The 115,343-nt window shown below is 47.9% G+C and carries 116 protein-coding genes, 1 pseudogene and 1 riboswitch (2 of these 118 running past the window's edge); of the genes and pseudogenes, 115 read left to right on the top strand and 2 right to left on the bottom strand.

Annotated elements, in window-relative coordinates:
- The 10 genes from pyrF to MHH76_RS08795 all read left to right on the top strand — a co-directional run.
- Nucleotides 1-140: the 3' portion of an orotidine-5'-phosphate decarboxylase gene (pyrF, locus tag MHH76_RS08750; protein WP_023857234.1), read on the top strand. 580 nt of this gene lie to the left of the window's left edge; only the last 140 of its 720 coding nucleotides appear in the window; its start codon lies off the left edge, out of view; the stop codon is at nt 138-140.
- A complete protein-coding gene (gene pyrE / locus MHH76_RS08755) occupies nt 137-766 on the top strand; it encodes an orotate phosphoribosyltransferase (RefSeq protein ID WP_020451333.1) in 630 nt (209 codons plus the stop codon). The genes pyrF and pyrE overlap by 4 nt, the downstream gene beginning before the upstream one ends.
- Before the next feature lie 163 nt (nt 767-929).
- Nucleotides 930-1,036: riboswitch (SAM riboswitch) on the top strand.
- 75 nt (nt 1,037-1,111) lie between these two features.
- Nucleotides 1,112-1,255, top strand: coding sequence for a YezD family protein (locus MHH76_RS08760; RefSeq protein WP_003181635.1), 144 nt, complete (start codon nt 1,112-1,114; stop codon nt 1,253-1,255).
- Nucleotides 1,256-1,340: 85 nt separating this feature from the next.
- The gene (locus MHH76_RS08765; RefSeq protein ID WP_023857233.1) at nt 1,341-2,042 is read left to right on the top strand and encodes a phosphoadenylyl-sulfate reductase; all 702 of its coding nucleotides are present in this window, start codon (nt 1,341-1,343) and stop codon (nt 2,040-2,042) included.
- Between the two features lie 11 nt (nt 2,043-2,053).
- Nucleotides 2,054-3,118: an inorganic phosphate transporter gene (locus MHH76_RS08770; protein ID WP_020451335.1), complete on the top strand. Its 1,065-nt coding sequence runs from the start codon at nt 2,054-2,056 to the stop codon at nt 3,116-3,118.
- Between the two features lie 25 nt (nt 3,119-3,143).
- On the top strand, nt 3,144-4,280 hold the full coding sequence (gene sat / locus MHH76_RS08775; protein ID WP_020451336.1) for a sulfate adenylyltransferase: 1,137 nt from the start codon (nt 3,144-3,146) through the stop codon (nt 4,278-4,280).
- Nucleotides 4,281-4,293: 13 nt separating this feature from the next.
- Complete coding sequence (cysC, locus tag MHH76_RS08780; RefSeq protein ID WP_020451337.1) at nt 4,294-4,887, top strand: adenylyl-sulfate kinase; 594 nt, start codon at nt 4,294-4,296, stop codon at nt 4,885-4,887.
- Nucleotides 4,888-5,038: 151 nt separating this feature from the next.
- Complete coding sequence (cobA, locus tag MHH76_RS08785) at nt 5,039-5,812, top strand: uroporphyrinogen-III C-methyltransferase (protein ID WP_020451338.1); 774 nt, start codon at nt 5,039-5,041, stop codon at nt 5,810-5,812.
- 1 nt (nt 5,813) lies between these two features.
- Nucleotides 5,814-6,599: a sirohydrochlorin chelatase gene (locus tag MHH76_RS08790; RefSeq protein WP_023857232.1), complete on the top strand. Its 786-nt coding sequence runs from the start codon at nt 5,814-5,816 to the stop codon at nt 6,597-6,599.
- Nucleotides 6,580-7,074, top strand: coding sequence for an NAD(P)-dependent oxidoreductase (locus MHH76_RS08795; RefSeq protein ID WP_025811372.1), 495 nt, complete (start codon nt 6,580-6,582; stop codon nt 7,072-7,074). The genes MHH76_RS08790 and MHH76_RS08795 overlap by 20 nt, the downstream gene beginning before the upstream one ends.
- Nucleotides 7,075-7,092: 18 nt before the next feature.
- On the opposite strand, the gene MHH76_RS08800 is transcribed toward MHH76_RS08795, so the two are convergent.
- The gene (locus tag MHH76_RS08800; RefSeq protein WP_023857230.1) at nt 7,093-8,805 is read right to left on the bottom strand and encodes an NFACT RNA binding domain-containing protein; all 1,713 of its coding nucleotides are present in this window, start codon (nt 8,803-8,805) and stop codon (nt 7,093-7,095) included.
- A 146-nt stretch (nt 8,806-8,951) separates the two neighbouring features.
- Here MHH76_RS08800 and MHH76_RS08805 point away from each other — a divergent pair, with 146 nt between their 5' ends.
- From MHH76_RS08805 to spoVM, 17 genes are all read left to right on the top strand, one after another.
- Entirely contained in the window at nt 8,952-11,624 is a 2,673-nt protein-coding gene (locus MHH76_RS08805) for a calcium-translocating P-type ATPase, SERCA-type (protein ID WP_020451342.1), read from the top strand.
- A gap of 109 nt (nt 11,625-11,733) precedes the next feature.
- The gene (locus tag MHH76_RS08810) at nt 11,734-12,609 is read left to right on the top strand and encodes a YicC/YloC family endoribonuclease (RefSeq protein WP_043054307.1); all 876 of its coding nucleotides are present in this window, start codon (nt 11,734-11,736) and stop codon (nt 12,607-12,609) included.
- Between the two features lie 75 nt (nt 12,610-12,684).
- Nucleotides 12,685-12,954 (top strand): extracellular matrix/biofilm regulator RemA, encoded by a 270-nt coding sequence (remA, locus tag MHH76_RS08815; protein ID WP_003181657.1) that lies wholly within the window; start codon nt 12,685-12,687, stop codon nt 12,952-12,954.
- Nucleotides 12,955-12,961: 7 nt separating this feature from the next.
- Nucleotides 12,962-13,576: a guanylate kinase gene (gmk, locus tag MHH76_RS08820; protein ID WP_003181659.1), complete on the top strand. Its 615-nt coding sequence runs from the start codon at nt 12,962-12,964 to the stop codon at nt 13,574-13,576.
- Nucleotides 13,577-13,578: 2 nt separating this feature from the next.
- Nucleotides 13,579-13,779 carry a DNA-directed RNA polymerase subunit omega gene (gene rpoZ, locus MHH76_RS08825; protein WP_020451344.1) on the top strand — a complete coding sequence of 67 codons (201 nt, stop codon included), beginning with the start codon at nt 13,579-13,581 and terminating at the stop codon, nt 13,777-13,779.
- Nucleotides 13,780-13,861: 82 nt separating this feature from the next.
- Complete coding sequence (coaBC, locus tag MHH76_RS08830) at nt 13,862-15,079, top strand: bifunctional phosphopantothenoylcysteine decarboxylase/phosphopantothenate--cysteine ligase CoaBC (RefSeq protein ID WP_023857227.1); 1,218 nt, start codon at nt 13,862-13,864, stop codon at nt 15,077-15,079.
- Nucleotides 15,076-17,493: a primosomal protein N' gene (gene priA, locus MHH76_RS08835; protein WP_020451346.1), complete on the top strand. Its 2,418-nt coding sequence runs from the start codon at nt 15,076-15,078 to the stop codon at nt 17,491-17,493. The genes coaBC and priA overlap by 4 nt, the downstream gene beginning before the upstream one ends.
- Nucleotides 17,494-17,522: 29 nt before the next feature.
- Nucleotides 17,523-18,005, top strand: coding sequence for a peptide deformylase (gene def / locus MHH76_RS08840; RefSeq protein ID WP_020451347.1), 483 nt, complete (start codon nt 17,523-17,525; stop codon nt 18,003-18,005).
- 4 nt (nt 18,006-18,009) lie between these two features.
- Nucleotides 18,010-18,960 carry a methionyl-tRNA formyltransferase gene (fmt, locus tag MHH76_RS08845; protein WP_020451348.1) on the top strand — a complete coding sequence of 317 codons (951 nt, stop codon included), beginning with the start codon at nt 18,010-18,012 and terminating at the stop codon, nt 18,958-18,960.
- A complete protein-coding gene (rsmB, locus tag MHH76_RS08850) occupies nt 18,950-20,296 on the top strand; it encodes a 16S rRNA (cytosine(967)-C(5))-methyltransferase RsmB (RefSeq protein WP_025811373.1) in 1,347 nt (448 codons plus the stop codon). The genes fmt and rsmB overlap by 11 nt, the downstream gene beginning before the upstream one ends.
- A complete protein-coding gene (gene rlmN, locus MHH76_RS08855; protein WP_025811558.1) occupies nt 20,293-21,381 on the top strand; it encodes a 23S rRNA (adenine(2503)-C(2))-methyltransferase RlmN in 1,089 nt (362 codons plus the stop codon). The genes rsmB and rlmN overlap by 4 nt, the downstream gene beginning before the upstream one ends.
- Before the next feature lie 7 nt (nt 21,382-21,388).
- Complete coding sequence (locus MHH76_RS08860; protein WP_023857225.1) at nt 21,389-22,153, top strand: Stp1/IreP family PP2C-type Ser/Thr phosphatase; 765 nt, start codon at nt 21,389-21,391, stop codon at nt 22,151-22,153.
- On the top strand, nt 22,147-24,120 hold the full coding sequence (pknB, locus tag MHH76_RS08865; RefSeq protein WP_023857224.1) for a Stk1 family PASTA domain-containing Ser/Thr kinase: 1,974 nt from the start codon (nt 22,147-22,149) through the stop codon (nt 24,118-24,120). The genes MHH76_RS08860 and pknB overlap by 7 nt, the downstream gene beginning before the upstream one ends.
- Before the next feature lie 12 nt (nt 24,121-24,132).
- Complete coding sequence (rsgA, locus tag MHH76_RS08870) at nt 24,133-25,017, top strand: ribosome small subunit-dependent GTPase A (protein ID WP_025811374.1); 885 nt, start codon at nt 24,133-24,135, stop codon at nt 25,015-25,017.
- A 3-nt stretch (nt 25,018-25,020) separates the two neighbouring features.
- A complete protein-coding gene (gene rpe / locus MHH76_RS08875) occupies nt 25,021-25,677 on the top strand; it encodes a ribulose-phosphate 3-epimerase (RefSeq protein WP_025811375.1) in 657 nt (218 codons plus the stop codon).
- Nucleotides 25,678-25,752: 75 nt separating this feature from the next.
- Nucleotides 25,753-26,397, top strand: coding sequence for a thiamine diphosphokinase (locus MHH76_RS08880; RefSeq protein WP_025811376.1), 645 nt, complete (start codon nt 25,753-25,755; stop codon nt 26,395-26,397).
- 85 nt (nt 26,398-26,482) lie between these two features.
- Nucleotides 26,483-26,563, top strand: coding sequence for a stage V sporulation protein SpoVM (gene spoVM, locus MHH76_RS08885; protein ID WP_003221545.1), 81 nt, complete (start codon nt 26,483-26,485; stop codon nt 26,561-26,563).
- A 122-nt stretch (nt 26,564-26,685) separates the two neighbouring features.
- Here spoVM and rpmB read toward each other — a convergent pair whose 3' ends face one another.
- A complete protein-coding gene (gene rpmB, locus MHH76_RS08890; protein ID WP_003181685.1) occupies nt 26,686-26,874 on the bottom strand; it encodes a 50S ribosomal protein L28 in 189 nt (62 codons plus the stop codon).
- Nucleotides 26,875-27,160: 286 nt separating this feature from the next.
- Here rpmB and MHH76_RS08895 point away from each other — a divergent pair, with 286 nt between their 5' ends.
- The 88 genes and pseudogenes from MHH76_RS08895 to truB form a co-directional block, all read left to right on the top strand.
- Entirely contained in the window at nt 27,161-27,523 is a 363-nt protein-coding gene (locus MHH76_RS08895; RefSeq protein WP_025811377.1) for an Asp23/Gls24 family envelope stress response protein, read from the top strand.
- A gap of 17 nt (nt 27,524-27,540) precedes the next feature.
- The gene (locus MHH76_RS08900; RefSeq protein ID WP_025811378.1) at nt 27,541-29,214 is read left to right on the top strand and encodes a DAK2 domain-containing protein; all 1,674 of its coding nucleotides are present in this window, start codon (nt 27,541-27,543) and stop codon (nt 29,212-29,214) included.
- Nucleotides 29,215-29,393: 179 nt separating this feature from the next.
- Entirely contained in the window at nt 29,394-30,056 is a 663-nt protein-coding gene (gene sdaAB / locus MHH76_RS08905) for an L-serine ammonia-lyase, iron-sulfur-dependent subunit beta (RefSeq protein ID WP_020451357.1), read from the top strand.
- Between the two features lie 17 nt (nt 30,057-30,073).
- Entirely contained in the window at nt 30,074-30,976 is a 903-nt protein-coding gene (sdaAA, locus tag MHH76_RS08910) for an L-serine ammonia-lyase, iron-sulfur-dependent, subunit alpha (RefSeq protein WP_020451358.1), read from the top strand.
- The gene (gene recG / locus MHH76_RS08915) at nt 30,954-33,002 is read left to right on the top strand and encodes an ATP-dependent DNA helicase RecG (RefSeq protein WP_023857219.1); all 2,049 of its coding nucleotides are present in this window, start codon (nt 30,954-30,956) and stop codon (nt 33,000-33,002) included. Before sdaAA ends, recG begins: the two co-directional genes overlap by 23 nt.
- Before the next feature lie 117 nt (nt 33,003-33,119).
- On the top strand, nt 33,120-33,686 hold the full coding sequence (fapR, locus tag MHH76_RS08920) for a transcription factor FapR (RefSeq protein WP_020451360.1): 567 nt from the start codon (nt 33,120-33,122) through the stop codon (nt 33,684-33,686).
- Between the two features lie 17 nt (nt 33,687-33,703).
- Nucleotides 33,704-34,696, top strand: coding sequence for a phosphate acyltransferase PlsX (gene plsX / locus MHH76_RS08925; RefSeq protein ID WP_020451361.1), 993 nt, complete (start codon nt 33,704-33,706; stop codon nt 34,694-34,696).
- 17 nt (nt 34,697-34,713) lie between these two features.
- Nucleotides 34,714-35,673 carry an ACP S-malonyltransferase gene (fabD, locus tag MHH76_RS08930; protein WP_023857218.1) on the top strand — a complete coding sequence of 320 codons (960 nt, stop codon included), beginning with the start codon at nt 34,714-34,716 and terminating at the stop codon, nt 35,671-35,673.
- A complete protein-coding gene (gene fabG / locus MHH76_RS08935) occupies nt 35,660-36,403 on the top strand; it encodes a 3-oxoacyl-[acyl-carrier-protein] reductase (protein ID WP_023857217.1) in 744 nt (247 codons plus the stop codon). The genes fabD and fabG overlap by 14 nt, the downstream gene beginning before the upstream one ends.
- 76 nt (nt 36,404-36,479) lie before the next feature.
- Nucleotides 36,480-36,713: an acyl carrier protein gene (gene acpP / locus MHH76_RS08940; RefSeq protein ID WP_003181706.1), complete on the top strand. Its 234-nt coding sequence runs from the start codon at nt 36,480-36,482 to the stop codon at nt 36,711-36,713.
- Between the two features lie 144 nt (nt 36,714-36,857).
- Complete coding sequence (gene rnc, locus MHH76_RS08945; protein WP_023857216.1) at nt 36,858-37,607, top strand: ribonuclease III; 750 nt, start codon at nt 36,858-36,860, stop codon at nt 37,605-37,607.
- 99 nt (nt 37,608-37,706) lie between these two features.
- Nucleotides 37,707-41,267, top strand: a complete 3,561-nt coding sequence (smc, locus tag MHH76_RS08950) for a chromosome segregation protein SMC (RefSeq protein ID WP_023857215.1) — start codon at nt 37,707-37,709, stop codon at nt 41,265-41,267.
- Nucleotides 41,268-41,283: 16 nt separating this feature from the next.
- Entirely contained in the window at nt 41,284-42,270 is a 987-nt protein-coding gene (ftsY, locus tag MHH76_RS08955; protein ID WP_020451366.1) for a signal recognition particle-docking protein FtsY, read from the top strand.
- 133 nt (nt 42,271-42,403) lie between these two features.
- The gene (locus tag MHH76_RS08960) at nt 42,404-42,727 is read left to right on the top strand and encodes a putative DNA-binding protein (protein ID WP_020451367.1); all 324 of its coding nucleotides are present in this window, start codon (nt 42,404-42,406) and stop codon (nt 42,725-42,727) included.
- 15 nt (nt 42,728-42,742) lie between these two features.
- Nucleotides 42,743-44,083, top strand: coding sequence for a signal recognition particle protein (ffh, locus tag MHH76_RS08965; RefSeq protein WP_020451368.1), 1,341 nt, complete (start codon nt 42,743-42,745; stop codon nt 44,081-44,083).
- Nucleotides 44,084-44,190: 107 nt separating this feature from the next.
- Nucleotides 44,191-44,463 carry a 30S ribosomal protein S16 gene (rpsP, locus tag MHH76_RS08970; protein WP_006638197.1) on the top strand — a complete coding sequence of 91 codons (273 nt, stop codon included), beginning with the start codon at nt 44,191-44,193 and terminating at the stop codon, nt 44,461-44,463.
- Nucleotides 44,463-44,708, top strand: coding sequence for a KH domain-containing protein (locus MHH76_RS08975; protein WP_023857213.1), 246 nt, complete (start codon nt 44,463-44,465; stop codon nt 44,706-44,708). The genes rpsP and MHH76_RS08975 overlap by 1 nt, the downstream gene beginning before the upstream one ends.
- Before the next feature lie 137 nt (nt 44,709-44,845).
- Entirely contained in the window at nt 44,846-45,232 is a 387-nt protein-coding gene (locus MHH76_RS08980) for a YlqD family protein (protein WP_020451370.1), read from the top strand.
- 4 nt (nt 45,233-45,236) lie between these two features.
- Entirely contained in the window at nt 45,237-45,761 is a 525-nt protein-coding gene (gene rimM, locus MHH76_RS08985) for a ribosome maturation factor RimM (protein WP_020451371.1), read from the top strand.
- Nucleotides 45,758-46,489, top strand: a complete 732-nt coding sequence (gene trmD, locus MHH76_RS08990) for a tRNA (guanosine(37)-N1)-methyltransferase TrmD (protein ID WP_020451372.1) — start codon at nt 45,758-45,760, stop codon at nt 46,487-46,489. Before rimM ends, trmD begins: the two co-directional genes overlap by 4 nt.
- A 138-nt stretch (nt 46,490-46,627) precedes the next feature.
- Nucleotides 46,628-46,975 (top strand): 50S ribosomal protein L19, encoded by a 348-nt coding sequence (gene rplS, locus MHH76_RS08995; protein ID WP_020451373.1) that lies wholly within the window; start codon nt 46,628-46,630, stop codon nt 46,973-46,975.
- A 114-nt stretch (nt 46,976-47,089) separates the two neighbouring features.
- Nucleotides 47,090-47,941 carry a ribosome biogenesis GTPase YlqF gene (ylqF, locus tag MHH76_RS09000; protein ID WP_020451374.1) on the top strand — a complete coding sequence of 284 codons (852 nt, stop codon included), beginning with the start codon at nt 47,090-47,092 and terminating at the stop codon, nt 47,939-47,941.
- 77 nt (nt 47,942-48,018) lie between these two features.
- Nucleotides 48,019-48,786 (top strand): ribonuclease HII, encoded by a 768-nt coding sequence (locus MHH76_RS09005; RefSeq protein ID WP_025811379.1) that lies wholly within the window; start codon nt 48,019-48,021, stop codon nt 48,784-48,786.
- A 24-nt stretch (nt 48,787-48,810) separates the two neighbouring features.
- On the top strand, nt 48,811-50,508 hold the full coding sequence (locus tag MHH76_RS09010) for a hypothetical protein (protein ID WP_033155131.1): 1,698 nt from the start codon (nt 48,811-48,813) through the stop codon (nt 50,506-50,508).
- Complete coding sequence (locus MHH76_RS09015) at nt 50,505-50,789, top strand: FlhB-like flagellar biosynthesis protein (RefSeq protein WP_025811381.1); 285 nt, start codon at nt 50,505-50,507, stop codon at nt 50,787-50,789. The genes MHH76_RS09010 and MHH76_RS09015 overlap by 4 nt, the downstream gene beginning before the upstream one ends.
- Before the next feature lie 175 nt (nt 50,790-50,964).
- Nucleotides 50,965-52,125, top strand: coding sequence for an ADP-forming succinate--CoA ligase subunit beta (gene sucC / locus MHH76_RS09020; RefSeq protein ID WP_020451378.1), 1,161 nt, complete (start codon nt 50,965-50,967; stop codon nt 52,123-52,125).
- A gap of 18 nt (nt 52,126-52,143) precedes the next feature.
- Complete coding sequence (gene sucD / locus MHH76_RS09025) at nt 52,144-53,046, top strand: succinate--CoA ligase subunit alpha (RefSeq protein WP_020451379.1); 903 nt, start codon at nt 52,144-52,146, stop codon at nt 53,044-53,046.
- A 112-nt stretch (nt 53,047-53,158) separates the two neighbouring features.
- Nucleotides 53,159-54,061, top strand: a complete 903-nt coding sequence (gene dprA / locus MHH76_RS09030; protein ID WP_020451380.1) for a DNA-processing protein DprA — start codon at nt 53,159-53,161, stop codon at nt 54,059-54,061.
- A 204-nt stretch (nt 54,062-54,265) separates the two neighbouring features.
- On the top strand, nt 54,266-56,341 hold the full coding sequence (topA, locus tag MHH76_RS09035) for a type I DNA topoisomerase (protein WP_020451381.1): 2,076 nt from the start codon (nt 54,266-54,268) through the stop codon (nt 56,339-56,341).
- 75 nt (nt 56,342-56,416) lie between these two features.
- Nucleotides 56,417-57,721, top strand: a complete 1,305-nt coding sequence (gene trmFO / locus MHH76_RS09040; protein ID WP_025811382.1) for an FADH(2)-oxidizing methylenetetrahydrofolate--tRNA-(uracil(54)-C(5))-methyltransferase TrmFO — start codon at nt 56,417-56,419, stop codon at nt 57,719-57,721.
- A gap of 66 nt (nt 57,722-57,787) precedes the next feature.
- Complete coding sequence (gene xerC / locus MHH76_RS09045; RefSeq protein WP_025811383.1) at nt 57,788-58,702, top strand: tyrosine recombinase XerC; 915 nt, start codon at nt 57,788-57,790, stop codon at nt 58,700-58,702.
- Nucleotides 58,703-58,715: 13 nt separating this feature from the next.
- Nucleotides 58,716-59,261 (top strand): ATP-dependent protease subunit HslV, encoded by a 546-nt coding sequence (gene hslV, locus MHH76_RS09050; protein WP_020451384.1) that lies wholly within the window; start codon nt 58,716-58,718, stop codon nt 59,259-59,261.
- A gap of 7 nt (nt 59,262-59,268) precedes the next feature.
- Nucleotides 59,269-60,681: an HslU--HslV peptidase ATPase subunit gene (hslU, locus tag MHH76_RS09055; protein ID WP_257007241.1), complete on the top strand. Its 1,413-nt coding sequence runs from the start codon at nt 59,269-59,271 to the stop codon at nt 60,679-60,681.
- 38 nt (nt 60,682-60,719) lie between these two features.
- Entirely contained in the window at nt 60,720-61,499 is a 780-nt protein-coding gene (gene codY, locus MHH76_RS09060) for a GTP-sensing pleiotropic transcriptional regulator CodY (RefSeq protein WP_003181756.1), read from the top strand.
- A 351-nt stretch (nt 61,500-61,850) separates the two neighbouring features.
- Complete coding sequence (gene flgB, locus MHH76_RS09065) at nt 61,851-62,240, top strand: flagellar basal body rod protein FlgB (protein WP_020451387.1); 390 nt, start codon at nt 61,851-61,853, stop codon at nt 62,238-62,240.
- Nucleotides 62,240-62,692, top strand: coding sequence for a flagellar basal body rod protein FlgC (gene flgC / locus MHH76_RS09070; protein WP_025811385.1), 453 nt, complete (start codon nt 62,240-62,242; stop codon nt 62,690-62,692). The genes flgB and flgC overlap by 1 nt, the downstream gene beginning before the upstream one ends.
- A gap of 13 nt (nt 62,693-62,705) precedes the next feature.
- Nucleotides 62,706-63,023 carry a flagellar hook-basal body complex protein FliE gene (fliE, locus tag MHH76_RS09075; RefSeq protein ID WP_020451389.1) on the top strand — a complete coding sequence of 106 codons (318 nt, stop codon included), beginning with the start codon at nt 62,706-62,708 and terminating at the stop codon, nt 63,021-63,023.
- A gap of 50 nt (nt 63,024-63,073) precedes the next feature.
- Complete coding sequence (gene fliF, locus MHH76_RS09080; RefSeq protein WP_020451390.1) at nt 63,074-64,675, top strand: flagellar basal-body MS-ring/collar protein FliF; 1,602 nt, start codon at nt 63,074-63,076, stop codon at nt 64,673-64,675.
- A gap of 13 nt (nt 64,676-64,688) precedes the next feature.
- Nucleotides 64,689-65,705 carry a flagellar motor switch protein FliG gene (fliG, locus tag MHH76_RS09085; protein WP_020451391.1) on the top strand — a complete coding sequence of 339 codons (1,017 nt, stop codon included), beginning with the start codon at nt 64,689-64,691 and terminating at the stop codon, nt 65,703-65,705.
- The gene (gene fliH / locus MHH76_RS09090) at nt 65,689-66,456 is read left to right on the top strand and encodes a flagellar assembly protein FliH (protein WP_020451392.1); all 768 of its coding nucleotides are present in this window, start codon (nt 65,689-65,691) and stop codon (nt 66,454-66,456) included. The genes fliG and fliH overlap by 17 nt, the downstream gene beginning before the upstream one ends.
- Nucleotides 66,453-67,769, top strand: coding sequence for a flagellar protein export ATPase FliI (gene fliI, locus MHH76_RS09095; protein WP_023857209.1), 1,317 nt, complete (start codon nt 66,453-66,455; stop codon nt 67,767-67,769). The genes fliH and fliI overlap by 4 nt, the downstream gene beginning before the upstream one ends.
- A gap of 2 nt (nt 67,770-67,771) precedes the next feature.
- Nucleotides 67,772-68,215 carry a flagellar export protein FliJ gene (gene fliJ, locus MHH76_RS09100; RefSeq protein WP_020451394.1) on the top strand — a complete coding sequence of 148 codons (444 nt, stop codon included), beginning with the start codon at nt 67,772-67,774 and terminating at the stop codon, nt 68,213-68,215.
- Between the two features lie 13 nt (nt 68,216-68,228).
- Nucleotides 68,229-68,843 carry a MotE family protein gene (locus MHH76_RS09105; RefSeq protein WP_023857208.1) on the top strand — a complete coding sequence of 205 codons (615 nt, stop codon included), beginning with the start codon at nt 68,229-68,231 and terminating at the stop codon, nt 68,841-68,843.
- Between the two features lies 1 nt (nt 68,844).
- Nucleotides 68,845-70,227, top strand: coding sequence for a flagellar hook-length control protein FliK (locus MHH76_RS09110; RefSeq protein ID WP_023857207.1), 1,383 nt, complete (start codon nt 68,845-68,847; stop codon nt 70,225-70,227).
- Nucleotides 70,227-70,694 (top strand): flagellar hook assembly protein FlgD, encoded by a 468-nt coding sequence (gene flgD / locus MHH76_RS09115; protein WP_023857206.1) that lies wholly within the window; start codon nt 70,227-70,229, stop codon nt 70,692-70,694. Before MHH76_RS09110 ends, flgD begins: the two co-directional genes overlap by 1 nt.
- Before the next feature lie 27 nt (nt 70,695-70,721).
- Entirely contained in the window at nt 70,722-71,522 is an 801-nt protein-coding gene (gene flgG / locus MHH76_RS09120) for a flagellar basal body rod protein FlgG (protein ID WP_025811386.1), read from the top strand.
- 42 nt (nt 71,523-71,564) lie between these two features.
- A complete protein-coding gene (locus MHH76_RS09125) occupies nt 71,565-71,780 on the top strand; it encodes a flagellar FlbD family protein (protein WP_003181786.1) in 216 nt (71 codons plus the stop codon).
- Complete coding sequence (fliL, locus tag MHH76_RS09130) at nt 71,777-72,208, top strand: flagellar basal body-associated protein FliL (protein WP_020451399.1); 432 nt, start codon at nt 71,777-71,779, stop codon at nt 72,206-72,208. Before MHH76_RS09125 ends, fliL begins: the two co-directional genes overlap by 4 nt.
- A 35-nt stretch (nt 72,209-72,243) precedes the next feature.
- The gene (gene fliM / locus MHH76_RS09135) at nt 72,244-73,242 is read left to right on the top strand and encodes a flagellar motor switch protein FliM (protein ID WP_020451400.1); all 999 of its coding nucleotides are present in this window, start codon (nt 72,244-72,246) and stop codon (nt 73,240-73,242) included.
- Nucleotides 73,232-74,368 (top strand): flagellar motor switch phosphatase FliY, encoded by a 1,137-nt coding sequence (fliY, locus tag MHH76_RS09140; protein WP_020451401.1) that lies wholly within the window; start codon nt 73,232-73,234, stop codon nt 74,366-74,368. The genes fliM and fliY overlap by 11 nt, the downstream gene beginning before the upstream one ends.
- Nucleotides 74,369-74,394: 26 nt before the next feature.
- Nucleotides 74,395-74,757: a response regulator gene (locus MHH76_RS09145; protein ID WP_003181796.1), complete on the top strand. Its 363-nt coding sequence runs from the start codon at nt 74,395-74,397 to the stop codon at nt 74,755-74,757.
- 12 nt (nt 74,758-74,769) lie between these two features.
- Nucleotides 74,770-75,444: a flagella biosynthesis regulatory protein FliZ gene (gene fliZ / locus MHH76_RS09150; protein ID WP_025811387.1), complete on the top strand. Its 675-nt coding sequence runs from the start codon at nt 74,770-74,772 to the stop codon at nt 75,442-75,444.
- Nucleotides 75,437-76,102 carry a flagellar type III secretion system pore protein FliP gene (fliP, locus tag MHH76_RS09155; protein ID WP_020451403.1) on the top strand — a complete coding sequence of 222 codons (666 nt, stop codon included), beginning with the start codon at nt 75,437-75,439 and terminating at the stop codon, nt 76,100-76,102. Before fliZ ends, fliP begins: the two co-directional genes overlap by 8 nt.
- A gap of 15 nt (nt 76,103-76,117) precedes the next feature.
- The gene (gene fliQ, locus MHH76_RS09160) at nt 76,118-76,387 is read left to right on the top strand and encodes a flagellar biosynthesis protein FliQ (RefSeq protein WP_020451404.1); all 270 of its coding nucleotides are present in this window, start codon (nt 76,118-76,120) and stop codon (nt 76,385-76,387) included.
- A 7-nt stretch (nt 76,388-76,394) separates the two neighbouring features.
- A complete protein-coding gene (gene fliR / locus MHH76_RS09165; RefSeq protein WP_020451405.1) occupies nt 76,395-77,171 on the top strand; it encodes a flagellar biosynthetic protein FliR in 777 nt (258 codons plus the stop codon).
- Nucleotides 77,171-78,250, top strand: coding sequence for a flagellar biosynthesis protein FlhB (flhB, locus tag MHH76_RS09170; RefSeq protein WP_020451406.1), 1,080 nt, complete (start codon nt 77,171-77,173; stop codon nt 78,248-78,250). Before fliR ends, flhB begins: the two co-directional genes overlap by 1 nt.
- Nucleotides 78,251-78,283: 33 nt before the next feature.
- The gene (gene flhA, locus MHH76_RS09175; protein WP_020451407.1) at nt 78,284-80,320 is read left to right on the top strand and encodes a flagellar biosynthesis protein FlhA; all 2,037 of its coding nucleotides are present in this window, start codon (nt 78,284-78,286) and stop codon (nt 80,318-80,320) included.
- Nucleotides 80,317-81,429 (top strand): flagellar biosynthesis protein FlhF, encoded by a 1,113-nt coding sequence (gene flhF, locus MHH76_RS09180; RefSeq protein ID WP_025811388.1) that lies wholly within the window; start codon nt 80,317-80,319, stop codon nt 81,427-81,429. Before flhA ends, flhF begins: the two co-directional genes overlap by 4 nt.
- Before the next feature lie 2 nt (nt 81,430-81,431).
- Nucleotides 81,432-82,319, top strand: coding sequence for a MinD/ParA family protein (locus MHH76_RS09185; RefSeq protein ID WP_033155132.1), 888 nt, complete (start codon nt 81,432-81,434; stop codon nt 82,317-82,319).
- Nucleotides 82,316-83,389, top strand: coding sequence for a chemotaxis response regulator protein-glutamate methylesterase (locus tag MHH76_RS09190; RefSeq protein ID WP_025811390.1), 1,074 nt, complete (start codon nt 82,316-82,318; stop codon nt 83,387-83,389). The genes MHH76_RS09185 and MHH76_RS09190 overlap by 4 nt, the downstream gene beginning before the upstream one ends.
- Nucleotides 83,390-83,394: 5 nt before the next feature.
- A complete protein-coding gene (locus MHH76_RS09195; RefSeq protein WP_025811391.1) occupies nt 83,395-85,416 on the top strand; it encodes a chemotaxis protein CheA in 2,022 nt (673 codons plus the stop codon).
- A 23-nt stretch (nt 85,417-85,439) separates the two neighbouring features.
- Nucleotides 85,440-85,916 (top strand): chemotaxis protein CheW, encoded by a 477-nt coding sequence (locus tag MHH76_RS09200; RefSeq protein ID WP_003181816.1) that lies wholly within the window; start codon nt 85,440-85,442, stop codon nt 85,914-85,916.
- 10 nt (nt 85,917-85,926) lie between these two features.
- Entirely contained in the window at nt 85,927-86,556 is a 630-nt protein-coding gene (locus MHH76_RS09205) for a chemotaxis protein CheC (protein WP_003181818.1), read from the top strand.
- On the top strand, nt 86,553-87,059 hold the full coding sequence (locus MHH76_RS09210; RefSeq protein ID WP_003181820.1) for a chemotaxis protein CheD: 507 nt from the start codon (nt 86,553-86,555) through the stop codon (nt 87,057-87,059). Before MHH76_RS09205 ends, MHH76_RS09210 begins: the two co-directional genes overlap by 4 nt.
- Before the next feature lie 22 nt (nt 87,060-87,081).
- Complete coding sequence (locus MHH76_RS09215; RefSeq protein ID WP_003181822.1) at nt 87,082-87,846, top strand: FliA/WhiG family RNA polymerase sigma factor; 765 nt, start codon at nt 87,082-87,084, stop codon at nt 87,844-87,846.
- A 95-nt stretch (nt 87,847-87,941) separates the two neighbouring features.
- Nucleotides 87,942-88,451 carry a Swarming motility protein swrB gene (locus tag MHH76_RS09220; protein WP_023857198.1) on the top strand — a complete coding sequence of 170 codons (510 nt, stop codon included), beginning with the start codon at nt 87,942-87,944 and terminating at the stop codon, nt 88,449-88,451.
- 153 nt (nt 88,452-88,604) lie between these two features.
- On the top strand, nt 88,605-89,345 hold the full coding sequence (gene rpsB, locus MHH76_RS09225; protein ID WP_025811393.1) for a 30S ribosomal protein S2: 741 nt from the start codon (nt 88,605-88,607) through the stop codon (nt 89,343-89,345).
- 100 nt (nt 89,346-89,445) lie between these two features.
- A complete protein-coding gene (gene tsf / locus MHH76_RS09230) occupies nt 89,446-90,327 on the top strand; it encodes a translation elongation factor Ts (RefSeq protein ID WP_020451415.1) in 882 nt (293 codons plus the stop codon).
- A 149-nt stretch (nt 90,328-90,476) separates the two neighbouring features.
- The gene (pyrH, locus tag MHH76_RS09235; RefSeq protein WP_020451416.1) at nt 90,477-91,199 is read left to right on the top strand and encodes a UMP kinase; all 723 of its coding nucleotides are present in this window, start codon (nt 90,477-90,479) and stop codon (nt 91,197-91,199) included.
- 1 nt (nt 91,200) lies between these two features.
- Nucleotides 91,201-91,758: a ribosome recycling factor gene (frr, locus tag MHH76_RS09240; protein ID WP_020451417.1), complete on the top strand. Its 558-nt coding sequence runs from the start codon at nt 91,201-91,203 to the stop codon at nt 91,756-91,758.
- 129 nt (nt 91,759-91,887) lie between these two features.
- Nucleotides 91,888-92,670, top strand: a complete 783-nt coding sequence (locus tag MHH76_RS09245) for an isoprenyl transferase (protein ID WP_020451418.1) — start codon at nt 91,888-91,890, stop codon at nt 92,668-92,670.
- Nucleotides 92,671-92,682: 12 nt separating this feature from the next.
- A complete protein-coding gene (locus MHH76_RS09250) occupies nt 92,683-93,486 on the top strand; it encodes a phosphatidate cytidylyltransferase (RefSeq protein ID WP_020451419.1) in 804 nt (267 codons plus the stop codon).
- A 46-nt stretch (nt 93,487-93,532) separates the two neighbouring features.
- A complete protein-coding gene (gene dxr / locus MHH76_RS09255; protein ID WP_025811397.1) occupies nt 93,533-94,684 on the top strand; it encodes a 1-deoxy-D-xylulose-5-phosphate reductoisomerase in 1,152 nt (383 codons plus the stop codon).
- A gap of 6 nt (nt 94,685-94,690) precedes the next feature.
- On the top strand, nt 94,691-95,956 hold the full coding sequence (rseP, locus tag MHH76_RS09260; protein ID WP_096748095.1) for an RIP metalloprotease RseP: 1,266 nt from the start codon (nt 94,691-94,693) through the stop codon (nt 95,954-95,956).
- Between the two features lie 108 nt (nt 95,957-96,064).
- Nucleotides 96,065-97,783, top strand: coding sequence for a proline--tRNA ligase (locus MHH76_RS09265; protein ID WP_025811401.1), 1,719 nt, complete (start codon nt 96,065-96,067; stop codon nt 97,781-97,783).
- Nucleotides 97,784-97,870: 87 nt separating this feature from the next.
- Nucleotides 97,871-102,187 (top strand): PolC-type DNA polymerase III, encoded by a 4,317-nt coding sequence (locus MHH76_RS09270; RefSeq protein WP_020451423.1) that lies wholly within the window; start codon nt 97,871-97,873, stop codon nt 102,185-102,187.
- Nucleotides 102,188-102,578: 391 nt separating this feature from the next.
- Entirely contained in the window at nt 102,579-104,540 is a 1,962-nt protein-coding gene (locus MHH76_RS09275; protein ID WP_025811403.1) for a glycoside hydrolase family 9 protein, read from the top strand.
- Between the two features lie 75 nt (nt 104,541-104,615).
- Nucleotides 104,616-106,730, top strand: coding sequence for a glycoside hydrolase family 48 protein (locus MHH76_RS09280; protein ID WP_025811405.1), 2,115 nt, complete (start codon nt 104,616-104,618; stop codon nt 106,728-106,730).
- A gap of 134 nt (nt 106,731-106,864) precedes the next feature.
- Nucleotides 106,865-108,547: a cellulase family glycosylhydrolase gene (locus MHH76_RS09285; protein ID WP_025811407.1), complete on the top strand. Its 1,683-nt coding sequence runs from the start codon at nt 106,865-106,867 to the stop codon at nt 108,545-108,547.
- Between the two features lie 63 nt (nt 108,548-108,610).
- Nucleotides 108,611-109,798: pseudogene (locus MHH76_RS09290) on the top strand (cellulase family glycosylhydrolase).
- Between the two features lie 193 nt (nt 109,799-109,991).
- Nucleotides 109,992-110,465: a ribosome maturation factor RimP gene (gene rimP / locus MHH76_RS09295; protein WP_023857195.1), complete on the top strand. Its 474-nt coding sequence runs from the start codon at nt 109,992-109,994 to the stop codon at nt 110,463-110,465.
- Between the two features lie 31 nt (nt 110,466-110,496).
- Nucleotides 110,497-111,615: a transcription termination factor NusA gene (gene nusA, locus MHH76_RS09300; protein ID WP_020451429.1), complete on the top strand. Its 1,119-nt coding sequence runs from the start codon at nt 110,497-110,499 to the stop codon at nt 111,613-111,615.
- A gap of 13 nt (nt 111,616-111,628) precedes the next feature.
- Entirely contained in the window at nt 111,629-111,901 is a 273-nt protein-coding gene (locus tag MHH76_RS09305) for a YlxR family protein (RefSeq protein WP_020451430.1), read from the top strand.
- A gap of 4 nt (nt 111,902-111,905) precedes the next feature.
- Complete coding sequence (locus MHH76_RS09310; protein WP_020451431.1) at nt 111,906-112,208, top strand: YlxQ family RNA-binding protein; 303 nt, start codon at nt 111,906-111,908, stop codon at nt 112,206-112,208.
- Nucleotides 112,209-112,227: 19 nt separating this feature from the next.
- Nucleotides 112,228-114,384 (top strand): translation initiation factor IF-2, encoded by a 2,157-nt coding sequence (infB, locus tag MHH76_RS09315; protein ID WP_020451432.1) that lies wholly within the window; start codon nt 112,228-112,230, stop codon nt 114,382-114,384.
- Nucleotides 114,381-114,659: a DUF503 domain-containing protein gene (locus MHH76_RS09320; RefSeq protein WP_020451433.1), complete on the top strand. Its 279-nt coding sequence runs from the start codon at nt 114,381-114,383 to the stop codon at nt 114,657-114,659. Before infB ends, MHH76_RS09320 begins: the two co-directional genes overlap by 4 nt.
- Before the next feature lie 18 nt (nt 114,660-114,677).
- Nucleotides 114,678-115,031, top strand: a complete 354-nt coding sequence (rbfA, locus tag MHH76_RS09325; RefSeq protein WP_003181873.1) for a 30S ribosome-binding factor RbfA — start codon at nt 114,678-114,680, stop codon at nt 115,029-115,031.
- Between the two features lie 71 nt (nt 115,032-115,102).
- On the top strand, nt 115,103-115,343 hold the 5' portion of the coding sequence (gene truB, locus MHH76_RS09330) for a tRNA pseudouridine(55) synthase TruB (protein WP_025811410.1). It continues 689 nt past the right edge of the window; only the first 241 of its 930 coding nucleotides appear in the window; its start codon is at nt 115,103-115,105; its stop codon lies beyond the right edge, outside the window.

Here is a 115,343-nt window from a genome sequence, read left to right on the forward strand (position 1 = left end):
AGGTCCGGGTGGCGACGCCTGGCTACGCAAGGGAAAAAGGCGTGTCGGCGATCGTTGTCGGCCGTTCGATTACACAGGCGGAAGATCCTGTGTCAGCCTACAGAAGAATAGGACATGAGTGGGAGGGAACCAAGGCATGAAAACAGACATTGCAAACCATTTATTAAGAATCAAAGCGGTTTTCCTGCGCCCGAACGAGCCGTTTACATGGGCGAGCGGCATCTTGTCGCCCATCTACTGCGACAATCGTTTGACGCTTTCATATCCGGAAGTAAGGGATGATATAGCTTCAGGGCTTGCCGGACTGATTCAAGACAAGTTTCCCGGAGCCGAAATGATCGCCGGTACGGCAACTGCGGGAATCCCCCATGCCGCGCTTGCCGCCGACAGGCTGAGCCTGCCGATGTGCTACGTCAGAAGCAAACCGAAGGCGCACGGCAAAGGAAACCAAATTGAAGGCGCTGTTGTAAAAGGACAAAAAGTCGTTGTAATTGAAGATTTAATTTCAACGGGAGGAAGCGTCCTTGAAGCGGCAGCCGCTCTCACAGAGGCGGGATGTGAAGTGCTCGGTGTCGCCGCCATTTTCACTTACGGGCTTCCTAAAGCCGCCGCCGCCTTCAGCGAAGCGGGCGTTGAATACCGCACGCTGACTGATTACGATACATTGACAGAGGCTGCGCTTGCCGGCGGATATATCAGCGAACAGGATGCCGCCAAACTGAAAGAATGGAAGGCGGATCCTGAAAGCAAGTCTTGGATGGATTAATGAAAAAAGCCGTATTCTCCTAATGGGAGAACGGCTTTTTTTGCGTCTTTTTGCAGATTTAAAAATAGTAAAATCGGATTATTTTTATTTTTTATTAATCCTATAAAAAAAGTCGGGTTGACTTTTGTTCGAATTGTGCTAAAATTTTAAAATAACAAAAGCAAACTTATCAAGAGCGGTGGAGGGACTGGTCCGATGAAACCCGGCAACCTGCGTGTGAAGCGTAAGGTGCTACTTCCAGCAAAATGCCCTCATTTTGAGAGATAAGGAATAGCGGAGTTCCTCGTCTTTCTTTCAAATTTGGAAGAAAGATTTTAATTTTTAGGGGCAGAGGAGGAGCTAGAAGTGAAGACAGATGAACAGCTTGAAAAGGTGATCATCAAAATGAAAGACATGCTGAAAGACATGAATTACGGATCGATCACATTCGTTGTTCAGGACGGCAAAGTCATTCAAATCGAAAAAAATGAAAAAATAAGATTGAAATAGCTGACTAGACAAACTAGAGGCGGTTTTCACAGTTTTTTTCTGCTGGAAGCCGTTTTTTTGTTGGCGAAAAAAGGGGGAACCGAAAATTTTTACTTACAGCACATGGGAAGAACCAAATATCTCTTTTCAGGAAGATGACTCTTATAAAGGAGCGCTGTCCGTCTTGAAATGGGCGTACGGACATTACGGAAATCAGCTTGTATATGCGTGCAGCTTCGGAATTGAGGGAATCGTCCTGATCGATTTGATTTATAAGGTGAAAAAAGATGCGGTCATCGTTTTCCTTGATACGGGATTTCATTTTAAAGAAACGTATGAAACGATCGACGCTGTCAAAGAACGATATCCAGGCCTTCAGATTATCATGAAAACACCGGAGCTTACCGTCGAAGAGCAGGCGAAAGAATATGGGGACGAACTATGGAAGACCGCTCCGAATTCCTGCTGTGAAATGAGGAAGGTCATTCCTCTCCGCGAGACGCTTTCAGGCTACCCGGCGTGGCTGTCGGGCCTGCGCCGCGAGCAATCGCCCGGGCGGAGCAAAACGAATTTTTTGAACAAAGATGAAAAATTCAAGTCTATCAAAGTTTGTCCGCTCATTCATTGGACGTGGAAGGATATTTGGAGATATGTGACAAAGCACGATCTCCCGTATAATCCGCTTCATGATCAAGGCTACCCGAGCATCGGCTGCGCTCCGTGCACCTCTCCGGCCTTTACAATGGATGATCTTCGATCAGGCCGCTGGAACGGATCGGCTAAAACAGAATGCGGATTACACGAGTAAGGAGATGAGTCATGGAACTTGCCGCCATTTTATTTAGCATGTTTTTTGCGATGAATATCGGAGCGAGCGGTGCAGCTGCTTCAATGGGAATCGCCTATGGATCTGAAGCCGTCAAAAAGAAGTTTCACGCACTAATAATCTGTGCAGCAGGCGTTCTCTCGGGCGCCGTCATCGGCGGAGGAAACGTCGTGAAAACGATCAGCTCAGGCATCATTCCCGAACGGGTGATTTCGCTTGAAATCGTCTGCATTATTATCGGCTCGGCGGCACTGTCGCTCTTTATCGCAAATGTACTCGGCATCCCGCTTTCGACAAGTGAAGTGACGGTCGGATCTGTTGTCGGAGTAGGTGTTGCTTACCAGGTTTTATATGTGAAATCTTTGCTTGTCATCGTCTCATTTTGGGTCGTTGTACCAATCGTCGCTTTTACCTTTACATTTGCGATGGCAAACATCATGAAAAAAACGATCAAACGTCCAGCCTCGGGAAAGAAAGCAAAGGTTTTGGCGGTCATTCTGTTGATCACCGGGTTTTTTGAAGCCTTCTCAGCAGGCATGAACAATGTCGCAAATGCTGTCGGACCTCTGGTGGCGGCGCATGTTTTGACAGTCGGGGAAGGAACGCTCTACGGCGGACTGTTTGTCGCGCTGGGCGCCCTTTTACTGGGCAGGCGCGTTCTTGAAACAAACGGCAAAAAAATAACGAAATTTTCAAAAGGAGAGGGGATCATCCTTTCCGGAACAGGAGCCGGGCTTGTCATCATCAGTTCGATTTTCGGTTTGCCGGTTCCGCTTGCGCAAGTCACATCATCTTCTATTATAGGGATGGGAATGGCAAAAAACGGCGGCAATGTCTTTCATAAACAAGTGGTCAAAACGATGCTGAAAGTATGGGTCGTCTCGCCGTTCCTTTCATTAAGCTTGTCTTATATGCTGGTCAGCCTTTTATTAAAAGGAGACTATTATGCTCTCATCGTCGTCACAAGCGTCCTTCTGGCATCTGTCGGGACGATCAGCCTGATGAGAGCAGTCAAAAAAGAGCACAGCTCCGTCCATGAACAAGGCGGAGGAATTTAAACACAAAGTAGGGGGAAACAAGTTTATGAGTTTAGCACCACACGGCGGTGTATTGGTTAACCGCGTCAATGAAGCATACGATTTTCAACATATCGCACAGGAAATTGAACTGGATTTAATGGCTTTTTCAGATTTGGAGCTGATCGGAATCGGAGCGTACAGCCCGATCCAAGGCTTTATGACAGAGAAAGACTATCTGTCCGTTGTCGAAAATATGAGACTGTCAAGCGGCGAAGTATGGACGCTTCCGATCGCTCTGCCTGTTGACGAGCAAAAAGCTTCAAGCTTAAAAGCGGGGGACACCGTCCGCCTCACCTATAATGGGGAAACATACGGCGTCATCGAGATCGAAGACATCTATACGCCGGACAAGAAAACGGAAGCCGTCAATATCTATAAAACCGACGAACTCGAGCATCCGGGCGTCAAAAAATTGTTTGACCGCGGCAGCGTTTATGTGGGCGGGCCGATCACTCTCATTAAACGGAGTGTAAAGCAATTCCCGGCCCACACATTCGAACCTCTGGAAACAAGAAAAAAATTCGCAGAACTCGGCTGGAAAACGATCGTCGGATTCCAGACGAGAAATCCGGTTCACAGAGCGCACGAATACATTCAAAAAACGGCGCTCGAGACGGTAGACGGTCTTTTCCTCAATCCGCTCGTCGGGGAAACAAAATCAGACGATATTCCGGCTGATGTCCGCATGGAAAGCTATCAGGTGCTGCTTGACGGCTACTATCCAAAAGACCGCGTCTTTCTCGGCGTTTTTCCGGCGGCGATGCGCTATGCGGGGCCGAAGGAAGCAATCTTCCATGCGCTTGTCAGAAAGAACTACGGATGTACGCATTTTATCGTCGGAAGAGACCATGCCGGAGTCGGCGATTACTACGGCACATATGAAGCGCAGGAACTGTTCGATCAGTTCGCGCCGGAAGAGATCGGCATTACGCCGCTGAAATTCGAACACAGCTTCTACTGCAATGTCTGCGGTTCAATGGCTACGGCGAAAACGTGCCCTCACAGCAAAGAACATCATGTCATTTTGTCCGGCACAAAGGTGAGGGGCATGCTGAGAAACGGCGAGTTCCCGCCGAGCACATTCAGCCGTCCAGAAGTCATTCAAACATTAATCAAAGGCTTAACGGCCGGGGTTTCTTAAGGGGGAGCATCTCTTGGTAAATAAAGATATTGTCTGGCATGAAGCGTCCATTACAAAACGGGAATATCATGAGAAAAATAAACATAAAAGCTCGATCGTTTGGCTGACGGGCTTGAGCGGTTCAGGAAAATCAACAATTGCCAATGCCGCAGCGCGTGAGTTGTTTGAACAAGGCTACCAGGTCACGGTGCTCGACGGCGACAACGTCAGGCACGGACTGAACAAGGACCTCGGGTTTTCCGATGAAGACCGGAAGGAAAACATCCGCCGGATCGGCGAGGTCGCGAAGCTCTTTGTCGAACAGGGGACGATCGTCATTACGGCGTTCATTTCCCCTTTTAAAGAAGACCGCGGGCTTGTCAGACAGCTCGTCGAGGAAGATGAGTTTCATGAAGTCTATGTGAAATGCGATTTGGCGACGTGCGAGGAGCGCGACCCGAAAGGCTTGTATAAAAAAGCGAGAAACGGAGAAATTCCATTTTTCACGGGGATCGATTCGCCTTATGAAGAGCCTGAAACGCCTGAGCTAGTCCTTGATACAGGCGCACATAATCGGGAAGAGTGCAAAAATCAGCTCGTCCAATACGTGAAAGATCAAACGAAATAAAATGCGGGTGAAATAGGAAAGTGCTGCACATGCACTTTCCTATTTCATAAAGAAAACGTTTGGTTTTTGTGATATTTTCAGGCACCAAACGCTTTCTTTATGATTTATAATGATTGAAGAAGACGTTGATCAGATCGGGGGGAGATCTAAGATGGGGAAAGTATATATCGTTGGGGCAGGTCCTGGAGACCCCGATTTACTGACGATCAAAGCTTTAAAAGCCATCCAGACAGCCGATGTCATTTTGTATGACAGGCTTGTGAATAAACAGATTTTACAGCACGCCAAGGAGGGAGCGGATCTCATCTACTGCGGAAAGCTTCCGGACTACCACATGATGAAGCAGGAAACGATCAATCATTTTCTCGTCAAGTATGCGAAAAAAGGGAAAATCGTTGTCAGGCTGAAAGGCGGCGATCCTTTCGTATTCGGCAGAGGCGGCGAGGAAGCGCAAACCCTCGCTGAACACGGAGTTGCTTATGAAATCGTGCCGGGAATCACCTCGGGGATTGCCGCCGCTGCTTATGCGGGCATTCCAGTGACACACCGGGAAGCGAGTTCAAACGTCGCTTTCGTGACAGGACATTATCAAAAAGATGAACATTTTGAAGAGAAGTGGAAAGCGCTAGCCACAGGGATCGATACGCTTGTCATTTATATGGGGATTAAAAACGTGAAGCAAATTGAAAGGCTTCTGATCGAAAACGGCAGAGATCCGTCTACCCCTGCCGCTTTCATTCATTGGGGAACGACGGACAAACAAAAAACGGTGCTTTGCACGGTTGAAACGCTTGCAGGTACAGTCGAAAGCGAAAAAATTGAAAACCCGAGCCTGATTGTCATCGGGGATGTCGTTCAATTCAGCTCACAGTTAAGCTGGTTTGAACCCGAGCTGAAAGATCCGGCATTAAGCGAGGCGCTTTAATATGAAACAAGCGATTTTATATATCGGCCACGGGAGCCGTCTGAAAAGAGCTCAAACAGAGGCAGCCGCTTTTTTGGTGTGCTGCAAAGAAACCATGTCCGCCCCCATTCAGGAAATTTCTTTTTTGGAACTGGCGGCACCGGATATCGAAACCGGTTTTAAAGCGTGTGTGGAAAAGGGCGCGACGCATATCGCGGCTGTGCCGCTTCTCCTCTTGACAGCCGCGCATGCCAAAAGGGACATCCCTGAGGAGCTTGCCCGCGCTTCTTCGCAGTATCCTTCCGTCAGCGTCACTTACGGAAAGCCGATCGGCGTCGATCAGGAAGTCGTCAAAGCGGTTTTTACAAGGATCGAAGAAACGGGGACGCCATATGAACATGCAAGAGTCGTGGTGATCGGAAGGGGGAGCTCTGATCCGGATGTCAAACGGGATGTCAATGACATTTGCGAGCGGCTGAGAGACCTCGCGCCCGTTGACGAGGTCATTCCCTGCTTTATGACAGCCTGTGAACCGCACTATCTGGATGTGTTTAAACAGCTTAAAGAACGGGACGGAAAAACGACATTTATCGTACCGTATTTGCTGTTTACCGGTATGCTGATGAACGAGATTGAAAGGGAAACCGCCAAGCTGAAAGAAACCAATCCGGACGTCGTGCTGACGGATTACCTCGGCTTCCACCCTCATGTGAAAAACGCCTTTTTGCACCGCGTTGAGGAAGCGGTTATCAACAAAGCCGGCCGCTTTGATTTTACAGGAGCATCAGATGCTGCCGCTTCACATTAACATCAAAGGCAAATCCGCAGTCATTGCAGGCGGGGGGGAGATCGCGGCGCGGCGTCTGAAAACGGTGCTGGCAGAACGTGCGTCTGCAACCGTCATCAGCCCCGAAGCATCAGAAGAGATGCTCGGATTGATCAAAGAGCACGGCATCGAATGGAAGAAGAAAAAAGCGGAACCCGGCGATTTCAAGGATGCATTTCTGATCATTCTCGCGACCGATGATCACGAGGTGAACAAGCGGATCGCCGCATCAGCTGCTCCTGATCAGCTTGTTAATGTTGCGAGTGAAGCGGAGCTTGGAAATGTATATGTTCCGAAAATAATCAACAGAGGAAACATCACCATATCCGTCTCGACAAACGGAGCCAGCCCGCGTCACACGATCAAACTGGCCGGACAGATTGAAGATTTGATCGATGATGAGCTTGTCCAAGAGATCGACGAGCTTCTCCGTAAAAGAAGAGGCCTGAACCAGTGAGGTTCAGGCCTTTTAGCATTATTTTTTCAGCTTGATGATCAGGTCTTCGTCAGGTGTTACAAAAACGGTTTGCTGGCTGTCGTAGGTGACAAAACCGGGCTTTGCGCCATTCGGCTTTTTGACATGGCGTATTTTTGTATAGTCGACAGGAACCGAAGCCGAGTTTTTCGCTTTGCTGTAATAGGCAGCGATCTGCGCTGCTTCAAGGATGGTTTGCTCGTCCGGATCGCTCGATTGGATGACGACGTGCGACCCCGGAATATCTTTCGTGTGAAGCCAGATGTGGTCGCGGGCGGCAAGTTTCATCGTCAAATATTCGTTCTGCTTGTTGTTTTTGCCGACGAGAATCGTTTCTCCTGCGCTGGATTCGTATGTTTCGAGCGTCGGCGCCTGTTTCTTCTGTTTTTTCTGGCCTCCTTGCTGTTTGGCCCGCAAATACTTTCCTTCGGCGAGCTCTTCGCGGATTTCGGTTATATCTTTCGGAGAGGCAGACGAAAGCTGCTGAATCAGCTGGTCGAAATAAGCGATTTCCTCTTCTGCTAATCTGATCTGCTCCTTCACGACTTCCACCGAATTTTTCGCTTTTTGATATTTTGTAAAATAGCTTTGCGCGTTTTCGGAAGGCGTTTTATTCGGATTGAGCGGTATCGTGATTTCTCCGCCGTTTTCATCATAGTAGTTGATGACTCTCGCCGCTTTGTCTCCTTTTTTCAGCTGGTACAGGTTCGCTGTCAACAGCTCTCCGTACAGCTGAAAATCCTTCGCGTGTTCGGACTGCTCAAGCGTTTTTTTCAGCTTTTTGATTTTGTTTTCGTTCTTTTTCTTTTCGTTTGCCGCGAAACGCTCTAAATCATGAGCCTGCTGTTTGACGCGGTCCCGCTCCGCTTTTCCGAAATAGTAGCGGTCAAGAAGTTCGCTCAGCGTATGAAAGGGTCTGTTATCGCCTTTTATATGGGTCAGCTCAAGAAGGTAAAAATATTCTTTTCCATCTTCTGTCGTGATAAGCTGGGGCTGAAAACGCCGGTTTTTGATTTCGCTGAACATCTCTGTCAAGACGTTTGGCAGTGTCGCCCTGTTGGCAAGGCCCGCGCGAAAGACGGCTTCTTTCGCAAACAGAGGCGAGACGCCGGAAAAGGTATCGACGATCTGCCTGTCCAGTTTGCCTTCCTGGAAATTCAAATGGCGGAGAATATCTTCAGTTTCCGCTTCCAGCGGTGACAATTTGTTCTGGGCGGGAGGGAGAATGTAATCGTATCCCGGAAGCACGGTGCGGTAGCTGTTCACCGAAGGTGACAGGTGCTTCAAACTGTCGATGATGACATCTTTTTCTCCGTCGGTTAACACGATGTTGCTGTGCCTTCCCATGATTTCAACCATCAGCTTTCTTGTCAGCGTGTCGCCGATTTCGTTCCGGCTCCTGATATGAAAGACCATCATTCTGTCCATGCCGACTTGCTCGACTCGGTCGATAAAGCCGCCTTCCAGATGCTTCCGGAGGAGCATGCAGAACATCGGAGGGGTGCTCGGGTTGTCATAGGTTTCGTTTGTCAGGTGAACCCGCGCATAACTCGGGTGGGCGGAGAGCAGCAATTTGCGGTTCTGCCCGTTCGCTCTGATATGAAACACCAGCTCGTGCTTAAACGGCTGGTGGATTTTTGCGATTCGTCCGCCTCGAATCGTTTCATTTAATTCTTCGATCATTCCGTATGTAAAAATGCCGTCAAAAGACATATGAAAAACTCCCTTTTCTCGTTAATCCTCTTCGTAAAGCGTCTATTCAATAATTATAGCATGATTTGGGACGAGTCTGAATAAATTGACTTATAGAGATGGATATACCAAGAGCAACCTTTAGGGCAGGAGGAGTGGACGATTCAATGAAATGGCACGAGATGGGACAAACCGAATTGTTAAACATAACAAAAACGTCCATCGGCAAAGGTTTAACAGAAAAAGAGGCCGAAAAGCGGCTGGAAAGACACGGAACAAACGAACTTCAGGAAGGGGAAAAAACATCGGCGATCGCACTGTTTTTTTCTCAATTCAAGGACTTCATGGTTCTTGTTTTGCTTGCGGCCACGTTGATCTCTGGTTTCCTCGGGGAGTATATTGACGCCATCGCGATCATTGCGATCATCTTTGTAAACGGCATTCTCGGCTTCTTTCAGGAGAGACGAGCGGAAAGATCGCTCGAGGCTTTGAAGGAACTGTCGGCTCCTCAAGTGGCTGTGCTCCGGGAGGGGGAATGGGTAAAGATCCCTTCCAAAGAGCTCGTTCCGGGAGATGTTGTCCGTTTTGCAAGCGGAGACAGAATCGGCGCCGATCTCAGGCTTGTCGAGACAAAGAGCCTTGAAATAGAAGAATCGGCTCTTACGGGTGAATCGCTTCCCGTGTCTAAACAGGCAGAAGCTTTTCAGGCGTCCGACGTATCGCTGGGCGATCTGAAGAATATGGCTTTCATGGGAACGTTGGTCACAAGGGGGAGCGGCACCGGCGTCGTTATCGGCACGGGAATGAACTCTGCGATGGGAAAAATCGCCGATATGCTCGAATCTGCCGGGAATACGGCGACCCCGCTGCAAAGAAGGCTTGAAGAGCTCGGCAAAATTTTGATTGTCGCCGCTTTGTTCCTGACGCTGCTTGTCGTTGCTGCCGGAGTCATCCAGGGGCATGACCTATACAGCATGTTTTTAGCGGGCGTTTCCCTTGCCGTCGCTGCCATACCTGAAGGGCTGCCGGCCATTGTCACGGTCGCTCTGTCTCTCGGCGTACAGCGGATGATCAGGCAAAAGTCGATCGTCAGAAAGCTCCCCGCTGTTGAGACGCTCGGCTGCGCGTCCATAATTTGCTCCGATAAAACCGGGACGATGACGCAGAACAAAATGACGGTCACCCATGTCTGGTCAGGCGGGAAAACGTGGAACGTGTCAGGGATCGGCTACGAACCCGAAGGCTCCTTCACCATGAACGGGCGCGACGTGCAAGCCAGGCATCATAAACCGCTCCAACAGGTCCTTCTGTTCGGCGCATTATGCAATTCATCTTCGATTATCGAAAAAGACGGGGAGTTTCGTCTTGACGGCGATCCCACCGAAGGCGCTTTGCTGACGGCAGCACGAAAAGCGGGTTTTACGGACAGATATGTTGACGAACATTTTAAAATCATCGAGGAGTTTCCGTTTGATTCGACGCGGAAAATGATGTCTGTCATTGCGGAAGATAAGAGCGGCAAGCGCTTTGTCATCACAAAGGGCGCGCCTGATGTATTGATGAAGCGTTCGTCGCATACGCTGACGGACGAAAAGCGCGAAATCTTCACAAAGGCAAGACTCGCCGAAACAAGCGCGGCGCTGGAAACGCTTGCGTCCCAAGCGCTGAGGACGATTGCTGTCGCGTATAAACCGATCAAAGAAACAGAAAATCTCTCGCTCGAAAAAGCGGAGTCAGGCTTAACTTTCATCGGGCTGTTAGGGATGATCGATCCGCCGCGGCCCGAAGTGAAAACAGCGATTAAAGAGTGCCGGGAAGCGGGGATCAAAACAGTGATGATCACCGGCGATCATGTGATAACGGCAACAGCCATCGCAAAAGATCTCGGGTTATTGCCGCCGCGCGGAAAGGTCGTGGACGGCCAGATGCTGAACGAGCTCTCGCAGGAAGAATTGGCGGAAATTGTTGACGATGTTTACGTGTTTGCAAGGGTGTCGCCCGAACATAAGCTGAAGATCGTGACCGCCTACCAGGAAAACGGCCACATCGTCGCCATGACTGGAGACGGAGTCAATGATGCCCCTGCGATTAAACAGGCGGATATCGGCATTTCGATGGGGATTACGGGAACGGATGTTGCCAAGGAGGCATCATCGCTCATTCTTGTCGATGATAATTTTGCGACGATTAAATCGGCCATCAAGGAAGGACGCAATATCTATGAAAATATTAGAAAGTTCATCAGATATTTGCTCGCATCCAATGTCGGCGAAATTTTGGTCATGCTGTTTGCGATGCTGCTCGCTCTGCCGCTGCCGCTTGTTCCGATACAGATTCTATGGGTCAACCTTGTGACGGACGGCCTGCCTGCCATGGCGCTCGGCATGGATCAGCCTGAAGACGATGTGATGCAGAGGAAGCCGCGAAGTCCGAAAGAAGGCGTGTTTGCAAGGGGGCTCGGCTGGAAGGTCGTATCGCGCGGCTTTTTAATCGGAATTGCCACACTCGGGGCGTTTATGTTCATTTACAATCGCAACCCGGAAGCGCTTGAGTATGCTCAGACGGTCGCTTTTGCAACGCTCGTCCTTGCACAGCTGATCCATGTGTTCGACTGCCGGAGCGAGCGGTCTATCTTTGACCGCAATCCGTTTGAAAACATTTATTTGCTCGGCGCAGTATTGTCTTCGATTCTTTTAATGCTTGTCGTTATTTATTATCCGCCGCTGCAGCCGATTTTCCATACGGTTCCGATTTTAATGGCAGACTGGCTCCTGATTGTCGGAATGTCGGCGATTCCAACTTTTTTATTGGCCGGGTCACTTTTGACAAGAAAAAAATAGGCTTGTATGATATAATCTTAAAGGTAATAGAGGTTTCTATTGCCTTTTCATCTTGCGTAAATTTAAATCAAAGAAGTCTTTTTCACTTATACGGAATTGGGTGTGTTTTATGATACGGAGTATGACCGGTTTCGGCAGCGCGAGCAAAACGAAGGATGGGCTGACAGCAGCTGTTGAGCTGAAATCTGTCAACTATCGGTTTAAAGAAGTAAACGCACGCATGCCAAGACCTTTGCTCTATTTAGAAGACAAAATAAAGCAAACGATTTTTAAACATATACAAAGGGGGCGGCTGGAGCTGTTCGTGTCCGTTGACGACGAGGCTCTGGTCACCCGGAAAATCCAGGTTGACTGGCCGCTGCTTGAGGAGTACCAGAAAGCCGCGCGCGAAATGAAAGAGCGCTGCCGGCTTTCAGGAGAGATCACGCTTCAAGACGCCTTTCAGTTTGACCATGTCATCCAAGTTGAAGAAGAGACGATCCAAAACGACAAGCTTGAAGAAGTCCTTCTTGAAGCGGTCGAGGCTGCCGTTCTTGAATTATGCAGCATGCGCGAAGCAGAAGGGCTGAGGCTGAAGGATGACTGCCTTCAGCATATTGAAAGGCTTGAAAAGCTGACAGACGACATTGCAGAGCTTGCTCCCAAGGTCGTCGGCCACTATCGGGAACGCCTTGAGGCGCGCCTTGAAGAATGGTCAACAGACGGTCTCGATGAAAGCCGTCTGCTGACGGAAGCCGCACTGTTTGCAGACCGATCGGATATCACGGAAGAAGTGACGAGGCTGAAAAGCCATTTCCGCCAGTTCCGCGATATTTGCGAAGCGGGCGGGGCCGCGGGGAGAAAGCTCGACTTCCTCGTCCAGGAGCTGAACCGTGAAGCGAACACGATCGGTTCAAAAGCGAATGATCACCAGATCACAAAACATGTGGTCGAAATGAAAAGCTCTATTGAAAAAATAAAAGAACAAGTGCAAAATATAGAATAGCGATTGTGCGTATTGTTTACGGATGTTCTCTGCAGGTTAAACTAGAGACGTCCAAGTACAGGGGGAACGTATAGGATGACGATTAAACTGATCAATATCGGCTTTGGTAATATCATATCCGCGAATCGGCTGATCTCGATTGTGAGTCCGGAGTCCGCGCCTATTAAGCGGATGATCCAGGATGCCAGAGACCGCGGCATGCTTATAGATGCTACATATGGAAGAAGAACCCGTGCGGTTGTCATTATGGACAGTGACCATATCATCTTATCTGCCGTCCAGCCTGAGACAGTAGCACAAAGGCTTTCCGTTAAAGAAGAAATTATGGATGAAGGGCAGGGATAAGAGCTTTATGAAAGAAAGAGGTTTATTAATCGTTCTCTCCGGCCCTTCCGGCGTCGGAAAAGGAACAGTCAGGCAGGCGCTGTTTGCTCAGGAGGACACAAAATTTGAATATTCGATTTCGGTGACGACAAGAAAACCGCGGCAAGGCGAAAGAGACGGCGTCGACTACTTTTTTAAGACGCGCGAAGAGTTCGAAGAGATGATCGAGAACAACAAGCTGCTCGAATGGGCCGAATATGTCGGCAACTATTACGGAACACCCGTTGACTACGTCGAACAGACCCTTGAAAGCGGCAGGGACGTTTTTCTCGAAATTGAAGTCCAAGGTGCGCTGCAAGTCAGAAAGGCATTTCCTGAAGGCCTGTTTATCTTTTTGGCGCCTCCGAGTCTCGCCGAATTGAAAAACCGGATTGTCACAAGAGGGACAGAAACAGAAGCCCTGATCGAAAACCGGATGAAAGCGGCGAAGGAAGAAATCGAACTGATGGACGCCTACGATTATGTTGTCGAAAATGACAGCATTGAGCTTGCGTGCGAAAGAATCAAAGCAATCGTTCTCGCCGAACATTTACGGCGCGACCGCGTTGCTCCAAGATATAAGAAAATGCTGGAGGTTGAATAATTATGCTAGATCCGTCAATTGACTCTTTAATGAATAAACTGGATTCAAAATACACGCTCGTTACCGTATCGGCCCGACGCGCGCGCGAAATGCAGATCAACAAAGACGCGCAGATCGAAAATCCGAAGTCGCATAAATTTGTAGGCAAAGCGCTGGAAGAAATTGATGCCGGACTGCTTACATTCGAAAAGGAAAATCGCTAATAGCCTTAAAAATAGCAACCTATACACTAGGTTGTTATTTTTTTCAGGGCCGGCGAACAGAACATAAGGGGGAGAAAAAACGATGCTGAAAAATCGCAACATCCTGCTGGGAGTAAGCGGAGGAATCGCAGTATACAAAGCGGCCGCCTTGACGAGCAAGCTCGTACAGGCAGGAGCCAATGTGAAAGTCATCATGACAAAATCCGCCTGTGAATTTGTGTCTCCGCTCACCTTTCAAGCGCTTTCGCGCAATGAAGTATATACCAACACGTTTGAAGAACCGAATCCCCGTGTCATCGCCCATATCGATGCCGCGGATTGGGCTGATCTTGTGATCGTTGCTCCGGCAACGGCCAATGTGATCGGAAAACTCGCTTCAGGCATTGCCGATGACATGCTGACGACGACGCTTTTAGCGACGACTGCGCCGGTTTGGATCGCTCCGGCCATGAACGTCCATATGTACGACCACCCGGCCGTTCAGCGGAACATTAGCGTTCTTTACAAAGACGGCTGCCGGTTTATCGAGCCGAGTGAAGGCTACCTTGCGTGCGGCTATATCGGCAAAGGCAGACTTGAAGAGCCCGAACGGATCGTCCAGTTGGCCGAGTCGTATTTTTCAAACGAAAACAGCGGTTTGCTTGAAGGAAAGCGTGTCTTAATTACAGCGGGCCCGACAAGAGAACAAATCGATCCCGTCCGCTTTTTCTCCAACCGTTCGACAGGGAAAATGGGCTATGCTTTCGCTGAGGAAGCGGCGAAAATGGGAGCGCGCGTAACGCTGATTGCCGGCCCGACATCGCTTGATGATCCCGCAGGAGTTGATGTTATTCATGTTCAGTCTGCAGAAGATATGTATCAAGCGGCTTTATCTGTTTTCGATGAGAGCGACATCGTCATCAAAACGGCAGCTGTCGCTGATTACAGGCCAAAGCATATTTACGATCAAAAAATGAAGAAAAAGGACGGCGGTCTCGTCATTGAGCTTGAGCGGACGAAGGATATTTTAAAAGCGCTGGGAGAACGGAAAACAAAGCAAGTCTTGGTCGGCTTTGCAGCTGAAACGCAGCACGTCGAAGACTATGCCAAACAAAAGCTGGAGAAAAAAAATCTCGATCTGATTGTCGCCAACAATATCACGGCCGAAGGGGCCGGTTTTGGAACGGAAACCAACATCGTGACGGTGTTTCACCGAGACGGCAAAAAGACGGCGCACCCTCTGATGTCAAAACGGGAGGTTGCCGCCGAAGTCTTGAAGGAAGCCGCTGAGCTTGCCGGCCGGAGCGGAACGTCCTCATGAATTTCGCTGAAGTGATCGTCGATGTTACAACCAAAAATATCGACAGACCGTTTGACTACCGCATTCCTGACAAATTCAAAGGGATGATTAAAAAAGGGATGCGCGTGATTGTTCCGTTCGGCGCCCGCAAAATCCAGGGATTTGTCACCGGCGTGAAAGAATCGTCTGAGCTCGCCGGCCGTTCGGTTAAGGATATCGAGGATATCCTTGATCTGACGCCCGTTTTGACGGAGGAGCTGCTTGAGCTGTCAGATTGGCTGACAGAAAAAACACTTTCTTTTAAAATTACGGCTCTTCAGGCGATGCTCCCCGCGGCTATGAAAGCAAAATACGGCAAAGAAATCAAGGTGATCGGTGATAAGCCGCTTCCCGAACCGCTTAAAACCCTGTTTTTGCAAAAAGAAACACTTTCTTATTCCGATATAGATGACCATGGGACATTAAAGCTGATTCAGCGCCAGGTTCAAGAGGGCAACCTTGAAGTGGCCTATAAAGTAAAGCAGAAAACAAACAAAAAAACGCGGAGAATGATCGCTCCCCTTTGTGCGAAAGAACATTTAAAAGAAGCGCTTGACAGCCTCTCCCCGCAAGCTGTCAAACAAAAAGCGGTCCTTCAGTTTTTCATCGACCGCAAAGAATCCGGTGCTGTTCCGGCAAAAGAGCTGATCGGCAAAACGGGAGGCTCTTCCGCGTCCGTAAAAGCGCTGATCGACAAGGGGCTGTTAAAGGAAAGCGAAGAGGAGGTTTACAGGGATCCTTATCAGGACAGAATGTTCAAAAAAACCGAACCGCTTCCGCTGACTGAAGAGCAGGCGCAGGCCTATGAGGCGATAGCAGAGGCGATCGAAGACAAGCGGCACGATGTGTTTCTTCTTCACGGAGTGACTGGAAGCGGAAAAACGGAAGTCTATCTGCAATCGATCGAAAAGGTGCTGGAAGCCGGCAAAGAAGCGATCGTTCTCGTTCCGGAAATTTCGCTGACGCCGCAGATGGTCAACCGCTTTAAAGGCCGCTTTGGCTCACAGGTAGCCGTCCTGCACAGCGGGCTTTCAACAGGAGAAAAATATGATGAATGGCGGAAAATCCACCGCAAAGAAGTCCGGCTTGTCGTCGGGGCGCGCTCGGCGATTTTCGCGCCGTTTGAAAATCTCGGCATGATTATTATCGATGAAGAGCACGAAACATCGTACAAGCAGGAAGAGATGCCGAGATACCATGCGAAAGAAGCGGCGATTCAAAGGGCCGAATACCACCGCTGTCCTGTCGTCCTCGGCAGTGCGACGCCGACGCTCGAATCGTTCGCAAGGGCGAAAAAAGGCGTGTACAAGCTTCTTTCTCTCAAGCACCGCGTCAATCACCAAGTCATGCCTGACGTGTCTCTCGTCGATATGAGGGAGGAACTGCGCAGCGGAAACCGCTCGATGTTTTCCAAAGACTTAATGGCCGGACTTGAGGAAACCCTTGAAAAAGGAGAGCAGGCCGTTCTGTTTTTAAACAAAAGGGGATATTCCTCATTTGTCATGTGCAGGGACTGCGGATATGTCATCCAGTGCCCTCATTGCGAAATCTCGTTGACGTACCACAGGTATGGACAGCGTCTGAAGTGCCATTACTGCGGCTATGAAACCGGCATGCCGTCAAGCTGCCCCGAATGCGGAAGCGAGCATATCCGCTACTTTGGCACAGGCACACAGCGGGTCGAAGAAGAATTGACGAAGGTACTGCCGGCTGCAAGGGTGATCCGCATGGACGTCGATACAACCTCGAGAAAAGGAGCGCATGAAAAGCTGCTCACATCCTTTGGCAAAGGTGAAGCCGATATTCTGCTCGGAACACAGATGATCGCCAAAGGGCTCGATTTTGAAAACGTCACGCTCGTCGGTGTTTTGAGCGCGGATACGATGCTGCACATCCCCGATTTCAGAGCCGCTGAAAAAACGTTCCAGCTGATGACACAGGTGAGCGGAAGAGCGGGGCGCCACGAAAAGCCGGGCAAGGTGATCATTCAGACGTACACCCCGTCCCATTACAGCATTCAGCTCACGAAAACGCACGATTATGAAACGTTCTTCCGGCAGGAGATGCTGCACAGAAGGGAACAGGCCTATCCTCCCTATTATTATTTGGCGCTCGTCAGCGTATCGCACGAAGAAGTGACGAAGGCGGCGCTCGTGACTGAAAAAATCGCCAACTATTTAAAAAAGAACATTTCAAGCGAGGCGAAGATTCTCGGCCCAGTCGCATCGCCGATCGCCAGGATCAAAGATAGATATCGCTATCAATGCGTGATAAAATACAAACAGGAAAACCAGCTTACATCGTTGCTTAAAAACATTATGGATCATTACAAACGAGATATTGAACAAAAGCAATTGATGATTTCGATCGACATGAATCCATATATGATGATGTAAAAATAACAGTGTGATGGAGGGCTTCTAGATTGGCAGTAAAACCGATCGTAACGTATCCGGCGGAGGTTCTTGAAACCCCTGCCGAACCCGTTGCGTCTTTTGATAAATCATTAAAGAAACTGCTCGACAATATGTATGATACGATGCTTGAGCTGGACGGAGTCGGGCTTGCCGCCCCGCAAATCGGCGTTTTAAAAAGAGCGGCAGTCGTCGATATCGGCGATGACACGGGCAGAATTGAACTGGTCAACCCGGAGGTCATCGAAGAGAGCGGCGAACAGACGGGCCCTGAAGGCTGTTTGAGCTTTCCCGATCTATACGGTGAAGTGAAGCGTTCGGATTATGTAAAGGTCAAGGCGTTCGACCGCCGCGGAAAACCGTTCACGATTGAAGCTGAAGGCTTTTTGGCCCGGGCGCTGCTGCATGAAATCGACCATTTGGACGGTATTTTATTCACATCAAAAGTTACGCGCTATTATGATGCGGAAGAACTTGAGGAAATGGAAGGATGATTGGATGACAAGGATCGTTTTTATGGGAACGCCGGATTTTTCCGTCCCGGTGCTCAGCACATTGATTGATGACGGCTATGAGGTGGTGGGTGTCGTCACCCAGCCTGACCGCCCGAAAGGCAGAAAAAAAGTGATGACCCCTCCGCCTGTCAAGGAGGAAGCGCTGCGCCGCGGCATTCCCGTGCTCCAGCCTGAAAAAGTGAGGGAAGATGCGGAGACGGACAGGATTTTGGCGCTTGAACCCGATCTAATTGTAACCGCGGCATTCGGGCAGATCCTGCCGAAAAAGCTCCTCGATTATCCGAAATACGGCTGTATCAATGTCCATGCCTCTCTTCTGCCCGAGCTGCGCGGAGGAGCTCCGATCCATTACGCCATTCTGGAAGGCAAAGAGAAAACGGGCGTGACGATCATGTACATGGTCGAAAAATTGGATGCAGGCGATATGCTTGCCAAAGTCGAAGTTGACATCGAAGAAACCGATAATGTCGGCACGCTCCACGACAAGCTGAGCAAGGCCGGGGCTGAGCTTCTTTCCGAAACGGTTCCGAAGGTCATTGACGGTTCGGCAACCCCTGAAAAACAGGATGAACGGGAAGCGACATATGCGCCGAACATTAAACGCGAACAGGAACTGATCGACTGGTCAAAGCCCGGCGAAGTCCTGTACAACCAAGTTAGGGGCTTGAATCCTTGGCCTGTCGCATACACGGTTTTAAGCGGACAGACGCTGAAAGTATGGGCTGCGAAAAAATGCGAAGCCTTAAAACAGGCAGAGCCGGGAGAAATCGTCTCCGTTGAAAAAGACGGCATTGTCGTCGCTACCGGAAATGGCACCGCGTTAAAATTAACGGAAGTGCAGCCTGCGGGCAAAAAAAGAATGAAGGCCGAAGATTTTGTCAGGGGAGCGGGTCTTCAAGCCGGAATGAAATTGGGTCATAGCGATGAAAAATAATGTGAGGGAAGTCGCGCTTGATGCACTGATTAAGCTTGACCAGAATCAGGCATACAGCAATCTTTTGCTTCAGTCTGTCATGAAAGCGAACGATTTAAGCGACAAAGACAGAGGCCTTTTGACAGAACTCGTTTACGGCACACTTCAAAACAAGCTGGCGCTCGATTATATGCTGAAGCCGTTTATTAAAAAGCCGGAAAAAGTGAAAGACTGGGTCATCCATCTGTTGAGAATGTCGCTGTACCAGATGGAATACCTGGAGAAAATCCCTGACCGGGCCGCCCTTTTTGAAGCTGTTGAAATCGCTAAAAAACGCGGGCATAAAGGAATTTCTTCATTTGTTAACGGCGTTCTGCGCTCTGTTCAGAGAGAAGGCGTGCCTTCTTTTGCTGATATTGCCGACCCGGTTGAACGCCTTGCGGTTGAGACAAGCCATCCGGAATGGCTTGTCAGGGAATGGACCGATGCCTACGGGTTAGAAGCGGCAGAACAAATCTGCCGGATTCACATGATCCCGCCGAAGCAGACGATCCGCGTCAACAGGCTGAAACACGACCGGGATACGCTTCTTTCCCGCCTGAATGAAGCGGGGATTGAGGCGGAAGAAGGCGACTTGTCCGAAGACGCTGTCAAACTGCAAAAAGGAACGATTGCGTCCACTCCTTTTTTCAAAGAAGGCGAAGTCACCATACAAGATGAAAGCTCAATGCTGGTAGCGCGAGCCCTCGGTCCTGAACGGGGAGAAACGGTGCTGGACGCCTGCGCAGCGCCGGGAGGAAAATCCACTCATATCGGCGAACTGCTCGAAGATACGGGAAAGATCATTTCCCTTGACCTTCATCAGCATAAAGTAAAGCTGATCAAAGAAGCGGCAGGCCGGATCGGGCTTTCCAACATTGAAGCAAGGGCGCTGGATGCCAGAAAAGCCGGCGAAGCCTTCGAACCGGAGCAGTTTGACCGGATTCTCGTCGACGCTCCGTGTTCGGGCTTCGGTGTCATCCGCAGAAAACCGGATCTCAAATACAGCAAAACGCCCGAAGACAGCGCGCGTCTCGCTGGGATTCAGCTGGCGATTTTAAACGAAATTGCACCTTTATTGAAAACAGACGGGACATTGGTCTACAGCACATGCACAATGGACCCGACCGAAAATGAACAAGTCATGCATGCTTTTTTGAAAGAACACGACGAATTTGAAGCAGACCCCACCCTCGCCGAGCGGCTGCCCGAAAAAGCGGCGCCGTATGTCAAGGATGGAAGCATTCAAATCCTTCCCCACTACTTCGGAACGGACGGCTTCTTTATTTGCAGCATGAGAAAGAAGGGATCACAATAATGGAATCGAAACAAAAAGTAAGAAAAGAATTGCGGGCAGAAAGACCGTCCATCTATTCTTTTGAAATAGAAGAACTGAAAAGCTGGCTTTCGGAAAACGGCGAAAAGCCTTTCCGCGCCGCGCAAATATTCGAATGGCTTTACGAAAAGAGAGTCACGTCATTTGAAAAGATGACAAACCTTTCAAAAGAGCTGCGGACAAAGCTGAACGAGCATTTCGTATTAACGACGCTGAAAACGGCCGTCAAGCAGACTTCACAAGATGGAACGATGAAGTTTTTATTTGAGCTTCATGACGGCTACACGATCGAAACCGTATTAATGCGGCACGAATATGGCAATTCTGTTTGTGTAACGACACAGGTGGGCTGCCGAATCGGCTGTACGTTTTGCGCGTCGACCCTCGGCGGCTTAAAGCGGAACCTGGAAGCCGGAGAGATCGTCGCCCAGGTTGTCAAAGTGCAGCAGGCGCTTGATGAAACAGATGAACGCGTCAGTTCCATCGTCATTATGGGAATCGGCGAGCCGTTCGATAATTTTCAGGAAATGCTTGCATTCCTGAAAATCGTCAACCATGATAAAGGGCTGAATATCGGGGCGCGTCATATCACCGTATCAACGAGCGGGATCATTCCGAAAATCTATGAGTTTGCAGACGAGAAGCTGCAGATCAACTTTGCGATTTCTCTGCACGCCCCGAACACTGAGATCAGAAGCCGGCTGATGCCGATCAACAGAGCCTACAAGCTGCCGGAGCTGATGAAAGCGGTCGATTACTACATTAAGAAAACCGGCAGAAGGGTTACGTTTGAATACGGGCTTTTCGGCGGTGTTAACGATCAGGTTGAACACGCGGAAGAGCTGGCTGAATTGCTAAAAGGAATCAAATGCCACGTCAACTTGATTCCGGTCAACTATGTACCTGAACGAGACTATGTCAGAACACCGAAAGAACAGATTTTCGCCTTTGAAAAAACATTAAAGTCTCATGGAGTAAATGTCACGATCAGAAGAGAGCAAGGCCATGATATTGACGCTGCCTGCGGACAGCTTCGTGCAAAGGAGCGCCAGGAAGAGACGAGGTGAATCAAGGTTGAAAACAGCCTTAAAAACGGACAGGGGAAAAATACGCCAGCACAATGAAGACGATGCCGGCATTTTTACAGAAAAAAACGGACTGGTTTTCGCTGTTGTCTGCGATGGAATGGGAGGTCATCTGGCCGGCGACGTCGCCAGCAGGATGGCCGTCTCAGCCCTTCGGGATATCTGGGAGGAAACCGAAGAAGTCCCGGCTTCGCCGGCTGAATGCGAAGCTTGGCTGAAAGAGCAGATTTCAGCCGTCAACCAAAAACTTTTCGACCATGCGAGGGAGCATGAAGAGTGCCAGGGAATGGGAACAACGGTCGTCTGCGCTTTATACACGGGAAAAACGCTGACAGTCGCCCATATCGGAGACAGCCGCTGCTATCTCCTGCAAGGCGGCCATTTCATACAGCTGACGGAAGATCACTCGCTTGTCAATGAACTCGTGCGGACAGGGGGGATTTCGAAGGAAGATGCCGAACACCATCCGCGGAAGAACGTGCTGACAAAAGCGCTTGGCACTGATCCGGAAGTGAAGGTTGAAGCCCATACTTTTGAAATCGAACCGGGCGATCAAGTTCTATTATGCTCTGACGGGCTGACGAATAAAGTAGACGATGAGTCACTGAAGGATATGCTTACAGCTCTTTCTTCTGCGGAGGAGAAAGCGGAACAGCTCGTTCAGCTGGCCAATGACAACGGCGGCGAGGACAATATCACCGTCGCGCTATTGGAACTTCCTTCTCAAATAGAAGAAGGTGAAGACAAGTGTTAATCGGCAGACGGATCAGCGGACGTTACGAAATCCTGCGCGCCATCGGCGGCGGGGGGATGGCGAACGTTTATTTAGCGCTGGACATCATCCTCGACCGTGAAGTCGCGATAAAAGTGCTGCGGTTTGACTTCGTTCACGATGCCGATTTTATCAGGCGGTTCAGAAGAGAAGCGCAGTCCGCTGCAAGCCTCGACCACCCGAATATCGTCAGCATTTATGATGTCGGAGAAGAAGATGACATCTATTATATCGTGATGGAGTATGTCGAGGGGATGACCCTGAAAGAATACATAAACCGAACAGGCCCGCTTCATCCAAAAGAAGCGGTCCAAATCATGGAGCAGATCGTATCCGCCATCGCACACGCTCATGATAACCAGATTGTTCACCGGGATATTAAGCCCCACAACATTTTGATCGACCATATGGGCCACATTAAAGTGACCGATTTCGGCATCGCCATGGCGCTCAGTTCGACGACCATCACGCACACCAACTCGGTTTTGGGCTCTGTCCATTATTTGTCGCCCGAACAGGCGAGAGGCGGATTGTCTACGAAAAAATCCGATATCTACTCGCTCGGCATCGTGCTTTTCGAGCTGCTGACGGCGCGTATGCCGTTTGAAGGAGAATCGGCGGTCAGCATCGCGCTGAAGCATCTGCAATCAGAAACGCCGTCGGTGAAAAGGTGGAACCCGGCTGTGCCGCAAAGCATAGAAAACATCGTCCTGAAAGCGATGGCAAAAGATCCATTCCACCGCTATGAAGCGGCCGAAGAGATGGAATCCGATTTAAAAACGGCTTTCGACCCGGACAGGCTCAACGAAAAGCGATTCACGATTCCAGCTGATGATGAGATGACGAAAGCTGTTCCGATCATCAAAAACCTGCCGGAAGACGAGAGCGGTGACAAGTCCGGCGACGGAGAAGCGGAAGCGGCTCCGTTATCAAAGAAAGAAAAGAAGAAGCAGGCAAAAGCAAACAAGAAGAAAAAAAGAAAGAAATGGCCGCTTATATTGCTGACGGTGTTTTTCGTTCTCGTTGTGTCAGCCGTCTTGGCTTTGACGGTGTTTCCGTCGCTCTTTATTCCAAAAGATGTAGCCGTTCCCGATGTAGCAGGCCTTGAGTATGAAGAAGCCGTCATCAAGCTTGAAGACGAAGGGTTTGAAGTGGATCCGAATGCTGAAGACATTGCCGACGATAAAATTGAAGAAGGGCTGATCGTGAAAACGGACCCTGCAGCCGGCGATATCGTAAAGGAAGGCTCAACTGTCAAGCTTTATAAAAGCTCAGGCAAAGAGAAAACAGAAGTGGAAGATGTGGTCGGCCAGAAAGTCGACGCCGCCAAAAAGCTTCTCGAGCAAAAGGGCTTTAAAAACATCAAGACAGAAGAAGTGCACCATGAAGAAGAAGCAGGCACCATCATCGAACAGGACCCCGCAGCCGGCACCGAAATCGTTGCCGCCGACGACGAGATCAAATTAACGGTCAGCCTCGGTCCGGAAGCCATTACTTTAAGGGATTTAAAAACATACAGCAAACAGGCGGCTTCGGGCTATTTGGACGACCATCAGCTTGTCCTTGTCGAAAAGGAGGCGCATTCTGAAGATGTGCCGGAAGGTCAGGTCATCAAACAAAAGCCGGGGGCGGGGGCATCCGTCAAGCCGGGAGACAAAGTCGAGGTTACGTTTTCGCTCGGACCTGAGAAAAAACCCGTCAAAACGGTGACCGAGAAAATTGATATCCCTTATGAACCGGGAGCGGAGGGCGAAGAACAAAACGTCCAAATTTCGATCGATGATGAAGAACACAGCATTTCCGACGTCTATGAAAATTTTAAAATCACGGCGCCGGCAGAGCGGACGATCAAATTCAGGATTGCGCCCGGGCAAAAAGGGTATTATCAAGTAACGATCAACGATAAAGTAGTCAGGTCAAAAACGATTGAATATCCTGAGGATGAATAAGGGAGGTGCGATATGCCTGAGGGCAAAATCATTAAAGCATTAAGCGGATTTTACTATGTTTTGGATGGTGATCAGATCATTCAGTGCAGGGGAAGAGGGGTTTTCAGAAAAAATAAAATCACCCCTCTCGTCGGCGACGATATCGTCTACCAGGCCGATAACGATAAAGAAGGCTACATTCTCGAGATTAAAGACAGATTCAATGAATTGGTCAGACCTCCGATCAGCAACGTGGATCAGGCGGTTCTCGTGTTTTCGGCAAAAGAGCCGACATTCAGCACGTCGCTATTGGATCGTTTTTTAGTGCTGGTTGAGGCAGGTGGCATCAGGCCGATCATATGCATTACGAAAATGGACCTCGTGGATGATGACGCGCTCAAAGAGCGGATTCACCAATATGCCGAAGACTACCGGAACATTGGGTACAGCGTCTATATGACATCGATGAAAAACGGAAGCGGCATCGAAGACATCGTCTCCCATTTTCAAGACAAAATCACCGTATTCGCCGGCCAGTCCGGCGTGGGCAAGTCTTCGCTTTTAAATGCGATCAGTCCCGAGCTTGAACTGAAAACCGCCGGGATTTCCGCTCACTTGGGAAGGGGAAAGCATACGACCCGCCATGTGGAGCTGATCGATATAAACGGCGGGCTCGTCGCCGACACCCCGGGTTTCAGCTCGCTTGAGTTTGCCGGTATTGAAGCTGAAGATTTAGGGTCTGCGTTTTTGGAAATCAGCGAAAAAAGCGCCGAATGCAAGTTCCGCGGGTGCCTGCATATGAAAGAGCCGAACTGCGCCGTCAAACGCGCCGTGGAAAATGGTGAAATCGCCCAGTATCGCTACGACCATTATGTTGAATTTTTAACAGAGATCAAAGACAGAAAGCCGAGGTATTAAGATATGGTATATGTTGCTCCTTCGATTCTTTCAGCCGATTTCGCCCGTCTAGGGGAAGAGATTCGGGATGTTGAACAAGGCGGCGCCGATTTCATCCACATCGATGTGATGGACGGCCATTTCGTTCCCAACCTGACCATCGGGCCGCTTGTAGTGGAAGCCGTCCGCCCGATCACAGAACTTCCGCTCGACGTTCATTTAATGATTGAAGCGCCTGACCGCTATATACCTGCTTTTGCAAAAGCGGGCGCCGATATTTTGTCCGTCCATGTTGAAGCGTGCCCGCACCTTCACAGGACGATCCAGCTCATCAAAGAGCAAGGAGTCAAAGCGGGTGTTGTCTTGAATCCGCATACCCCTGTGCAGCAGATCGAGCATGTGCTTGAAGGCCTTGATCTCGTACTATTGATGACAGTGAATCCGGGCTTCGGCGGACAGTCGTTTATTTCCTCAGTCCTGCCGAAAATCAGGCAGGTCAAGGAGATGGCCGAGCAAAAAGGGCTCGCCGACCTGCTGATTGAAGTGGACGGCGGCGTCAACAAAATGACGGCAAGACAGTGTATCGAAGCAGGGGCAAATCTGCTTGTTGCGGGCTCTGCCGTTTATAACGAAAAAGACCGCAAAAAAGCCATTTCCGATATAAAAGGTGCGCTTGGGTAAGGTTTCCCGATGAAAAAGAGCCGGCTTTCTCAAGCTGAGCTCTTTTTTTACGGCGTTTACAGAAAGGACAATGCGATGAAAACGATCAATATTGTAGCGGGAGGTCCCGATCATCTCATTCCCGACTTGCTGCAGTATCAGGACGGCGATGCGCTTTGGGTCGGGGTTGACAGAGGTGCTGTAACCCTTTTGGCAGCGGGGATCGTGCCTGATGAAGCGTTCGGGGATTTTGACAGCATCACAGACGAGCAAAAAAAAGCGATTGAAAAGGCGGCTCCCCGCCTCCATATTTATCAGGCGGAAAAAGATCAGACGGACTTGGACCTTGCGTTGAGCTGGGCGGTCGGACAGCGGCCTTCATGCATTAGAATGTTCGGCATTTCGGGAGGCAGAGCAGACCATTTTCTCGGGAATCTGCATCTCCTTTACACCGCGATGAAGCAAAATGTCAAGACCGTCATGATCGACCGCCAAAATACGATCAGCATGCACCCCCAAGGCTCTTACACCGTCATGCGTGATCAAACAAAACCGTACATTTCATTCCTGCCGTTTACGGAGACGGTAAAAAACCTTTCCCTCGAAGGATTTAAGTATTCTTTAAATAAGTGTCATATTGCTCTAGGTTCGACACTATGTATTAGTAACGAACTCATCCATTCACAAGGTGCTTTTTCGTTTTCTGAAGGCATATTAATAATGATAAGAAGCACTGATTAAATATCCTGGCGCTTCCGCTCGCTTTGTGTTTGGGATCCGATGTTGAAGGTGGATGCGGTTGCGGACTCTTTGAGGAGGGAAGGGAATGAAATTTTACACCATTAAATTACCGAAGTTTTTAGGGGGAATCGTCCGGGCGATGCTTGGCTCGTTTCGCAAAGACTAAGAAGCGCCGGGTGCGCTTTTTTTGCGGAGCGGGTCAAAGGGCTCTCCCCGGATGGCAAGCAAAAGAACGAAAAAACGCCTGCCTAAAGCGTACAGTCGCTCTTGGCAGGCGTTTATTTTTTCTTATACACGCTCAACTTTTCCAGATTTCAAAGCTCGAGCAGATACATATACTTTTTTAGGCTTGCCGTTCACAAGGATGCGCACTTTTTGAACGTTAGCGCCCCATGTGCGTTTAGAAGCGTTCATCGCGTGAGAACGAGAGTTGCCAGAACGTGATTTTCTGCCTGTAATAACGCATTTACGTGCCATTTGTTTCCCTCCTAACTATCAAAAAAAACATCATCATTCATTATCAGTTGATCACCTGTGATGCTTCAGATACTTTAATAATTTACCACAGCTGAAAACCGTTTGCAACTATTGATTGCTCTGCTTTCAAGAAAAATCCCTTGACATCTTGAAAAAATGAACGCGCTGTAGTATAAGTAGGGTTAGGTTTGGAGAGAAGCCTGCCTGTTCTTTTAAAAAGAAGGTCCTTATAGTAGAATGATGTTAACCAGAGGTCAGAAGCGAGACTCGAAAAGGAGGAACCAACGTGTCCATTGAATTCCGAACAAAATACGGACAGATTGATATATCAAACGAAGTGGTCGCCATGGTTGCGGGAGGCGCAGCGATCGACTGCTACGGGATCGTAGGTATGGCATCCAAGAACCAAATTAAAGACGGACTGACTGAAATCCTCAGAAAAGAAAACTTTGCAAGAGGCGTCATCGTCCGCCAGGAAGAAGATCGTATTCATATTGACATGTACATCATTGTCAGCTACGGAACAAAAATTTCAGAAGTGGCACATAATGTTCAAACAAAAGTCAAATATACGCTCGACCATACAGTGGGTCTTGCAGTGAATTCCGTAAATATTTACGTTCAAGGAGTACGAGTGACGAACCCGTAGTTAGGAGGAAAACAAGAGTGTCTATACGAAATCTGGATGGAAAAGCTTTTGCAGAAATGGTTCTGTACGGCGCACGCCATCTGTCTCAAAACGCAAATGTAGTTGATGCGTTAAATGTATTTCCGGTTCCGGACGGAGATACAGGAACGAACATGAATCTGTCGATGACATCCGGTGCAAAAGAAGTGGAGCAGATCGATGCCGCCAATATCGGCAAAGTGGCACAAAGCCTGTCAAGAGGGCTTCTGATGGGAGCGCGGGGAAACTCGGGCGTCATTTTATCCCAGCTGTTCAGAGGCTTTGGCAAATCGATTGAACAGAAATCGGAAATTAACGCGAAAGAATTTGCCGCCGCGTTCCAGGCCGGAGTGGACACTGCCTACAAGGCCGTCATGAAGCCTGTCGAAGGTACGATCTTGACGGTTGCCAAAGATGCGGCAAAAAAAGCAGTGCTCACCGCTCAAACTGAAACCGATATCATCAAGGTGATGGAAGCCGTCGTGAATGAAGCGGAGGCTTCATTGGAGCGGACGCCTGAGCTGCTTCCGGTTTTAAAGGAAGTCGGTGTCGTCGACAGCGGCGGAAAAGGGCTTCTTTACGTGTATGAAGGGTTTCTCGCTTCTTTAAAGGGAGAAAAGCTTTCTGAAAAAGCGGCCGCTCTTCCGTCATTGGATGATCTTGTCAGCGCGGAGCACCATAAAAACGCTCAAAGCCACATGAATACAGAAGACATCGAATTCGGCTATTGCACGGAATTTATGGTAAAGCTCGACAGCGGTAAAAGAAACTTTAATGAAGATGCGTTCCGCCAGGATTTAAGCGGCTTCGGTGATTCACTGCTCGTCGTCTCAGACGAAAATATCGCCAAGGTGCACATCCACGCCGAATATCCGGGGGAAGTCATGACTTATGCGCAAAAATACGGCAGCTTAATCAACATGAAAATCGAAAACATGAGAGAGCAGCACAGCGCGATTCTCAATCAGAACAAACAGGAGGCAGCTGCCCCGGCAGAAAAAGCGCCGGCTGAAAAGCAGCCGTACGGCGTCGTCACAGTGGCCATGGGAGAAGGAATCGCCGAACTTTTCGAAAGCATCGGCGCCACAAAGGTCATCGAAGGCGGTCAGACGATGAATCCGAGCACGGAAGACATCGTTCAGGCGATAAAAGACGCCAACGCGGACACGGTCGTGATTCTGCCGAATAATTCAAACATTGTCATGGCGGCGAACCAGGCCGCGGATGTTGCCGGACAACATGTGATTGTCATCCCGACGAAGACCGTTCCTCAAGGAATGGCCGCGCTCCTCGCATTCAACCCGGCCCTTGGAGCGGACGAGAATCAAGCCGCTATGCTCGGTGCGATCGGCGAGGTGAAAAGCGGACAAATCACCTATGCGGTCAGAGACACTAACATTGACGGCATCGATATTAAAAAAGGCGATTTTATGGGCATCTTAAACGGTAAAATCGTTGAGACGGCATCTGACCAGTTAGCAGCAGCGAAAAAGCTGCTCGCAGGCATGATCGATGAAGACAGTGAAATCGTCACTGTGATCAAAGGGGAAGACGCGCCGGAAGAAGAGGCCGAAGAACTCGCAGCCTTTATCAGCGAGACGTACGAAGACGTTGAAGTGGAAGTGCACGACGGAAAACAGCCGCTGTATTCCTACATTCTGGCTGTTGAATAATCGATCAAAGGCAGAAGGGCATGATGATAAAAGCCCTTCTCTTCTTTTGGCTTTTTTTAAAGCATCAGCCCGCTCGGACGTTGTCTGCTTGCCAATTGGGGAATGATCGATTAGTCTAAAAAAAACGGCTTTTTTTCCTCCGTACAGCGGGGGAATCTGTGTGTAAAAGGGGGATAAGGATGAAGTACAGAAGTGTGTTTGATATTATCGGGCCCGTCATGATCGGTCCGTCAAGTTCTCATACGGCCGGCGCGGCCAGAATCGGCAGAGTCGCCAGAAGCGTGTTTGGGAGGGAGCCGAAACAAATCGTTGTGTCATTGTACGGTTCTTTTGCCGAGACGTATAAAGGACATGGAACAGATGTTGCGATCATCGGCGGCCTTTTGGATTTTGATACATTTGATGAAAGAATCAAAGATTCGATCCGCCTAGCTGAAGAAAAGGGAATCGCCATCGAGTTCCGGGAAGAAGAAGCGGTTCCAACGCATCCCAATACAGCCCGCATCCTCATCTCTGATGATGAAGGCTCCCTTGAACTCGCAGGCATCTCAATCGGCGGGGGGAAAATCGAAATCATTGAGCTGAACGGCTTTGAGCTCAGATTGTCGGGAAATCACCCTGCTATTTTAGTCGTCCATAACGACCGCTACGGAACGATTGCAGGCGTAGCCAATGTGCTTGCAAAGTTCGCAATCAACATCGGCCATATGGAAGTGGCCCGCAAAGACGTCGGCCAGGAAGCGCTCATGACGATTGAGGTCGATCAAACGATCGATCCGGCTGTTTTTGAAGAATTGAGAGCGCTGCCGAACATCATTGAGGTGACCCAGATCGCTGACTAAAAGGAGGGTGAGACGATATGTTTCGAAATGTAAAAGAATTAATTCAGCTGACAAAAGAAAAGAACGTGTCCATCTCTGAAATCATGATCGCGCAGGAGATCGAGGTGTCAGGCCGGACGCGGGAAGAAATATTCGAGCAGATGGAAGCCAACTTGACCGTGATGGAAGATGCTGTGCAAAAAGGTGTTGAAGGCGTCGTGTCGCACTCCGGATTGACGGGGGGAGACGCCGTTAAGCTTCAAGCTTACCTCAAATCGGGCAAAGGGCTGTCAGGGGATGTCATCCTTGACGCTGTCAGCAAAGCGGTTGCGACAAATGAAGTCAACGCTGCGATGGGAACGATTTGCGCAACGCCGACGGCCGGTTCGGCCGGCGTTGTCCCGGGGACGCTTTTTGCGGTAAAAGAGAAACTTCAGCCGACGAAAGAGCAGATGGTCCGCTTTTTATTTACATCGGGAGCGTTTGGATTCGTCGTTGCCAACAATGCGAGCATTTCGGGAGCCGCGGGAGGCTGTCAGGCTGAAGTCGGCTCGGCCTCGGGCATGGCGGCTGCCGCCATCGTCGAAATGGCGGGCGGAACCCCTGAACAGTGCGCCGAAGCGATGGCCATCGCTTTAAAAAACGTACTCGGTCTAGTCTGCGATCCTGTCGCAGGGCTTGTTGAGGTGCCGTGTGTGAAGCGGAACGCAATGGGCGCAGCCAACGCGATGGTCGCGGCTGATATGGCGCTTGCCGGCATTACAAGCCGCATTCCATGCGATGAAGTGATCGATGCGATGTATAAAATCGGGCAGACGATGCCGACGGCACTGAGGGAAACAGGCCGGGGCGGTCTTGCTGCAACACCGACGGGCAAAGAATTGGAGAAAAAAATATTCGGAGGAGCGTCAGCTGCACGTGGAACACAATCTGCAACTTAGTATATCTGTTATAAAAGGCGTCGGGACGGAAACGGAAAAAACGTTAAATGAGCTCGGAATCTATACGGTTCTTGATCTTTTAAACTACTTCCCGTACCGATATGACGATTATGAATTGCGCGATTTGGAAGAAGTGGCACACGACGAACGAGTGACGGTAGAAGGGAAGGTTCACAGCGAGCCTTCTCTTGCCTATTACGGGAAAAAGCGGAGCCGCCTCACGTTCCGGCTATTGGTCGGAAACTATTTGATCACAGCAGTTTGTTTTAACAGGCCTTATTTGAAAAAAAAGCTTGCGATCGGTTCGATCGTTACCGTAACCGGAAAATGGGACAAGCACAGACAATCCGTGATGGTACAGGAGCTGAAAAACGGGCCGCACCAAGGTGACCAGTCGATTGAGCCCGTTTACTCCGTCAAAGAAAATATCACCGTAAAGACAATGAGGAAATTGATTCAGGAAGCCGTCCGCAGCCATTTGCCGTCTGCCGAAGACCCCCTTCCGGAAAAGCTTAGGACCGCCTATAAACTTCTGTCTTACCAGGAGGCGGTGAAGGCGATGCACAAGCCCGAGTCGAGGGAAGCTTTAAAACATGCGCGGCGCCGCTTTGTATATGAAGAATTTTTACTGTTTCAGCTGAAAATGCAGGCTTTACGGAAGTTCGAGCGGGAGGCGTCCGACGGAATCAGCCACACCTTTAAAACGGAAGACGTCAATTCGTTTGTCAAAAGCCTCCCGTTTCCTTTGACAAACGCGCAGGCGAAAGCGCTCGACGACATATTAAGGGACATGGCTTCAGGGTATAAAATGAATCGGCTTTTACAAGGAGACGTCGGATCAGGCAAAACGGCCGTCGCCGCGATTGCGTTATACGCCTCGCTGCTTTCGGGATTCCAGGGAGCGATGATGGTGCCGACCGAAATACTGGCGGAACAGCACGCCGATTCATTGGTATCCCTCTTTGAGCAGTACGATGTCAATGTTGCGCTTTTAACAAGCTCTGTGAAAGGGAAAAGGAGAAGAGAGCTTTTAGAAAGATTAAAAGAAGGAGAAATTGATATTTTGGTGGGGACGCACGCCCTTATTCAGGACGATGTCCATTTTAAACAGCTCGGTCTCGTGATCACCGATGAACAGCACCGCTTCGGTGTCGAGCAAAGAAAAAAACTGAGAAGCAAAGGGAAAGATCCCGATGTCTTGTTTATGACGGCGACGCCGATTCCAAGGACACTGGCGATTACGGTTTTCGGGGAAATGGATGTGTCCGTCATCGATGAAATGCCGGCTGGGCGAAAGCGGATCGAGACTTATTGGGTGAAGCACGACATGCTCGAACGAATTCTCGCGTTTATCGAAAAAGAACTGAAAAAAGGCAGACAGGCATATGTGATTTGTCCCTTGATCGAAGAATCGGACAAGCTCGACGTTCAAAACGCCATCGATGTGCACAGCATGCTGACACATGCTTTCAGAGGAAGGTGGCAGACCGGTCTCATGCACGGAAAGCTCTCAAATGACGAGAAAGAACAGGTGATGAGGCAGTTCAGCAAAAACGAATGCCAGATTCTCGTTTCCACAACCGTCGTTGAAGTCGGCGTAAACGTTCCGAATGCGACGGTCATGCTGATCTATGATGCCGACCGGTTCGGTCTTTCCCAGCTGCACCAGCTTCGCGGCCGGGTCGGGCGGGGCGACCACCAGTCGTATTGCATCCTGATGGCAGACCCGAAATCTGAAACGGGCAAAGAGCGCATGAGCATCATGTCTGAGACGACCGACGGCTTTGAGCTTTCTGAAAAGGACCTTGAACTCAGAGGACCCGGGGACTTCTTCGGCAAAAAACAGAGCGGGATGCCGGAGTTTAAAGTCGCTGACATGGTTCACGACTACCGCGCGCTGGAAACGGCAAGAAGAGACGCTGCAGAACTTGTCTCTTCAAAGGCGTTCTGGACGGATGCTGAATATGAAAGCCTGCGGGAACACTTGCAAAACAGCGGGGTGATGGAAGGAGAAAAGCTGAGCTGACCTGGAAGTCCTGTGAAAATTTATTGTCGGCGGGTAAAGAAAGATTGCATTCCAATCTATGAAATTATATACTACTATTAGTACCTAGTCATAATTGCGCGGATGGTGTTTAAAAACATGAGAAAAAGTAAGAGAGAACGCCAAGAATTGCTGCAGCAGACGATTCGTACGACCCCGTTTATTACGGACGAGGAGTTAGCGGAGAAATTTAACGTCAGCATTCAGACGATTCGCTTGGACCGTTTGGAACTTTCCATACCTGAACTGAGAGAAAGAATCAAAAGTGTTGCCGAGAAATCTCTTGAAGATGAAGTCAAGTCTCTCCCGCTCGACGAGGTCATTGGCGAGATCATTGATTTGGAGCTGGATGAGCACGCGATTTCCATTCTGGAGATCAGAACGGAGCACGTTTTCAGCCGAAATCAAATCGCCAGGGGACACCATTTGTTTGCCCAGGCCAACTCGCTCGCCGTTGCCCTCATCGACGATGAGCTCGCATTGACGGCCAAAGCGGACATCCGCTTTACCAGGCAGGTCAAGCAAGGCGAACGGGTCGTTGCAAAAGCGAAAGTCGTAAAGCTTGATAAAGATAAAGGCAGAACGGTTGTTGAAGTGAACAGCTATGTTGCCGAAGAGCCTGTGTTTTCAGGCGAATTTGTCATGTATCGTTCAAAACAATCATAGAAGGTGGCGCGTAAGTCATGAAAATTGCTGTAGATGCCATGGGAGGAGACAATGCTCCCAAAGCGGTTATTGAAGGCGTGATGAAAGCGGTCGAAGATTTTGAAGACCTCGAGATTACGCTGATCGGCGACCGGGAAAAAATTGCCGCCCATTTAACGGAGCACGGGCGGATCACTGTCAAGCACGCGGAAGAAGTCATCGAGGCGACAGACGAACCTGTCAGAGCCGTCAGAAGAAAGAAGAATTCATCGATGGTTCTGATGGCCGGAGAAGTCGCCGAAGGCAGGGCGGATGCCTGCATTTCCGCCGGAAACACCGGAGCGCTTATGACGGCCGGGCTCTTTATCGTCGGCCGGATTGAAGGGATTGAAAGGCCTGCGTTGGCGCCGACATTGCCGACTGTCTCCGGAGACGGCTTTCTCCTTCTTGATGTCGGAGCGAATGTGGACGCCAAGCCCGAACATCTCGTTCAATATGCCATTATGGGATCTGTTTACGGAGAACAGGTGCTGGGCGTCAAAAATCCGCGCATCGGACTTTTAAACGTCGGAACCGAAGACAAAAAAGGAAATGAGCTTGCCAAGCAGACCTTTCAAAAATTAAAGGAAACCGATTTGAATTTCATCGGCAATGTGGAAGCGCGCGACATGCTGGACGGAGTCGCTGATGTCATCGTGACAGACGGCTTTACCGGTAACGTTGCCTTGAAAACGGTCGAGGGCGCGGCGCTGTCCATTTTTAAAATGCTGAGAACGACGCTGACTTCGAGCTTCACGGCGAAGCTCGCCGCCTCTGCGCTGAAGCCGAAGCTGAAAGAAATGAAAACGAAGATGGATTACTCTGAATACGGCGGAGCCGGATTGTTCGGCTTAAAGGCGCCCGTCATCAAAGCGCACGGATCATCTGACGGACGGGCCGTTTATCACGCGATCCGCCAGGCCAGAGAGATGGTCAGCCAAAATGTCGCTGAATTTATCGAAGAAAAAATTCAACAAAAAGCTGATGAATAGTCTGGAGGTTTTAACATATGGGCAAGATTGCTTTTCTATTCCCGGGCCAAGGTTCGCAGCATATCGGCATGGGACACGAATTGTATGAAAAAGAACCGAATGCAAAGAAGATTTTTGAAGAAGCGGATCAAACGCTTGAAACAAAACTGAGCACCCTCATGTTTGAAGGGGATGCAAAAGAACTGACACTTACATACAACGCGCAGCCAAGCCTTTTAACAGCGAGTACCGCAGCGCTTCAAAAACTGAAGGAATACGGCATTAAAGCCGACTATGCGGCAGGGCACAGCCTCGGCGAGTACAGCGCATTGGTAGCTGCCGGCGCCTTGTCGTTTAAAGACGCGGTTTATGCCGTCAGAAAGCGCGGCGAATTCATGAATGAAGCCGTGCCCGCAGGTGAAGGCGCGATGGCGGCCATTCTCGGCATGGATAGCCAGGCGCTGAAAGAAGTGACGGACAAAGTTTCCGAAGAAGGAAACCTTGTTCAGCTCGCCAATTTGAACTGCCCCGGGCAGATCGTCATCTCGGGAACAGCTAAAGGCGTCGAGCTCGCTTCAGAGCTTGCCAAAGAAAAGGGCGCAAAACGCGCGATTCCTCTCGAAGTCAGCGGGCCGTTCCATTCCGACCTGATGAAGCCGGCAGCTGATAAGCTTCGTGAAGTTCTTGATGCGTGCAAGATCAGCGATGCAGCCATTCCGGTCGTCTCCAACGTAACAGCCGACTTTGTAACAGATAAAGACGACATTAAGAATAAACTGATTGAACAGCTGTATTCTCCTGTGCGATTTGAAGAAACAATCAGCCGCCTGATTGACGAAGGCGTGACGACGTTCATCGAAATCGGCCCCGGAAAGGTTTTGTCAGGGCTTGTGAAGAAAGTGAACCGCAGAGTCAAAACGATTGCTGTGTCAGACCCGAACACAATTGAACTTGCCGTTCAAACGTTGAAGGAGGAAAACGAAAATGCTGGAAAATAAAACAGCCGTTGTTACAGGAGCCTCAAGAGGGATCGGCCGCGCGATCGCCCTGGACCTGGCGAAAAACGGAGCGAATGTCGTCGTCAACTACGCGGGCAATGAAGCGAAAGCGAACGAAGTCGTAGACGAAATCAAAGCGCTCGGCCGCGATGCGTTTGCTTTTAAAGCGGACGTTTCAAATGCGGATGAGGTTCAGGCGATGATGAAGGAAGCGGTCGGACGCTTCGGCACGCTTGACATCCTTGTCAACAATGCGGGCATTACAAAAGACAATCTGTTCATGAGAATGAAAGAAGATGAATGGGACGACGTCATTAACATAAACTTAAAAGGTGTGTTTAATTGTTCAAAAGCCGTAACAAGACAGATGATGAAACAAAGAAGCGGCCGGATCATCAACATCACCTCGGTTGTAGGCGTCGTCGGTAACGCCGGACAGGCCAACTATGTCGCGGCTAAATCAGGCGTGATCGGCTTGACGAAAACGCTGGCGAAAGAGCTTGCGTCAAGAAATATCACCGTTAATGCAATCGCTCCGGGGTTTATTTCGACGGAAATGACGGACAAGCTGACAAAAGATATTCAAGACGAAATGCTGAAGCAGATTCCGCTTGCACGGTTCGGCGATCCGTCTGACATCAGCAGCGCCGTTGTTTTCCTCGCATCTGACCATGCGAGCTACATGACCGGCCAGACGCTGAACATCAACGGCGGAATGGCTATGGTTTAAACGAAATCAAAAATTGAATTATCTCTGGTTTTTTAAAAACGAATCAACTATAATACTTGAGGGGAGGTGAATAGCTATGGCAGACGCATTAGAGCGTGTAACAAAAATCATCGTAGACCGCCTCGGCGTGGATGAAGCCGACGTCACTCTTGAAGCTTCTTTTAAAGAGGATTTAGGCGCTGATTCCCTTGATGTAGTTGAGCTTGTCATGGAACTTGAAGACGAGTTTGATATGGAGATTTCTGACGAAGATGCTGAAAAGATTGCAACAGTCGGTGACGCTGTGAACTACATAAATAGTAAGCAGTAAGCTCATTTAAAGTCCCGTTTAAAGACGGGGCTTTATCCCTTTATAAATGCGGCTTTAATTTTAATGTTTTGCTGCCCAATGATACACGAACCTGCCTTTTCATAGGAGGTGAGGTGAACTTGATGTGCCCATATGGAGGTTGCTATGTCAAAACATTCACATTTCAGAGACAAAAAAATGTTTCAAAAGAAAGCGGAGCAGTTTAAAAAGTTTCAGGAACGGATTTCGGTTCAATTTCAAAACGAGAAGCTTTTATATCAAGCATTTACACATTCATCTTATGTGAATGAGCATCGAAAGAAGCCATATGAAGATAATGAGAGGCTTGAATTTTTAGGAGACGCCGTTTTGGAACTGACGATTTCTCAATTTTTATACGCCAAATACCCGGCGATGAGCGAGGGTGATTTGACGAAATTGAGAGCGGCGATCGTATGTGAGCCTTCTTTGGTTTCCCTGGCCCATGAGCTTTCTTTCGGAGAGCTTGTTCTATTGGGAAAAGGAGAGGAAATGACTGGAGGAAGAAAGCGTCCGGCGCTTTTAGCCGATGTGTTTGAAGCTTTTATCGGTGCGCTCTATCTGGATCAGGGGCTCGAAGCTGTCGTGGCCTTTCTGAAAGCGTACGTTTTCCCTAAAATCGACGATGGTGCTTTTTCTCATGTGATGGATTTTAAAAGCCAGCTGCAGGAATTTGTACAGCGCGACGGACGAGGTATTCTGGAGTATAAAATCCTTCAGGAAAAAGGACCGGCGCACAACCGCGAATTTGAAGCAAACGTATCGCTAAAAGGAGAAGTACTTGGGGTGGGAAGCGGCCGTTCCAAAAAAGAAGCAGAACAGCATGCCGCTCAAGAAGCGCTCGCGAGGCTGCAAAAACACCATATGAAACAATAAATCCCCCTTGCAAAACTCAGGGGGATTTCAATGTATTTTAAGCCTTTTCGATGGGGTTATGATAGAATTGTAATACTTTAATACATAAGGAGGATCACCATGTTCCTCAAACGTTTAGACGTGATAGGATTTAAATCGTTTGCAGAACGAATTTCTGTAGATTTTGTAAAAGGCGTGACAGCTGTCGTCGGTCCGAACGGCAGCGGAAAAAGCAACATTACCGACGCGATCCGCTGGGTGCTCGGTGAACAGTCCGCCAAATCGCTCAGAGGCGGTAAAATGGAAGACATCATTTTTGCAGGCAGCGATTCGCGGAAAAAGCTGAATCTTGCCGAAGTGACGCTGACGCTTGACAATGACGACCGCTTTTTGCCGATCGATTTTCACGAAGTCAGTGTGACGAGAAGAGTCTACAGATCTGGGGAAAGCGAATTTCTCATCAACAACCAGCCGTGCCGTCTGAAAGATATCATTGATCTTTTTATGGATTCGGGGCTTGGAAAAGAAGCGTTTTCCATCATCAGCCAAGGCAAAGTCGAAGAGATTTTAAGCAGCAAGGCTGAAGAGCGGAGAAGCATCTTTGAAGAAGCGGCCGGCGTATTAAAATACAAAACGAGAAAGAAAAAAGCCGAAAACAAGCTGTTTGAGACACAGGACAATTTGAACCGTGTCGAAGACATCCTCCACGAGCTCGAGGGGCAGGTGGAGCCGCTGAAAGTGCAGGCTTCGATCGCCAAAGACTACCTTGAAAAAAAGGATGAGCTTGAAAAAATCGAAATCGCGTTAACGGCGTATGATATCGAAGAGCTTCACGGAAAATGGGAAGCCCTTCAGCAGAAAGTCGAAAAGGCGAAAGACGAAGAGATGTCTTCGTCTGCGGCCATCCAGGCAAAGGAAGCCAAAATCGAAGAGGCAAGAGACAAAATTCAAGCGCTCGACGAATCGGTCGATGAGCTTCAGCAAGTGCTGCTTTTGACAAGCGAGGAACTGGAGAAGCTTGAAGGCCGGAAAGAAGTGCTGAAGGAACGCAAAAAAAACGCGACGCAAAACAGAGCTCAGCTTGAAGAAGCGCTCGTCCAGCGCAGTGAAAAAGAGCGAAGCCTGAAAGAAAAAATCGCCGCGCAGAAGCTTGTGTTTGAAAAGCTCGAGGCCGAAGCAAAAGAGCTTGCCCGAAAGGTGAAAGAAAAGAATCAGGCTCTATCCGGATACAGCGAAAATGTAGAAGAAGAAATCGAACAGCTGAAAAGCGATTATTTCGAGCTCTTGAACGAACAGGCATCCGTCCGAAACGAGCTTCAATTTCTTGAAGACCAAATGTCCCAATCCGCGGCGCAGCAAAAACGACTCGCGCAAAACAATGAAAAATATTTAAGCGAGCGGAAGGAAATCGCCGACCGAAAGATGAAAACCGAACACGAATTCAGCCTCGTCGACGAGCGCCTTCACAGCCAGATTCAAGCATTCAGGGACGCGCAAAAAAGCTATGAACAGAAAAAAAGCCAGTACGAGAAAAAGGAATCCGCCCTTTACCAAGCTTATCAATACGTTCAGCAGGCGCGCTCCAAAAAGGAAATGCTTGAAGCGATGCAGGAGGACTTCTCAGGGTTTTATCAAGGCGTCAAAGAAGTATTAAAGGCCAAGAGCGAGCTTCCGGGCATTCGCGGTGCGATTGCAGAGCTGTTAAAGACGGACGAGCGGTATGAAACAGCGATTGAAATCGCGCTCGGCGCAACGGCCCAACATGTTGTCACTGACGATGAAGACGCCGCCAGACGGGCGATTCAATATTTGAAAAAGCATTCGTTCGGAAGGGCGACCTTTCTCCCGCTTTCCGTCATCAAAGAGCGCCGCATTCAGTCGCGAGACATCGAAGCGGCGAAAGAAAATCCGTCGTTCATCGGCATCGCCAGCGAGCTTGTTTCGTTTGATCCGGCCTACCGGACCGTCGTGCAAAACCTGCTTGGCACCGTGCTGATCACCGAGCATTTAAAAGGCGCCAACGATCTTGCCAAACGGCTCGGCCACAGATACCGGATCGTCACCCTTGAAGGGGATGTCGTCAATCCGGGCGGTTCAATGACGGGAGGAGCCGTTAAGAAAAAAAGCAGCTCGCTTCTGGGACGCAACAGGGAGCTGGAAGCCCAGACAAAACGTCTCGCCGAGATGGAAGAGAAAACCGAATTGCTCGAAAAAGAAGTGAAAGCCCTGAAGCAGACGATGCAAGAGCTTGATGCCAAACTTCAGTCACTCCGCGAGGACGGGGAAGGCTTAAGAACCGAGCAACAGGAAATCAAAGGGCGTCTGTACGAACTCGAAATCGCCGAGAAAAACGTCAACAGCCATTTGGAGCTCTACGACCAGGAAAAATCGGCTCTGCTCGAAGGGGACGAAGACAAGAAACGGCGTAAAAAAGAGCTTGAAGAAAAGCTCACATCGATCGCCGGCGGGCTGAAGCGCCTCGATTCCGAAATCGAAGCCATGACGGAGCGGAAACAGACACAGACCTCGACGAAAGAAGCGCTGCAAAGCGAGCTGACCGATTTGAAAGTGGTGCTGGCGAAAACCGAACAGTCGTGTGCGAATGAACGGGAAAAGCTCGCAAGGCTTGAAGAAGAGTATGCCGAGAATGCGGAAGCGCTCAAAATTGCCGAAGAGGATCTCTCTTTCTTGACGACAGAAATGTCCTCCAATACTTCCGGGGAGGAAAAACTTGAAGAAGCTGCGAAAAAGAAGCTGAACGACAAAAATAAAACCGCAGAGCTTATCGCATCAAGAAGAGAGCAGCGGATGAAACTGCAAAAAGGCCTTGAAACCGAAGAGCTGGAACTGAAAGAAATGAAGCGCCAGTATAAGCAGATGGCAGGCCTCTTAAAAGACGAAGAAGTCAAGCTCGGCCGCATGGAAGTCGAACTCGACAACCTGCTCTCTTTCCTGCGGGAAGAGTATGGACTTTCATTTGAAGGGGCGAGGGAAAAATATCCTTTGGAGCTTTCCCCTGAAGAGGCGAGGAAGCGCGTCAAGCTGATCAAGCTTGCAATCGAAGAGCTGGGAACGGTGAACCTCGGCAGCATTGAGGAATTCGAAAGGGTCAATGAACGCTACCTCTTCCTCTCGGAACAGAAAGACGACCTGCTCGAAGCGAAAAATACGCTCTTTAAGGTTATCGAGGAAATGGATGAGGAAATGACGAAGCGTTTTGCGGAAACATTTGCACAGATCAGTTCTCATTTCGAAGACGTCTTCCGGGCGCTGTTCGGCGGCGGAAGAGCCGAACTCAAGCTGACAGATCCGAATGACCTGCTCCAATCGGGCGTCGATATTATCGCTCAGCCTCCGGGCAAAAAGCTGCAGAACCTGAGCCTGCTTTCCGGCGGGGAACGGGCCTTGACGGCGATCGCGCTCCTGTTTTCGATCCTCAAAGTCAGACCGGTTCCGTTCTGCGTGCTGGATGAAGTCGAGGCGGCGCTTGACGAAGCGAACGTGTTCCGCTTTGCCCAATACTTGAAAAAATACAGCCATGAAACCCAGTTTATCGTCATCACCCACCGAAAAGGAACGATGGAAGAAGCCGATGTTCTTTACGGCGTGACGATGCAGGAATCAGGCGTTTCCAAGCTGGTCTCAGTCAAGCTTGAAGAAACAAAAGAACTAGTTCAATAAAGCGAGGTTACAGGACATGAGCTTTTTTAAAAAACTGAAAGAAAAAATCACACAGCAGACCGATTCGGTTTCAGGCAAATTTAAAGAAGGCCTGGCGAAAACGAGAAATACGTTTCAGGAGCGGGTCAATGAGCTTGTCTCCCGCTACCGGAAAGTGGACGAGGATTTTTTTGAAGAGCTTGAAGAGGTTCTGATCAGCGCTGATGTCGGCGTTTCAACGGTGATGGAGCTGATTGACGAACTGAAAAGCGAGGTCAAACGAAGAAATATTCAGGACCCGAAAGAGGTTCAGTCCGTCATTTCTGAAAAGCTCGTCGAAATCTATGAAGGCGGGGAGCAGGAAGCAGCAGAGCTCCGCGTCGAAGACGGCCGCTTAAACATCATTTTATTCGTCGGCGTAAACGGCGTCGGCAAAACGACGACGATCGGCAAGCTTGCCCATCAATTCATCAAAGAAGGCAAAAATGTCGTCCTTGCTGCCGGAGATACATTCAGAGCCGGCGCGATCGATCAGCTTGAAGTGTGGGGAGAGCGCGTCGGCGCGCATGTCGTCAAACAGGCTGAAGGCTCGGACCCTGCGGCCGTTATCTATGACGCCGTTCAAGCCGCGAAAGCGCGCGGCGCCGATGTTCTGCTTTGCGACACGGCAGGACGTCTCCAAAATAAAGTGAACTTAATGAAAGAACTCGAAAAGGTAAAGCGCGTGATTCAGCGCGAAGTGCCTGATGCACCTCATGAAGTGCTGCTCGTACTGGATGCGACGACAGGACAGAACGCGATGACACAGGCGCGCGAATTTTCCAAAGCGACTGATGTCTCCGGCATCGTGCTGACGAAGCTGGACGGAACGGCAAAAGGCGGCATCGTCCTCGCCATCCGCCACGAGCTCCAGATTCCGGTCAAGTTTGTCGGACTGGGAGAAAAAATGGATGACCTGCAGCCGTTTGAAGCAGAGTCATATGTATACGGCCTGTTTTCCGATCTGATCGAGAAAGAAGAGTAGGCGCGGAAAACCCCTTCGCCGGGGTTTTCTTTTTCGCCGTCATGTATGACAAGATAAAAACTTGACAGATCAAATATTTCAGCGTAAACTAATGTATCGTAAAGGGATTTGACTTAACAAAGGGGAGAGTCTCATGACGCTTGAAAAAACAACGAGAATGAATTACCTATTCGATTTCTATCAGTCGTTGTTGACATCAAAACAAAAAAGCTACATGTCGCTTTACTACTTAGACGATTTCTCCCTTGGCGAAATAGCTGAAGAATATCATGTCTCAAGGCAAGCGGTCTATGACAATATCAAGCGGACCGAAGCCATGCTTGAGCAATATGAAGAAAAGCTACTTTTGTTTAAAAAATTTCAAGAGCGCAATAAGATTTTTGAAGAGCTGAGAAAGCTGACTGACGGTCAGCCCGAAGCGGAATCCCTGATCGACGCGCTTGAGAAATTAGATTAGGAGGCGGCACTTAATATGGCATTCGAAGGATTAGCCGACCGACTGCAGCAAACGATCTCAAAAATCCGCGGAAAAGGAAAAGTAACGGAGCAAGACGTCAAAGACATGATGCGCGAAGTCCGTTTAGCGCTCCTTGAAGCGGACGTCAATTTTAAAGTCGTGAAAGATTTTGTGAAAAAGGTAAGCGAACGAGCTGTCGGACAAGACGTCATGAAAAGCCTGACGCCCGGACAGCAGGTCATTAAAGTGGTAAAAGAAGAACTGACGGAGCTGATGGGCGGCGAGGAAAGCAAGATTGCCGCTGCAAAGCGTCCGCCGACCGTCATCATGATGGTCGGTCTGCAAGGGGCCGGTAAAACGACGTCGACCGGAAAGCTCGCCAACCTGCTTCGCAAAAAACATAACCGCAATCCGCTGCTCGTGGCAGCAGACATCTACCGCCCGGCGGCGATCAAACAGCTGGAAACGCTCGGCAAACAGCTCGATATGCCGGTATTTTCACTGGGTGACAAGGTCAGTCCGGTTGAGATTGCCAAGCAGGCCATCGAAAAGGCGAAAGAAGATCATCATGACTACGTTCTCATCGATACGGCGGGACGCCTTCACATTGATGAAGACCTGATGGATGAGCTTGAGCAGGTAAAAGAAACAGCTCAGCCGGAAGAGATTTTCCTTGTCGTTGATTCCATGACGGGTCAAGATGCGGTAAATGTTGCCAAAAGCTTCAACGAACAGCTCGGTGTGACGGGTGTCATTCTGACGAAGCTTGACGGTGATACAAGAGGCGGGGCGGCCTTGTCGATCCGCGCCGTGACCAACACGCCGATCAAATTTGCCGGAATGGGCGAAAAGCTTGATGCGCTGGAGCCGTTTCATCCCGAACGGATGGCCTCGCGAATTCTCGGAATGGGCGATGTGCTCACCCTTATCGAGAAAGCCCAGGCCAACGTAGACGAAGAAAAGGCGAAAGAACTCGAGCAAAAAATGAAAAATATGAGCTTTACGCTCGACGACTTTTTGGAACAGCTCGGACAGGTCCGCAATATGGGGCCGCTTGAAGATCTGATTCAAATGATGCCCGGCGCAGGCAAAATGAAAGGCTTAAAAAACGTTAAAGTTGATGAAAAACAGCTCAGCCATATCGAAGCCATCATCAAGTCGATGACCGGGAAGGAAAAAGAGCAGCCTGAGATCATCAATGCAAGCAGGCGCAAACGGATTGCGAAAGGAAGCGGGACATCCGTACAGGAAGTCAACCGTCTTTTAAAGCAATTTGAAGAAATGAAAAAAATGATGAAACAGATGACAAACATGACAAAAGGCAAGAAAAAAGGGTTTAAACTGCCCTTCATGTAAACCTGTTTTCAGATGATAAAAACGTTGTTAAGAAAAAACACTTTACAAACACTTTTATCATTGTTAATATACTATCTTGTTGAAATATTTTCGGAGGTGCTAGTAAAATGGCAGTAAAAATTCGTTTAAAACGTATGGGAGCAAAAAAATCTCCTTTCTATCGTATTGTTGTAGCAGATTCTCGTTCACCGCGTGACGGCCGTTTCATCGAAACAGTCGGAACTTACAACCCGGTTGCAAAACCAGCGGAAGTCAAAATTGACGAAGAGCTTGCGCTTAAATGGCTTCAAACAGGAGCTAAACCGTCTGACACGGTTCGCAACCTGTTCTCTAAAGAAGGCATTATGGAAAAATTCCACAACGCTAAACAAAGCAAATAATGAGTGATCTGCACTTGGAAGAGCTGATTGTATCACTGGTCAAACCGCTTGTGGATCATCCGGATGACGTTCAGGTTTTCAGAGAGGAAAATCCAGAGCGGACGATGTTCCGCTTGTCTGTCAACAGAGAGGATACCGGCAAGATCATCGGCAAAAAAGGGCGCACTGCAAGGGCGATACGCTCTGTCGTATTTGCGGCAGGCGCACAGTCTTCTAAGAAAGTTCAACTTGAGATCGCAGACTAAGGGGAGAGGGTGAAAACCTCCCCCTTTTTTAACATGTAAGAAAAATAGAAACAGATGAACGATTCCGATTGTCAGCTTATGCCAGGCTGCCGGATTTCAGGGAAAGGAAAAATCACGGGACAGTAGGTGATGATGCCATGCAAATTATCCAACGTGTTACCGTTATGCAGGTTTTGACTGAAAACAGCAAAAAAAAGCTGCTGGCTTCTTTTGAAGAACGAAAGGAAATCCTTGAGCGCGAATGCAACCAGCTCTATTTTCAGCTCAGGAAGCACGAAAAGGAACACCACAATCCGGCAGCGACTGAATCATTTAAAAAAGAAATTGAAAAACGTCAGGACAAGATTAAAATGATCGTTTTTCAAATCAATCAAATCCATACACTGCCGCTTGGCAGCGAAGTAAAGGAAAAAGAAATCGACGCTTTAATGGACATTGAAGTCGGGGATAATTGGCATGATATGACGACGGGAAAAACAATCGTGATTAAAGACGGGATCGTCATTGAAATTCGTCCGAGGTGAAGAAATGCTGAAACAATGGTTTAATGTAGGGAAAATTGTTAATACTCATGGGGTAAAAGGCGAAGTCCGCGTCATTTCAAGAACCGATTTTCCTGAGGAACGGTACAAGCCCGGAAACGCTCTCTACTTGTTCCGTGAAGGAACAGACGAGCCTGTCAAGGTGACCGTCAGCGCCCACAGGCTTCATAAACAGTTCCACCTTTTGCAGTTTAAAGAGGTTGAAACGCTCACCGAAGCCGAAAAATTAAAGAATGCCTTGATTAAAGTTCCCGAAGACCAATTAAGCCAGTTGGCGGAAGACGAGTACTACTTTCACGAAATCATCGGCTGCGATGTTTTTTCGGAAGACGGGGATTTAATCGGCAAGGTCAAAGAAATTTTAACGCCGGGCGCCAACGATGTCTGGGTCGTGGCCAGACCGGGAAAGAAAGACGCGCTTATCCCTTATATCGACGCCGTTGTCAAAGAGATTAATGTGGCGGATCAAACGATCAAGATTCATATCATGGAAGGGTTACTTGACGAATGAAAATCGATTTTTTAACGCTTTTTCCGGAAATGTTTGAAGGTGTGCTCGGCTCGTCGATCCTGCAAAAAGCTCAGGATAAGGACGCTGTCCACTTTCGCGTGGTGAACTTTCGGGCCTTTTCCGACAACAAGCATCAAACCGTTGATGATTATCCATACGGCGGGGGAGCAGGAATGGTGCTGAAACCGCAGCCTGTCTTTGATGCGGTCGAAAAGCTGACAGCTGAAGCCGAAGGGTCTCCGAGAATCATCCTCGTCTGCCCCCAAGGGGAACGCTATACCCAACAGAAGGCTGAAGAACTGGCGCAGGAAGAGCATTTAATGTTCATTTGCGGGCATTATGAAGGGTATGATGAGCGGATCAGAGAGCACCTGTCTACAGACGAAATTTCGATCGGAGATTTCGTTTTGACAGGGGGAGAGCTGCCGGCGATGATGATCGCAGACAGTGTTGTGCGGCTTTTGCCGGGCGTGCTCGGCAAGGAAGAATCGCACCTTGAAGACTCTTTCAGCACGGGGCTTCTTGAACACCCTCATTATACGCGGCCGGCAGATTATAAAGGCCTGAAGGTGCCGGACGTTCTGACATCCGGGAACCATGCGAAAATCAAAGAATGGCGGCGGAAGGAGTCTCTCAGGCGCACTTTTTTAAGGCGGCCCGACCTTCTGGAAAACTATCCTTTATCTGAAGAAGAGCGAAAATGGATTTCTGAATGGAAAAACCGGTAGATTCTATTGCACCCGGAAAAAAGGTGTGGTATGATACTACTTGTGACTTGAACGGGAACGCTCGTTTAAGTTTGAAAACGATGTTCCGCTGTGCCGGTTAACTCGCGCAAGAGCATCTGTTGGAAGGAGTTGAAGACGATGCAAAAATTGATTGAAGATATCACAAAAGAACAATTGCGCACTGATTTGCCTGCGTTCCGTCCTGGTGATACTTTACGTGTACACGTTAAAGTTGTCGAGGGTAACCGTGAGCGTATCCAGGTTTTTGAAGGTGTCGTGATTAAGCGTCGTGGTGGCGGAATCAGCGAAACTTTCACAGTTCGTAAGATTTCTTACGGTGTCGGAGTTGAGCGTACATTCCCATTGCACACACCGAAAATCGCGAAAATCGAAGTTGTCCGTCATGGTAAAGTACGCCGTGCGAAACTTTATTACCTGCGCGAACTTCGTGGAAAAGCGGCTCGTATTAAAGAAATCAGACGATAAAGATAACGAACGAAAAGAGCTTGTTAACCATAACAAGCTCTTTTTTTGTCAAACAAGTATAAATGCACCGCACCATTAAAAGAATAGCAATAACAGAAAGTAGGTGTCAGACAAATGGTGATCCAATGGTTCCCAGGGCATATGGCCAAAGCGAGGCGGGAAGTAACGGAGAAACTCAAGCTGATCGACATTGTATACGAACTGGTCGACGCCAGAATTCCGATGTCTTCAAGAAACCCGATGATTGAAGAGATTTTAAAAAACAAACCGAGGATCATGCTGCTCAACAAGGCGGATAAAGCGGACTCCTCCGTGACGAAGGCTTGGAAGCAGCACTTTGAAAAAGACGGGATTCCTTCTCTCGCCATCAACTCGGTCAACGGACAGGGGCTCAATCAAATTCTTCCCGCTTCAAAAGAGCTGCTGAAAGAAAAGTTTGATAAAATGAAAGCAAAAGGTGTAAAGCCGCGCGCGATCAGAGCGTTGATCGTCGGCATTCCGAACGTCGGCAAATCGACTTTAATCAACCGGCTGGCGAAAAAAAACATCGCCAAAACGGGCGACAGACCCGGGATCACAACGGCGCAGCAGTGGGTGAAGGTCGGAAAAGAGCTCGAGCTTCTCGATACCCCGGGGATTTTATGGCCGAAGTTTGAGGACGAGCTTGTCGGGCTGAGGCTTGCGGCAACAGGTGCAATTAAAGATTCGATTATCAACTTGCAGGATGTCGCCGTCTACGGTTTGCGCTTTTTGGAAGAGAATTACCCTGAGCGCTTAAAAAAGCGCTATGATCTGGAAGAGATTCCAGAAGAGATTGCAGCGCTTTTTGATGAGATCGGAAAAAAACGCGGCTGTCTCATGGCCGGAGGCGAGATCAATTACGACAAGACGACAGAAGTCATCATCCGCGATATCCGCACCGAAAAGTTCGGTCCGCTTTCTTTTGAAAAGCCGGAGGATATGTAAAAAGGCGCGCTTTTAAAAGAGCGGGCCTTTATTTTTGCAGGAGATGCGCCGATAAGAACATTAGGGGAGAAGAGAAAGTGAAAACATTAACCGTCAAAGAAATTAAAGAACATCTTCAATCGGTGAGTGATGAAAAAGACCCTTTTATAGAGCAGTGCAAAAATGATGGGCGGAAAAGCGTCCAAGCGCTTGTCGACGCCTGGCTGAAGAAAAATAAAAGGCTTTCGGCCATGCGGGAAGAGTGGCAGGTGATGACGTCTTTCGAACGGTCGCTGAGAGCGCGGGGCTATCAATATATCGCCGGAATCGACGAGGCGGGCAGAGGGCCTCTCGCAGGGCCTGTTGTTGCCGCCGCTGTCATCCTCAAAGAAGACTGTGAAATATTAGGGCTGACAGATTCGAAAAAACTGTCAAAGCAAAAAAGAGAAGACTATTATTCATACATTATGGAAGAAGCCGCAGCAGTCGGCGTCGGGATCGCTGACGCTGATGAGATCGATGAGCTGAATATTTATGAAGCCTCGAAAGCGGCGATGCTGAAAGCGGTCCAAGCGCTGGACGTCGCTCCGGATTATCTTCTAATCGACGCCATGTCGCTTGCAGTCGATACAGAGCAGTCATCGATCATTAAAGGGGATGCAAAAAGCGCATCGATAGCGGCAGGCGCATGCATCGCAAAAGTGACGAGAGACAGGCTGATGGATGAATACGCCGCAAAGTATCCTCTCTACGGCTTTGAAAAGCATAAAGGCTACGGAACAAAAGAGCATCTGCATGCCCTTGCCAAATACGGCCCGTCGCCGATACACCGAAGATCGTTCGCCCCTGTTAAAGCACATGAATAACGTTCTGGAGGAAGAATGACTTTGATGATGCTGAACGATGTACATAACAGCTTAAGAAAACAATTTGAACAAGCTGATCCTCTCCAGCGGATCAGCGGAACGGAGACGGATCAGAAAAGGTTGATGCTCGGCAAAGTGCTCCGCTTTATCAGCGAGCAGTTCGCCGAAATACAAATCGGCAATACGAAATGGCAGGGGAAGCTTGAGGCACCCCTGAAAGCGGGCGCTCATTACTGGTTTTCGTATGAAAAGAAGCCTGATGAAGCGACAGGCCGCCTTCAGGTCGTTGAAGCGTTTGACAAAAACCCGAAGACAGTGCAGGATGCCGCTTTTAAGCTGTTGAACGGGCTTTCTCTGAAGCGGACGAAGGAAGCTGTCTTTCTGGTCGGAGCGTTGCTGAAGGAGCAGCAGCCGATCAGGGAAAACGATTTAAGAGCCGCCATCAAGTGGCTTGAAAATCTGCCGAAGTCTGACGCCCAAAAAGGCGCCGATGCCGTCATGTTCGCTCTTAAACGCGAACTTCCCGTCCATCCCGGCGTGCTCGATTCGATTTTGGCCGTCAAAAACCCCGTACCGCTGAACGAGCAGATTGCCAAAACATTTGATATGATCACGAACGCCACTCAGCAATCCGCAGGCATGGAAAAGCTGAAGCAGGCGCTTTTGCCTGTTTTACAAGCGGAGACCGAGGTGCATGCCGAAAGGCTGATTCAAAAGCTTGCAGAACACGTCAGGTCGCTAGAAAAAGGAGAACTGCAGGGCGTTCAGCCATTAAAGCCGCAGGTTCAGTCAGAAATCGGGAATCCTTTGCAAAAAGCTGACGCCGGCGGCACCCAAGGACAAGAAGCAAAAGCTGTTCAGCAGCAGCCGCAAAACGCAGAAATCGCGGCAGCTAAAGACCTGCTCGCTAAATTGGCGGCACAAGCCGAAACGAACGGGACGCATATTGTAAAAGAAGCGGCAGGCGTCATCAGAGCGCTTGAATCGAGCGGATCTCTAGGACAAGCTCCGGCCGTTCCGGGCGGATTTACGCCAAAAGAGACGGAATTATTGCAGCATATCATGAAAGAAACAGCACCTGCATTAACGAATAAAGCCGATGTATTTTCCGTTCTCCTCAAGATCAAGGACCTTTTAGGCGTCAGAGATGAACTCTCATTGTTGAGAGCGATGGAAAACGGCGCTGTTCTCAAAGATCAGGGCCTTCAATCTTTAAAGCTCGTGCTGAATGAAATGAGGCATGCTTCCGATCTTCCCGCTCCTGTAAAACAGGAAGCTGATCAAATCTTTCACCGTTTAAACGGACAGCTGTTTTTGCAAAATGATCAGCCTGCCCAGAGCCAGCTTTTTCTGTCGTACCCTTTGTTTTCAAAGAACGGCGTTCAGGATTTGACCGTTTTCTTAAAAGGGCAGAAAAAGGACGACGGAAAGATCGACCCTTCCCAGTGCCGCCTTATGTTTTACCTTCAGTTGGAGGCCTTGGAAGAGACGGTGATCGATTGTTTAATCCAGCAAAACGTCATGACGGTTACAATTGAAACAGGATTCGACTTGGAGCCTTTGCTTGAACCGCTGGTCCCCGCTTTAAAGGAAAATCTGAAAGAACTGGGCTACAGCTTGTCAGGCGTCACAGCAAAAAAACGGGAAAACATGAAGCTTGCTCCTTTTCTGGACGCCCGCTTTGAACAAATTACAGAGAGCGCAGTGGATGTGAAAATATGAAGGAAGAATCTGTTCCATTAAGAAGAGCTGTTGCGCTTCACTACGATGAAATGAAGGATAAGGCGCCGAAGGTGGTTGCCAAAGGATCGGGATACACGGCGGAGAAGATCATTGAAGAGGCGCAGAAAGCCGGCGTTCCGATTCAGGAAGATGCGACGCTTGTCGAATTAATGCGCCACTTGGAGCTTGACGATCACATTCCTGAAGCGCTTTACGAAATCGTCGCCGAGATCTTTTCATTCGTCTATACGCTTGATGAAAAAATGAAAAAGAGGGAATGACTTTTGAAAAAAAGCCGTTTCCTCTATTAATTTTATATTTTTAATAAAATAAAAGTGTGAATGTTTAGAAGGATTTTACGATTTCTCATCGAAACCTAGACAATCGATCTATGATTATATAAAATGAAAGCGCAGTCTATTTTTATTTTTGCTACATAAGTTAGGAGGATGGGAAATGAATATCCATGAGTACCAAGGGAAAGAAGTACTCAGACAATACGGAGTGGCTGTTCCGGAAGGTAAAGTGGCATTTACAGCAGATGAAGCGGTCAAAGCAGCGGAAGCGCTGTCCAGCTCGGTTTATGTCGTGAAAGCTCAAATTCACGCCGGCGGACGCGGTAAAGCTGGCGGGGTTAAAATTGCAAAATCAAAAGAAGAAGTCAAAGCCTATGCGGAAGAATTGTTGGGGAAGACGCTTGTCACTCACCAGACGGGTCCTGACGGCCAGCAAATAAAACGCTTACTTATTGAAGAAGGCTGCGATATCAAAAAAGAATACTATGTCGGTCTGGTTCTTGACAGGGCGACTTCACGCATCGTGCTGATGGCATCCGAAGAAGGCGGCACGGAAATTGAAGAAGTCGCTGAAAAAACGCCGGAAAAAATCGTCAAAGAAGTGATCGATCCGGCTGTCGGACTGCAGGGTTACCAGGCGAGAAAAATCGCCTTCGCCATCAATATCCCGAAAGAGCTTGTCGGCCAGGCTGTTAAGTTTATGATGGGATTGTACAAGGCGTTTACTGAAAAAGACTGTTCCATTGCTGAAATCAATCCGCTCGTCGTCACAGGTGACGGAAAAGTCATGGCCCTTGACGCCAAGCTGAACTTTGACAGCAATGCGCTATACAGACAAAAAGACATCTTGGAGTACAGAGATCTCGATGAAGAAGATCCGAAGGAAATCGAAGCATCCAAGTATGATTTAAGCTATATTTCGCTCGATGGAAACATCGGCTGCATGGTCAACGGAGCGGGGCTTGCGATGTCGACCATGGACATTATCAAGCACTACGGAGGGGAACCGGCCAACTTCCTTGACGTTGGAGGCGGCGCGACAGCTGAAAAGGTAACGGAAGCGTTCAAGATCATTTTGTCTGATCAAAACGTCAAAGGGATCTTTGTCAATATTTTCGGCGGTATCATGAAATGCGACGTCATTGCAGAAGGTGTTGTTGAAGCGACGAAACAAGTCGGTCTGACATTGCCGCTTGTCGTTCGCCTTGAAGGCACCAATGTCGATCTCGGCAAGAAGATCCTCGATGATTCAGGACTCAATATTACGTCTGCGGAATCAATGGCTGACGGCGCGCAGAAAATCGTATCCTTAGTGAAGTAAGAAAGGCAGGGGACCAAAATGAGTGTATTTATTAATAAAGACACAAAAGTCATTGTTCAGGGGATAACGGGTTCAACCGCTTTGTTTCACACAAAGCAGATGCTTGAATACGGAACGAAAATTGTCGGCGGAGTCACACCGGGCAAAGGCGGAACAGAGGTTGAAGGGGTGCCTGTGTTCAACACGGTCGAAGAGGCTGTAAAGCAGACCGGGGCAAATGCGTCTGTCATTTACGTTCCTGCGGCTTTTGCAGCCGATGCGATTATGGAAGCGACAGATGCTGAGCTTGATCTTGTCATCTGTATTACTGAGCACATTCCGGTGCTGGATATGGTAAAAGTTAAAAGGTATATGGAAGACAAGAAAACAAGGCTCATCGGTCCGAACTGTCCAGGAGTCATTACGCCTGAGGAGTGTAAAATCGGGATCATGCCCGGATATATCCATAAAAAAGGCCATGTCGGCGTTGTGTCGCGTTCAGGAACCCTTACATATGAAGCGGTTCATCAGCTTTCAGAAGCAGGAGTCGGCCAGTCAACGGCAGTGGGCATCGGCGGAGACCCTGTCAACGGGACGAACTTCATCGATGTGCTGAAGGCGTTTAATGAAGATCCTGATACACATGCGGTAATCATGATCGGCGAAATCGGCGGAACAGCTGAAGAGGAAGCGGCCGAATGGGTGAAAGCCAACATGACCAAACCTGTCGTCGGTTTCATCGGAGGAAAAACAGCGCCTCCTGGCAAGCGTATGGGGCATGCCGGCGCCATCATTTCCGGAGGAAAAGGAACGGCGGACGAAAAGGTCAAAACGATGAACGCCTGCGGAATCGAAGTGGCTGAAACGCCTTCTGTTATGGGAGAAACATTGATTAAAGTGCTGAAGGAAAAAGGCCTTTACGAAACGTGTAAAACACATTGATCTTAACATGAGCGGGAATAGTCCGATTGGTCTATTCCTGCTTTTTCATAACTGGTTAAATCGTTTAGTACTTTCAGATTGTTTTGTTTTAAAAATGTTTGGAGGTTTTTGAATGAACGACAGCAGCGAGCTTTTGATATTGCTCCGCCTTCGCGGCACACTCTCCCCTTCTCTGCTGACCAAGTGGTGGAAGCAGGATCCTTCCTTGTCTCTTACGGACGAAAAAAACCATCTTTTAACGAAGCTTTCATTAAAAAGATCAGACTTGTGCTCCATACGAAAACTGGCGAAACAAGAACTGTCTAATGTTAAACGGCTCATCCGTTCTTACGAAGCGGCCGGAGTCCGCATGGCCGCCATATGTTCCCCCGATTATCCAGCCAGCCTGAAAACCATTCATGACCCGCCTCCCGTCCTTTTTTTAAAAGGAGATGTTAAACTTCTCAATGAACAAAGACTGATCGGAATCGTCGGAACCCGCAGCCCGTCATTATACGGAAAAAGAGCAGCGGTTCACCTTGTCAGGGAGCTTTGCAAAAAAAGCTGGACGATCGTCAGCGGCCTTGCAAAAGGAATTGACGGTCTTGCCCATCAGGAGAGCATCTGTTCAAAGGGAAGGACAATCGGCGTCATCGCGGGCGGATTCAATAGCATATATCCCCGTGAACACCGCCAGCTCGCCGGTCAAATGGCCGAAAACCACCTGCTGGTATCAGAGCACCCTCCCCACGTTAAACCTCAAAAATGGCACTTTCCGATGCGAAATCGGCTGATCAGCGGATTAACGGAAGGAATCGTTGTCGTCCAGGGAAAGGAAAAGAGCGGGTCGCTCATCACAGCATATCAAGCCCTTGAGCAGGGGCGGGAGGTGTTCGCCGTGCCTGGTCCGATCTTTGACGCCAACTCTTGCGGTCCTTCAAGGCTGATCCAGGAAGGGGCGAAACTCGTATTGAATATTGAAGATATTTTGAGCGAACTGCCGCCTTCACGCACTCAATATCCGGAACCTGTTTAGAATTATCGTTTGACAAACTGTATTGTAATATTTAATAATAGTGAGGATTTCAAGTTTAAACGCTTTAATCGGCGTTCAACATATAGAAGGATTAAATCAGACACTTTTCGTAAAAATAATGATTATATAAACGACGATTATGCTGAATACAATAAAAAGGCTAAATTGAAAAGAGAGAGAACACCTCTTGAGGGGGATAATGTTATGTCCGAATACTTAGTCATCGTGGAATCGCCTGCAAAGGCAAAAACGATTGAGCGATACTTAGGAAAAAAATATAAAGTGAAAGCTTCGATGGGACACGTCAGAGACTTGCCGAAAAGCCAGATGGGCGTTGACATCGAGCAGAACTTTGAACCAAAATACATCACGATCCGCGGGAAAGGCCCCGTGTTAAAAGAATTAAAAACGGCCGCCAAAAAGGCAAAAAAAGTCTATCTCGCAGCCGACCCCGACAGGGAAGGGGAAGCGATCGCGTGGCATTTGGCACACAGCCTTGATCTGGATCTGAATTCCGACTGCCGCGTCGTATTTAATGAGATTACAAAAGATGCGATCAAAGATTCATTTAAGCATCCGCGCATGATCAATATGGATCTTGTCGACGCCCAGCAGGCGAGAAGAATTCTGGACCGCCTTGTAGGGTACAAAATCAGCCCGATTTTATGGAAAAAAGTAAAAAAAGGCTTGAGTGCGGGACGTGTCCAATCTGTTGCACTCCGTCTTATCATTGACAGAGAAAAAGAAATCAACGATTTTAAACCTGAAGAATATTGGACCATTGAAGGGTCTTTTCTCAAAGGCAAAGAAACATTTGAAGCGAGTTTCTTCGGAATAAACGGCGAAAAGCACCAGCTGAAAAGCGAAGAAGATGTAAAACAAATCCTCTCCCAGATCAAAGGGAACAAATTTGAGGTTAAAAAGGTTACGAAAAAAGAACGGAAGCGGAACCCTGCGCTCCCGTTTACAACATCGACGCTTCAGCAGGAAGCGGCGCGTAAATTAAATTTCCGGGCAAAGAAAACGATGATGATCGCCCAGCAGCTTTATGAAGGAATCGATCTCGGCAAAGAAGGAACTGTCGGGTTAATCACTTATATGAGAACGGATTCAACACGCATCTCGAATACAGCTCAAGAAGAAGCGGCATCATTCATCGGCGAACAGTACGGAAAAGAATTTTTGGGGAGCAAGCGAAAACCTGCCAAAAAGAATGAAAACGCCCAGGATGCCCACGAAGCGATCAGGCCGACCTCGGTGCTCAGAAAGCCTTCCGATCTGAAGGCGGTATTGGGAAGAGACCAGCTTCGACTATACAAGCTGATCTGGGAGCGCTTTGTCGCAAGCCAGATGGCTCCGGCGACACTCGATACGATGAGCGTCGATCTTGAAAACAACGGGTTGACATTTCGGGCGAACGGCAGTAAAGTCAAGTTTTCAGGTTTCATGAAGGTGTACGTTGAAGGAAAAGACGATCAGATGGAAGAGAAGAATAAGATGCTTCCGGATCTCGCTGAAGGCGACACCGTTCTTTCAAAAGATATCGAACCCGAACAGCACTTCACACAGCCGCCTCCGCGCTATACGGAAGCAAGGCTGGTCAAAACGCTTGAAGAGCTGGGAATCGGCCGTCCGTCGACTTACGCGCCGACGCTTGACACAATTCAAAAGCGCGGGTATGTCGCCCTTGATAACAAACGCTTTATCCCGACTGAACTCGGTCAAATCGTGCTTGACTTGATCATGGAGTTTTTCCCTGAGATCATTAATGTTGAGTTCACCGCCAAAATGGAAAAAGAGCTTGATGACGTTGAAGACGGAAACATTCAATGGGTGCAGATCATCGATTCCTTTTACAAGGACTTTGAAAAACGCGTTGAAAAGGCGGAAGCCGAGATGCAGGAAGTGGAAATCGAACCGGAGTATGCGGGTGTGGACTGTGAAGAGTGCGGCCACCCGATGGTCTATAAAATGGGCCGCTACGGCAAATTTATGGCCTGCTCCAATTTTCCGGACTGCCGCAACACCAAGCCGATTGTAAAAGAGATCGGGGTCAAATGCCCTTCATGCAAAACCGGCAACATCGTCGAGCGCAAATCGAAAAAACGCCGTATTTTTTACGGCTGTGACCGCTATCCTGAATGCGAATTCGTATCATGGGATAAACCGCTTGAACGGAAATGTCCGAAATGTGAGGACATGCTTGTCGAGAAAAAGCTCAAAAAAGGCGTTCAAGTGCAGTGCGTGAATTGCGATTATAAGGAAGAACAACAAAAGTAGCGGTGAGCAGGGCTTTGCTCACCTTCTTTGTTGTGTTAAAAGATGAAGTCAACTCATAAATTAGGAGATGTGAATATGAATCAAACAGTAAATGTCATCGGTGCAGGACTTGCCGGAAGCGAAGCTGCATGGCAGCTTGCCAAGCGAGGTATCAATGTCCGTTTATACGAAATGAGGCCTGTTAAACAAACGCCGGCACACCATACAGATAAATTCGCAGAACTTGTCTGCAGCAACTCGCTTCGGGCGAATTCATTAACGAACGCTGTCGGTGTATTAAAGGAAGAAATGCGGGTTCTTGACTCGGCCATCATCGCTGCTGCTGACGAATGTTCTGTTCCTGCCGGCGGTGCGCTTGCCGTAGACAGGCATGAATTTGCCGAAAACGTTACCGAAAAAGTAAAGAATCATCCGAATGTGACTGTGCTCAATGAAGAAGTCACGGAAATACCGGAAGGACCGACTATTATTGCAACAGGACCGCTGACGTCAGAATCGCTTTCCGCGAAGCTCCGGGAGCTGACAGGAGAGGACTATCTGTACTTTTATGACGCCGCTGCGCCGATAGTTGAGAAAGACAGCCTTGACATGGATAAAGTCTATTTGAAATCCCGCTATGACAAAGGGGAGGCAGCGTATTTGAACTGTCCGATGACTGAAGAAGAGTTTGACAGATTTTATGACGCCCTTGTGTCTGCGGAAACTGTTCCATTGAAAGAATTTGAAAAGGAAATCTTCTTTGAAGGCTGCATGCCGATTGAAGTCATGGCGAAGCGCGGCAAAAAAACGATGCTGTTCGGCCCGATGAAGCCTGTCGGCCTTGAAGATCCCAAAACAGGAAAGCGTCCATACGCCGTTGTGCAGCTGCGCCAAGATGATGCAGCCGGCACGCTTTACAATATCGTCGGTTTTCAGACCCACCTCAAATGGGGCGACCAAAAGGAAGTGCTCCGCCTCATTCCGGGATTGGAACAAGCTGAAATCGTCCGCTACGGCGTAATGCACAGAAATACGTTCATCAACTCGCCGAGTCTTTTAAAAGCGACCTACCAGTTTAAAAAACGGGACGATCTGTTTTTCGCCGGCCAAATGACAGGTGTTGAAGGGTATGTTGAATCAGCGGCTTCAGGCCTTGTTGCCGGAATAAATGCGGCTCGGCTCATTCAGGGAAAAGAACCGGTCACTTTTTCAAATGAAACAGCGATCGGCAGCATGGCCCATTACATCACGGAAACAAACAAGAAAAACTTCCAGCCGATGAATGCGAACTTCGGTCTGTTCAAGGAATTGGGGGTTAAAATTAAAAACAAGCAGGAACGAAATGAACAGTATGCTTCGCGGGCATTGGAGACAATTCAAAATATTTCGAAAACGCTATAGTTATTCATTGCCAGATGAACTTGTTATGTGATAACATTTAAAAGCCCTTTTCGAAGAGGTGTAATGATGGCAAATGTTAAGAATTTTTTAACTTTATTCATTGAATATTTACAAATAGAAAAGAATTATTCAAAATATACAATTGTGGGTTACATTTCTTCTATTGAAGACTTTGAACGCTTTTTACAAGTTCAGGGCATAAAAGGTTTTGAAGACGTGACTTATCCGGATGTGAGAATTTTCTTGACGGAAGCGCATGAAAAAGGGCTTACTCGCAGGACGATCAGCAAGAAAATTTCGGCTCTGCGAAGCTTCTATAAATTTTTATTAAGGGAAAAGATGGTAAAAGAAAACCCGTTTCTGCTTGTCAGTCTTCCGAAACAGGATAAACGGATTCCAAAATTTTTATATGAAAAAGAACTTGAAGAACTGTTTGAGGTTTCGGACTTGAGTACACCGCTCGGCCAAAGGAATCAGGCGCTCTTGGAACTTCTTTACGCAACAGGCATGCGGGTAAGCGAACTTTGCAGCCTGAAGGAATCCGATTTGGATCTGTTTTTAGATACGGTTTTGGTTCACGGGAAAGGCAGGAAGCAAAGGTATATTCCATTTGGTTCATTCGCCCGGGAGGCTTTGGATCTGTATTTGCAAAATGGAAGACGCATCCTGCTGTTAAAAGGGAAAGAGCCCTGCCCTTTTATTTTTTTGAATCAAAGGGGCGGGCCCTTAACCCCGAGGGGGGTTCGTTACATTTTGGGAGAACTGGTCAAAAAGACTTCGGGTACATTACATATACATCCGCATATGCTCCGCCATACTTTTGCCACCCATTTGTTAAATGAGGGTGCGGATCTCAGGAGCGTTCAGGAACTGCTTGGGCATTCAAACCTTTCTTCAACCCAGGTGTATACGCATGTATCTAAAGATATGCTCAGAAAGACATATATGTCTCATCACCCTCGGGCACATAAAGGGAAATAAAGGAGGTTCTTTTATGTCATCTTTTCACGCAACGACGATATTCGCCGTCCAGCACAACGGAAAAAGCGCGATGGCGGGAGACGGCCAGGTTACGTTCGGTCAGGCTGTCGTCATGAAGCATACCGCTAGAAAGGTAAGAAAGCTCTTCAACGGGAAAGTCATTGCCGGCTTTGCCGGTTCTGTTGCGGACGCTTTCACGCTCTTTGAAATGTTTGAAGCGAAGCTTGAAGAGTACAACGGCAATTTACAGCGTGCGGCAGTCGAGCTTGCAAAAGAGTGGCGAAGCGATAAAGTCCTCAGAAAGCTTGAGGCGATGCTGATCGTCATGAACGCTGACAGCATGCTGCTCGTTTCCGGAACAGGCGAGGTGATTGAACCTGACGACGGCATTTTGGCGATCGGCTCAGGCGGAAACTATGCCCTGGCAGCCGGAAGGGCGTTGAAACGTCATGCAGGCGGCCAGCTTGACGCAAGAGCGATTGCGAGGGCCTCACTTGAAACCGCGGGCGAAATCTGTGTGTATACGAACGATCAGATCATTGTAGAAGAACTTGAATAGAAAGGATATGAGGCATATGGAAAAAAAGCCGCTGACTCCTAGGCAGATCGTCGAAAGGCTTGATCAATACATCGTCGGCCAGCTCGATGCGAAAAAAGCGGTCGCCGTGGCATTGAGGAACCGCTACAGAAGAAGTCTTCTTGATGAAAAACTGCGCGAAGAAATCGTTCCGAAAAACATATTGATGATGGGTCCGACAGGTGTGGGAAAAACCGAGATTGCAAGACGAATCGCGAAGCTCGTCGGCGCTCCGTTCGTCAAAATCGAAGCGACGAAGTTCACGGAAGTCGGTTATGTGGGCAGAGATGTTGAATCGATGGTCAGGGATCTTGTGGAAACGTCAATCCGCCTCGTCAAAGAGGAAAAAATGAACGAAGTGAAAGGCATCGCCGAAGAAAACGCAAATAAACGCCTCGTCCGCCTGCTTGTACCGGGAAGGAAAAAACAGTCAGGTGCGAAAAATCCTTTTGAAATGCTGTTTGGCGGAAATCAGGATCAAGAGACGAATGAAGCGGAAAAGCATGAAGACACGGATATCGAAAACAATCGGAAGCGGATTGCACATCAGCTTGCTCTCGGCGAGCTTGAAGACCATTATGTCACCGTGGAGGTGGAGGAGCAGCAGCCATCCATGTTTGATATGCTCCAAGGCTCGGGTATGGAACAGATGGGCATGAACATGCAGGATGCGCTCAGCAGCCTGATGCCGAAAAAGAAAAAGCGCCGCAAGCTGACGGTTAGGGAAGCACGAAAAGTGCTGACGAATGAAGAAGCGGCAAAGCTCATCGATATGGACGAAGCTGCCCAGGAGGCCGTCCTGAGAGCCGAACAGTCGGGAATCATCTTTATCGATGAGATCGATAAAATCGCCAAAAAGAGCGGTGCTTCTTCATCGGCCGACGTCTCAAGAGAGGGCGTGCAGCGCGATATTCTTCCGATTGTAGAAGGCTCTACCGTCATGACAAAGTACGGTGCGGTCAAAACGGATCACGTGCTGTTCATCGCTGCAGGTGCATTCCATATGGCGAAGCCTTCAGATCTAATTCCAGAGCTGCAGGGACGCTTTCCGATCCGCGTTGAGCTTCAAAAGCTGAGCATCGATGATTTTGTGAAAATCTTAACTGAGCCTGACAACGCTCTTCTAAAGCAGTATAAGGCTTTATTGAAGACGGAAGGTATATCTCTTGAATTTTCTGACGATGCTATTCGTAAGATTGCAGAAGTGGCTTATCATGTGAACCAGGACACAGACAATATCGGGGCGAGAAGGCTTCACACCATTTTGGAACGGCTTTTGGAAGAACTGTCATTCGAGGCTCCGGATGTGATGATGGAGGAAGTTGTCATCACGCCTCAATATGTTGAAGAAAAGCTCGGTTCGATCGCTAAGAATAAGGATTTAAGCCAGTTTATTTTATAAACAATTAAATAAGAGTAATTTAGGAGGATCAATTTATTATGGCTTTATTACAAAAAACAAGAAAGATTAATGCAATGCTGCAAAATGCGGCAGGGAAGCCGGTTAATTTTAAAGAAATGGCCGAAACGCTTCGCGATGTGATTGATTCGAACATTTTCGTTGTCAGCCGCAGAGGAAAGCTTCTCGGTTTCTCGATCAACCAGCAGATCGAAAATGACCGGATGAAAAAAATGCTTGAAGAGCGCCAGTTTCCTGAAGACTATACAAAAAGCCTGTTCAACATTCCGGAAACTTCATCCAACCTTGACATTAACAGCGAATATACGGCTTTCCCTGTGGAAAACCGCGATTTGTTCCAAGCGGGTCTGACCACAGTCGTTCCGATCATCGGAGGGGGCGAAAGACTCGGCACCTTGATTCTGTCCCGCCTTCAGGAGAAATTCGAGGATGACGATCTGATCCTTGCTGAATATGGCGCAACGGTCGTAGGAATGGAAATTCTCAGAGAGAAAGCTGAAGAGATCGAAGAGGAAGCACGCAGCAAAGCGGTCGTTCAAATGGCGATCAGTTCATTATCTTACAGTGAGCTTGAAGCAATTGAACATATTTTTGAAGAGCTTGACGGAAATGAAGGTCTGCTTGTCGCAAGTAAAATTGCAGACCGCGTCGGCATCACCCGCTCGGTCATTGTCAATGCGCTGCGCAAACTTGAAAGCGCCGGTGTCATTGAATCAAGGTCATTAGGGATGAAAGGCACATACATTAAAGTCCTGAACAACAAATTTTTAATGGAATTAGAAAAACTAAAGTCTCATTAAAAGACGAAAGCCGCAGAACATGCCGTTCTGCGGCTTTTTTTATTTCACATTTTAAACTATATTATCGTAATTTTTTCATATCAAAAACAACTAAAATGCGGTGCTGAATCAATGCGTTGCTTGAATAAAAAATATACTAACATAATGTTTTGAAACTTTAACAAACGTAACATTACATAGTTCTTATAATCTAGGTCGAAATACCTATTCGCAAAATAGATATTTATTACGATTTTTTTTTGCGTCCAGATCATAGACTTTAAGCCTATTATTCCTTACAATAGGCTTATGGTTTTTACAATTCTCGACAAGATTTTGAGACAGATGGAAAAAGATTGGAGGTATTTGGCGATGGATATATTTTCAGGAACAATACATAGACTAGAGGGAGCCTTGAATCAAGCGAACATTAAGCAAAAAGTCATAACGAACAATCTGGCCAATGTAGACACACCGAACTACAAGGCGAAAAAAGTATCCTTCAAAAATGTGCTGAATGAGGAGTCCTCCCGAATTAACGCTATAAAAACAGACTATAGACACATTGACTTCAAAGGGAATGAGTCAAATTATTCAGTTGTGTCGAGAAAGAATACAAGTTATCAGGAAAACGGGAACAACGTGGACGTTGATCAGGAAATGAGTGAAATGGCGAAAAATCAAATCCAGTATCAAGCGCTGGTTGAAAGAATAAGCGGCAAATTCAACTCACTGCGGACCGCGATTACAGGAGGTAAATAATGGGGGTATTCAATAGCATCAACATCTCAGCTTCGGCGTTGACTGCACAGAGAGTCAGAATGGATACCGTTTCTTCCAACCTGGCAAACATGGACACAACAAGAGCGAAGCTGGTCGACGGACAGTGGCAGCCGTATAGAAGAAAGCTTGTATCGACGGCTCCGAAAGGCGAATCTTTTTCATCCGTGCTCCAATCATCGATGAATGCATCGGCGAGAGTCGGTGAAGGGGTAAAGGTGACCAAGATCACCGAAGACAAAACACCGTTTAAACTCGTTTATGATCCGACGCATCCCGACGCAAACGAAGACGGATACGTGCAGATGCCGAATGTCGATCCGCTAAAAGAGATGGTTGATTTAATGGGCAGCACAAGGTCATATGAAGCGAATGTCACAGCGATGAACGCGACAAAAGGAATGCTGATGAAAGCACTAGAAATCGGAAAGTAGGGTGATGACACGAATGGTTAATGGAATCTCTCCATTTGGAATTCAACCCGTGCAGGCGGGAACGAATGCAACAAATCAGATCACGAACAAGCAGGACGGTTCAGAGAACCAAGTCAGCTTTTCCAACGTGCTGAAAGATTCTATCAATGCTTTGAATCAATCTCAAAATGAATCTGATAAACTGACAAACGCGCTTGCTCTCGGTCAGGATGTCAACCTTGATGAAGTGATGGTTGCAGCCCAGAAGGCAAATATTACATTGACGGCTGCGACGGAATTCCGCAACAAAGCGGTTGAAGCTTATCAGGAAATCATGAGAATGCAAATGTAAGAAAGGAGTCTGAAAGCGAAGAGAATTAGTGTAACTACCGGGGGAGTAAGATGAATCGTACTTTATTGCAAATCAAAACGAAAATAACAGATTTTTGGAAAAACAGATCAAAGCTGCAGAAGTTTTTGATGATCGGCATCGTCGCTCTGGCAGTGATCCTGTCAATCATCATTGGAATTGTTGCTTCGTCGAATAAAATGGTGCCGCTCTATAAAGACTTGTCAGCTGAAGAAACCGGCCAAATCAAAAAAGTGCTCGATGAAAAAGGTGTTCCATCTGAGGTTGCAGCTGACGGTTCAGTCATTAAAGTTCCGGAAGAAAAAGTCGACGGGCTGAAAGTCGATCTTGCGGCAGAGGGTCTTCCGAAAAGCGGAAGCATCGATTATTCGTTCTTTGGTCAAAATGCCGGTTTCGGTATGACGGACAACGAATTTGACGTATTGAAAGTGAAAGCAACGCAAACCGAGCTTTCCAACCTCATCAAAGGAATAGACGGGATTAAAGATTCAAAGGTCATGATTAACCTGCCGAAGGAATCCGTCTTTGTCGGAGAGGAAAAGCCGGAAGCATCCGCTTCGATTGTTCTTCAGGTGAAGCCCGGCCACACGCTTGATCAAAATGAAATCAACGGCCTTTATCATCTCGTATCGAAAAGCGTGCCGAACCTTGATCCGGAAAACATCGTGATCATGGATCAAAACTCCACGTATTACGATCAAACCGGCAAAGATTCAGGTTCATACGCTGACAGCTACTCTTCACAAAGGCAAGTCAAAGCTCAGATCGAAAAGGACCTGCAGAGACAAATTCAAACCATGCTCGGCACGATGATGGGACAGGATAAAGTAGTTGTATCCGTCACATCCGACATCGACTTCACAAAAGAAAACAGGACGGAAGATCTGGTTGAACCTGTCGACAAAGAAAATATGGAAGGGATCACGGTCAGCGCAGAGCGCGTCAGTGAAACGTATTCCGGACAGGGAGCGCAAGCTGGAGGCGTCAACGGAACAGGTGAAAACGATGTAACAAACTATGCGGAGACAGAAGGCGGAACAGGCAACGGAGACTACGAAAAAAGCGAAGAACGAATCAACAATGAAGTCAACAAAATCCATAAAGAAATCGCCGAAAGTCCGTACAAAATCAGAGATCTGGGCGTCCAGGTCATGGTTGAACCGCCTGATGCGAAGAACCCGCAGTCACTGCCCGCTGAAAGAGAAGATGATATTAAAAAAATCCTCTCAACCATTGTGAAAACATCGATCGACAAGAAGTATGAAGAAGAGCCGCTGACAGATGAGGATATTGAAAATAAAATCGTTGTTTCTGTCCAATCGTTCGACGGCAAGCAGACAATCGATGAAGGAACGGAAACAGGCGGCATACCGATGTGGATTTACATCGCAGGCGGAGCAGCGCTTGTTGCTGTAATCGGCCTCATCATCTGGCTTGTCAGAAGACGTAAAAATAGAGATGACGAATACGAGGAAGAATGGTATGAAACGCCTCAGGAACCGATTCGTGTTGCTGATGTGAACAATGAAAAAGAGACGGAAGAAACTGTCAGACGAAAACAGCTTGAAAAAATGGCGAAAGATAAGCCTGAAGAATTCGCCAAATTGTTGCGCAGCTGGCTGACCGAGGATTAGGAGGAGTATTGAAATGGCAAAAATGAAACAAGACAGGCTTACAGGCAAACAAAAAGCGGCCATTCTCATGATATCCTTAGGGCTTGATGTGTCAGCTTCCGTTTACAAGCATTTAACAGATGAAGAAATCGAAAGGCTGACGCTTGAAATATCAAATGTCAGAGCTGTATCACCAGAGAAAAAAGATGAAATTATTCAGGAATTTCATGAAACGGCTATTGCTCAAGAATATATATCACAAGGCGGCATTCACTACGCCAAGCAGGTGCTTGACAAAGCGCTCGGCGAAGACAAAGCCGCCAGCATTATCAACAGGTTGACATCGTCTCTTCAAGTCAGACCGTTCGATTTTGCCAGAAAAGCGGATCCCGAGCAGATTCTGAACTTTATCCAGCATGAACATCCGCAGACGATCGCATTGATTCTGTCTTATCTCGATCCCGTGCAATCCGGTCAGATATTGTCAGAACTAAATCAGGATGTGCAGGCAGAGGTTGCAAGACGGATCGCTGTCATGGACAGGACGTCGCCGGAAATCATCAATGAAGTCGAACAGATTCTGGAGCAAAAGCTATCCTCCACATTCACTCAGGACTACACGCAGACCGGCGGCATTGAAGCCGTTGTCGAAGTGTTGAACGGAGTTGACAGAGGTACAGAGAAAACGATCCTTGACTCCCTTGAAATCCAGGATCCTGAGCTTGCCGACGAGATTAAAAAGCGGATGTTCGTCTTTGAAGATATCGTTACGCTTGATAACCGCGCCATTCAAAGGGTTATCCGCGATGTGGAAAACGACGATCTGCTTCTCTCCCTCAAAGTGGCCAGCGAAGAGGTCAAAGACATCGTCTTCAGCAATATGTCGCAGCGTATGGCTGAAACATTTAAAGAAGAAATGGAGTTCATGGGTCCTGTGCGTCTGCGTGACGTAGAAGAAGCTCAATCCAGAATCGTAAGCGTCATCCGAAGACTTGAAGAAGCAGGTGAGATCGTAATCGCCAGAGGCGGAGGAGATGATATCATTGTCTAACATTATTAAACAGCGATTATCATCAATACCGCCAAAAGAAAGGCGGACGATTTCATTAAAGGAAGTCAAACTTCCTGAAACAGAAACTGAACTTGATACCGGACAGGATCCGGAATTCCTCCTCGATCATGCCAGACAGGAAGCAGGGAAAATATACGAAAAAGCGAACGCTGAACTCGAACAGGTCAGACGGCAAATCGAAGAGGAAAGGATAAGCTGGGAAACAGAACGCGAAGCGCTGATAGACCAGGCGAAACAAGAAGGCTTTCAAGCGGGGTTTGAACAGGGAAAGGCCGAGGCCCAAAGCACTTATCAATCCTATTTGGATGAAGCCAACGCCATCGTCGGAGCGGCGAGGCGTGACTATGAAGAAAAAATCGAACAATCTTCCGAAGAAATTGTCGAACTTGCCGTGTCGCTGGCTAAAAAAGTTTGGAATCAAAAGGCTGACGACAAAGAAGCTTTTTCAGCCCTCGTCAAACAGGTGCTGTCCGAAATGAAAGAGTTCGATGACATTGCCGTCTATGTGGATCCGGAGTATTACACAGAGGTTCAAAGCCACAAAAACGAACTTGAGCAGCTCCTCCAATATGGCGCCCATCTCGCGATATACGCCGATGAAAAAGCGCCAAAGGGAACGTGCTATGTTGAAACGGCCTTCGGAAGAATTGATGCAGGAATCGACACTCAATTACAGCAGCTGAAACAAAAACTGCTCAGCCTGCTTGAAACGGCAGGTGTTGTCCAGTGATGCTTGAGCAGCTGCTTGAATGTATAGAAACCGCAGACTCCTACAAACGTTACGGAAAAGTCAAACAAGCGGTCGGCCTGATGATTGAATCCAAAGGACCTGAATGCTCAATCGGCGATGTCTGCAAAATCTATACAAAAGGTGACGGGCCAAAGGCCATCAAAGCTGAGGTCGTCGGCTTCAAAGACCAAAATATTCTTCTGATGCCATATTTGGAAGCGGCCAATATTGCACCCGGCAGTATTGTCGAAGCGACGGGAGAATCGCTCAGAGTCAAAGTCGGCTCCGGCTTGATCGGGCAAGTTGTCGATGCATTCGGCAATCCGCTCGACGGCAGCACGCTTCCGAAAGGTTTGGCTCAAGTTTCGACAGAACAGGCGCCGCCTAATCCGATGAAAAGGCCGCCAATCAGAGAAAAAATGGCGGTCGGCGTCAGATCAATCGACAGTCTGCTGACCGTCGGAAAAGGACAACGTGTCGGGATATTCGCCGGAAGCGGCGTCGGAAAAAGCACGCTCATGGGCATGATTGCAAGAGAGACGGCCGCAGACTTGAATGTCATCGCTCTTGTCGGAGAGCGGGGCCGCGAAGTCAGGGAGTTCATTGAGAAAGATCTCGGCGAAGAAGGGCTGAAGCGCACGATCGTTGTAGTGGCTACTTCTGACCAGCCGGCATTGATGCGGCTGAAAGCGGCCTATACAGCAACAGCGATTGCCGAGTACTTCCGCGACAAAGGACAAAACGTGATGTTCATGATGGACTCGGTGACAAGGGTTGCCATGGCTCAGAGGGAAATCGGCCTGGCGACGGGCGAACCGCCGACGACGAAAGGTTATACACCCTCAGTGTTCGCTATTTTACCTAAGCTCTTAGAACGAACAGGAACGACGGAAAACGGGTCAATAACTGCTTTCTATACGGTTCTTGTCGACGGTGATGATATGAATGAACCGATCGCCGATACTGTCAGGGGAATCTTGGACGGTCATATCGTTCTTGACCGGAGCCTTGCGAATAAAGGCCAGTTTCCGGCAGTCAACATTTTAAAAAGCATCAGCAGGGTGATGTCAAACATCGCCGGGAAAGATCATATAAGAGCAGCGAACCGGTTCAGGGAAATGCTGTCAACCTATCAAAACTCAGAGGACCTGATCAACATAGGAGCCTATAAAAAAGGGTCTTCCAGAGAAATTGATGAGGCCATACAATTCCACCCTAAGCTGATCAGCTTCCTCAAGCAGGAAGTGGATGAAGCGGCGTCGCTGGAAGAGAGCATTTCTTTATTAAAGAGTCTTACAGGAAGAGAGGATTAAGAATGGCTTATTCATTTAAATTTCAAAAGCTCCTCGAGCTTAAAGAAAATGAAAAAGACCAATCATTCGCTGAATATCAGCACTCAGTTTCCGAATTCGAAAAGGTCGCGGAAAAGCTGTATGAAAGCATGAACCAAAAAGAAACGCTAGAAAAAAACAAGGAAATCAAGATGCAGACAGGAATGAGCGTTCAGGAAATGCGGCATTATCAGCAATTTGTCACAAATCTTGAAACGACTATCTACCATTATCAAAAGCTCGTCATGATGAAGAGAAATGAAATGAATGAAAAACAGCACGATCTGACGGAAAAAAATATCGAGCTGAAAAAATTTGAAAAAATGAAAGAAAAGCAGTTTGAAATGTATTCGCTGCAAAACAAAGCAAATGAGTTAAAGGAAATGGACGATATCTCCATTGCCCAGTACATAACTCAAGGAAGCTAGGGGTAGAAAAACGATGACCGAAGAAAAAAAAGCCGGTAAATTTCAGACATTTTTGTTTGTCATCGTCATTCCGCTGATCTTTTTAATCGTTGCAGCGTTTGTCGGCATGTGGCTTTTGGGCGTCAATTTCCAGGATGCAGCCTCCAAAATCCCCGTTGTTAAAGAGCTTGTGAAAAACGGCGAGGATCAGGACAAAGATCACGCAGCAAAGCAGCAGGAGAACAAAGCAGAAAAGCTCCAAAAGACGATCGATGAACAAAAAAGCGAAATCGAAACGCTGACGAGTGACTTGAAAACGAGTGATCAAGAGATTAAAAGGCTGAAACAAAAAATCAGCTCGTTCGAAAAAACGGAAAAAGATGAAAAAGAGCAGAAAGAAAAGAACACCGAAGGTCAAGGAGACGGAAAAAAAGTCGTCAAAATTTATGAAAGCATGCAAAGCAATAAAGCTGCAAAAATTTTAAGCGAATTAAAAGAAGAAGAGGCAATCAACATTTTAGATTCTTTAAGCAAAAAGAAAGTGACTGAGATCCTCTCCAAAATGTCTCCTGATAAAGCGGCTGTATTCACAGAAAAGCTTGTGAAAAACGAAGCGAAAAATGAAAAGAAAAAAGAAGGGGGGGAATAGCTTGAGGCTTTTTGACGCAATCTCTTTTGATGCCAAGCCTGCGGCGGATACCGCAACTGCAAAAACGAGCAGGACGCCTCTGGGCGGACTCTTTCAAAATGTGCTCCAAAAGGAAAACAGCTCACTTTCCCCTTTTCAAAAGGGAGAAGAACCTTCTCAGGACACGTCATTGGAAGGGCTTTTGCATGAACTGAAGCAATGGCTTTTAAATAATGAAGGCGGCTCCTTCAATGAAGACTGGTTGAATTCCCTCCAGCATGTTGAAGAGCTGAATCCATCTCCGGATGAACTCGCATTGGCAGAACAGCTGTTACAGCAAATAAAAGAGCTGCTTGAAAATGCCGCTCTGCCTGGACAATCAGGCAAAACAGCTGATGCTATTGAAGCTGTGCCTGCTGACGAAAGCGGGACAGAAGAGCCGAAACTGACTGACCTGCAAATTCTTGGTCAGATTCAGCAGCTGCTCGCTGTGATCGTAAATGAAAATCAACCGGCACTCAAAACTTCACAAATCGCAGAAATATTGAAACAAGCGCCGGAATTTCTCGCCGCTCTTCAGACAAAGGCGGGAACAGAAGGGCTGATTGATGAACTTAAACGCCAATTTTTCACAAAAGATCCGGGTGAGTCGCAGCTTTTGTCCATGTCAAACGCTGAGTTGAAAAGCTTGAAAAGTATAATGGAGCAGATGATGAGCGCAAACGCTGAACCGGATCCAAAAGAGTGGAAAATGGCGGAAAGCGAACTAAAGGCAATGCTCATGAGCAAAAAAACCGATGTCTCTCTTTCTGAGAAGCCGTTGTCCTTTGTTTTGAACGGAAGGGAAATTCAAACTGAAGGAAAGCAAGGCCAAAAGGAACAGCCGATTCAGTCCTCTGTACTGGCCAATCATCGGACAGGCGCAGTGCTGATCCAGGGTCTCCAAACCGCGGCGGCAGAGGAATCTTCCGCTCAGCCGAAAAGCTTTTCAGAACAAATTCTCAGCTCATGGAAACAGATGAAGTATACACCGTTCGGCAGATCGACAGGCAGTTTCACGATCCGCCTGAATCCTGAAAATCTTGGCTTTATCACGATCAAACTCGTCAAACAGCACGGGATGTTTTCGAGCAAAATCATCGCATCGACCCAGTCGGCTAAAGAGCTGCTCGAACACAATCTCGCGCACCTTAAACAGGCGCTGCCCAACATGTCTGTACAAATTGACCGCTTCGGTGTGCCGCTTCAAAACGGCGATCAGACCTTCGGACAGCTGGCGGACGAACAGAAAAACCAACATCAGCCGAAGGAAGATCAGCAAAAAGAGCAGGAAAATGAGGATTTTCAGGAGTTTCTGGATGAGCTTATCGAGACTCGATCACTGGACAGCGAGGAGGAGATCTAATGCCTGACACTTCAATTGATACAAGAACTGCCATAGGGACAACAAACACGAAATCGACGACATCCGATTTTTTATCCGAGGCAAAAAAAGCCGAAAAAGCAGGGAGCGGCTCCAATCTTGGCAAGGATGAATTTTTGAAACTGCTCATGAAACAACTGCAGTATCAAGACCCCTTAAATCCGATGGAAGACCGTGAATTCATTGCGCAAATGGCGACCTTTTCAAGCCTTGAGCAACTAACGAATCTGAACACAACGATGTCGGCGTTTGTCGGACTTCAGGACCCGATGACGATGTATGTCAGCTGGATCGGAAAAGAAGTCACCTATGAAGGTGAAGACAGCGAAGAAAAAACAGCGCTCGTCAAATCAGTTAAAAGCTCAGACGGACAGTATCTGCTTGTCCTTGACGATGGAACCGAAGTCAATCCGTGGAATGTGACGGCGGTCAGTCATTCTGACAAATAAAAACAGATAATTCAGGGAGGAATAATTATGTTACGTTCACTATACTCAGGAATCAGCGGCATGAAAAACTTTCAGACAAAGCTTGATGTCGTGGCAAACAACATTTCGAATGTCAATACGGCAGGCTATAAGAAAAGCCGGATTACGTTTAAAGATATTGTCAGCCAGCAGCTTTCCGGTGCGACGTCGTCTACTGCAAACCGCGGCTCTGTCAACGGCCAGCAGGTCGGGCTCGGTGCGACGACCGGATCGATCGATATCATTCACACAAACGCAGCGCCTTCAACAACAGGCCGCCAGCTAGACATGACTATTACAGGAGACGGCTATTTCCGTGTCGGATTGGGAGACGGAGATTATGAAGTGTACTTTACAAGATCCGGGAACTTCTACCGCTCTGATGAAGGTGATCTCGTCACTGCTGACGGGCTGTTCGTCTTAACGCCTGATAACGGGAGAATCAATATTCCGCAAGACGCGCAAAGCTTCAGCATCGGACCTGACGGAACGGTGACTTATGTCGACAAAAACAACGAGAGCCAGCCCGCCGGCCAAATCTCGCTTGCGACATTCAACAATACATCCGGTTTAACAAAAACGGGGGACAACCTTTACCGCGAAACATTGAGTTCTGGAGCTCCGCAAGTCGTTGTGCCTGGAGAAGACGGCTCAGGAAAGATTCAAACGAGTGCGCTTGAAATGTCGAACGTCGACCTTTCAGAAGAGTTTTCCGAAATGATTATCGCGCAGCGCGGCTTCCAGTCCAATGCGAAAATCATTACAACCTCTGATGAAATTCTTCAGGAACTCGTCAATCTGAAGCGATAGGAGGGAAGGAGGCGCCCTCGTAAAGGCGCCTCTTGAAAACACATGATCAAAGTTACGCGATTAAACGGACAGCCTTTTATTCTGAACGCGCTATTCATTGAGCAAATTGAATGTTTTCCGGATACGACAATTACGCTGTCAAACGGAAAAAAGTTTGTTGTCAAAGAAGATGAAGATACAGTTGTGGATACAATCGTGTCATTCTATCAAAAAATCCAAATACTTTCTTGTGACCAAAGAATTGAGGAATCTGAATGAATAAAAAACTTCTAGGAATTATGCTGACGATTATTCTGGCAATTGCTGTGTTAGGAACCGCTGCGTTCTTTGTCATTAAGGGAAGCGCAAGTGAAAAAGATCAAACGAAAGAACCTTCGATCGATGAAGTGGTCGAATCATCAGTTGAAGTCGCCGAAATCACGACAAACTTGAAATCGGACAATGTGGTCCGTTTGTCAATCAAGCTTGAAACCGATTCGAAAGAGGCGAAAGAAGAGCTTGAAAAGCGGGATTTCCAAATTAAAGATTCAGTCATCTCCCTTTTGGCAAACACGAACGCAGATGATCTTGAAGGACAAAAAGGAAAAGAAAAGTTTAAAGAGCAGCTGAAAGAAAAGCTGAACACGAACTACATGAAAGAGGGAAAAGTGAAAACTGTATACATTACCTCCTTTAATCTGCAGTAGGAACATAGATGACAGAACCATGGAGGTGAAAACAGATGGCAGGAGAAGTACTCTCCCAAAATGAAATCGATGCACTGCTTTCAGCGATATCGACAGGTGAAATGGACGCCGACGAGCTGAAAAAAGAAGAGTCCGTTAAAAAAGTAAAAGTCTATGACTTTAAACGGGCGCTCCGCTTTTCAAAGGATCAGATCCGCAGCTTGACAAGGATTCACGATAACTTTGCAAGGCTGCTAACGACTTATTTCTCGGCTCAGCTGAGAACCTATATCCAGATCTCGGTCAGCTCGGTTGATCAGGTTCCTTATGAGGAATTCATCAGATCCATTCCGAATATGACGATCCTCAATCTGTTTGAGGTTCGCCCTCTTGAAGGAAGAATCATGATGGAGATCAACCCGACCATCGCCTATACGATGATGGACCGGGTGATGGGCGGGATCGGTTCGAGCCACAACAAAATTGACAGCATGACGGAAATTGAGACGAAAATCATGTCCAATTTATTTGAAAGCTGCCTCTCGAATTATAAAGATGCGTGGGAATCCATCACGGAAATCGAGCCGGAAATGTCCGATTTTGAAGTGAATCCGCAGTTTGTGCAAATGGTATCGCCGAATGAGACGGTCGTTGTCATTTCGCTGAACACGCAAATAGGAGACATCAGCGGGGTTATCAACCTGTGCATCCCGCACGTCGTCCTGGAACCGATCATTCCTAAGCTTTCCGTTCACTACTGGATGCAATCAGACAGAATAGAACCAAAACCGGAGGAAACAAAGTCGATAGAAAAGCGGATTATGACGGCGCGAATTCCAATTGTCGCAGAACTCGGATCATCGGAATTAACCATTGAAGAGTTTTTAAATTTAGAAATTGGAGATTGTATCACTTTGGACAAATCAGTAGCAGAACCTCTTACTGTTTTGGTCGGAGATAAACCGAAATTTCTAGCACAAGCCGGCCGAATGAATCGAAAGACTGCGATTCAAATTCTAGATCACGACATAAGAGGTGAAGAATATGGAGAATAACAATAGGTTATCACAGGATGAAATTGATGCGCTGCTTAAAGGCGGCGATGATACGGCTCAAGAGCAGCCGGAATCAGGGTTGTCCCTGATGGAACAGGATACGATCGGGGAAATCGGAAACATTTCCTTTGGGAGCTCTGCAACAGCTTTGTCCACTTTATTGAATCAAAAAGTCGAAATTACAACACCGACTGTTTCGGTGATTGAAAAAAGCCATTTAAATGATGAGTTCCCGCACCCGTATGTTTCAATCGGTGTGAGCTATACGGAAGGTTTTTCAGGAAACAATCTTCTCGTCATCAAGCAGGAAGATGCCGCGATCATCGCTGATTTGATGATGGGTGGAGACGGGACGAACGCAGATCCGTCGCTTGGCGAAATTCATCTAAGCGCCGTTCAGGAAGCGATGAACCAAATGATGGGTTCCGCAGCGACGTCGATGTCCACCGTCTTCAGCAAGAAGATTGATATTTCTCCGCCGGAAGTTGACCTCCTTGATGTGAATGAAGGGGAAGGAACAGAGCAAATTCCGAAAGAGGACCCGCTCGTCAAAGTATCTTTCAGACTGAAAGTCGGAGAACTGATCGATTCGCATATTATGCAGCTTTATCCGCTGACCTTTGCAAAAGACCTGATCGATGAATTAACGAATCAGGACGGCGGAGAAGAGCCTGTGCAGACTGAAGAGGTAAAGCAGCCGCCCGTACAGGAAAACCCGGCGCCTAGTCCGAGTCCGGCACCTGCTCAGACACAAAGACAGGAGCCTGCGCCTAAACGGCAAGGGACGGCAAAAGTTTCAGAGCCTGTGCAGGTGGCACCGGCAGAGTTTCAATCCTTTGCCCCTCAGACTGACGCGCAGCCGCACCTTCAAAACCTTGACATGCTCATGGATATTCCTTTGTCCGTCACAGTCGAGCTGGGGAGGACAAACCGCAGCGTCAAAGAGGTGCTTGAACTGTCAACCGGCAGTATCATTGAGCTTGACAAACTCGCAGGCGAGCCTGTCGACATCCTGGTCAACCAGCGCGTCGTTGCCAAAGGCGAAGTTGTCGTCATCGATGAAAACTTTGGCGTCAGGGTGACAGACATTTTAAGTCAGGCGGAACGAATCAGCAAATTACGATAATAACAGATTGATTGGAGAGATTAATAATGGCTTACAAGATTTTAGTAGTTGATGATGCAGCATTTATGAGAATGATGATTAAAGACATTTTAGTGAAAAACGGCTTTGAAGTCGTCGCAGAAGCGCAAGACGGAGCGCAGGCTGTTGAAAAATATAAAGAGCATTCACCTGATCTTGTCACAATGGATATCACGATGCCGGAAAAAGACGGAATCACGGCTCTTAAAGAAATCAAGGAAATCGATCCGCAGGCAAAAATCATCATGTGTTCGGCAATGGGCCAGCAATCGATGGTTATCGACGCTATTCAGGCGGGAGCGAAAGACTTTATCGTCAAACCGTTCCAGGCTGACCGCGTGATGGAAGCGATCAATAAAACGCTAAGCTAAAGGGTGTACAACTTGTTTAAGAAACCTCTTATTTTCATAGCCGGCCTTTGTCTATTTGCCTTTCTCGTGCTGCCGTATGCTCCGGCTCTCGCAGAGGAATCGGGGGATCAGACCGTTGACCATCTGTTTGAGCAAAAAGGTGCGGGCAAAGAGAAAGAAAAAGCAAAAGACAAAGACAAAACCGAGGAAAAAAGTTCTCTTAAGGAAGAGGCGGAGGCCGAACCCCCGTCTCCTTCCGTTTCCATATTTGATTTTGTGAAAATGATCGGCGCGTTACTGTTCGTCATTTTTCTGATCTACGCTTTGGTCAAATTCATGAATAAACGCAACCGCCTGTTAAAACCCTTCCAGTATGTCGAAAACATCGGCGGAACTTCGCTCGGGCAAAACAAGTCCGTACAGCTGATTAAAGTAGGGAACAGGGTGCTGGTCGTCGGTGTCGGCGAGAATATCCAGCTGCTGAAAGAGATCGATGATGAAAAGGAATATAAAGAAATTCTCACGCAGCATGAAGCTGCGATGAACAGCAAGATTGAATGGCAGAAATGGATGGATCAAGTCAAAGTTCCAGGCGTGCAAAAGCAAAGCGGCACAGCATCTTTTTCCGAGTCGTTAAAAGCACAGCTCGCGGAACTGAAACAAAATCGCGCAGAAGGCAGAAAGAAAGGCCAAAATCAACATGAATGAGTTTATGGATTTATTTAATTCAAGCGATGCGGCAAACGTCAGCGCCAGTGTCCGGCTCTTGCTGCTTTTGACAGTATTTTCGATCGCTCCGGGGATCTTGATCCTGATGACGTGTTTCACAAGGGTTGTCATCGTATTGTCCTTTGTCCGGACATCGCTGGCAACACAGTCAATGCCCCCAAACCAGGTGCTGATCGGACTTGCACTGTTTCTGACATTTTTCATTATGGGGCCGACTTTTTCCGAGATTAATAAAGAAGCGCTGACGCCGTTAATGAACAATAAAATCACCTTGGATGAAGCTTACACAAAAGCGGAAACCCCGATCAAAACCTTTATGAGCAAGCATACAAGACAGAAAGATCTGGCTTTATTTATGAATTACGCAAAGATGGAGACGCCTGAATCCATTAAAGATATTCCGCTTTCAACGATGGTTCCCGCGTTTGTCATCTCGGAATTGAAAACCGCGTTTCAAATGGGATTTATGATATTTATACCGTTTCTGATTATCGATATGGTTGTGGCAAGTGTTTTGATGTCGATGGGGATGATGATGCTTCCGCCGGTCATGATTTCACTGCCGTTTAAGATTTTGCTGTTTGTGCTTGTAGATGGCTGGTATTTAATCGTTAAATCTTTGCTGCAAAGCTTTTAGAGTAGGTGCTAATACATGAATTCAGAATTTGTTATATCGATGGCTGAAAGGGCTGTATACGTTACATTGCTTATCAGCGGGCCGCTTTTGGCGCTCGCTCTTCTCGTCGGGCTGATCGTCAGCGTTTTTCAGGCAACCACCCAAATACAGGAACAGACTCTTGCATTCATTCCGAAAATCGTCGCCGTTTTGGTCGGGCTCGTCATTTTCGGCCCGTGGATGCTGTCGACGATTTTATCATTCGCGACTGAGCTGTTCTCTAATTTAAACCGTTTTGCAGGGTAGTTTTAACATGTCAATAATTGAATCATTTCCAGCCTTTTTACTTGTATTTGTCAGAATCACAGCATTCTATGTAACGGTGCCTCTATTTTCTTATCGGTCAATTCCTGCCGTTCATAAAATAGGTTTTGCATTTTTTCTTGCGCTCGTCAGTTTTCAGGCGATTGAAAAGCCTCCTCAGCTTGATGTTGACGGAGTTTACATGATGTTGGCCATGAAGGAAGCGCTGATCGGGCTTCTGCTTGGGCTGATCGCCTACATGATGATCTCGGCCGTTCAAATCGCCGGATCATTCATCGATTTTCAAATGGGATTTGCGGTGGCGAATGTGATCGATCCCCAGACAGGAGCGCAAAGCCCGCTTGTCGGCCAGTTTTTATATACGTTGGCGCTGCTCCTCATGCTGAGCCTGAATGCGCATCATCTCCTGCTTGACGGGATTTATTACAGCTATCAATACATCCCGGTCGATAAGATGGCGCTGTCGTTTGGAAGCGAAGGATTTGCCGAGTTTATTGCAAAGAGCTTCAACACGATGTTTATAACAGCATTTCAATTGTCTGCGCCTGTTGTGGCTTGTTTGTTTTTAGTCGATCTGGCATTGGGGATTGTGGCGAGAACGGTGCCGCAGCTCAACGTGTTTGTCGTCGGGCTTCCTTTGAAAATCGCAATCACCTTTATCATGCTCATCATCTGCATGGCCGTTATGTTCAGCATGATGCAGCACGTCTTCGAATTTGCCATTCGGACAATGAGAGATCTATTAACTTTGCTTGGGGTGGCATGATGAAGCTGACGTTGGATTTGCAATTTTTCGCAGGTGAAAAAACGGAAAAAGCGACGCCGAAAAAACGGCGGGAAAGCAGAAAAAAAGGACAGGTTGCCAAAAGCGCAGATGTCAATACAGCGGTTACGCTTCTTATCGTGTTTTTAGCGTTTTTATTCGTCGGACCTTTTATGAGAGACCGCCTGCTCGCACTGATCGAAAAGTATTACAAAGAGTTGATCACGATGAAGGTGTCAGTCGCCAATATTCCCGGCCTGTTTCAAAGTCTTGTGCTTGAATCGGGCTTCATTATGGCACCGCTTTTGCTGACAGCCGTCGTCTCCGGGGTCTTGAGCAACTATATGCAAGTCGGGTTTTTATTTTCCCCTGAAGCGATCAAGCCTGATTTGAAAAAGCTTGACCCGCTTAAAGGATTCAAGCGGATTTACAGCATCAGAGCGATCGTTGAACTGCTTAAATCGATTTTAAAAATCGTGATTGTCGGCGGCGTGACATTCGCCGTTCTATGGCTGAACTTTGACAAAATTCTCAGAATCCCGGCGCTGTCCGCGGGCGAGGCTTTGTCATATGTCGGCTGGCTCACCTTTTTAATGGGGGTTTCCGCTGCAGTCGCCCTGATTTTTCTCGCGGTGCTCGATTACCTCTATCAAAAATTTGATTATGAAAAAAATATTCGCATGTCAAAACAGGACATTAAAGACGAATACAAAAAAACCGAAGGCGATCCTCTGATTAAGTCGAAGATCAAGCAGAAGCAAAAGGAAATGGCGATGCGCCGCATGATGCAGGATGTGCCAAAAGCGGATGTCATCATAACAAACCCGACCCATTACGCCGTCGCGCTGAAATATGACGAAAACAAAATGGATGCGCCGTTTATCATCGCAAAAGGGGTCGATCTGATGGCTCTGAAAATCAGGCAGATCGCCAAAGAACACGATGTCATGACAGTCGAGAACAGACCTTTGGCGAGGGCGCTTTATGACCAGGTTGAGATCGATCAGGCCGTTCCGGAAGAATTCTTTAAGGCCGTAGCCGAAATCCTGGCGTATGTTTACAAAACAAAGCAAAAAATCTAGTGAATTTTTCAGTTTTAAAAGGAGAGAAACAGCATGTCAGCAAGAGATTTATCAGTTTTATCAGGCGTTGTCCTCATTGTGGCAATGCTTATCATACCCTTTCCACCATGGTTGTTGAGCGTTTTAATTATCGTGAATATTTCTCTTGCGTTAATCGTGCTTCTCACCACAATGAACATGCAAGAACCGCTGCAATTTTCGATATTTCCTTCTTTGCTGCTCCTCTTGACGCTGTTCCGCCTCGGGCTGAATGTATCGACGACACGTTCGATTCTGTCCAACGGAGATGCGGGAAAAGTAGTCGAGACGTTCGGGTCTTTCGTTGTCGGCGGAAACGTTTTGGTCGGTCTCGTTGTCTTTATCATTTTGATCATTATCCAATTTATCGTCATAACGAAAGGGGCGGAACGGGTTTCTGAAGTTGCTGCCAGATTCACGCTCGACGCCATGCCGGGGAAACAGATGAGCATTGATGCCGATTTGAACGCCGGAATGGTGACCGAACAGGAAGCGAAAGTGCGCCGTGAGAAAGTGGCCCGTGAAGCCGACTTCTACGGCGCGATGGACGGTGCGAGCAAATTCGTGAAAGGGGATGCGATCGCAGGGATCATCATCGTCCTCATTAACGTCCTTTTCGGAATTGTCATCGGCATGCTGCAAAAACAAATGAGCATTCAGGAAGCCGCTTCACACTTTACGCTCTTGTCTGTAGGCGACGGGATCGTATCTCAGCTGCCTGCGCTCTTGATCTCAACGGCGACGGGTATCGTCGTCACAAGAGCAGCGTCGGACGGGAACCTCGGACACGATATTACAGGCCAGCTGTTTGCTTATCCAAAGCTTTTGTATGTGACGGCGGGAACGATTTTGCTGCTCGGGATTTTCACACCGATCGGCATTCTCCTGACAGGCCCTCTGGCTCTTCTTCTCGCCATCGGCGGCTATACGCTCTCCAAAGCCGGTGAAGAGAAGGAAAAAGTGGAGGATATCCTTGAGGAAGAAGCTGAAGTGGACGAATTAAAAAGTCCCGAAAGCGTCGTTCATCTGCTCGATATTGATCCGATCGAATTTGAATTCGGCTACGGATTGATTCCACTTGCAGATGCAAATCAAGGCGGCGACCTTTTAGACAGAATCGTCATGATCAGGCGTCAGCTTGCGCTTGAACTCGGTCTCGTCATTCCGGTCGTCAGAATCAGGGATAACATCGCTCTTCAGCCGAACGAGTACAGGCTCAAAATTAAAGGAAACGAAGTCGCAAAAGGCGAGCTTCTCCTCGATCACTTTTTGGCGATGTCTCCGACAGGCGAAGACGATCAGATCGAAGGAATTGACACGATCGAACCGTCCTTCGGCCTCCCGGCAAAATGGATACCGGAATCTCAGAAAGATCAGGCCGAAATGCTCGGATATACGGTTGTCGATCCGGCTTCAGTCGTGTCGACCCACATTACAGAGCAGGTGAAAAAGCACGCCCATGAGCTGATCGGAAGACAGGAAACAAAACAGCTGATCGACCACTTGAAAGAATCTTATCCTGTACTGGTCGAAGAGGTCTCGCCGAATCCGCTGTCTGTCGGTGATATTCAGAAAGTGCTGGCCAAACTTCTGAAAGAAAAAGTATCGATCAGGAACTTGGTGACAATCTTTGAAACACTGGCCGACTACGGAAAGCTGACGACGGATTCAGATATGCTGACCGAGTATGTAAGACAGGCGCTTGCCAAGCAGATCACCGCCCAATATGCGAAGGAAAATGAGACGCTGAAAGTGGTGACGTGTTCGGGCCGTGTCGAAAAGGCCGTGGCGGAAGGAATTCAGCAGACTGAACACGGCAACTTTTTATCTCTTGAACCTGCATTATCCGAAAATATCATTCAATCTGTAGCAAGAGAAATCGAACAGCTCTCATTAAGGCAGGAAGTGCCGATCCTTCTATGTTCACCGCCTGTCAGAATGTATGTCAAACAGCTGTTAGAGCGCTATTTCCCTGATCTGCCGGTTCTTTCTTATAACGAACTGGAAGCCAATGTAGAAGTTCAAAGCATCGGAGTGGTGGATATTCAATGAAAATTAAAAAATTTGTAGCTGGTTCTATGCAGGAAGCCACAAAGCAAATTATACAAGAGCTCGGGAATGACGCCGTAATCTTGAATTCTAAAAAAATTCATACGAGAAAATTTCTCGGCTTTGTGAAAAAAGCCGGGGTTGAAGTGATTGCGGTTGTCGACCAGGACTTTTCCGACGCGAGGAAACCGGAGCGGCAAAAGCCAGTTTTACGTGAACAAAGCCCTTCGCCTGTCCCGCAGCCGGACCACCTCGATTTGGCAAGCCAAGTGAAAGAGCTGAAAGAACTGCTGGAAATGCGGCATCATGAGCAGCCTGTTGATGTGCTGCCTGAGCCGCTGAAAAAGGCGGACCAGCTTCTGGCAAAGCAAGGGGTATCGCCGGCCATCCGTACGAAAGCGCTCGGCCGGTTGATCAGCACTTCTTTAAAAAACGGCGAAGAATGGACGGATGAAAAGGCGCTGGCCCACTTAACAGATGCTTTGGCCGATCTTCTTCCCGATAATCGGGAACAGGACGTGGCGATTCATTCCCAATATGTCGTGCTCTTCGGATCGACCGGAGTCGGCAAAACGACGACATTGGCAAAGCTTGCCGCTTCTTCCGTGCTGGAAAGGCAGAAAAAAATCGCTTTTATCACGACGGATACGTACCGGATTGCAGCGGTTGAACAGCTCAGGACATATGCCGAGCTTCTGAATGCGCCGCTCGAGGTGTGCTACACGAAAGAAGAATTTAAAGCGGCCCAGCAAAAGTTCGCCGATTTTGACCACGTCTTTATCGATACGGCGGGCCGGAATTTCAAAGACGGGCAATATGTCAGGGAGCTGAAGGAAATCATTCCGTTTGAGCGTAAGATACAGGCGTTTCTCGTCATGTCCGCGACGAGCAAGTACGAGGATATGAAGGAGCTCATTAAGCAGTTCTCAAGCATTCCGATCGATCAGTTGATATTCACGAAAGTGGATGAAACCGATTCATTGGGAAGCGTCCTGAATCTGCTCGCCGAATCGAGAATCGGCCTCGGCTATATGACAAACGGACAAAATGTTCCGGAAGATATCCGCTACTTGTCAAATGCATCATTTGTCAGACTGCTTACGGGGTGTTGAACATGGATCAGGCAGAAAGCTTACGAAGGCGGATGGGGCAGCGCTTCGCCGAACCGCCCGCCCCTGTCGCTCATCCAAAAGCGAAAACGCTCGCTGTTATGAGTGGAAAAGGAGGCGTCGGGAAGTCGAATATATCGCTGAATACGGCTCTCGCCTTCTTGGAAAAAGGGAAGAGCGTGCTGTTGATCGATCTAGATGTCGGAATGGGGAACATCGATATTTTGATCGGCCGGCAATCGCTCTGCACCGTGATAGATCTCCTTCAGCAAAAAATACCGTTTGAGCGCGCCTTGTCAGCCGGTCCGCGTGGCCTTCAATACATTTCGGGCGGAACGGGACTGGATGCGATGTTCGAATTGAACGGGGAAAACTGGGCGTTCTTTCTGAAAGAATTAACGCGGGCTTTGACAAACTTCGATTATGTCATATTTGATATGGGAGCAGGGCTGTCGAAAGATCAGCTGCCATTCGTCCTGTCAGCGGATGAAATTCTGGTCGTCACCACGCCGGAGCCGACATCGATCATGGACGCTTACAGCGCGATCAAGCATTTGGCATTAACGGGACGCGATCTTCAGCTGAAAGTCGCTGTCAATCGCTGTACAACCCAAAAAGACGGAATTTCCACCTTTCTCCGCCTTTCCAACACGGTAAACGCTTTTTTACAGCAAAAGCTTGCATATGCAGGGCCGATTCCTGAGGATCCCCTGGTACCAAGAGCCGTTGTGGAGCAGCAGCCGTTTCTGATGAAGAACCCGCGTTCCAAGCCGAGCAGGGCGGTTTACCTGCTGGCAGAATCGCTGCTTGATAACGGAAGAACGGAAATAGGCGAAAACCGGTCCTTTATCGATAAATTATCTTCATTCCTGAGGAGGGGCAATACATTATGATTCGTGTTCTTGTCGTTGACGACTCTGCTTTTATGAGAAACATGATCACCAAGTTTTTAACATCCAATCACGAGATTGCTGTAGCAGGAACGGCAAGAAACGGCGAGGAAGCGCTCCAAAAAATCAAGGAGCTCCGCCCGGATGTGATCACATTGGATATTGAAATGCCTGTGATGAACGGAAAAGAAACATTGAAAAGGATCATGGCGAGCGATCCGCTTCCGGTTGTCATGGTATCGAGTCTGACGCAGCAGGGGGCTGATATCACGATCGAATGTCTTGAGCTGGGGGCGATCGATTTCGTCGCAAAGCCGTCGGGTTCAATTTCAATTGATTTATATAAAGTAAGAGACATGCTGATTGAGAAAGTGTTGACAGCAGGGCGGGTGAAACTGAAAGGCCGGCCTGTTCCGATTTCAAAACCCGCCATCGAGACGGCAAAGCGGCCGCCGGTGAGCGGCAGCGATTCAGTCCGTGTTCGGGCTGGAAAACAGCTCATCTGCATCGGTACATCGACAGGGGGACCGAGAGCGCTGCAAAGAGTGCTTCCCAAGCTTCCCAAAACGTTGAAGGCGCCTGTTTTTGTCGTTCAGCACATGCCAAAGGGGTTTACAGCCTCATTAGCGAACAGGCTGAACCACCTCTCAGAAGTAACCGTGAAGGAGGCTGAAAACGGTGAGAGAGCGAAAGACGGCTGGGTTTACATTGCACCCGGAGGGAAAAACATGGCAGTCGGCCTTGAAAAGGGCGAATTGGTGATCACGCTCGATGACCGCGACACAGAGAGCCGTCACAAGCCTTCTGTTGACTATTTGTTCCATTCCCTGGCCTCACTTCGGGAGTTTGAAAAAATCGCCGTCATTATGACGGGGATGGGAAGCGACGGAACAGAAGGCGTAAAAAGCCTTTTGAAACATGGAAGCAAAACGGTGATCGCCGAAGCAGCCGAGTCGTCCGTCGTTTTCGGAATGCCGAAATCGGTCATTAACAACGGGCTTGCAAACGACATCAAGCATGTTGATGAGATTGCCGCAGCCATTATGACGTATATGAAAAAAGAGAGGGCGTGACTCATATGGATATGAATCAATATTTAGACGTCTTTATTGAAGAAAGCAGAGAACATTTGCAAACCTGTAACGAAAAATTGCTCGAACTCGAAAAAAATCCGACAGACCTGCAGCTTGTCCATGATATTTTCAGAGCGGCTCATACTTTGAAAGGGATGAGCGCTACGATGGGCTATGAAGATATGGCTCATTTAACGCACAGTCTGGAAAACGTGCTGGACGCGATCCGAAATGAAGAAATGACCATTACGTCAGAGTGGATGGACGTCATGTTTGAAGCGCTCGATGACCTTGAAGCGATTGTCCTTTCGATCATTGAAGGGGGCGATGGCAAAAGAGACGTTTCAGAAGTCTGCGTCAAGCTTGATGTGACAGGCGCAAACAAGGAGGCGGCCGCATCGGCAGAAGCGCCTGAAGCTGCGTCGTCTGAAACGAAATGGGCCTATGACGAATTTCAGCGGACGGTCATCGCCGAAGCTGAGGAACAAGGCTTTAAATGTTACGAAATCAATGTTGCGTTGAAAGAGGACTGCCTGTTGAAAGGCGTTCGGGTGTACATGGTATTTGAACAGCTGAACGAAATCGGCGAAGTCGTCAAAACGATTCCAGAAACAGAAGTTCTCGAGTCGGAAGATTTTGATTCCGAATTCGTCGTGTGCTTTTTAAGCAAACACGGGGAAGAAGAGATTTTCAACAAAATCAACGGCGTATCTGAAATCGAAAAAATTGAAGTAACCGAGCTTAAAAACGATTTTTCGGCACAGGAAGAAGCTGCGCCTGCCGCGCCTGAAAAAGAAACGGCACCGAAAGACGCGGAGAAAACCCCGGCTAAGCAGCCGGACGGCAAAAAAGAAGCGGCGAAACCTGCAGCAGGCGGCGGAACGAAGACGATCCGCGTCAACATCGACCGCCTCGATTCATTAATGAACCTGTTTGAGGAGCTGGTCATTGACAGAGGGCGCTTAGAGCAGATCGCCAAAGAGCTTGAACACGGCGAATTAACAGATACCGTCGAACGGATGACAAGAATTTCAGGCGACCTGCAATCGATCATCCTCAACATGAGAATGGTTCCGGTAGAAACGGTGTTCAACCGCTTCCCGCGCATGGTCCGCCAGCTGACAAAAGAATTAAATAAAAAGATCGAGCTGTCGATTTTCGGGGCGGAAACCGAGCTTGACAGAACGGTAATAGATGAGATCGGCGACCCGCTTGTCCACCTCTTGAGAAACAGCCTTGATCACGGGATCGAGGCGCCTGAAGTCAGGGTGAAAAACGGTAAGCCTGAAACGGGTCAAGTCCGTCTGAAAGCATATCACAGCGGGAACCACGTCTTTATCGAGGTCGAGGATGACGGAGCCGGCATCAACCGCAAAAAGGTGCTTGAAAAAGCGCTTGAACGCAACGTCATTACCGAACGTGACGCCGAAACGATCGAAGATCATGAAATCGACGCACTCATTTTTGCACCGGGATTCTCAACCGCAGATCAAATCTCGGATATTTCAGGACGCGGGGTCGGCTTGGACGTTGTCAAAAGCAAGCTGGAATCTTTGGGCGGTTCTGTCAGCATCAGGTCGAGCGAAGGCGAAGGTTCGCTTTTCTCCATTCAGCTTCCGCTTACACTGTCGATCATATCCGTGCTGCTAGTCAAACTTGAAAACGAAACGTTTGCGATACCGATTTCTTCTATTATAGAAACGGCTGTCATCGATAAGAAAGATATTCTTCAGACGCACGACCGCGAAGTGATCGATTTCAGGGGCCATATCGTACCGGTGGTTTACCTGAAAGAACAGTTTAATGTTGAGGATTCTTCGGATGATCTTGATCAGCTTCACGCCATCGTCGTGAAAAAAGGAGACAAGCTGACGGCATTTGTTGTCGACTCCTTTATCGGCCAGCAGGAAGTCGTACTAAAATCACTCGGCGATTATTTAACAAACGTCTTTGCCATTTCCGGCGCGACGATTTTGGGAGACGGACAAGTAGCCCTGATCATCGACTGCAACGCCCTTATCAAATAGAAAGCGAAAGGAGAGCGATCCTCTTGACCACACAGACTACCACCGGTGAAAAAATGATTGTGTTCAAAGTAAATCATAAAGAGTATGCCATCTCTGTATCCGAAGTGATGTCCATTGAAAAATGGCAGCAGCCAACAAGGGTGCCGGGAGTGGAACCGTATATTTGCGGCGTCATTAATTTGAGAGGTGTTGTCACACCTGTCATCGATTTAAGAAAGCGGATTGAAGCGCCTGGAGATACGATTACAGATGAAACGAGAATCATCATCATCACCCATCAGGACATTGAAGTCGGCTGGGTGGTGGACGAGGCGAACGATGTCATCACTGTCGAGGAAGAGGAAATTGAATCGGCTCCCGAAACGGTAGGAAAAGACGGCAGGCAATGGATTAAAGGCATCGTCAAGCAAGGGTCCAGACTTCTCAATCTGATTGACTCTGAAGCTGTTTTAAACCGGAAGTCGAGCCTTGCCGCCGCTTCTGAAAATGTGAAGAAATAAGGAGCCTATGATGAGCGTATTTAACGGAATTAGAGAAGAGCATCTTGATATATTGCGGGAAGTCGGGAATATCGGAGCGGGTCATTCCGCTTCTGCCCTGGCTCTATTGCTGAACAGGAAAATCGAAATGGAAGTGCCGTTTGTCAAGCTGATGTCGTTTGATGAGCTTGTCAACCTATTCGGCGGTGCAGACCTTCCTGTCGCAAGCATCTTTTTGCGCATGGAAGGGGATTTTCCCGGTTCTATGTTCGTGATCATGCCTTTTTCAGAGGCCGAGCAGCTGATCAGGGAGCTTGTCGGCAATCCGGAATTCGAGATTGACAGCATGACGCCGAATGATATCGGAGCCTCCGCCCTGCACGAACTCGGGAATATTATGGCGGGATCTTATTTGACCGCTCTCGCTGATTTGACAAACCGGCAAATGTACCCGAGCGTCCCTGAACTGACGCTTGATATGTTCGGAGCCGTCATCAGCGAAGGGCTGATCGAGCTCAGCCAAGTTGGAGACCAGGTTATCGTGATCGACAACTCCATTTTTGACGAGGAGCACAACCGGAAAGTAAAAGCGCATTTGTTCCTTCTGCCGGACTATGATTCTTTTGAAAAGCTCTTTCATGCATTGGGTGCAGCTCTATGAAAATCTTAGAAAAAGAAACATCGATTATCAGAGTGGGAATTGCCGATGTGAAAATAGTCCGCACTCCCGACAAGATCAGGACATCGGGTCTCGGTTCGTGCGTCGGACTCGTGCTCTATGATTTGGAAGCGAAGACGGCCGGTCTCGTCCACGTCATGCTTCCCGACTCTTCCTTATCCAAGACACCGGACATCAATGTGGCAAAGTACGCGGACACAGCTGTCGAAGCGACGGTCAAGATGCTGCTTGAAGCCGGATGCCGAAAATACGCTTTGAAAGCGAAAATGGCCGGAGGAGCCGAAATGTTTAAATTTAAGATGACAAATGATTTGATGAAAGTCGGGCCAAGAAATGTGCTTGCGATTAAAAAACATCTATCTCTCTTAAACATTCCGATTGTAAGCGAGGATACAGGCGGAAACAGCGGAAGAACGATCGAGTTCGATCCGCAGTCAGCCGAACTTGTCATCCGGACAGTTAAACAAGGTGTAACGACGATTTAATATGCAATATAGGGGGATAAAGATGCAATCCTTGAACTATGAAGATCAGATGCTTTGGTCGCGGTGGAAAGAATGGAAAGATCCTCAGGCAGGCGATGATTTAATCCGCCGCTATATGCCGCTTGTGACATATCATGTCGGCCGGATAGCCGTCGGCTTGCCCAAGTCCGTTCATAAAGACGATTTGGTCAGCCTTGGCATGCTGGGTTTGTATGACGCCCTTGAAAAATTTGATCCGGGAAGGGATTTGAAGTTTGATACATACGCTTCCTTCAGAATCAGAGGCGCTATTATCGATGGCCTTCGCAAAGAAGACTGGCTTCCGAGAACATCCCGTGAAAAAACGAAGAAAGTGGAAGCTGCGATCGAAAAGCTCGAACAGCGCTACTTAAGAAATGTTTCGCCGAGCGAAATCGCCGCTGAGCTGGGAATGAGCGAGCAAGACGTCGTGACCACAATCAATGAAGGTTTCTTTGCGAATCTCCTTTCAATTGATGAGAAGCTTCACGACCATGAAGACGGTGAGAACGTCCAGGTGATGATCAGGGACGACAAAACGAGCACGCCGGAAGAAAAAATGCTCAAAGACGAACTGATCTCCCAGCTTGCGGAAAAAATAAACGAGCTTTCAGAAAAAGAACAGCTCGTGATCAGCTTATTCTATAAAGAAGAGCTGACCCTGACGGAAATCGGACAGGTTTTGAATTTGTCGACTTCCCGCATTTCACAGATTCACTCCAAAGCGCTTTTGAAACTGAAGCATCTGCTGGATAAAGTGGTACAATAACATGTAAGCTGCCGGCATGGAACCGGCAGCATTTTTTAAGCGTCCGACAGGGAAGTCTTTTTTTGATTAAATTTCATGGTTAGCGAGTGAAAAATATGTCAACAATATTATGGCTTGTGAGCTTTACGCTCCACGGTATATTGATTTATTTCGTCATCATTCTGAATGCGAGGCTCAGCGCTTTTAAGGCGGCGGAGAAAGAGCAAAAACAGCTTTTGGAAGAAACCGAGAATACATTGACCGCTTTTTTGATGGAGCTAAAAGACGAAAATGAAAAACTCGTTCGCGAGATTCGGGCGAATGCCGAAGAAGAGCCGCAAAGAGTGCAAACACAGCCTGACATTCCTGCTCAAACCCCCGCCCTTCCGGAAGCGGACGAATCGCGCGATCTGCCGCTTCACATCGAAGCGATGATCAATGAGGTGGAGCAGGAAGAGGATGAGCTCAATCAAAAAGAGCAGGAATCCGTATCATATGAAGAAGAAGCTCTCGCATTATATGAAAAGGGGCTCTCTCCGGAGGAAATCGCAAGACAGCTGAAAAGCGGGAAAACAGAAATCGAGCTTTTCTTAAAATTTCGCGGAAAGCTGAAAAACGATTCTTGATTGTCGAGAAAGCTTATGTTATATTATTTCTTGGTGTTAATTACACACGCTTAACGATTTATGCAAGCGGTGCTGTGCGGTTCTCGCGTGCAGTCCTGCATAAAAATGACCTAAGCGGAGGAAAAAAACCATTATATTAGGAGGAAATAACACATGTCAGTCATTTCTATGAAGCAATTGCTTGAAGCTGGTGTTCACTTCGGCCACCAAACGCGCCGCTGGAACCCAAAAATGAAGCGTTACATCTTCACGGAGCGTAACGGAATCTACATCATCGATCTTCAAAAAACAGTCAAAAAAGTTGAAGAAGCATACAACTTCACGAAAAACCTTGCAGCTGACGGAGGAAAAATCCTTTTCGTCGGTACGAAAAAGCAAGCTCAAGACTCTGTTAAAGAAGAAGCGGAACGTTCTGGAATGTACTATGTCAACCAACGTTGGCTTGGCGGTACGTTAACAAACTTTGAAACGATCCAAAAGCGTATCAAACGCCTTAAAGATATCGAAAAAATGCAGGAAAACGGCACATTTGACGTACTTCCTAAAAAAGAAGTTGTTCAATTGAAAAAAGAATTAGAGCGTCTTGAAAAATTCCTCGGCGGAATCAAAGAAATGAAAGAGCTTCCTGACGCACTGTTCATCATCGATCCTCGCAAAGAGCGCATCGCGGTTGCAGAAGCGCGCAAGCTGAACATTCCGATCATCGGAATCGTTGACACAAACTGTGATCCTGATGAAATCGATGTTGTCATCCCTGCGAACGATGACGCCATCCGCGCTGTTAAATTGCTGACTTCTAAAATGGCAGATGCCATCCTTGAAGCAAAACAAGGTGAAGAAGCAGCTGAAACAGAAGCGAAAGAAGCAGAAACAACTGAAACAACAACTGCTTAACCTGGTCAAAAGGTGATAAGGGGGTCTGCCTTTTATCACCTTTTTTTTCACCAGATCAACACTTACATATTTTGTTTGATATATAAGGAGGAAATCAAAAATGGCAATTACTGCACAAATGGTAAAAGAGCTTCGTGAAAAAACTGGCGCAGGCATGATGGACTGCAAGAAAGCGTTAACTGAAACTGACGGCAACATGGATAAAGCGATCGATCTTCTAAGAGAAAAAGGAATCGCAAAGGCTGCCAAAAAAGCTGACCGCATCGCGGCTGAAGGTTTGACTTTGATCAAAACCGACGGCAACACAGGCGTTATTCTTGAAGTGAACTCCGAAACGGACTTCGTTGCGAAAAACGAAGGCTTCAAAGAGCTTTTGAACGACCTTGCTGACCACATTCTTGCTGAAAAGCCTGAAAGCGTTGAAGCTGCTATGGCTCAAAAAATGGCTAACGGTTCAACTGTAGAAGAATACATCACAAGCGCGGTTGCTAAAATCGGAGAAAAAATCACGCTTCGCCGCTTCACTGTCCTGACAAAAGGCGATGACGCTGCATTCGGCGCATACCTGCACATGGGCGGAAAAATCGGCGTATTGACTGTCCTTAACGGCACAACTGACGAAGAAACAGCAAGAGACATCGCGATGCACGTTGCAGCTGTAAACCCTCGCTTCATTTCCCGTGACCAAGTGTCAGAAGAAGAAGCGAACCGCGAGCGCGAAATCTTGACTCAGCAGGCGCTTCAAGAAGGAAAGCCTGAAAACATCGTCGCAAAAATGGTTGAAGGCCGCCTGAACAAATACTTCGAAGAAATCTGCCTGCTTGATCAAGCATTCGTTAAAAACCCGGATGAAAAAGTGAAACAGGTCGTTGCTGCGAAAAATGCAACAGTTGAAACATTCGTCCGCTACGAAGTTGGAGAAGGTATCGAAAAACGCCAAGAAAACTTTGCTGAAGAAGTTATGAACCAAGTGAAAAAATAAGATTGAAAAGCCGCTTGCCTTAAAACACACGGCAGGATCTTTTCAAAGAAAATAGGGGACACAATTTGTGTCCCTATTTTTAAAACAGTTTACAAACCTTTTTTTCTCTTGCATAATAAATAACGGCAAGCATGCACTTGGAGGTTAATATGGAAAAACCAAAGTATAATCGTATCGTATTAAAGCTTAGCGGAGAAGCCCTTGCGGGTGAACAGGGAAACGGCATCAACCCGACAGTGATCCAGTCCATCGCCAAACAGGTGAAAGAAATCGCCGAGCTTGATGTTGAAGTGGCAGTCGTCGTCGGCGGCGGCAACCTGTGGCGCGGAAAAACGGGCAGCGATCTCGGAATGGACCGCGCAACAGCGGACTACATGGGAATGCTTGCAACGGTCATGAATTCCCTTGCGCTGCAAGACAGCCTTGAAACGCTCGGCATTCAATCAAGAGTTCAGACATCCATCGAAATGCGGCAGGTCGCTGAGCCATACATAAGAAGAAAAGCGATTCGCCATCTTGAAAAGAAGCGCGTCGTCATCTTCGCTGCCGGTACAGGCAATCCATACTTCTCAACGGATACGACAGCAGCGCTCAGAGCGGCTGAAATCGAAGCCGACGTCATCTTAATGGCTAAAAATAATGTCGACGGTGTATACAATGCCGATCCTCGAACTGACGAAACAGCCGTAAAATATGAAAAATTGTCTTATCTCGATGTGTTAAAAGACGGTTTGGCCGTCATGGATTCAACCGCCTCTTCACTTTGTATGGATAACGACATCCCGCTGATCGTCTTTTCTATTATGGAAGAAGGAAATATTAAAAAAGCCGTTTTAGGCGAACAAATCGGTACAATCGTAAGGGGGAAATAACGTGTCAACTCAAGTGATGAATGAAACAAAAGAACGGATGGAAAAAGCGATAGGCGCTTATCAGCGCGAATTGGCGACTGTACGTGCAGGACGTGCAAATCCGTCTTTACTGGACAAAGTGACAGTTGAATACTACGGAGCGCAGACGCCTTTAAACCAGATCGCGTCCATTACGGTTCCGGAAGCGCGCATGCTTCTCATCACACCGTATGACAAAACAGCGCTCGGCGATATTGAAAAAGCGATTCAAAAAGCCGACCTCGGCATAACTCCATCAAACGACGGCAACATCATCCGGATCACGATCCCTCCTCTAACTGAGGAGCGCAGAAAAGAGCTTGCCAAGCTCGTGAAAAAATATTCGGAAGATGCTAAAGTCGCGGTTCGCAACATCCGCCGCGATGCCAATGACGATCTGAAAAAACTAGAGAAAAATGGTGAAATGACTGAGGATGAATTGCGCTCTTCAACGGAAGACGTACAAAAGCTGACAGATGAATATGTGTCAAAAATTGATGAGATCACAAAAGATAAAGAGAAAGAAATCATGGAAGTTTAATGAAAAACTCTGTACAATAGATAATAGTGAAAAGACCCTCTCATGTTTACAGGGGGTTTTTTTGTTAATACTGTTGTTATCAAGAACGATATAACAGGAAAGCAACCTTTTGGGTGATGGAGGACTCTCATGCTCAATATACTCAAAAATTGGAAGAATCAGCATTCAGCTGCTTCCAACATGGAATGTTACACAAAAGAAAATATTTTAAAAGGAGAAATTCCTGAACATATCGCCATTATAATGGACGGAAACGGCCGTTGGGCAAAGAAACGGGCGATGCCCCGCATCGCGGGTCATCACGAAGGCATGAAGGTAGTCAGACAGACGACAAAGCTTGCCAATGAGCTCGGTGTCAAAGCGTTGACGCTGTATGCCTTTTCGACGGAAAATTGGAAGCGTCCTAAGTTTGAGGTTGACTTTCTGATGAAGCTGCCTGAAGAGTTCCTGGGAACGTATCTCCCGGAGCTGGTCGAAGAAAATGTCCGGGTCCGCTTGACAGGCGATAGGGAAGGACTGCCGCCCCACACGATCCGCGCGGTTGAAAAAGCCATCCGTGATACGGAGAACAATGACGGACTTATTCTTAATTTTGCATTGAATTACGGGGGACGTGCAGAAATCGTCAGAGCCGCAAAGAGAATTGCCGAAGAAGCGAAAAAAGGCACATTGAATACCGAGGAAATCGACGAAAAGCTATTTTCCGATTATTTAATGACAGAAGCTTTGCAGGACCCTGATTTGCTGATTCGCACAAGCGGCGAGATCAGGCTGAGCAACTTCATGCTTTGGCAGCTTGCCTACAGCGAATTTTTATTTACCGATGTATTGTGGCCTGATTTTAAAGACGTTCACTTGCTTCAGGCTATCGGAGAATATCAGCGTCGCGGGAGAAGGTTTGGCGGAATTTAGAGGATGGTGCAGATGAAACAGAGAATATTGACGGGTGTGATCGCGGCAGCGGTTTTTCTGCCGCTCGTGATTTTCGGCAAACTGCCGTTCACCCTGCTAGTTTATGCAATAGGTATACTCGCTCTATTTGAACTTTTAAGAATGAAAGGCCTGAAGCTTATCAGCGCTCCGGGTATCATCAGCCTGCTGCTTTTGGCGGTTTTGCTGTATCCAAGCCAATATGCGGAAGACGCGGGGCTGGGCATAACCAAAGGGGAGGTCGTCTTTTTGGCCGTCCTTTTGCTTTTGGCATACACGGTGCTCAGCAAAAACTCGTTTACTTTTGACGAAGCGGCATTCGTGGCGCTGGCAGCAGTTTATATCGGATTCGGGTTTTATTACTTTATTGAAATCAGAAACATCGGACTCAGCTACGTCTTTTTTGCAATCGGTGTCGTCTGGTCAACGGATTCCGGCGCTTATTTTATCGGAAAGGCGTTTGGAAAGCGGAAGCTCTGGCCTGAAATCAGCCCTAACAAAACGGTTGAAGGCTTTTGGGGCGGGATTTTGACAGCGGTCGTTTTTTCCGCGATTTATCAGGCTGCCACAGGTTTTCCGCACGCTTATCTGTTTGTGCTGATCATTACCGTGCTTTTATCAATCGTCGGTCAGATCGGCGATTTGGCCGAGTCTGCGTTCAAAAGACACTACAAAGTGAAAGACTCGGGCCGGATCCTTCCGGGACACGGCGGAATGCTGGACCGCTTTGACAGCTTTTTATTTGTCATGCCGGTTCTATACTTCCTGCTTGTTCTTTTTCAGCCGTTCGGGCTATGATAGAAAAGGGTACTGATAGCTAGAAAGAAACAGAGGTGCGGCAATTTTGAAGAACATATGTCTATTGGGGGCGACAGGCTCCATAGGAGAACAGACGCTTGATGTGATCAAAGCGCATGACGATAAGTTTCAGCTGACCGCCATGTCTTTCGGAAAAAACGCCGAAAAAGCGGCAGAAATCATTGAAACATTTAAACCGAAGTATGTATCCGTAGGGGATGAGCATACATATGAAGCATTAAAACAGCATTCTTTTTCTTACACCTTTAAAACAGGGATCGGGGAGGAATCTTTAATCGAAGCGGCCGTTAGTCCGGAAGCGGATGTCGTCGTCAATGCTCTCGTCGGCAGCGTCGGTCTTCTGCCGACTTTAAAGGCGATGGAGCATAAAAAAACAGTCGCGCTTGCAAATAAGGAAACTCTCGTGACAGCCGGTCATATAGTGAAAGAACACGCCCAAACATACGATGTCCCGCTCTTGCCAGTCGACAGCGAGCATTCTGCGATTTTCCAGGCGCTCCAGGGGGAAAATCCGAAGCATATTAAACGGCTGATCGTCACGGCTTCAGGCGGCAGCTTCAGGGACAGAACAAGACAGGAACTTGAAGGCGTCACAGTGGAAGAAGCTCTCAATCATCCAAATTGGTCGATGGGTGCAAAAATTACGATCGATTCGGCTACAATGATGAATAAAGGGCTCGAGGTCATTGAAGCGCACTGGCTGTTTGATCTGCCTTATGACCGGATCGATGTCCTCCTTCACAAAGAAAGCATCATTCATTCAATGGTGGAATTCCACGACCGAAGCGTCATCGCCCAGCTTGGCACACCTGATATGAGAGTGCCGATTCAATACGCGCTCAGCTATCCGGAACGCCTGCCGTTTGATGAAGCCAAATCACTCGAACTCTGGGAAGTCGGACAGCTGAATTTTGCCCAAGCTGATTTTGAAAGGTTCCGCTGCTTACAATTCGCTTATGAATCAGGTAAAATAGGCGGTACAATGCCGACTGTTTTAAACGCGGCCAACGAGGAAGCCGTTGCGGCATTTCTTTCAGGCAGGATTTCCTTTCTCAGGATTGAAGACATCATTGAAAAAGCTTTGGAACGCCATCAGGTGATCGCAAAGCCGAGCCTTCAAGAGATCCGTGAAGTGGACAAAGACGCCAGAAAGTTTGTCCAAACATTACTCACATAAGGTGGTATGTTCGTGAATACTGTGATCGCGTTTATTCTTATTTTTGGAACGCTCGTATTTTTCCATGAGCTTGGTCATCTCATCCTTGCTCAAAGAGCCGGAATACTGTGCCGGGAGTTTGCTATCGGCTTCGGTCCGAAAATCTTTTCGTTTAAGAAAAATGAGACCGTTTATACGATCAGGCTTCTTCCGATCGGCGGCTTTGTCAGAATGGCCGGCGAAGATCCTGAGATGATTGAAGTGAAGCCCGGTTATACGGTCGGGCTGTTGTTCGACAGTGAAAACAAAGTCGAAAAGATCATTATCAACCAAAAAGAAAAGTATCCTGACGCATTGGTCATCGAAGTGGAGCAGGCTGACCTGGAGCATCAGATGAGGATTACGGGCTATGAGCACGGCAATGAAGATCATCTCTCATCCTTTTCTGTCAGTGAAACGTCCTTTTTCATCGTAGACGGGGAAGAAGTCCAGATCGCTCCTTACAACCGCCAATTCCATTCAAAAACGGTTTGGCAGCGTATAAAGGCGATTGCGGCCGGCCCGATCATGAACTTTATTTTGGCTTATGTCATTCTCGTAATGCTCGGCCTGATGCAGGGAGTGCCGTCTGACGAGCCGGTGCTCGGCAAGTTGATAGACAACGGACGGGCGGCGGAAGCGGGACTCCAGGAAGGAGACCGCATTCAAACGATCAACGGGGAGAACATGAGATCGTGGACGGATATTGTCAACACGGTCAAGGAACACCCTGAAAAAGAACTGAAAATCGTGGTGATGCGCGACAACGTCAAGGTGACGAAATACGTAACACCTGAAGCAGTCAAGGCAGGGGACGAAACCGTCGGCAGATTCGGCGCTTACAACCCGATGAAAACAGGAATCCTGACATCAATTTCCTACGGTGCGACCGAAACGGCGACAGTAGCGCAGAGCATCGTGACCAATCTCGGAAAGCTCGTCACGGGACAATTCTCAATCGACATGCTGGCAGGTCCTGTCGGCATTTATGACATGACAGACCAAGTGGCCAAGACAGGCATTATCAATCTGCTGAAGCTGGCCGCATTTTTAAGCATTAACCTCGGGATCGTCAACCTTCTGCCAATCCCTGCGCTGGACGGCGGCAGACTGTTGTTCCTGTTTATTGAAGCGATCCGCGGAAAGCCGATCAACCGAGAAAAAGAAGCGTTTGTCGTCTTTGTCGGCGTCGCATTTTTGATGCTCTTAATGCTTGTCGTCACATGGAACGATATCCAGCGCTTATTTCTGTAAAACCAATTGCCTTTTTTAAGTGCAGCCAAGCCTTTTAAAAGGCTCTTTTTTAGGGACGCCGTTCCCGACTCAAAAAGTAACCAACTGAAACAAATGAGGTGCGAACGAATGAGACAGAGCAGGACTTTAATTCCTACGCTCCGCGAAGTACCGACTGATGCTGAAGCAAAAAGCCATCAGCTTCTTCTCAGAGCGGGGTTTATCAGACAAAACACAAGCGGTGTATACAGCTATATGCCTCTTGCCAATAAAGTCATTCATAAAATCCAGAGCATTGTCCGCCAAGAAATGGAGAAAATCAATGCCGTCGAAATGCTGATGCCTGCGCTCCAGCAGGCGGAAACTTGGCAGGAATCGGGAAGATGGTACACGTACGGTCCTGAGCTCATGAGGCTGAAAGACCGCCACGGCCGCGAATTTGCCCTTGGCGCGACACACGAAGAGGTCATCACAAGCATCGTCAGAGATGAAGTGAAATCGTACAAGCGCCTTCCGCTGACCCTTTACCAGATCCAATCGAAATTCCGCGATGAAAAGCGCCCGCGCTTCGGTCTGTTGAGAGGCCGGGAATTCATCATGAAGGATGCGTATTCCTTCCATTCTTCCGCCGAAAGCCTTGATGAAACGTACAATGATATGTACCAGGCGTATACGAATGTGTTTACGCGCTGCGGCTTGAATTTCAGACCGGTCATTGCAGATTCAGGCGCGATGGGCGGAAAGGATACCCATGAATTTATGGCATTGTCCGATGTCGGTGAAGATACAATTGCGTATTCTGATCAGTCTTCATACGCTGCCAACATCGAAATGGCTGAAGTGAAGGAAGCCGGTGCTGGCGAGAAGGCTGAAATGAAAGAGCTCCAGGAAGTCCACACACCTTCGGTCAAAACGATCGAAGAAGTTGCCGCATTTCTTGGCATATCCCCGTCAGACTGCGTGAAATCAATGCTCATGAAAGCAGACGGACGTTTTGTCCTCGTGTTGACGAGAGGGGATCATGAAGTCAACGATATTAAGGTGAAGAATCTGCTCCAAGCAGAAACGATCGAATTCGCGAGCGCCGAAGAGGTTGCTGAGATAACAGGTACTGAGCCTGGCTTTGTCGGACCGGTGGGGCTTGACAGCGAAATCGAAATCTTTGCAGACTTTGCTGTGAAGGCGATGGCAAACGCAGCAGCAGGAGCGAATAAAACAGATTACCATTATCAAAACGTGAATATCAGCCGGGATGTGCACAATGTGACATTCGCCGATCTCCGCTTGATCCAGGAAGGAGACCCTTCACCGGATGGAAACGGAACGATCCGTTTTGCAAAAGGAATCGAAGTCGGACAAGTTTTTAAACTCGGCACCCGCTATTCTGAAGCGATGGACGCAACATACCTTGACGAAAACGGACGCGCTCAGCCGATGCTGATGGGCTGCTATGGAATCGGGATTTCCCGGACACTTTCGGCCATCGTTGAGCAGCATCATGACGATAAAGGCTTGATCTGGCCGCTGGAAGTGACGCCGTATGACCTGCACATCCTCGCGCTTAACATGAAAAATGACGCGCAGGTTCAGCTTGCCGAAAAGCTGTATGAAGATTTTAAAGCGAACGGCTATGACGTATTGTTTGATGACCGTGCTGAACGGGCCGGCGTTAAATTTGCAGATTCCGATTTGATCGGTCTGCCGATCCGCATCACGGTCGGAAAAAGAGCTGATGAAGGCGTTGTCGAAGTGAAGATCCGCAAAACCGGAGAATCATTTGAAGTCGCCGCTGAAGAGCTTTTGGACTTTATCGAAAAACAAGTCAAGAGCTTATCTTCTCACTCTTAAAGATGTTAAACTAGAGTAAAGGAAGGTACCTCGGGAATCGTCCCAAGGTACCTTCAATTATGATTTTCTTTTAGGGAGGAATCTGTCTTGGAAGACCAGCTTTCTGTCAACAGAAGACAGTTTCAAATTCTTCTGCAGCAGCTGAATGTAACGGAAGATACGATGATCCGTCACCTTGAAGGCGGACAAATCATAAAGCTGACCGTTCATAAAAACAAGAAGACATGGCACTTTCACTTTAAATTGAAAAATGTCCTGCCTTATCAAATCTTCGAACGGTTTCACACCCAGCTGACCCGCACCTTTTCCCATATCGCTCAGGTCACCTGTTCCATCGAGGCGGAAAACCCTTCGATTGACGAGCAGCTTGTTCAGGATTACTGGACGCGCTGCATCCAGGAACTCGATGGTATTTCCCCGCCGATTTTGACGCTTTTGAACGACCAAAAGCCCAAGCTTACGGGGAACAAAATCCTGCTTAAAACGAAAACAGATACAGAAGCATCCGCTTTAAAAAAGAAATACAGCTCGCTCATCCAGTCAAGCTACTGCACATTCGGTTTTCCTGAGCTCCAGCTCGACACAGAAATCTTTGTGTCAGATCAAGAGATTCAGAAATTCAGAGAGCAAAAAATGGCCGAAGATCAAGAGAGAGCCCTTCAGGCTTTAATCGAAATGGAAAAGCAGGATAAGGAAGCCCAAGACGATGAAGCGCCGTCAGGCCCTCTTCAGATCGGCTACCAGATTAAAGACTCTGAAGAGATCAGAACGCTTGACAGCATCATGGATGAAGAGCGGAGAATTACGGTGCAAGGCTATGTATTCGACGCTGAAACAAGAGAGCTGAAAAGCGGCAGAACGCTTTGTATCTTTAAGATAACCGACTATACAAACAGCATTCTCGTCAAAATGTTCGCACGTGAAAAAGAGGACGCTGTTTTGATGAAGTCCCTGAAAAAAGGGATGTGGGTAAAGGCTAGAGGAAGCATACAAAACGATACATTCGTCCGCGATTTGGTGATGATCGCCAACGATGTCAATGAAATCAAAGGGAAAACCCGTGAGGATACAGCACCGGAGGACGAAAAACGTGTCGAGCTCCACCTCCATTCACCGATGAGCCAGATGGATGCCGTATCAAGTATCGGCAAGCTTGTCGAACAGGCGAAAAAATGGGGGCATCCGGCTATCGCGCTCACTGATCACGCTGTTGTCCAATCGTTTCCTGATGCATTCGCGGCGAGCAAAAAGCATGGCGTGAAAATGATCTACGGACTTGAAGCCAACCTCGTCGACGACGGCGTGCCGATTGCCTACAATCCGGTGCACCGCCTGCTTGAAGAGGAGACATATGTCGTGTTCGACGTCGAGACGACGGGGCTGTCGGCCGTCTATGATACGATCATCGAGCTGGCCGCCGTAAAAGTAAAAGGCGGGGAGATTATCGAACGCTTTGAAAGGTTTGCAAACCCGCATCGCCCTTTATCGGCTACGATCATCGAGCTGACTGGGATTACCGATGATATGCTGAAAGATGCGCCTGAAGCCGAAGAGGTCATCCGAGATTTTAAAGAATGGGTCGGAGATCACACGCTTGTCGCTCACAATGCAAGCTTTGACATCGGCTTCATCAATGTCGCCTACAAGCGTCTGCTGAATTCGGAGAAAGTGCAGAACCCGGTCATTGACACACTTGAGCTGGGCCGTTTTCTTTATCCGGAATTCAAAAACCACAGGCTGAATACGCTTTGTAAAAAGTTTGACATCGAGCTCACCCAGCACCACAGGGCGATTTATGATACCGAAGCGACGGGCTATCTCCTTGTGAAAATGCTGAAAGACGCGGCCGAAAAAAATATCATGTACCACGATCAGCTGAATGAAAATATGGGGCAGTCCAATGCCTATCAGCGTTCAAGGCCATATCACGCGACCCTTTTGGCAGTCAATGAGACAGGTTTGAAAAACCTTTTCAAACTCGTGTCGCTTTCACATATCCATTATTTTTACAGGGTGCCGAGGATCCCGAGGTCACAGCTTGAAAAGTACAGAGAAGGCCTTTTAATCGGTTCGGCATGCGACAAAGGCGAAGTATTCGAAGGCATGATGCAGAAATCGCCGGAAGAGGTCGAAGACATCGCTTCATTTTATGACTATCTTGAAGTCATGCCGCCTGAAGTCTACCGGCACCTGCTCCAGCTTGAACTCGTCAGGGATGAAAAAGCGTTAAAAGAAATCATCGCCAACATCACAAAGCTCGGCGAGAAACTGAATATTCCAGTAGTAGCAACAGGGAATGTTCATTACCTGAACCCTGAGGATAAAATTTACCGCAAGATTCTGGTTTCCTCACAAGGCGGCGCAAATCCGCTCAACAGGCACGAACTGCCGAACGTTCATTTCCGTTCGACGGATGAAATGCTTGAGGCCTTTTCATTTTTGGGTGAGGAAAAAGCGAAAGAAATCGTCGTCAAGAACACCCGTTTGATCAGCGAGCGAATCGAAGAAATCAAGCCGATCAAAGACGATCTTTACACACCGAAGATCGAAGGCGCAGATGACGAAATCCGCCGCATGAGCTATGAGAAAGCAAAAAGCATTTACGGCGACGACCTTCCGGAAATCGTCGAAAAGCGGATCGAAAAAGAGCTGAAAAGCATTATCGGCCATGGATTCGCCGTCATCTATCTGATCTCTCATAAGCTTGTAAAACGCTCCCTTGATGACGGCTATCTTGTCGGTTCAAGGGGATCGGTCGGTTCTTCCCTTGTCGCAACATTGACGGAAATTACCGAGGTCAACCCGCTGCCGCCGCATTACGTCTGTCCGGATTGCCGCCATTCCGAGTTTTTCAACGATGGATCGGTCGGTTCGGGATTTGATTTGCCTGACAAAGACTGTCCGAAGTGTGGAGCGGCCTACAGAAAAGACGGCCACGACATACCGTTCGAGACGTTTCTGGGGTTTAAAGGGGACAAGGTTCCTGATATCGACTTGAACTTCTCGGGCGAATATCAGCCGCACGCCCACAACTATACGAAAGTCCTGTTCGGAGAGGATAACGTCTACCGTGCGGGAACGATCGGCACAGTCGCCGAAAAAACGGCTTACGGGTATGTCAAAGGGTATGCTAACGACAACAATTTGCATATGCGCGGGGCGGAAATCGACCGCCTTGTCCAAGGCTGTACAGGCGTCAAGCGGACGACAGGGCAGCACCCGGGCGGAATCATCGTTGTGCCTGATTACATGGATATTTACGACTTTTCACCAATCCAGTTTCCGGCGGATGCCACCGATTCCGAATGGAAGACGACGCACTTTGACTTTCATTCCATCCACGACAACTTGCTGAAGCTGGATATTCTCGGACACGATGATCCGACGGTCATCCGTATGCTCCAGGATCTGAGCGGGATTGATCCGAAGACGATTCCGACCGATGATCCCGAAGTGATGAAAATTTTCCAAGGGACAGAATCTTTAGGGGTAACCGAAGAGCAGATCGGCTGTAAAACCGGAACGCTTGGCATCCCTGAATTTGGAACCCGCTTTGTCAGACAGATGCTCGAAGACACCAAGCCGACGACATTTTCCGAGCTCGTTCAGATTTCCGGCCTGTCACACGGTACGGACGTATGGCTCGGCAACGCGCAGGAGCTGATTCACAATAATATTTGTGAACTGAGCGAAGTGATCGGCTGTCGTGATGATATTATGGTGTACTTAATCTACCAGGGGCTTGAGCCATCCCTCGCCTTTAAGATTATGGAATTTGTCCGTAAAGGTAAGGGACTGACACCTGAATGGGAAGAAGAAATGAAGAATAATAATGTTCCGGACTGGTATATCGACTCGTGTAAAAAAATCAAATACATGTTCCCGAAAGCCCACGCTGCGGCATATGTTTTGATGGCGGTCAGAATCGCTTATTTTAAAGTCCATCATCCGCTGCTCTACTACGCAGCATACTTTACGGTGCGGGCCGATGACTTTGATATCGAAACGATGATCAAAGGGTCGACAGCGATTAAAGCCGTCATGGATGACATCAACTCTAAAGGCCTTGACGCTTCTCCGAAAGAGAAAAGTTTGCTCACGGTGCTTGAGCTGGCGCTTGAAATGTGCGAAAGGGGCTTCTCTTTCCAAAAAGTCGACTTATACAGATCGAGCGCTTCCGAATTCATCATTGACGGAAACAGCTTGATTCCGCCGTTTAATTCAATACCGGGGCTTGGAACAAACGCCGCTTTGAATATTGTCAAAGCAAGGGAAGAAGGCGAATTTCTTTCCAAAGAAGATTTGCAAAAAAGAGGCAAGGTGTCAAAAACGATCATGGAATACTTGGAGCGCCACGGCTGTCTCGAGTCGCTCCCAGATCAGAACCAGCTGTCTTTATTTTAAAGGCTGCCGACTTATTCGGCAGTCTCTTTTTTGTTTTCTAACCCAGCGCGTTCTTCGAAGATTCAGAGGCGCGTATAGTGCGGAAAGTTTGTCAGATTGATTGACAATAAAAATACATTAATGTTAATATTTTCAAAATGATATTATTCTATAAAGAAGTTCACTTTTTCAGTGAACAGAAGTTAGTTTCTTGATTAAACAAACAAAGTTCTTCGTTCCTCCGGCAAACATTGAACCTGCGTGAATCTGCAGCACATCTTCAAATTTCAAAAATTCAATCAGTCTCTTCTCCGCTTACCGAAAGACACCATTTGTCCGTCACTAAAGGAGGTGAGTGTCATGTAAACATCGGCTGTTTTGAAGGAAAACAAAATGAGGAAGAAGGAGTCCGTTGAAAGAGAAAGCTTTTTGGAAAATGAAAGCGTTTTTCTTTGTTTTACTGCTTACGTTTGCGATGTTGTTCATGCCGGTTTCCGGCAAGGCGGACATTGCATCTGCGAAAGAGAGCCAAAATTATGCGGAATTGCTGCAAAAATCAATTCTTTTCTATGAGGCGCAGCGCTCCGGAAAGCTTCCGGAAAGCAGCCGTCTGAATTGGAGAGGGGACTCTGCTCTTGAGGATGGAAAAGATGTCGGCCATGATTTGACAGGCGGATGGTATGATGCCGGAGATCACGTGAAGTTCGGCCTTCCAATGGCTTATTCTGCGGCCGTTCTGTCGTGGTCCGTCTATGAGTACCGCGATGCCTATGAAGCGGCAGGACAGCTTGATGCGATATTAGACAATATCAGATGGGCGACAGACTATTTTATTAAAGCGCATACAGATCGTTATGAGTTTTGGGGCCAAGTCGGCCATGGGGCCCAAGATCACGCCTGGTGGGGCCCGGCCGAAGTGATGCCTATGAAGCGGCCGGCCTATAAGATAGATGCAGCCTGTCCCGGGTCAGACCTTGCCGGCGGTACAGCAGCAGCCCTAGCTTCTGCATCAATCATCTTCAAGCCGACAGATGCTTCTTATTCAAATAAACTATTGGCCCATGCCAAGGAATTGTATGATTTTGCCGACCGCTACCGCGGCAAATATTCAGACTGCATTACAGACGCGCAGCAATATTATAATTCGTGGAGCGGATATAAAGATGAACTGACATGGGGAGCTGTCTGGCTCTACTTGGCAACCGGCGATCAAAAATATTTGGATAAAGCGCTTGCTTCGGTCTCAGATTGGGGCGATCCCGCAAACTGGCCTTACCGCTGGACGCTTTCCTGGGATGACGTCACTTACGGAGCACAGCTGCTGCTCGCTCGTCTGACGAACGAATCCCGATTCACCGCATCTGTCGAACGCAATCTTGATTATTGGTCGACAGGCTACAATCATAATGGAAGCACAGAGCGTATCACTTATACACCAGGCGGGCTGGCATGGCTTGAGCAGTGGGGATCGCTGCGCTACGCTTCAAACGCCGCTTTTCTCGCTTTTGTTTATTCAGATTGGGTAAAAGATGCCGGCAAAGCAAAAAGGTATCGGGATTTTGCGGTTCAGCAAATGAACTATATGCTTGGGGATAATCCGCAACAGCGCAGCTTTATCGTCGGGTACGGAACAAATCCGCCGAAGCACCCGCATCACCGCACCGCACACGGTTCATGGGCCGATCATATGAATGTGCCTGAAAACCACCGCCATACCCTTTACGGCGCGTTAGTAGGCGGACCGGGAAGAGACGATTCGTACCGGGACGAAACAAATGATTATGTGTCAAACGAAGTTGCGATCGATTACAATGCGGCTTTCACGGGCAATGCAGCCAAAATGTTTCAACTGTATGGTGCCGGGCAATCACCGCTGCCTCATTTTCCCGAAAAGGAAACACCAGAAGATGAATTTTTTGCGGAGGCATCCATAAACAGCTCGGGAAACAACTACTCAGAAATCAGAGTGCAGCTTAATAACCGATCAGGATGGCCGGCAAAGAAAACCGATAAGCTGTCTTTCCGCTATTACGTGGACCTGACTGAAGCGGTGAATGCCGGATTTTCTTCGGAAGATATAAAGGTCTCAACCGGATACAACGAAGGGGCGTCGGTGTCCCAGCTGAAGCCATATCACATCGGCGAACACATTTACTATACGGAAGTCAGCTTCAGCGGGGTTATGATATACCCCGGGGGTCAATCCGCCCATAAGAAAGAAGTTCAGTTCCGCCTAGCGGCTCCGGCGGGGACGTCTTTTTGGAATCCGAAAAATGACCACTCTTACCGGGGGCTGTCACACACGCTGGCAAAAACCCGGTATATACCAGTATATGATGAAGGCCGGCTTGTTTTTGGAAATGAGCCCGACTAAAAAACACCCGGATTCAATCCCCGGCAGTCCCATCATATGAAACGAAAGCTTGAAGCTTTAAAAGGAGGACGCATCATGGACAATAAAACACGCTTTATGCAATTGTATGAGCAAATTAAAAATCCGCAAAACGGCTATTTTTCGCCTGAAGGCATTCCTTATCATTCAGTTGAAACGCTCATATGCGAAGCGCCTGATTACGGCCATATGACAACATCTGAAGCATACAGTTATTGGCTGTGGCTTGAAGCGATGTACGGCCGATACACACAGGACTGGTCAAAGCTAGAAGCCGCCTGGGACAATATGGAGAAATATATCATCCCGGTCAATGAAGGCGATGGAAACGAAGAACAGCCGACGATGAACTATTATAACCCCTCAAGCCCTGCCACATATGCCGCCGAACACCGCTACCCAGATCTTTATCCTTCGGCTTTGACCGGACAATATCCGGCCGGAAACGATCCGCTTGACAGTGAGCTTAGATCCACATACGGAAGCAATGAAACGTATTTAATGCACTGGCTGCTTGATGTCGATAACTGGTATGGATTCGGGAACCTGTTGAACCCATCACACACCGCCGTTTATGTGAACACTTACCAGCGCGGTGAACAGGAGTCTGTTTGGGAAACGGTTCCGCACCCCTCTCAAGATAATCAGACGTTTGGAAAACCGAATGAAGGGTTTATGAGTCTGTTTACAAAAGAAAATCAGGCTCCTGCCCCGCAGTGGCGCTACACTAATGCGACCGACGCCGATGCGCGCGCTGTTCAGGCGATGTACTGGGCAAGGCAATGGGGCTACAGCAATACTAAGTATTTAGAAAAAGCTAAAAAAATGGGGGACTTTCTCCGTTACGGCATGTATGACAAATACTTTCAAGAGATTGGAAGCGCTGCTGACGGCTCGCCTTCCCGCGGAACTGGAAAAAATGCCTGTCATTATTTAATGGCATGGTACACTGCTTGGGGAGGCGGATTGGGACAGTATGCCAACTGGGCGTGGCGGATCGGTGCGAGTCATGTGCACCAAGGTTATCAAAACCCTGTCGCTTCTTATGCACTGTCAACAGCTGAAGGCGGATTGATTCCAAATTCATCCACAGCGCGCAGCGATTGGGAACAGGCGCTGAAAAGGCAGCTTGAACTTTACACATGGCTGCTTTCTTCAGAAGGAGCTGTTGCAGGCGGCGCCACGAATAGCTGGAACGGCAGCTACAGCGCATATCCGCAGAATGTCAGCACATTTTACGGAATGGCATACACAGAAGCGCCTGTATATCACGATCCGCCTTCTAACAATTGGTTCGGGATGCAAGTCTGGCCGCTGGAAAGGGTGGCGGAACTGTATTACATTTTCGCAGAGAAAGGTGACAAATCGTCTGAAAACTTCCAAATGGCAAAGCATGTGATTGAAAAATGGATCGCGTATTCGCTTGATTATGTGTTTGTGGGCGAACGGCCTGTTACGGATGAAGAAGGCTATTATTTAAATGAAGCGGGAGAACGCGTCCTTGGCGGCCAAAACCCGCAGATCGCCGTACAATCCGATCCAGGCGAGTTTTGGATTCCGGCAAACCTTGAATGGAGCGGCCAGCCTGATCCGTGGAAGGGATTTGATTCATTTACCGGAAATCCGGGACTGCATGTCACGACGAAGAATCCTTCTCAAGATGTCGGTGTTCTCGGCAGCTATATTAAAACGCTTGTCTTCTTTGCAGCCGGAACAAAAGCCGAAACCGGCGGCTTTACCGCTCTTGGAAACAAGGCCAAAAACGTGGCAAAAGAACTGCTTGATGCAGCATGGAATAAAAATGACGGAATCGGTATCGCAGCAGAGGAAGAACATGAAGATTATATCCGCTACTTTACGAAGGAAGTCTATTTTCCGAATGGCTGGAGCGGCAAAAACGGGCAGGGCAACACCATTCCTGGTTCCAACACTGTGCCGTCTGATCCGGCAAAGGGCGGTAACGGCGTCTATATCAGTCATGCCGACCTCCGTCCGAAAATTAAAAACGATCCGATGTGGCCTTATTTGGAAAATAAATATCAGACCTCGTGGAATCCGAATACAGGCAAATGGGAAAACGGTCTGCCGACTTTTGTGTATCACCGCTTCTGGTCTCAGGTCGATATGGCGACAGCTTACGCTGAGTATGACCGTTTAATTGGAAATGCATAACAATCTGTAAGAGAATGTCAGATTGATATGCTTTTGAACGTTTGGGAAAAGGCGGCGTTCAGCCGCCTTTTTTAAATTGAGGGATTTTAGCCAGTGTTTTGCACGATCATCTAATAAAAAAGGAGTTCAAAAGTTTGAGAGAAAAATGGTTAGCCTTGTGTTTAAAGTCGATCATTCTGTTCGTTTTGATCATGGGAACCGTTCTTTTATCCGCAGTTCCGAAAGCTTCGGGAACAAGCGGGCCAGCAAAGCAAGAAAAGCAGAGCATCATCACCCCGGCAGACCTTTTGGAAAACATGAGTCCCGGATGGAACCTTGGCAACACGCTGGATGCTGTTCCGACAGAAGGCTCTTGGAACAATCCGCCGGTTCGCGAGCATACTTTTGATGATATTCGCGACGCGGGGTTTAAAAGCGTCCGGATTCCGGTGACATGGGACTCCCACATCGGCAGCGCTCCCGGGTATCTGATCGACACCGCTTGGATGAACCGGGTGGAAGAAGTGACGGATTGGGCGTTGGAAAGAGAATTTTATGTCGTGTTAAATATTCACCACGATTCTTGGCTATGGATCAGCCGCATGGGAAACAGCCAGCAGGAGACATTAGATAAGCTGGGGAAAGTCTGGAAGCAAATTGCCGAGCGTTTTAAAAACAAAAGTGAACGCCTCCTGTTTGAAATCGTCAATGAACCGACTGGAATGAACGCATATCAAATGAATCTGCTTAACCGCGAGATGCTGAACATCATCCGTTCGACCGGCGGAAACAACAGCCAGCGGCTCGTGATCGTCGGGGGGCTTGAAGATAACAAAGATGAATTGCTTCATTCATTTGAACCGCCTGATGATGACCGGATTGTCCTCACATATCACTACTATTCTCCGTGGGATTACGTATCAAACTGGTGGGGCCGGACGACTTGGGGATCGGCAGCCGAAATCTCCGAGATGGAGGAGGATATCAAACCGGTTTATGAAAAATTTGTAAGGGAAGGATACCCGGTTATCATCGGCGAATACGGTACCCTCGGCGCCAATGAAAATCATTCAAAGCGGCTCTATCATGATACGTTTGTCCGCCTTGCCCACAAATATCAAATGGTCCCGATGTGGTGGGACAACGGGAATGACCAGTTTGACCGGACTGAGAGACAGTGGCGCGATCCTGTTGTTAAAGAGATTGTCATTCAGGCGGGACGCGGCGTTCCCAATGCGATCATCAAACCGGCAGATCTTTTTATAAAAAAAGGTCAAAACCTCAGCGATCAGACGGTGGACATTCAGCTGACCGGCAATGTGCTGACCGGCATTTATCAGAAATCCGAACCATTAAAGGAAGGCAGTGATTATACAGTTGATAATGCCGGAAAAACGGTCTCTATTAAGGAATCCTGCTTGGCAAAGCTGCTGAACGGGTCCGGGCAGCCTGGGGTAAAAGCGCAGCTCACTTTTACGTTTCATAAAGGAGCCAGCCAGGTTATGGATATCATTCTTTATGATGACCCGAAGCTTGAAAAAAGCGAATTCACCGTCAGTCAATCGGCAATCAGCGGTGATCTCAAAATCCCGGCTTCACTGAACGGAACGAAGCTGGCTACGGTTAAAGGAGTCGTCGATTCTACAGGAAGGCCGGTTCTTGAAGAAGTATGGTCATGGACGCCCTACTTGAACTATGACGAGGATTTTTACGAAAAAGACGGGGATTTGTATTTGAGAGAGCGGGTTTTAAAGTATTTGAAAAGCGATTCCACCTTTACATTTGAACTGTGGCCGAAAGGCGTCGAGACGGTCGTGAAGATGAAAGTCACGCCTTGAACGGCCTGCTAATCTCTGAATGGCGCCGTCCATGGATCTTCTTTATGAAAGCAGGGAAAAATAATGATGACGAAAAAGTTTTTTTTGACACTGCTGATACCGTTTTTGCTTGCGCTTTCCGCCATTCAGTTTGGCAATCCCCGGCCGGCACTAGCTGCGTCTCCTTTTGTTGTGACATCCGGAACATCGTTCATTTTAAATGGAAAAGACTTTTATTTTGCCGGGACGAATAACTATTATTTCCATTATAAATCTAAAAAAATGGTCGACGATGTGTTTGAAGATATGAAAGCGATGAAATTGAAAGTGATCCGCATCTGGGGATTTCTTGACGGCCAGCCGCAGGAAAATACCGTCATGCAGCCAAGGCCGGGCATATATGATGAATCAGGCTTTTCAAAGCTTGACTATGCCATTTATAAAGCGGGACAGACAGGGATAAAACTAGTCATCCCTTTTGTGAACAACTGGGATGATTTCGGCGGAATGAATCAATATGTCAGGTGGTTTCAGGCGGATGGACATGACGCCTTTTATACTCATCCGGACATTAAAGAGGCGTATAAAAATTATGTATCCTATATGCTGAACCGAGTCAACACATATAGTGGCGTCAAATATAAAGATGATCCCGCGATTATGGCGTGGGAGCTTGCCAATGAACCAAGGGTCCAGTCTGACAGAACCGGAAATACACTTGTCGAATGGGCGGATGAGATGAGCGAATTTATTAAATCCATTGATCAGAACCATCTTGTAGCAGTTGGAGATGAAGGATTTTATCATATAGAAGGGCACCCTGATTGGCATTACAGCGGCGGAGAAGGTGTGGATTGGAAAAGGCTGACTGCTCTTAAGCATATTGATTACGGCACATATCACCTCTATCCGGATCATTGGGGCAAAACGGCCGAATGGGGAAATCAGTGGATCACAGACCATATTTGCGATGGAAAAGAAATCGGCAAGCCGGTCGTTTTAGAAGAGTACGGCTATCAGGATAAGTCCAGAAGGGACGACGTCTACAGAACATGGCTTGAACTCATAGAAAAGCAGGGCGGAGCGGGCAGCCAATTTTGGATTTTGACCGGTATTTAGGATGACGGGACCCTTTATCCGGATTATGACGGTTTTCGGATCGTTTATCCGAGCTCTGCCGCTTCTGTCATTTCAGAACATGCGAAGCGGATGAATGAGAAATCATCCGCTTCCGAAATGCGTCAGACTAAACGCTGTCATGATTTGCAATAAAAATATGGTTATGGTATAGTTTTATTGGAAATGCTAACGATAGCCGAGGCGAAGAGTGGGGAAACCCGCTCTTTTGTATTGAACAGGCAATTTTGTCTCGACATGTTCATCGTTTTTTCTAAAATCCCCTGCTTTTGAAGCAGGGTTTTTACGAGGGAGCTGATGAATGGGAGCCTGCACAAGGAGGAAAAGTATGAGTAACAAAGTGATCGATACCGTCAGCGAAATGGTCCAGCCTATACTAGACAATCTTCAGCTTGAACTCGTTGACATCGAATTTGTCAAGGAAGGTCCGAGCTGGTTTCTTCGCGTGTTTATTGATTCAGATGACGGCGTGGACATCGAGGAATGTGCCAAGGTTAGCGAAGCTCTTAGTGAAAAGCTCGACGAGGCTGACCCGATCAAGCAAAACTATTTTCTTGAAGTATCGTCACCTGGAGCTGAGAGGCCTTTAAAGAAAGAAGCCGATTTCATGAAAGCGCTCGGAAAAAACGTATATATTAAAACGTACGAACCTATTGAAGGCAATAAAGAGTTTGAAGGCGAACTTTCCGCATTTGACGGTGAAAACGTGGAAGTCGCGGTGATGATCAAAACGCGCCGGAAAACGATCAATATTCCATATGATAAAGTAGCCAAAGCAAGGCTGGCTGTTTCGTTCAATTAATTTTTGACTGTTTAAGGGGGAAACCATAAACATGAGTAGTGAGTTGTTAGATGCCCTGACTGTTCTTGAAAAAGAAAAGGGAATCAGTAAGGACATTATTATTGAAGCAATTGAAGCTGCGCTCATTTCCGCTTATAAGCGGAACTTCAACCAGGCGCAGAACGTCAGGGTAGATTTAAATCGCGACACCGGTTCAATCCGCGTTTTCGCCCGCAAAGATGTCGTGGATGAAGTATATGATCCGCGCCTTGAAATCTCGATTGAAGATGCCGTAAACATCAATCCGAACTACATTGTCGGAGATGTCGTGGAAATCGAAGTGACGCCGAAGGATTTCGGCCGCATCGCTGCCCAGACGGCAAAGCAGGTCGTGACTCAGCGCGTCCGCGAAGCGGAGCGCGGCGTCATCTATTCTGAATTCATCGATCGCGAAGAAGATATCATGACAGGCATCGTTCAGCGGATCGACAATAAGTTCATCTATGTCTCTTTAGGAAAAATCGAGGCCCTTCTGCCGGTTTCAGAACAGATGCCGAATGAAGTCTACAAGCCCCATGACCGGATCAAAGTGTTCATTACAAAAGTCGAAAAAACGACGAAGGGTCCGCAGATTTACGTTTCAAGAACTCATCCAGGTTTATTAAAACGTCTCTTTGAAATCGAAGTCCCGGAAATTTACGATGGAACGGTCGAGCTCAAATCCGTGGCGAGAGAAGCGGGAGACCGCTCGAAGATTTCCGTGCGCACGGATAATCCCGACATCGATCCCGTCGGCGCCTGCGTCGGACCGAAGGGTCAGCGCGTTCAGGCGATCGTCAATGAATTGAAAGGCGAGAAAATTGATATTGTTCATTGGTCAAACGACCCGGTTGAATTCGTCGCCAATGCGCTGAGCCCTTCAAAAGTGCTCGACGTCATCGTCAATGAAGAGGATAAGGCGACAACGGTTGTCGTTCCTGACTACCAGCTGTCGCTCGCCATCGGAAAAAGAGGTCAAAACGCCCGCCTGGCAGCCAAGCTGACAAGCTGGAAGATCGATATTAAAAGCGAAACAGATGCAAGAGAGCTTGGAATTTATCCAAGGGAGCTTGAAGAAGAGGAGCCGGAAGAGCTTTTCTTTGAAAGCGAAACTCCAGAATCGGATGAATAAGAGGTGACCTTTGGTGAAAAGCCGAAAGAAGATCCCGCTTAGAAAATGCGTCGTAACAGGGGAAATGAAGCCTAAAAAGGAGCTCATCCGCGTCGTCCGTTCGAAAGAAGGGGAAGTTTCCGTAGACCCGACCGGCAAGAAAAACGGCCGGGGAGCCTACCTTACTCTTGATAAAGACGTCATTTTAACTGCAAAAAAGAAAAACAGCTTAGCAAATCAGCTTCAAGCACAGATTGATGATCAGATTTTTGATGAACTGCTGGAACTGGCGGAAAAGGAGAATTAGATAAATGTCGGAATCAGAATGGTTTTCCTTGCTGGGTCTGGCGAATCGAGCTCGAAAGGTCGTGTCCGGAGAAGACCTGGTTGTGAAAGAAATCAGGCATTCGCGCGCAAAGCTTGTTTTGCTTGCAGACGACGCATCGGCTAACACGGAGAAAAAAGTAACCGACAAATGCAGGCACTACGATGTACCGGTGAAAAAAGTCGGAGATCGTATGCTTTTGGGCCGTTCAATCGGCAAAGAATCCCGTGTGGTTGTTGCTGTCACTGATCAAGGTTTTGCGAATACGTTGCTCCGAAAGCTCGATTAATTTTTTTGGGGGTGAACGAATGGCTAAAATGAGAGTTTATGAATATGCAAAAGCCATAAATGTTTCAAGTAAGGATATTATCGCGGCATTGAAAGATATGAATATCGAAGTCAATAACCATATGGCGATGATCGAAGAAAATGCGATCAAACAGCTCGATCAAAAATTCAAGAAGAGCGCTAAACCTGCGGGAAATAAAAAGGATGCCGGTACAGGCGGACAAAAGCCGCAGCAAGAAGCCGCAAAACAGAATGCCGGAAGTAAGCCAAACAAAAATCGAGACGGAAAGAAGAATAACGTGCAGAATACTCAATTTAACAATAAAAACAAAAAGAAAAACAACAACAACAATAACAAAAAGAACAAGCGCGGTAAAAATCATCAATCTCCGCAGGAGAAGCAGTTCAAGCCGAAAAAAGAACTGCCTGAAAAAATCGAATTTACCAACTCAATGTCGGTCGGGCAGCTTGCCGAAGAGCTCGGAAAAGAACCGTCAGAAATCATTAAAAAATTAATGCTTCTCGGCACTATGGCAACGATCAACCAAGATCTTGACAAAGATACCGTTGAGCTGATCGCTTCAGAATACGGCGTCGACGTCGAAGAAGTGATCGTCCTTGAAGAAACCGAGCTCGAAAAATACGAAGAGCCGGATCAAGAAGAAGACCTTGAAATCCGTCCTCCTGTCGTAACAATCATGGGCCACGTCGACCACGGAAAAACAACGCTTCTTGACAGCATCAGAAAAACGAAGGTCGTCGAAGGCGAAGCCGGAGGCATCACACAGCATATTGGCGCTTATCAGATCGAGGAAAACGGCAAAAAAATCACCTTCCTTGACACTCCGGGCCACGCCGCATTCACAACGATGCGCGCACGCGGTGCGGAAGTTACGGATATTACGATTCTCGTCGTAGCTGCAGATGACGGGGTCATGCCGCAGACGGTCGAAGCGATCAACCATGCGAAAGCGGCTGAAGTGCCGATCATCGTCGCTGTCAACAAAATCGACAAACCGACGGCAAACCCTGACCGGGTGATGCAGGAGCTGACAGAGCACGGTCTTGTTCCTGAAGCATGGGGAGGCGAGACGATTTTCGTTCCTCTTTCAGCACTGTCAGGAGAGGGAATCGATGAGCTGATCGAAATGATCCTGCTCGTCAGCGAGGTCGAGGAGCTCAAAGCGAATCCGAACCGCAGAGCAAAAGGAACGGTCATCGAAGCCGAGCTTGATAAAGGAAAAGGTTCTGTCGCAACACTGCTCGTTCAAAACGGAACGCTTCACGTCGGAGATCCGATTGTCGTCGGGAACACATTTGGACGCGTTCGCGCGATGGTCAATGATGTCGGCAGACGCGTTAAATCGGCGGGGCCGTCAACACCTGTTGAAATCACCGGATTGAACGAAGTTCCGAACGCAGGGGATCAGTTCCTTGTGTTCAAAGACGAAAAAACAGCCCGTTCAGTCGGCGAAGCCCGCGCTACCAAACAGCTTGAAGAACAGCGCAGCGATAAAGCGAAGCTCAGCCTTGATGACTTGTTTGAACAGATTAAACAAGGCGATGTCAAAGACATTAATCTCGTTGTCAAAGCTGATGTTCAAGGCTCTGCTGAAGCTCTCGTTGCAGCACTGCAAAAAATAGAAGTCGAAGGCGTCAGAGTCAAAATCATCCACACAGGCGTAGGTGCGATTACCGAATCAGACATTATTTTAGCTTCTGCTTCAAATGCAATCGTGATCGGGTTTAATGTCAGACCTGACGGAAATGCTAAGAGTACCGCCGAAGCCGAAAATGTGGATATCCGCCTTCACCGCATCATTTATAAAGTCATCGATGAGATCGAAGCAGCCATGAAAGGCATGCTTGATCCTGAGTATGAAGAAAAAGTGATCGGCATGGTTGAAGTCCGTCAAACATTCAAAGTCTCTAAAATCGGAACGATTGCCGGAGGCTATGTAACGGAAGGTACGATCACACGTGACAGCGGAATCCGCTTAATCCGCGACGGCGTCGTCATCTATGAAGGGGAAGTCGATGTGCTGAAACGCTTTAAAGATGATGTGAAAGAAGTTTCACAAGGATATGAATGTGGTATCACCATTAAGAAATACAACGACATTCGCGAAGGCGATATGATCGAAGCGTATGTCATGCAAGAAATTGAAAGAAAGTGATCGGTTTCGTTGAATGCGAATGCATCATTTACGATGCATCATCACTCAAGGAAAAACGGGCGGTGCTGAAGCGGGTGATCACAAGAATCCGCGCAAAGTTCAACGTTTCTGTTTCAGAAATTGACTACCAGGACACTTGGCAGCGCACAAGCTTTGGTATCGCCGCCGTTTCTTCCTCTCGCGTGCAAACGGAAAAAGAGCTGCAACGGGTTTTAAGCTTTATCGACTCTTTTCCGGAAATTGAACGGACGATCACGAGAACAGAGTGGTTTTAACGTAGAGGTGGTATGGTCATGACGATGAGAGCTACCCGTGTGGGTGAGCAGATGAAAAAAGAACTTGGTGACATTATCGGCAGAAAGCTGAAAGATCCGCGGATCGGATTTTTAACAGTCACTGATGTCAGGGTCTCAGGTGATTTGCAAATTGCTAAAGTGTATATTTCCGTTTTAGGCGATGAAAAGAAACGGGAAGAAACGCTCAAAGGCCTGGCAAAAGCAAAGGGCTTTATTCGTTCCGAACTTGGAAACCGAATCAGGCTTCGCAAAACACCTGAAATCCATTTTGAGTTCGATGAATCGATCGATTACGGAAACCGTATCGAAACATTGATTCACGAGCTGAACGCAAACAAAGAAGAATCATAAGCTGAAAAAGGATAGGCGGGCGACTGCCTGTCCTTTTTAGCTCCAAATGAGAAAGGGGCGAAGAAACACGAATGTATAACGGAGTCCTTCTGTTACATAAACCGGTGGGCATGACTTCGCACGACTGCGTCATGAAGATCCGCAAACTGTTGAAAACAAAAAAGGTCGGCCATACCGGCACATTGGATCCCGAGGTGTCGGGCGTTCTCCCGATCTGCGTCGGGAGAGCAACCAAAGTCGTCGAGTATTTGACGGAAAAGTCCAAAACATATGATGCAGAGGTCACGCTTGGCTGTTCCACGGAGACAGAAG

Source organism: Bacillus sp. FSL L8-0193, from assembly GCF_037976065.1.
Taxonomy (GTDB): domain Bacteria; phylum Bacillota; class Bacilli; order Bacillales; family Bacillaceae; genus Bacillus; species Bacillus paralicheniformis.

What these genes read in the sequence shown, in the direction of transcription:
- rimM (WP_020451371.1), top strand. Translation starts at nt 45,237, where the DNA reads ATGCTGAAACAATGGTTTAATGTAGGGAAAATTGTTAATACTCATGGG.
- ylqF (WP_020451374.1), top strand. Translation starts at nt 47,090, where the DNA reads ATGGTGATCCAATGGTTCCCAGGGCATATGGCCAAAGCGAGGCGGGAA.
- fliQ (WP_020451404.1), top strand. Translation starts at nt 76,118, where the DNA reads ATGAATTCAGAATTTGTTATATCGATGGCTGAAAGGGCTGTATACGTT.
- fliJ (WP_020451394.1), top strand. Translation starts at nt 67,772, where the DNA reads ATGGCTTATTCATTTAAATTTCAAAAGCTCCTCGAGCTTAAAGAAAAT.
- codY (WP_003181756.1), top strand. Translation starts at nt 60,720, where the DNA reads ATGGCTTTATTACAAAAAACAAGAAAGATTAATGCAATGCTGCAAAAT.
- MHH76_RS08810 (WP_043054307.1), top strand. Translation starts at nt 11,734, where the DNA reads ATGATACGGAGTATGACCGGTTTCGGCAGCGCGAGCAAAACGAAGGAT.
- trmD (WP_020451372.1), top strand. Translation starts at nt 45,758, where the DNA reads ATGAAAATCGATTTTTTAACGCTTTTTCCGGAAATGTTTGAAGGTGTG.
- cobA (WP_020451338.1), top strand. Translation starts at nt 5,039, where the DNA reads ATGGGGAAAGTATATATCGTTGGGGCAGGTCCTGGAGACCCCGATTTA.
- remA (WP_003181657.1), top strand. Translation starts at nt 12,685, where the DNA reads ATGACGATTAAACTGATCAATATCGGCTTTGGTAATATCATATCCGCG.
- ffh (WP_020451368.1), top strand. Translation starts at nt 42,743, where the DNA reads ATGGCATTCGAAGGATTAGCCGACCGACTGCAGCAAACGATCTCAAAA.
- flgB (WP_020451387.1), top strand. Translation starts at nt 61,851, where the DNA reads ATGGATATATTTTCAGGAACAATACATAGACTAGAGGGAGCCTTGAAT.
- fliM (WP_020451400.1), top strand. Translation starts at nt 72,244, where the DNA reads ATGGCAGGAGAAGTACTCTCCCAAAATGAAATCGATGCACTGCTTTCA.
- fabD (WP_023857218.1), top strand. Translation starts at nt 34,714, where the DNA reads ATGGGCAAGATTGCTTTTCTATTCCCGGGCCAAGGTTCGCAGCATATC.
- fapR (WP_020451360.1), top strand. Translation starts at nt 33,120, where the DNA reads ATGAGAAAAAGTAAGAGAGAACGCCAAGAATTGCTGCAGCAGACGATT.
- priA (WP_020451346.1), top strand. Translation starts at nt 15,076, where the DNA reads ATGAATTTCGCTGAAGTGATCGTCGATGTTACAACCAAAAATATCGAC.
- nusA (WP_020451429.1), top strand. Translation starts at nt 110,497, where the DNA reads ATGAGTAGTGAGTTGTTAGATGCCCTGACTGTTCTTGAAAAAGAAAAG.
- MHH76_RS09185 (WP_033155132.1), top strand. Translation starts at nt 81,432, where the DNA reads ATGGATCAGGCAGAAAGCTTACGAAGGCGGATGGGGCAGCGCTTCGCC.
- MHH76_RS09145 (WP_003181796.1), top strand. Translation starts at nt 74,395, where the DNA reads ATGGCTTACAAGATTTTAGTAGTTGATGATGCAGCATTTATGAGAATG.
- rimP (WP_023857195.1), top strand. Translation starts at nt 109,992, where the DNA reads ATGAGTAACAAAGTGATCGATACCGTCAGCGAAATGGTCCAGCCTATA.
- infB (WP_020451432.1), top strand. Translation starts at nt 112,228, where the DNA reads ATGGCTAAAATGAGAGTTTATGAATATGCAAAAGCCATAAATGTTTCA.
- flhB (WP_020451406.1), top strand. Translation starts at nt 77,171, where the DNA reads ATGAAGCTGACGTTGGATTTGCAATTTTTCGCAGGTGAAAAAACGGAA.
- xerC (WP_025811383.1), top strand. Translation starts at nt 57,788, where the DNA reads ATGGCAAATGTTAAGAATTTTTTAACTTTATTCATTGAATATTTACAA.
- MHH76_RS08980 (WP_020451370.1), top strand. Translation starts at nt 44,846, where the DNA reads ATGCAAATTATCCAACGTGTTACCGTTATGCAGGTTTTGACTGAAAAC.
- tsf (WP_020451415.1), top strand. Translation starts at nt 89,446, where the DNA reads ATGGCAATTACTGCACAAATGGTAAAAGAGCTTCGTGAAAAAACTGGC.
- MHH76_RS09280 (WP_025811405.1), top strand. Translation starts at nt 104,616, where the DNA reads ATGGACAATAAAACACGCTTTATGCAATTGTATGAGCAAATTAAAAAT.
- rpmB (WP_003181685.1), bottom strand. Translation starts at nt 26,874, where the DNA reads ATGGCACGTAAATGCGTTATTACAGGCAGAAAATCACGTTCTGGCAAC.
- MHH76_RS08790 (WP_023857232.1), top strand. Translation starts at nt 5,814, where the DNA reads ATGAAACAAGCGATTTTATATATCGGCCACGGGAGCCGTCTGAAAAGA.
- flhF (WP_025811388.1), top strand. Translation starts at nt 80,317, where the DNA reads ATGAAAATTAAAAAATTTGTAGCTGGTTCTATGCAGGAAGCCACAAAG.
- MHH76_RS09220 (WP_023857198.1), top strand. Translation starts at nt 87,942, where the DNA reads ATGTCAACAATATTATGGCTTGTGAGCTTTACGCTCCACGGTATATTG.
- rseP (WP_096748095.1), top strand. Translation starts at nt 94,691, where the DNA reads ATGTTCGTGAATACTGTGATCGCGTTTATTCTTATTTTTGGAACGCTC.
- hslV (WP_020451384.1), top strand. Translation starts at nt 58,716, where the DNA reads ATGTCATCTTTTCACGCAACGACGATATTCGCCGTCCAGCACAACGGA.
- rpsB (WP_025811393.1), top strand. Translation starts at nt 88,605, where the DNA reads ATGTCAGTCATTTCTATGAAGCAATTGCTTGAAGCTGGTGTTCACTTC.
- MHH76_RS09245 (WP_020451418.1), top strand. Translation starts at nt 91,888, where the DNA reads ATGCTCAATATACTCAAAAATTGGAAGAATCAGCATTCAGCTGCTTCC.
- fliR (WP_020451405.1), top strand. Translation starts at nt 76,395, where the DNA reads ATGTCAATAATTGAATCATTTCCAGCCTTTTTACTTGTATTTGTCAGA.
- fmt (WP_020451348.1), top strand. Translation starts at nt 18,010, where the DNA reads ATGACAAGGATCGTTTTTATGGGAACGCCGGATTTTTCCGTCCCGGTG.
- MHH76_RS09265 (WP_025811401.1), top strand. Translation starts at nt 96,065, where the DNA reads ATGAGACAGAGCAGGACTTTAATTCCTACGCTCCGCGAAGTACCGACT.
- MHH76_RS08800 (WP_023857230.1), bottom strand. Translation starts at nt 8,805, where the DNA reads ATGTCTTTTGACGGCATTTTTACATACGGAATGATCGAAGAATTAAAT.
- plsX (WP_020451361.1), top strand. Translation starts at nt 33,704, where the DNA reads ATGAAAATTGCTGTAGATGCCATGGGAGGAGACAATGCTCCCAAAGCG.
- MHH76_RS09015 (WP_025811381.1), top strand. Translation starts at nt 50,505, where the DNA reads ATGAAGGAAGAATCTGTTCCATTAAGAAGAGCTGTTGCGCTTCACTAC.
- fliF (WP_020451390.1), top strand. Translation starts at nt 63,074, where the DNA reads ATGAATCGTACTTTATTGCAAATCAAAACGAAAATAACAGATTTTTGG.
- MHH76_RS08805 (WP_020451342.1), top strand. Translation starts at nt 8,952, where the DNA reads ATGAAATGGCACGAGATGGGACAAACCGAATTGTTAAACATAACAAAA.
- rnc (WP_023857216.1), top strand. Translation starts at nt 36,858, where the DNA reads ATGTCAAAACATTCACATTTCAGAGACAAAAAAATGTTTCAAAAGAAA.
- rsmB (WP_025811373.1), top strand. Translation starts at nt 18,950, where the DNA reads ATGAAAAATAATGTGAGGGAAGTCGCGCTTGATGCACTGATTAAGCTT.
- rplS (WP_020451373.1), top strand. Translation starts at nt 46,628, where the DNA reads ATGCAAAAATTGATTGAAGATATCACAAAAGAACAATTGCGCACTGAT.
- MHH76_RS09215 (WP_003181822.1), top strand. Translation starts at nt 87,082, where the DNA reads ATGCAATCCTTGAACTATGAAGATCAGATGCTTTGGTCGCGGTGGAAA.
- MHH76_RS09310 (WP_020451431.1), top strand. Translation starts at nt 111,906, where the DNA reads ATGTCGGAATCAGAATGGTTTTCCTTGCTGGGTCTGGCGAATCGAGCT.
- MHH76_RS08975 (WP_023857213.1), top strand. Translation starts at nt 44,463, where the DNA reads ATGAGTGATCTGCACTTGGAAGAGCTGATTGTATCACTGGTCAAACCG.
- MHH76_RS08880 (WP_025811376.1), top strand. Translation starts at nt 25,753, where the DNA reads ATGAAAACGATCAATATTGTAGCGGGAGGTCCCGATCATCTCATTCCC.
- fliE (WP_020451389.1), top strand. Translation starts at nt 62,706, where the DNA reads ATGGTTAATGGAATCTCTCCATTTGGAATTCAACCCGTGCAGGCGGGA.
- rsgA (WP_025811374.1), top strand. Translation starts at nt 24,133, where the DNA reads ATGCCTGAGGGCAAAATCATTAAAGCATTAAGCGGATTTTACTATGTT.
- dprA (WP_020451380.1), top strand. Translation starts at nt 53,159, where the DNA reads ATGAACGACAGCAGCGAGCTTTTGATATTGCTCCGCCTTCGCGGCACA.
- rpe (WP_025811375.1), top strand. Translation starts at nt 25,021, where the DNA reads ATGGTATATGTTGCTCCTTCGATTCTTTCAGCCGATTTCGCCCGTCTA.
- MHH76_RS09105 (WP_023857208.1), top strand. Translation starts at nt 68,229, where the DNA reads ATGACCGAAGAAAAAAAAGCCGGTAAATTTCAGACATTTTTGTTTGTC.
- smc (WP_023857215.1), top strand. Translation starts at nt 37,707, where the DNA reads ATGTTCCTCAAACGTTTAGACGTGATAGGATTTAAATCGTTTGCAGAA.
- MHH76_RS09210 (WP_003181820.1), top strand. Translation starts at nt 86,553, where the DNA reads ATGAAAATCTTAGAAAAAGAAACATCGATTATCAGAGTGGGAATTGCC.
- topA (WP_020451381.1), top strand. Translation starts at nt 54,266, where the DNA reads ATGTCCGAATACTTAGTCATCGTGGAATCGCCTGCAAAGGCAAAAACG.
- fliY (WP_020451401.1), top strand. Translation starts at nt 73,232, where the DNA reads ATGGAGAATAACAATAGGTTATCACAGGATGAAATTGATGCGCTGCTT.
- acpP (WP_003181706.1), top strand. Translation starts at nt 36,480, where the DNA reads ATGGCAGACGCATTAGAGCGTGTAACAAAAATCATCGTAGACCGCCTC.
- sucC (WP_020451378.1), top strand. Translation starts at nt 50,965, where the DNA reads ATGAATATCCATGAGTACCAAGGGAAAGAAGTACTCAGACAATACGGA.
- flhA (WP_020451407.1), top strand. Translation starts at nt 78,284, where the DNA reads ATGTCAGCAAGAGATTTATCAGTTTTATCAGGCGTTGTCCTCATTGTG.
- MHH76_RS09250 (WP_020451419.1), top strand. Translation starts at nt 92,683, where the DNA reads ATGAAACAGAGAATATTGACGGGTGTGATCGCGGCAGCGGTTTTTCTG.
- sat (WP_020451336.1), top strand. Translation starts at nt 3,144, where the DNA reads ATGAGTTTAGCACCACACGGCGGTGTATTGGTTAACCGCGTCAATGAA.
- MHH76_RS09125 (WP_003181786.1), top strand. Translation starts at nt 71,565, where the DNA reads ATGATCAAAGTTACGCGATTAAACGGACAGCCTTTTATTCTGAACGCG.
- rpsP (WP_006638197.1), top strand. Translation starts at nt 44,191, where the DNA reads ATGGCAGTAAAAATTCGTTTAAAACGTATGGGAGCAAAAAAATCTCCT.
- MHH76_RS09205 (WP_003181818.1), top strand. Translation starts at nt 85,927, where the DNA reads ATGAGCGTATTTAACGGAATTAGAGAAGAGCATCTTGATATATTGCGG.
- MHH76_RS08770 (WP_020451335.1), top strand. Translation starts at nt 2,054, where the DNA reads ATGGAACTTGCCGCCATTTTATTTAGCATGTTTTTTGCGATGAATATC.
- pyrE (WP_020451333.1), top strand. Translation starts at nt 137, where the DNA reads ATGAAAACAGACATTGCAAACCATTTATTAAGAATCAAAGCGGTTTTC.
- MHH76_RS08960 (WP_020451367.1), top strand. Translation starts at nt 42,404, where the DNA reads ATGACGCTTGAAAAAACAACGAGAATGAATTACCTATTCGATTTCTAT.
- sdaAB (WP_020451357.1), top strand. Translation starts at nt 29,394, where the DNA reads ATGAAGTACAGAAGTGTGTTTGATATTATCGGGCCCGTCATGATCGGT.
- flgC (WP_025811385.1), top strand. Translation starts at nt 62,240, where the DNA reads ATGGGGGTATTCAATAGCATCAACATCTCAGCTTCGGCGTTGACTGCA.
- MHH76_RS09010 (WP_033155131.1), top strand. Translation starts at nt 48,811, where the DNA reads ATGATGCTGAACGATGTACATAACAGCTTAAGAAAACAATTTGAACAA.
- flgG (WP_025811386.1), top strand. Translation starts at nt 70,722, where the DNA reads ATGTTACGTTCACTATACTCAGGAATCAGCGGCATGAAAAACTTTCAG.
- rbfA (WP_003181873.1), top strand. Translation starts at nt 114,678, where the DNA reads ATGACGATGAGAGCTACCCGTGTGGGTGAGCAGATGAAAAAAGAACTT.
- pyrH (WP_020451416.1), top strand. Translation starts at nt 90,477, where the DNA reads ATGGAAAAACCAAAGTATAATCGTATCGTATTAAAGCTTAGCGGAGAA.
- fliP (WP_020451403.1), top strand. Translation starts at nt 75,437, where the DNA reads ATGAATGAGTTTATGGATTTATTTAATTCAAGCGATGCGGCAAACGTC.
- hslU (WP_257007241.1), top strand. Translation starts at nt 59,269, where the DNA reads ATGAGGCATATGGAAAAAAAGCCGCTGACTCCTAGGCAGATCGTCGAA.
- flgD (WP_023857206.1), top strand. Translation starts at nt 70,227, where the DNA reads ATGCCTGACACTTCAATTGATACAAGAACTGCCATAGGGACAACAAAC.
- MHH76_RS08795 (WP_025811372.1), top strand. Translation starts at nt 6,580, where the DNA reads ATGCTGCCGCTTCACATTAACATCAAAGGCAAATCCGCAGTCATTGCA.
- MHH76_RS09195 (WP_025811391.1), top strand. Translation starts at nt 83,395, where the DNA reads ATGGATATGAATCAATATTTAGACGTCTTTATTGAAGAAAGCAGAGAA.
- rpoZ (WP_020451344.1), top strand. Translation starts at nt 13,579, where the DNA reads ATGCTAGATCCGTCAATTGACTCTTTAATGAATAAACTGGATTCAAAA.
- sucD (WP_020451379.1), top strand. Translation starts at nt 52,144, where the DNA reads ATGAGTGTATTTATTAATAAAGACACAAAAGTCATTGTTCAGGGGATA.
- MHH76_RS09190 (WP_025811390.1), top strand. Translation starts at nt 82,316, where the DNA reads ATGATTCGTGTTCTTGTCGTTGACGACTCTGCTTTTATGAGAAACATG.
- gmk (WP_003181659.1), top strand. Translation starts at nt 12,962, where the DNA reads ATGAAAGAAAGAGGTTTATTAATCGTTCTCTCCGGCCCTTCCGGCGTC.
- spoVM (WP_003221545.1), top strand. Translation starts at nt 26,483, where the DNA reads ATGAAATTTTACACCATTAAATTACCGAAGTTTTTAGGGGGAATCGTC.
- fabG (WP_023857217.1), top strand. Translation starts at nt 35,660, where the DNA reads ATGCTGGAAAATAAAACAGCCGTTGTTACAGGAGCCTCAAGAGGGATC.
- ftsY (WP_020451366.1), top strand. Translation starts at nt 41,284, where the DNA reads ATGAGCTTTTTTAAAAAACTGAAAGAAAAAATCACACAGCAGACCGAT.
- fliH (WP_020451392.1), top strand. Translation starts at nt 65,689, where the DNA reads ATGATATCATTGTCTAACATTATTAAACAGCGATTATCATCAATACCG.
- trmFO (WP_025811382.1), top strand. Translation starts at nt 56,417, where the DNA reads ATGAATCAAACAGTAAATGTCATCGGTGCAGGACTTGCCGGAAGCGAA.
- fliG (WP_020451391.1), top strand. Translation starts at nt 64,689, where the DNA reads ATGGCAAAAATGAAACAAGACAGGCTTACAGGCAAACAAAAAGCGGCC.
- coaBC (WP_023857227.1), top strand. Translation starts at nt 13,862, where the DNA reads ATGCTGAAAAATCGCAACATCCTGCTGGGAGTAAGCGGAGGAATCGCA.
- sdaAA (WP_020451358.1), top strand. Translation starts at nt 30,074, where the DNA reads ATGTTTCGAAATGTAAAAGAATTAATTCAGCTGACAAAAGAAAAGAAC.
- fliL (WP_020451399.1), top strand. Translation starts at nt 71,777, where the DNA reads ATGAATAAAAAACTTCTAGGAATTATGCTGACGATTATTCTGGCAATT.